At 73.7% G+C, this 113,402-nt stretch carries 91 protein-coding genes, 1 tRNA gene, 1 other RNA gene, 10 pseudogenes and 1 riboswitch (1 of these 104 running past the window's edge); of the genes and pseudogenes, 35 read left to right on the forward strand and 68 right to left on the reverse strand.

All coding sequences use genetic code 11. From position 1 onward, the window contains the following. Positions 1 to 488, forward strand: a pseudogene (locus L6E17_RS27045) (penicillin-binding protein); the annotation flags it as partial. Here L6E17_RS27045 and L6E17_RS27050 read toward each other — a convergent pair. The 3 genes from L6E17_RS27050 to L6E17_RS27060 all read right to left on the reverse strand — a co-directional run bounded on the left by L6E17_RS27050 (position 482) and on the right by L6E17_RS27060 (position 1,717). Further along, entirely contained in the window at positions 482 to 802 is a 321-nt protein-coding gene (locus tag L6E17_RS27050; RefSeq protein WP_236243299.1) for a multidrug efflux SMR transporter, read from the reverse strand. The pseudogene L6E17_RS27045 and the gene L6E17_RS27050 overlap by 7 nt on opposite strands. 35 nt (positions 803 to 837) lie before the next feature. Then, positions 838 to 906, reverse strand: a riboswitch (guanidine-III (ykkC-III) riboswitch). A gap of 54 nt (positions 907 to 960) precedes the next feature. Next, complete coding sequence (locus L6E17_RS27055) at positions 961 to 1,299, reverse strand: co-chaperone GroES (RefSeq protein ID WP_236243300.1); 339 nt, start codon at positions 1,297 to 1,299, stop codon at positions 961 to 963. Positions 1,300 to 1,396: 97 nt separating this feature from the next. Beyond that, complete coding sequence (locus L6E17_RS27060) at positions 1,397 to 1,717, reverse strand: DUF3618 domain-containing protein (protein WP_236243301.1); 321 nt, start codon at positions 1,715 to 1,717, stop codon at positions 1,397 to 1,399. A gap of 128 nt (positions 1,718 to 1,845) precedes the next feature. Between L6E17_RS27060 and bcp the strand changes: the two genes are divergently transcribed. Next, on the forward strand, positions 1,846 to 2,313 hold the full coding sequence (bcp, locus tag L6E17_RS27065; RefSeq protein WP_236243302.1) for a thioredoxin-dependent thiol peroxidase: 468 nt from the start codon (positions 1,846 to 1,848) through the stop codon (positions 2,311 to 2,313). 166 nt (positions 2,314 to 2,479) lie between these two features. After that, a tRNA-Leu gene (locus tag L6E17_RS27070) sits at positions 2,480 to 2,563 on the forward strand. A 62-nt stretch (positions 2,564 to 2,625) separates the two neighbouring features. On the opposite strand, the gene rdgB is transcribed toward L6E17_RS27070, so the two are convergent. The 6 genes from rdgB to L6E17_RS27095 form a co-directional block, all read right to left on the reverse strand. Further along, positions 2,626 to 3,228 (reverse strand): RdgB/HAM1 family non-canonical purine NTP pyrophosphatase, encoded by a 603-nt coding sequence (gene rdgB / locus L6E17_RS27075; RefSeq protein WP_236243303.1) that lies wholly within the window; start codon positions 3,226 to 3,228, stop codon positions 2,626 to 2,628. An 83-nt stretch (positions 3,229 to 3,311) separates the two neighbouring features. Then, positions 3,312 to 3,683, reverse strand: a complete 372-nt coding sequence (locus tag L6E17_RS27080; RefSeq protein ID WP_236243304.1) for a hypothetical protein — start codon at positions 3,681 to 3,683, stop codon at positions 3,312 to 3,314. Between the two features lie 104 nt (positions 3,684 to 3,787). Then, positions 3,788 to 4,519 carry a ribonuclease PH gene (gene rph / locus L6E17_RS27085; protein WP_236243305.1) on the reverse strand — a complete coding sequence of 244 codons (732 nt, stop codon included), beginning with the start codon at positions 4,517 to 4,519 and terminating at the stop codon, positions 3,788 to 3,790. A gap of 24 nt (positions 4,520 to 4,543) precedes the next feature. Beyond that, positions 4,544 to 4,741: a hypothetical protein gene (locus L6E17_RS27090; protein ID WP_236243306.1), complete on the reverse strand. Its 198-nt coding sequence runs from the start codon at positions 4,739 to 4,741 to the stop codon at positions 4,544 to 4,546. A gap of 464 nt (positions 4,742 to 5,205) precedes the next feature. After that, complete coding sequence (locus L6E17_RS30745; protein ID WP_268985704.1) at positions 5,206 to 5,334, reverse strand: hypothetical protein; 129 nt, start codon at positions 5,332 to 5,334, stop codon at positions 5,206 to 5,208. 88 nt (positions 5,335 to 5,422) lie between these two features. Continuing rightward, positions 5,423 to 5,776, reverse strand: coding sequence for a hypothetical protein (locus L6E17_RS27095; RefSeq protein ID WP_236243307.1), 354 nt, complete (start codon positions 5,774 to 5,776; stop codon positions 5,423 to 5,425). Between the two features lie 138 nt (positions 5,777 to 5,914). Between L6E17_RS27095 and L6E17_RS27100 the strand changes: the two genes are divergently transcribed. Further along, positions 5,915 to 7,171: a helix-turn-helix domain-containing protein gene (locus tag L6E17_RS27100; RefSeq protein ID WP_236243308.1), complete on the forward strand. Its 1,257-nt coding sequence runs from the start codon at positions 5,915 to 5,917 to the stop codon at positions 7,169 to 7,171. Positions 7,172 to 7,314: 143 nt separating this feature from the next. Here L6E17_RS27100 and L6E17_RS27105 read toward each other — a convergent pair whose 3' ends face one another. After that, a complete protein-coding gene (locus tag L6E17_RS27105) occupies positions 7,315 to 7,569 on the reverse strand; it encodes a glucose PTS transporter subunit EIIB (protein ID WP_256220692.1) in 255 nt (84 codons plus the stop codon). Positions 7,570 to 7,762: 193 nt separating this feature from the next. On the opposite strand from L6E17_RS27105, the gene L6E17_RS27110 reads away from it, so the two are divergent. Continuing rightward, on the forward strand, positions 7,763 to 9,034 hold the full coding sequence (locus L6E17_RS27110) for a PTS transporter subunit EIIC (RefSeq protein ID WP_236243309.1): 1,272 nt from the start codon (positions 7,763 to 7,765) through the stop codon (positions 9,032 to 9,034). 487 nt (positions 9,035 to 9,521) lie between these two features. After that, the gene (locus L6E17_RS27115; RefSeq protein ID WP_236243310.1) at positions 9,522 to 10,790 is read left to right on the forward strand and encodes a PTS transporter subunit EIIC; all 1,269 of its coding nucleotides are present in this window, start codon (positions 9,522 to 9,524) and stop codon (positions 10,788 to 10,790) included. Between the two features lie 81 nt (positions 10,791 to 10,871). Here L6E17_RS27115 and L6E17_RS27120 read toward each other — a convergent pair whose 3' ends face one another. Continuing rightward, on the reverse strand, positions 10,872 to 11,624 hold the full coding sequence (locus L6E17_RS27120; RefSeq protein ID WP_236243311.1) for an MBL fold metallo-hydrolase: 753 nt from the start codon (positions 11,622 to 11,624) through the stop codon (positions 10,872 to 10,874). Between the two features lie 222 nt (positions 11,625 to 11,846). Between L6E17_RS27120 and L6E17_RS27125 the strand changes: the two genes are divergently transcribed. After that, entirely contained in the window at positions 11,847 to 12,347 is a 501-nt protein-coding gene (locus L6E17_RS27125) for a type II toxin-antitoxin system PemK/MazF family toxin (protein ID WP_236243312.1), read from the forward strand. Positions 12,348 to 12,604: 257 nt separating this feature from the next. Here the strand turns inward: L6E17_RS27125 and L6E17_RS27130 are convergent, their stop codons facing one another. From L6E17_RS27130 to clpS, 8 genes are all read right to left on the reverse strand, one after another. After that, positions 12,605 to 13,555 carry a PLP-dependent cysteine synthase family protein gene (locus L6E17_RS27130; RefSeq protein ID WP_236243313.1) on the reverse strand — a complete coding sequence of 317 codons (951 nt, stop codon included), beginning with the start codon at positions 13,553 to 13,555 and terminating at the stop codon, positions 12,605 to 12,607. Beyond that, a complete protein-coding gene (locus tag L6E17_RS27135) occupies positions 13,555 to 13,833 on the reverse strand; it encodes a MoaD/ThiS family protein (protein ID WP_236243314.1) in 279 nt (92 codons plus the stop codon). Before L6E17_RS27135 ends, L6E17_RS27130 begins: the two co-directional genes overlap by 1 nt. Positions 13,834 to 13,954: 121 nt before the next feature. Further along, positions 13,955 to 14,071 carry a putative leader peptide gene (locus L6E17_RS31675; RefSeq protein ID WP_319020100.1) on the reverse strand — a complete coding sequence of 39 codons (117 nt, stop codon included), beginning with the start codon at positions 14,069 to 14,071 and terminating at the stop codon, positions 13,955 to 13,957. Positions 14,072 to 14,181: 110 nt separating this feature from the next. Then, positions 14,182 to 14,604: a Mov34/MPN/PAD-1 family protein gene (locus tag L6E17_RS27140; protein WP_236243315.1), complete on the reverse strand. Its 423-nt coding sequence runs from the start codon at positions 14,602 to 14,604 to the stop codon at positions 14,182 to 14,184. Positions 14,605 to 14,694: 90 nt separating this feature from the next. Continuing rightward, entirely contained in the window at positions 14,695 to 16,128 is a 1,434-nt protein-coding gene (locus L6E17_RS27145; RefSeq protein WP_236243316.1) for an amino acid permease, read from the reverse strand. Positions 16,129 to 16,498: 370 nt separating this feature from the next. Beyond that, positions 16,499 to 18,013, reverse strand: a complete 1,515-nt coding sequence (locus L6E17_RS27150) for a sodium:alanine symporter family protein (RefSeq protein WP_236243317.1) — start codon at positions 18,011 to 18,013, stop codon at positions 16,499 to 16,501. Between the two features lie 457 nt (positions 18,014 to 18,470). Continuing rightward, complete coding sequence (locus tag L6E17_RS27155; RefSeq protein WP_236243318.1) at positions 18,471 to 19,070, reverse strand: DUF2017 domain-containing protein; 600 nt, start codon at positions 19,068 to 19,070, stop codon at positions 18,471 to 18,473. Further along, entirely contained in the window at positions 19,070 to 19,384 is a 315-nt protein-coding gene (gene clpS / locus L6E17_RS27160; protein ID WP_071272315.1) for an ATP-dependent Clp protease adapter ClpS, read from the reverse strand. The genes L6E17_RS27155 and clpS overlap by 1 nt, the downstream gene beginning before the upstream one ends. A 97-nt stretch (positions 19,385 to 19,481) precedes the next feature. On the opposite strand from clpS, the gene L6E17_RS27165 reads away from it, so the two are divergent. Both L6E17_RS27165 and L6E17_RS27170 read left to right on the forward strand, forming a co-directional pair. Next, a complete protein-coding gene (locus L6E17_RS27165; protein WP_236243319.1) occupies positions 19,482 to 20,819 on the forward strand; it encodes a nicotinate phosphoribosyltransferase in 1,338 nt (445 codons plus the stop codon). Between the two features lie 478 nt (positions 20,820 to 21,297). Then, complete coding sequence (locus tag L6E17_RS27170; protein WP_236243320.1) at positions 21,298 to 21,885, forward strand: isochorismatase family protein; 588 nt, start codon at positions 21,298 to 21,300, stop codon at positions 21,883 to 21,885. Positions 21,886 to 21,891: 6 nt separating this feature from the next. Here L6E17_RS27170 and L6E17_RS27175 read toward each other — a convergent pair whose 3' ends face one another. Then, complete coding sequence (locus tag L6E17_RS27175; RefSeq protein WP_236243321.1) at positions 21,892 to 22,191, reverse strand: hypothetical protein; 300 nt, start codon at positions 22,189 to 22,191, stop codon at positions 21,892 to 21,894. A 121-nt stretch (positions 22,192 to 22,312) separates the two neighbouring features. After that, positions 22,313 to 24,754 carry an immune inhibitor A domain-containing protein gene (locus tag L6E17_RS27180; protein WP_236243322.1) on the reverse strand — a complete coding sequence of 814 codons (2,442 nt, stop codon included), beginning with the start codon at positions 24,752 to 24,754 and terminating at the stop codon, positions 22,313 to 22,315. A gap of 436 nt (positions 24,755 to 25,190) precedes the next feature. On the opposite strand from L6E17_RS27180, the gene L6E17_RS27185 reads away from it, so the two are divergent. Continuing rightward, the gene (locus L6E17_RS27185; protein ID WP_236243323.1) at positions 25,191 to 25,538 is read left to right on the forward strand and encodes a hypothetical protein; all 348 of its coding nucleotides are present in this window, start codon (positions 25,191 to 25,193) and stop codon (positions 25,536 to 25,538) included. Here L6E17_RS27185 and L6E17_RS27190 read toward each other — a convergent pair. Beyond that, positions 25,524 to 26,284 (reverse strand): annotated as a pseudogene (locus L6E17_RS27190) (RDD family protein). The gene L6E17_RS27185 and the pseudogene L6E17_RS27190 overlap by 15 nt on opposite strands. A gap of 277 nt (positions 26,285 to 26,561) precedes the next feature. Then, positions 26,562 to 28,048: pseudogene (locus tag L6E17_RS27195) on the reverse strand (RDD family protein). A 228-nt stretch (positions 28,049 to 28,276) separates the two neighbouring features. Here L6E17_RS27195 and L6E17_RS27200 point away from each other — a divergent pair. After that, positions 28,277 to 28,699 (forward strand): SsgA family sporulation/cell division regulator, encoded by a 423-nt coding sequence (locus tag L6E17_RS27200; RefSeq protein WP_236243324.1) that lies wholly within the window; start codon positions 28,277 to 28,279, stop codon positions 28,697 to 28,699. Positions 28,700 to 28,771: 72 nt separating this feature from the next. Here the strand turns inward: L6E17_RS27200 and L6E17_RS27205 are convergent, their stop codons facing one another. Next, complete coding sequence (locus L6E17_RS27205) at positions 28,772 to 30,154, reverse strand: FAD-binding oxidoreductase (RefSeq protein WP_236243325.1); 1,383 nt, start codon at positions 30,152 to 30,154, stop codon at positions 28,772 to 28,774. Between the two features lie 755 nt (positions 30,155 to 30,909). Here L6E17_RS27205 and L6E17_RS27210 point away from each other — a divergent pair. Next, complete coding sequence (locus L6E17_RS27210) at positions 30,910 to 32,301, forward strand: tetratricopeptide repeat protein (protein ID WP_236243326.1); 1,392 nt, start codon at positions 30,910 to 30,912, stop codon at positions 32,299 to 32,301. Positions 32,302 to 32,372: 71 nt separating this feature from the next. Here L6E17_RS27210 and hppD read toward each other — a convergent pair whose 3' ends face one another. After that, a complete protein-coding gene (gene hppD, locus L6E17_RS27215) occupies positions 32,373 to 33,518 on the reverse strand; it encodes a 4-hydroxyphenylpyruvate dioxygenase (RefSeq protein WP_236243327.1) in 1,146 nt (381 codons plus the stop codon). Between the two features lie 121 nt (positions 33,519 to 33,639). Here hppD and L6E17_RS27220 point away from each other — a divergent pair, with 121 nt between their 5' ends. Next, positions 33,640 to 34,113 (forward strand): Lrp/AsnC family transcriptional regulator, encoded by a 474-nt coding sequence (locus L6E17_RS27220; protein ID WP_236243328.1) that lies wholly within the window; start codon positions 33,640 to 33,642, stop codon positions 34,111 to 34,113. Between the two features lie 347 nt (positions 34,114 to 34,460). Here L6E17_RS27220 and L6E17_RS27225 read toward each other — a convergent pair whose 3' ends face one another. After that, positions 34,461 to 35,141, reverse strand: coding sequence for an NAD(P)-dependent oxidoreductase (locus L6E17_RS27225; protein ID WP_236243329.1), 681 nt, complete (start codon positions 35,139 to 35,141; stop codon positions 34,461 to 34,463). Beyond that, a complete protein-coding gene (locus tag L6E17_RS27230) occupies positions 35,138 to 35,842 on the reverse strand; it encodes a DUF4386 domain-containing protein (RefSeq protein ID WP_236243330.1) in 705 nt (234 codons plus the stop codon). The genes L6E17_RS27225 and L6E17_RS27230 overlap by 4 nt, the downstream gene beginning before the upstream one ends. 86 nt (positions 35,843 to 35,928) lie before the next feature. On the opposite strand from L6E17_RS27230, the gene L6E17_RS27235 reads away from it, so the two are divergent. Next, a complete protein-coding gene (locus tag L6E17_RS27235; RefSeq protein WP_236243331.1) occupies positions 35,929 to 36,591 on the forward strand; it encodes a TetR/AcrR family transcriptional regulator in 663 nt (220 codons plus the stop codon). A gap of 240 nt (positions 36,592 to 36,831) precedes the next feature. On the opposite strand, the gene L6E17_RS27240 is transcribed toward L6E17_RS27235, so the two are convergent. The 8 genes and pseudogenes from L6E17_RS27240 to L6E17_RS27275 all read right to left on the reverse strand — a co-directional run bounded on the left by L6E17_RS27240 (position 36,832) and on the right by L6E17_RS27275 (position 44,820). Further along, on the reverse strand, positions 36,832 to 37,617 hold the full coding sequence (locus tag L6E17_RS27240; RefSeq protein ID WP_236243332.1) for a S16 family serine protease: 786 nt from the start codon (positions 37,615 to 37,617) through the stop codon (positions 36,832 to 36,834). A 271-nt stretch (positions 37,618 to 37,888) separates the two neighbouring features. After that, positions 37,889 to 38,530 carry an IclR family transcriptional regulator gene (locus L6E17_RS27245; protein WP_071271757.1) on the reverse strand — a complete coding sequence of 214 codons (642 nt, stop codon included), beginning with the start codon at positions 38,528 to 38,530 and terminating at the stop codon, positions 37,889 to 37,891. Between the two features lie 620 nt (positions 38,531 to 39,150). Beyond that, the gene (locus L6E17_RS27250) at positions 39,151 to 40,938 is read right to left on the reverse strand and encodes a DEAD/DEAH box helicase (RefSeq protein ID WP_236243333.1); all 1,788 of its coding nucleotides are present in this window, start codon (positions 40,936 to 40,938) and stop codon (positions 39,151 to 39,153) included. A gap of 158 nt (positions 40,939 to 41,096) precedes the next feature. Continuing rightward, complete coding sequence (locus tag L6E17_RS27255) at positions 41,097 to 41,468, reverse strand: type II toxin-antitoxin system death-on-curing family toxin (RefSeq protein WP_236243334.1); 372 nt, start codon at positions 41,466 to 41,468, stop codon at positions 41,097 to 41,099. After that, a complete protein-coding gene (locus tag L6E17_RS27260) occupies positions 41,468 to 41,665 on the reverse strand; it encodes an Arc family DNA-binding protein (protein WP_236243335.1) in 198 nt (65 codons plus the stop codon). The genes L6E17_RS27255 and L6E17_RS27260 overlap by 1 nt, the downstream gene beginning before the upstream one ends. A 94-nt stretch (positions 41,666 to 41,759) precedes the next feature. Continuing rightward, positions 41,760 to 43,228, reverse strand: a pseudogene (locus L6E17_RS27265) (MFS transporter). Positions 43,229 to 43,320: 92 nt separating this feature from the next. Further along, entirely contained in the window at positions 43,321 to 43,794 is a 474-nt protein-coding gene (locus tag L6E17_RS27270; RefSeq protein WP_236243336.1) for a VOC family protein, read from the reverse strand. A 333-nt stretch (positions 43,795 to 44,127) separates the two neighbouring features. After that, complete coding sequence (locus L6E17_RS27275; RefSeq protein ID WP_236243337.1) at positions 44,128 to 44,820, reverse strand: hypothetical protein; 693 nt, start codon at positions 44,818 to 44,820, stop codon at positions 44,128 to 44,130. Between the two features lie 132 nt (positions 44,821 to 44,952). Here L6E17_RS27275 and L6E17_RS27280 point away from each other — a divergent pair, with 132 nt between their 5' ends. Continuing rightward, positions 44,953 to 46,047 carry an IS630 family transposase gene (locus L6E17_RS27280; RefSeq protein ID WP_236239806.1) on the forward strand — a complete coding sequence of 365 codons (1,095 nt, stop codon included), beginning with the start codon at positions 44,953 to 44,955 and terminating at the stop codon, positions 46,045 to 46,047. A gap of 21 nt (positions 46,048 to 46,068) precedes the next feature. Here L6E17_RS27280 and L6E17_RS27285 read toward each other — a convergent pair whose 3' ends face one another. The 9 genes and pseudogenes from L6E17_RS27285 to L6E17_RS27325 form a co-directional block, all read right to left on the reverse strand. Further along, the gene (locus L6E17_RS27285) at positions 46,069 to 46,698 is read right to left on the reverse strand and encodes a hypothetical protein (RefSeq protein WP_236243338.1); all 630 of its coding nucleotides are present in this window, start codon (positions 46,696 to 46,698) and stop codon (positions 46,069 to 46,071) included. Between the two features lie 55 nt (positions 46,699 to 46,753). After that, positions 46,754 to 49,024: a DUF6571 family protein gene (locus L6E17_RS27290; RefSeq protein ID WP_236243339.1), complete on the reverse strand. Its 2,271-nt coding sequence runs from the start codon at positions 49,022 to 49,024 to the stop codon at positions 46,754 to 46,756. A gap of 18 nt (positions 49,025 to 49,042) precedes the next feature. Continuing rightward, positions 49,043 to 49,471, reverse strand: coding sequence for a hypothetical protein (locus L6E17_RS27295; protein ID WP_236243340.1), 429 nt, complete (start codon positions 49,469 to 49,471; stop codon positions 49,043 to 49,045). A gap of 81 nt (positions 49,472 to 49,552) precedes the next feature. Next, positions 49,553 to 51,886, reverse strand: coding sequence for a xanthine dehydrogenase family protein molybdopterin-binding subunit (locus L6E17_RS27300; protein WP_236243341.1), 2,334 nt, complete (start codon positions 51,884 to 51,886; stop codon positions 49,553 to 49,555). Continuing rightward, positions 51,883 to 52,377, reverse strand: coding sequence for a (2Fe-2S)-binding protein (locus L6E17_RS27305; RefSeq protein ID WP_236243342.1), 495 nt, complete (start codon positions 52,375 to 52,377; stop codon positions 51,883 to 51,885). The genes L6E17_RS27300 and L6E17_RS27305 overlap by 4 nt, the downstream gene beginning before the upstream one ends. Positions 52,378 to 53,614: 1,237 nt before the next feature. Continuing rightward, positions 53,615 to 54,507, reverse strand: a pseudogene (locus tag L6E17_RS27310) (xanthine dehydrogenase family protein subunit M). Positions 54,508 to 54,860: 353 nt separating this feature from the next. Beyond that, positions 54,861 to 56,502 (reverse strand): annotated as a pseudogene (locus L6E17_RS27315) (beta-N-acetylhexosaminidase). Positions 56,503 to 57,247: 745 nt separating this feature from the next. After that, a complete protein-coding gene (locus L6E17_RS27320) occupies positions 57,248 to 57,538 on the reverse strand; it encodes a DUF3039 domain-containing protein (protein WP_236243343.1) in 291 nt (96 codons plus the stop codon). A 30-nt stretch (positions 57,539 to 57,568) separates the two neighbouring features. Then, the gene (locus L6E17_RS27325; protein ID WP_236243431.1) at positions 57,569 to 58,129 is read right to left on the reverse strand and encodes a YqgE/AlgH family protein; all 561 of its coding nucleotides are present in this window, start codon (positions 58,127 to 58,129) and stop codon (positions 57,569 to 57,571) included. A gap of 415 nt (positions 58,130 to 58,544) precedes the next feature. On the opposite strand from L6E17_RS27325, the gene murA reads away from it, so the two are divergent. Next, positions 58,545 to 59,888 carry a UDP-N-acetylglucosamine 1-carboxyvinyltransferase gene (murA, locus tag L6E17_RS27330; protein WP_236243344.1) on the forward strand — a complete coding sequence of 448 codons (1,344 nt, stop codon included), beginning with the start codon at positions 58,545 to 58,547 and terminating at the stop codon, positions 59,886 to 59,888. A 639-nt stretch (positions 59,889 to 60,527) separates the two neighbouring features. On the opposite strand, the gene L6E17_RS27335 is transcribed toward murA, so the two are convergent. From L6E17_RS27335 to L6E17_RS27345, 3 genes are all read right to left on the reverse strand, one after another. Further along, positions 60,528 to 60,809 carry an HU family DNA-binding protein gene (locus L6E17_RS27335; RefSeq protein ID WP_071267555.1) on the reverse strand — a complete coding sequence of 94 codons (282 nt, stop codon included), beginning with the start codon at positions 60,807 to 60,809 and terminating at the stop codon, positions 60,528 to 60,530. Between the two features lie 322 nt (positions 60,810 to 61,131). After that, positions 61,132 to 62,556 carry an NAD-dependent malic enzyme gene (locus L6E17_RS27340; protein ID WP_236243345.1) on the reverse strand — a complete coding sequence of 475 codons (1,425 nt, stop codon included), beginning with the start codon at positions 62,554 to 62,556 and terminating at the stop codon, positions 61,132 to 61,134. 768 nt (positions 62,557 to 63,324) lie between these two features. Continuing rightward, positions 63,325 to 65,601: a UvrD-helicase domain-containing protein gene (locus L6E17_RS27345; RefSeq protein WP_236243346.1), complete on the reverse strand. Its 2,277-nt coding sequence runs from the start codon at positions 65,599 to 65,601 to the stop codon at positions 63,325 to 63,327. Between the two features lie 410 nt (positions 65,602 to 66,011). Between L6E17_RS27345 and L6E17_RS27350 the strand changes: the two genes are divergently transcribed. Continuing rightward, positions 66,012 to 66,614, forward strand: coding sequence for a GNAT family N-acetyltransferase (locus L6E17_RS27350; RefSeq protein ID WP_236243347.1), 603 nt, complete (start codon positions 66,012 to 66,014; stop codon positions 66,612 to 66,614). Between the two features lie 26 nt (positions 66,615 to 66,640). On the opposite strand, the gene L6E17_RS27355 is transcribed toward L6E17_RS27350, so the two are convergent. From L6E17_RS27355 to L6E17_RS27380, 6 genes are all read right to left on the reverse strand, one after another. Beyond that, entirely contained in the window at positions 66,641 to 67,456 is an 816-nt protein-coding gene (locus L6E17_RS27355; RefSeq protein WP_236243348.1) for an anti-sigma factor, read from the reverse strand. Then, the gene (locus tag L6E17_RS27360) at positions 67,453 to 68,046 is read right to left on the reverse strand and encodes a sigma-70 family RNA polymerase sigma factor (protein ID WP_079169508.1); all 594 of its coding nucleotides are present in this window, start codon (positions 68,044 to 68,046) and stop codon (positions 67,453 to 67,455) included. Before L6E17_RS27360 ends, L6E17_RS27355 begins: the two co-directional genes overlap by 4 nt. Positions 68,047 to 68,354: 308 nt before the next feature. Then, positions 68,355 to 68,687, reverse strand: coding sequence for a GNAT family N-acetyltransferase (locus L6E17_RS27365; RefSeq protein WP_374109159.1), 333 nt, complete (start codon positions 68,685 to 68,687; stop codon positions 68,355 to 68,357). Then, entirely contained in the window at positions 68,665 to 69,879 is a 1,215-nt protein-coding gene (locus L6E17_RS27370; protein WP_236243349.1) for a uroporphyrinogen-III synthase, read from the reverse strand. Before L6E17_RS27370 ends, L6E17_RS27365 begins: the two co-directional genes overlap by 23 nt. Positions 69,880 to 69,954: 75 nt before the next feature. Further along, positions 69,955 to 71,322, reverse strand: a complete 1,368-nt coding sequence (locus L6E17_RS27375) for a nitrate/nitrite transporter (RefSeq protein WP_236243350.1) — start codon at positions 71,320 to 71,322, stop codon at positions 69,955 to 69,957. A 423-nt stretch (positions 71,323 to 71,745) separates the two neighbouring features. After that, the gene (locus tag L6E17_RS27380; protein ID WP_236243351.1) at positions 71,746 to 72,714 is read right to left on the reverse strand and encodes a LysR family transcriptional regulator; all 969 of its coding nucleotides are present in this window, start codon (positions 72,712 to 72,714) and stop codon (positions 71,746 to 71,748) included. 83 nt (positions 72,715 to 72,797) lie between these two features. Between L6E17_RS27380 and L6E17_RS27385 the strand changes: the two genes are divergently transcribed. Continuing rightward, positions 72,798 to 74,096: an MFS transporter gene (locus L6E17_RS27385; protein WP_236243352.1), complete on the forward strand. Its 1,299-nt coding sequence runs from the start codon at positions 72,798 to 72,800 to the stop codon at positions 74,094 to 74,096. A gap of 104 nt (positions 74,097 to 74,200) precedes the next feature. Here L6E17_RS27385 and ssrA read toward each other — a convergent pair. From ssrA to ftsE, 5 genes and pseudogenes are all read right to left on the reverse strand, one after another. Further along, positions 74,201 to 74,570, reverse strand: a transfer-messenger RNA (tmRNA) gene (gene ssrA, locus L6E17_RS27390). Positions 74,571 to 74,668: 98 nt separating this feature from the next. After that, complete coding sequence (smpB, locus tag L6E17_RS27395) at positions 74,669 to 75,148, reverse strand: SsrA-binding protein SmpB (protein ID WP_236243353.1); 480 nt, start codon at positions 75,146 to 75,148, stop codon at positions 74,669 to 74,671. A gap of 18 nt (positions 75,149 to 75,166) precedes the next feature. Continuing rightward, positions 75,167 to 76,379, reverse strand: a pseudogene (locus L6E17_RS27400) (S41 family peptidase). A gap of 84 nt (positions 76,380 to 76,463) precedes the next feature. Next, positions 76,464 to 77,384, reverse strand: coding sequence for a permease-like cell division protein FtsX (gene ftsX, locus L6E17_RS27405; protein ID WP_236243354.1), 921 nt, complete (start codon positions 77,382 to 77,384; stop codon positions 76,464 to 76,466). A gap of 36 nt (positions 77,385 to 77,420) precedes the next feature. After that, positions 77,421 to 78,110 carry a cell division ATP-binding protein FtsE gene (gene ftsE, locus L6E17_RS27410; RefSeq protein ID WP_071264856.1) on the reverse strand — a complete coding sequence of 230 codons (690 nt, stop codon included), beginning with the start codon at positions 78,108 to 78,110 and terminating at the stop codon, positions 77,421 to 77,423. Positions 78,111 to 78,372: 262 nt separating this feature from the next. Between ftsE and L6E17_RS27415 the strand changes: the two genes are divergently transcribed. Then, the gene (locus L6E17_RS27415) at positions 78,373 to 78,567 is read left to right on the forward strand and encodes a hypothetical protein (RefSeq protein ID WP_071264847.1); all 195 of its coding nucleotides are present in this window, start codon (positions 78,373 to 78,375) and stop codon (positions 78,565 to 78,567) included. Between the two features lie 112 nt (positions 78,568 to 78,679). On the opposite strand, the gene L6E17_RS27420 is transcribed toward L6E17_RS27415, so the two are convergent. The 5 genes and pseudogenes from L6E17_RS27420 to L6E17_RS27440 all read right to left on the reverse strand — a co-directional run bounded on the left by L6E17_RS27420 (position 78,680) and on the right by L6E17_RS27440 (position 84,364). Next, positions 78,680 to 78,913 (reverse strand): LPXTG cell wall anchor domain-containing protein, encoded by a 234-nt coding sequence (locus tag L6E17_RS27420; RefSeq protein WP_236243355.1) that lies wholly within the window; start codon positions 78,911 to 78,913, stop codon positions 78,680 to 78,682. Next, a complete protein-coding gene (locus tag L6E17_RS27425; RefSeq protein ID WP_236243356.1) occupies positions 78,910 to 79,497 on the reverse strand; it encodes a hypothetical protein in 588 nt (195 codons plus the stop codon). Before L6E17_RS27425 ends, L6E17_RS27420 begins: the two co-directional genes overlap by 4 nt. Positions 79,498 to 80,061: 564 nt before the next feature. Then, the gene (gene prfB, locus L6E17_RS27430) at positions 80,062 to 81,168 is read right to left on the reverse strand and encodes a peptide chain release factor 2 (protein ID WP_236243357.1); all 1,107 of its coding nucleotides are present in this window, start codon (positions 81,166 to 81,168) and stop codon (positions 80,062 to 80,064) included. A 58-nt stretch (positions 81,169 to 81,226) separates the two neighbouring features. After that, positions 81,227 to 82,457, reverse strand: a pseudogene (locus L6E17_RS27435) (serine/threonine-protein kinase). 111 nt (positions 82,458 to 82,568) lie between these two features. Next, positions 82,569 to 84,364: pseudogene (locus L6E17_RS27440) on the reverse strand (serine/threonine-protein kinase). A gap of 444 nt (positions 84,365 to 84,808) precedes the next feature. On the opposite strand from L6E17_RS27440, the gene L6E17_RS31680 reads away from it, so the two are divergent. From L6E17_RS31680 to L6E17_RS27465, 7 genes and pseudogenes are all read left to right on the forward strand, one after another. Further along, complete coding sequence (locus tag L6E17_RS31680; RefSeq protein WP_374109160.1) at positions 84,809 to 86,194, forward strand: FHA domain-containing protein; 1,386 nt, start codon at positions 84,809 to 84,811, stop codon at positions 86,192 to 86,194. Continuing rightward, a complete protein-coding gene (locus tag L6E17_RS31685; protein ID WP_374109161.1) occupies positions 86,175 to 87,404 on the forward strand; it encodes a hypothetical protein in 1,230 nt (409 codons plus the stop codon). Before L6E17_RS31680 ends, L6E17_RS31685 begins: the two co-directional genes overlap by 20 nt. Positions 87,405 to 87,414: 10 nt before the next feature. Next, positions 87,415 to 88,398 (forward strand): FtsK/SpoIIIE domain-containing protein, encoded by a 984-nt coding sequence (locus tag L6E17_RS31690; RefSeq protein ID WP_374109167.1) that lies wholly within the window; start codon positions 87,415 to 87,417, stop codon positions 88,396 to 88,398. A 136-nt stretch (positions 88,399 to 88,534) separates the two neighbouring features. Next, a complete protein-coding gene (locus L6E17_RS27450; protein ID WP_236243358.1) occupies positions 88,535 to 89,893 on the forward strand; it encodes an ABC transporter substrate-binding protein in 1,359 nt (452 codons plus the stop codon). A gap of 64 nt (positions 89,894 to 89,957) precedes the next feature. After that, the gene (locus L6E17_RS27455; protein WP_374109162.1) at positions 89,958 to 91,241 is read left to right on the forward strand and encodes a carbohydrate ABC transporter permease; all 1,284 of its coding nucleotides are present in this window, start codon (positions 89,958 to 89,960) and stop codon (positions 91,239 to 91,241) included. After that, positions 91,238 to 92,095 carry a carbohydrate ABC transporter permease gene (locus L6E17_RS27460; RefSeq protein WP_236243360.1) on the forward strand — a complete coding sequence of 286 codons (858 nt, stop codon included), beginning with the start codon at positions 91,238 to 91,240 and terminating at the stop codon, positions 92,093 to 92,095. The genes L6E17_RS27455 and L6E17_RS27460 overlap by 4 nt, the downstream gene beginning before the upstream one ends. 385 nt (positions 92,096 to 92,480) lie before the next feature. Next, positions 92,481 to 94,565 (forward strand): annotated as a pseudogene (locus L6E17_RS27465) (CDP-glycerol glycerophosphotransferase family protein); the annotation flags it as partial. A gap of 266 nt (positions 94,566 to 94,831) precedes the next feature. Here L6E17_RS27465 and L6E17_RS27470 read toward each other — a convergent pair. After that, the gene (locus L6E17_RS27470; RefSeq protein ID WP_236243361.1) at positions 94,832 to 95,452 is read right to left on the reverse strand and encodes a TetR/AcrR family transcriptional regulator; all 621 of its coding nucleotides are present in this window, start codon (positions 95,450 to 95,452) and stop codon (positions 94,832 to 94,834) included. Positions 95,453 to 95,592: 140 nt separating this feature from the next. Between L6E17_RS27470 and L6E17_RS27475 the strand changes: the two genes are divergently transcribed. The 6 genes from L6E17_RS27475 (at position 95,593) to L6E17_RS31700 (ending at position 99,832) form a co-directional block, all read left to right on the forward strand. After that, the gene (locus tag L6E17_RS27475; protein WP_236243362.1) at positions 95,593 to 96,516 is read left to right on the forward strand and encodes an ABC transporter permease; all 924 of its coding nucleotides are present in this window, start codon (positions 95,593 to 95,595) and stop codon (positions 96,514 to 96,516) included. Next, a complete protein-coding gene (locus L6E17_RS27480; RefSeq protein ID WP_236243363.1) occupies positions 96,509 to 97,306 on the forward strand; it encodes an ABC transporter ATP-binding protein in 798 nt (265 codons plus the stop codon). Before L6E17_RS27475 ends, L6E17_RS27480 begins: the two co-directional genes overlap by 8 nt. Positions 97,307 to 97,340: 34 nt before the next feature. Next, a complete protein-coding gene (locus L6E17_RS27485) occupies positions 97,341 to 98,252 on the forward strand; it encodes an IS982 family transposase (protein WP_236243432.1) in 912 nt (303 codons plus the stop codon). A gap of 226 nt (positions 98,253 to 98,478) precedes the next feature. Further along, positions 98,479 to 98,622, forward strand: coding sequence for a hypothetical protein (locus L6E17_RS27490; protein ID WP_236243364.1), 144 nt, complete (start codon positions 98,479 to 98,481; stop codon positions 98,620 to 98,622). Between the two features lie 59 nt (positions 98,623 to 98,681). Beyond that, entirely contained in the window at positions 98,682 to 99,440 is a 759-nt protein-coding gene (locus tag L6E17_RS31695; protein ID WP_374109163.1) for a glycosyltransferase 87 family protein, read from the forward strand. Beyond that, positions 99,416 to 99,832 carry a hypothetical protein gene (locus tag L6E17_RS31700; RefSeq protein WP_374109164.1) on the forward strand — a complete coding sequence of 139 codons (417 nt, stop codon included), beginning with the start codon at positions 99,416 to 99,418 and terminating at the stop codon, positions 99,830 to 99,832. The genes L6E17_RS31695 and L6E17_RS31700 overlap by 25 nt, the downstream gene beginning before the upstream one ends. 108 nt (positions 99,833 to 99,940) lie before the next feature. Here the strand turns inward: L6E17_RS31700 and L6E17_RS27500 are convergent, their stop codons facing one another. Further along, positions 99,941 to 104,872: an NAD-glutamate dehydrogenase gene (locus L6E17_RS27500; RefSeq protein WP_236243365.1), complete on the reverse strand. Its 4,932-nt coding sequence runs from the start codon at positions 104,870 to 104,872 to the stop codon at positions 99,941 to 99,943. Between the two features lie 402 nt (positions 104,873 to 105,274). Here L6E17_RS27500 and L6E17_RS27505 point away from each other — a divergent pair, with 402 nt between their 5' ends. Continuing rightward, positions 105,275 to 105,841, forward strand: a complete 567-nt coding sequence (locus L6E17_RS27505; RefSeq protein ID WP_236243366.1) for a DJ-1/PfpI family protein — start codon at positions 105,275 to 105,277, stop codon at positions 105,839 to 105,841. Positions 105,842 to 106,304: 463 nt separating this feature from the next. Here L6E17_RS27505 and L6E17_RS27510 read toward each other — a convergent pair whose 3' ends face one another. Together L6E17_RS27510 and L6E17_RS27515 are read right to left on the reverse strand one after the other, a co-directional pair. Then, positions 106,305 to 106,967 (reverse strand): HAD family hydrolase, encoded by a 663-nt coding sequence (locus L6E17_RS27510; protein ID WP_236243367.1) that lies wholly within the window; start codon positions 106,965 to 106,967, stop codon positions 106,305 to 106,307. Positions 106,968 to 107,082: 115 nt separating this feature from the next. Continuing rightward, positions 107,083 to 107,589 (reverse strand): hypothetical protein, encoded by a 507-nt coding sequence (locus L6E17_RS27515; protein WP_236243368.1) that lies wholly within the window; start codon positions 107,587 to 107,589, stop codon positions 107,083 to 107,085. 614 nt (positions 107,590 to 108,203) lie between these two features. Here L6E17_RS27515 and L6E17_RS27520 point away from each other — a divergent pair. Continuing rightward, on the forward strand, positions 108,204 to 108,584 hold the full coding sequence (locus L6E17_RS27520; protein ID WP_236243369.1) for an Rv3235 family protein: 381 nt from the start codon (positions 108,204 to 108,206) through the stop codon (positions 108,582 to 108,584). Between the two features lie 1,026 nt (positions 108,585 to 109,610). On the opposite strand, the gene secA is transcribed toward L6E17_RS27520, so the two are convergent. Beyond that, on the reverse strand, positions 109,611 to 112,418 hold the full coding sequence (secA, locus tag L6E17_RS27525) for a preprotein translocase subunit SecA (RefSeq protein WP_236243370.1): 2,808 nt from the start codon (positions 112,416 to 112,418) through the stop codon (positions 109,611 to 109,613). 426 nt (positions 112,419 to 112,844) lie between these two features. Here secA and L6E17_RS27530 point away from each other — a divergent pair, with 426 nt between their 5' ends. Then, on the forward strand, positions 112,845 to 113,402 hold the 5' portion of the coding sequence (locus L6E17_RS27530; RefSeq protein ID WP_236243371.1) for a GNAT family N-acetyltransferase. The gene runs 15 nt beyond the window's last position; 558 of the gene's 573 nt are visible here — the first part of the coding sequence; its start codon is at positions 112,845 to 112,847; its stop codon lies beyond the right edge, outside the window.

The raw sequence follows: 113,402 nt of genomic DNA on the forward strand, positions 1-113,402 counted from the left end.
GCGTCGTCGAGGGCGGCACCGGCACCGCGGCGGGCGCTGTCGGGCGGCCCGCCGCCGGCAAGACGGGCACCGCGGAGGACGACAAGGCCGCCTGGTTCGCCGGCTACACCCCGGAGCTCGCCACCGTCGTCGCCCTGATGGGCCAGGATCCGAAGACCGGCGCCCAGAAGCCCCTGTACGGCGCGATGGGGCTGCCCCGGATCAACGGCGGCGGCGCCCCCGCGGAGGTGTGGGCGCACTACACGAGCACCGTGCTGGAGGCCGAGCCCGTGCGGGACTTCGACCTGCGCGTACCGGACCACCTGCGCCACGCGCAGCAGCCGCCGGCCCCGGACCTGTGGGCGCAGCACCCGTGGGGGCAGGAGCCCCCGGCACGCGACCCGTGGGCGCGGGAACCGGACCTGTGGCACGAGCCGGCGGGACGGCAGGGCGGCGGCCACGGCCGTGGACCGGCCGCCACCGGCAGCCGCCCGCCCGCCGCTCAGTGACCGGAGGTGGCCTTCAGGCCCACCACGGCCACCAGCAGCAGGCACACGAAGAAGATCCGGGCGGCGGTCACCGGCTCGTCGAGGACGACCATGCCGACGATCGCCGCTCCGGCGGCACCGATGCCCACCCACACGCCGTACGCCGTGCCGATGGGCAGGGTCTTCGCGGCCTGGGCCAGCAGCGCCATGCTGGCGACGATGCCGAGGCCGGTCAGCAGGCTCGGCCACAGCCGGGTGAAGCCGTCCGTGAACTTCATCCCGACCGACCAGCCGATCTCCAGCAGACCGGCGGCGATGAGCAGAACCCAGGCCATGACGACACACCTTCCGGAGGGAGGAACTCTTCCGTGGTGCGTCGTCTTTGCCTTGGGACCCGGTACGGCGCGTCTCGTCGGGGTGCCCTCCACGCTAGCAAACAGCGCGGTGCGGTGCCCCGGGACGGCTCAGAGGTGGCGCGGTGCCCCGGGACGGCTCAGAGGTAGAGCCCCGTGGAGTCCTCCGACCCCTCGAACCGGTCCGCCGCCACCGCGTGCAGGTCGCGCTCGCGCATGAGGACGTACGCCACGCCGCGGACCTCCACCTCGGCGCGGTCCTCGGGGTCGTACAGCACCCGGTCGCCGGGCTCCACGGTCCGTACGTTCTGGCCGACGGCGACCACGTCGGCCCAGGCCAGCCTGCGGCCTACGGCAGCGGTCGCCGGGATGAGGATGCCGCCTCCGGACCTCCGCTCGCCCTCGGGCGTGTCGGACCGGACCAGCACCCGGTCGTGCAGCATCCGGATGGGCAACTTGTCGTGGGTGTTCTCGCTCACCCCATGAACTTACCCGGCCGCCGGCCCCGCGAGGGCCCGGGGTCAGCCCTCGCGGCGGCTCCGGCCGAGGGTCCCGCGGGGGCCCGCGGGCCCGGGGTCAGCCCTTGCGGCGGCGGGCGGTCACCGCGATCAGCCCGATCACGCCGACCGCGACCATGGCCACCGGCAGGACCCGCTCCAGGCGCGGCGTGCCGTCCTCGGCGACGAACCGCTCGCGGACGTCGGTCACGACCCGGTTGACCGCGACGAAGGCCCGGCCGGCGGTCTCGTCCACGGTGGACGCGACCCGCGCCTTCGCGTCACCGATGATCGTCTTCGGGTGCACCCGCACACCGATCTCGTCGAGCGTGAGGGCCAGCTGCTCGCGCCGGCGGATGATGTCCGCCTCGATCTGCGCAGGGGTCCTGTCGTCCGACACGCGCTGCCTCCGAAGGTCCGTGGTGTTGTCAAGGGCCAGTCTGTCAGCTCGTCGCCCGGAAGCCCGCCACAGACCCCCATTAGGCTCGGTCGGGCAAGCACCCGAGCACCCGCGAGGAGACCAGAGCCATGAGCGAGCGACTGCAGCCCGGCGACACCGCCCCCGCCTTCACCCTGCCGGACGCGGACGGCAAGGACGTCTCCCTCGCCGACTACGAGGGCCGCAAGGTCATCGTCTACTTCTACCCGGCGGCCCTCACGCCCGGCTGCACCAAGCAGGCCTGCGACTTCACGGACAACCTGGAGGTCCTGGCGGGCGCGGGGTACGACGTGATCGGCGTCTCCCCGGACAAGCCGGAGAAGCTGGCGAAGTTCCGCGAGAAGGAGGACCTGAAGGTCACCCTGGTCGGCGACCCGGACAAGGCGGTCCTGGAGGCGTACGGCGCCTTCGGCGAGAAGAAGCTGTACGGCAAGACGGTGACGGGCGTCATCCGCTCCACGGTGATCGTCGACGAGAAGGGCAGGGTCGAGCGCGCCCTCTACAACGTGAAGGCCACCGGCCACGTCGCCAAGCTGATCAAGGACCTCGGCATCTGAGCCGCCGTGGACGGCCCGTACCGCGACCGCGCGGTACGGGCCGTCCGGCTTCCCGGGGGCCGGCCGGCGGCCCGACTGCCACGCGGGCGCGGCCGGCTGGGCTCGGCTGCGGAAGCGGGAATCCCGCGTGGACGGGCACCGGGTCACCGGTAGCATGGGCGGGCACGCGGCCGTTGCTGAATCGGTATAAGCGGAGGTTTTAGGTGCCTCTGGGCGTCAGCCCATGTGGGTTCGAGTCCCACCGGCCGCACGACGGCACCGCGAAGGCCCACCCGGGCACCTGCCCCGGGTGGGCCTTCGCCGTACGCGCCCTCAGCCCAGCACGTCCCGCAGGACGGGGACCAGCGCGCGGAACGCCTTGCCCCGGTGGCTGATGGCGTTCTTCTCCTCGGGGCTCAGCTCGGCGCACGTGCGGGTCTCGCCGTGCGGCTGGAGCACCGGGTCGTAGCCGAAGCCGCCCGTGCCCGACGGGGTGTGGCGCAGGGTGCCCTCCAGGCGGCCCTCGACGACGTGCTCCGTCCCGTCCGGCAGGGCCAGGGCGGCTGCGCAGGCGAAGTGGGCGCCGCGGTGGGGGGCGTCGATGTCGGCGAGCTGGGCGAGGAGCAGGTCCAGGTTGGCCCGGTCGTCTCCGTGGGTGCCGGCCCAGCGGGCGGAGAAGATGCCGGGCGCGCCGCCCAGGACGTCGACGCAGAGGCCGGAGTCGTCGGCGATGGCCGGGTGGCCGGTGGCCCGGGCCAGGGCGTGCGCCTTGAGGAGCGCGTTCTCCGCGAAGGTGACGCCGGTCTCCTTGACGTCCGGGACCTCGGGGTAGGCGTCGGCGCCCACCAGGTCGTGGGTGAGCCCGGCGTCGGCGAGGATGGCGCGCAGCTCGGTGATCTTCTTGGCGTTGCGGGTGGCGAGGATCAGGCGGGTCATGGCGTCCAGTATCCCGGTGCCCCGGCCGGTGCCCCGCGGAGTGCGCCGCAGGGCATCGGCCGGGGGTGCGCCCGGGGAGTGCCCTACGGGGTGCAGACCTTGGCGACCTCGGAGGCCGCGTTGGTGATCGGCGTGAGGTCGGGCGTGGTGTCGCCCTTCTCCACGGCGGTGCGGACGGTGTCGACACCGGCGGAGAGGTCGTCGACGGCCTGGGTCAGGTCGGCGTTGCCGGTCGTGTCGCGGAGGTTGTCGAGCTCGCGGTCGATGTCGTCGAGCGACTCCTGGATCTGCGTGGGGTCGCCGGCGCTGCCGACGGCCTGGCTGAGGCGGTCGACGCTGGTGGCGATGGCGTCGGCGGTCCTGACGCAGTCGAAGGCGGTGTCGAGGGCGCCGCATCCGGTGAGGGCGGTCGTGGTGAGGGCGAGGGCGGCGACGGTCAGGGCGGTACGGCGCATGGTTGGGGTCCTCCCCGGGGTGGTGGCGGCGGGCGGGCGTACGGGCCTGGGGGGCGCGCGTACGCCCGCGGGGGCGAAGACGCCGATCGGGGGCGTCGGGTTGCTCAGGCGGTGGCGCCGAGGGCGGCCTGCTGGAGGGCGGCGAGGTCGGCGCAGCCTCCGGTGGCGAGGTCGAGGAGGGCGTTGAGCTCCTTGCGGTCGAAGGGCTCGGCCTCGGCGGTGCCCTGGACCTCGACGAAGCGGCCGTCCCCGGTGCAGACGACGTTCATGTCGGTCTCGGCGCGGACGTCCTCCTCGTAGCAGAGGTCGAGGAGGGGGGTGCCGTCGACGATGCCGACGGAGACGGCGGCGACGGTGCCGGTGAGGGGCGCGCGGCCGGCCTTGACGAGCTTCTTGCGCTGCGCCCAGGCGACGGCGTCGGCGAGGGCGACGTAGGCGCCGGTGACGGCGGTGGTGCGGGTGCCCCCGTCGGCCTGGAGGACGTCGCAGTCGAGGACGATGGTGTTCTCGCCGAGGGCCTTGTAGTCGATGACGGCGCGCAGGGAGCGGCCGATGAGGCGGGAGATCTCGTGGGTGCGGCCGCCGATCTTGCCGCGGACGGATTCGCGGTCGCCGCGGGTGTTGGTGGAGCGCGGGAGCATGGAGTATTCGGCGGTGACCCAGCCTTCGCCGCTGCCCTTGCGCCAGCGCGGGACGCCTTCGGTGACGGAGGCCGTGCACAGGACGCGGGTGTCGCCGCAGGAGATGAGGACGGAGCCCTCGGCGTGCTTGGTCCAGCCGCGTTCGATGGTGACCGGGCGGAGCTGTTCTGGGGTGCGGCCGTCGATTCGAGACATGGCGTAGAGCCTAGGCGGTGGCGGCTAGTCGGCGGGATGCGCGGTGCAGCCGTCGCGGCAGGGGGTGCAGACGGGGGTGGTCTCCGGCGGCACGTAGGGGCTGCACCAGCCGCAGAAGGTGCAGGCGTAGCGGCCGTTGACGCCGGCGACGGTGGCCTGGCACCGGGGGCACGGCGTGGTGGTGATCTCAGCGGTGTACGTGGCGGGGTGCGGGGTGTGCATGGCGTGGCTCCTCTCGCCTCCGCACGGGGATGCTACCCACCGGTGGGGCGTCCGTGCCCATGGTGCCGCAAGTCGCCGAACGCAGCCGCTGGGGGCGGGGGGCCGCGGTCGGCGGCGGGGCGGCCTGTCGGGAGCGGTGCCGGGCACGCCCGGTGGTGGCGGGGGCGCGGGGCCCGCCACCGGCGGGGCGGGTGGTCGTCTGGTGGCCGTCCGCCCGCTCACCTGGATGATCGCGGACGGACGGCCGGTCTACGGGTGCACCACGTGCCGCAGGGTGGGGCGCCCGTCATGGCACGGGCAGGTACACGTGACGGAGACGACGGGACCGACCGTCGGCCCGCCCGGGCGCTGCACGTACACGCTCACCGGGTGGCAGAAGCCGTGTTCATCGACGACGCATGCTCCCGACTTCCCCGTCCGCTCCCTCTCCGTCCACGCCTCCCGGATCGTGAGGCGCCCGCCGGTCACCAGGTGCCGTCCGGGTTGCCGGGCCGAGCGGGCTCGTGCTGCGGGTGGGCGAAGCAGTACCGGGCGCACGTCGGGCAGCAGTAGACGCTGAACCCCGGACCACTCGCCGAGTGGATCTCCGTCACGAGCACGGGTGTGTCGGTGATGTGGCGGCAGCGCACGCACATACGGACCGGCTTCCGCGCCGCGGGGGACGTGGCACCAGTCAGGGCCTCACTCACCAGGCACCCCCAGCCGGTGGAGGTCGATCCGGCAGTCCGCGGCGACGGCGAGGGTCAGCCGTCGCCGCCGGCGGGCGCGTGCCTGCCGCCTCTCGAACTCGATCAGGTGCGGACGAACGAGGGCGACGTGGTCGCCCTCCAGGGGTACGTCCTGCGTGTACGGGGAGTGGTGCGCGGGAAGCTGCCTGGCTCCAGGGCAGCCCCGCCTGTCCGCAGCAGACGGCATGAGGCGTCCGGGGGCCGTGCGGCTGCTGTGCGCGCCTGGTGAAAGTCGGTGGCGGCCGGGGCCGCGCAAGCCGAGGACGAGCCTCGCCCAGAGGGGCAGGACGCGGATAGTGTCGGGCACTGTCGACGCTCCTTGTCAGCGTTGGCCACGCCCCGGGGCCGGTCGCTCGGCCGCCGGGGTCTTCGTGTCCAAGACCCTTGCGTCGACGTGCGTTTACACCCATCCCATGGCCCTATAGCGCCGCCCTATATTGGGGATATGGGGGCACCTTCCGAGGACCTGTGGTCCTCTCACCCGGACTTGGCGGCGGCGGTCACGAAGGAGGACTGGGGCGCCGTCTTCCGCACGTACCGGAAGCTCAGCGGCCTGAGCCAGACGAAGCTCGGGGAACGGGTCGGCCTGGTGCAGCCGGACGTGTCCGACATCGAGCGCGGACGCCGCAAGGTCACGTCCGTGGAAGTCCGGCAACGCATCGTTGCCGGACTCGGCATCCCGTCCGACCTGCAAGCCGTGGCGGCACGAATCGGCCGCAGCATGATGCCGGTACCGGGGCTGATGCTCCCTGGCGTTGCACCAGACGAGGACCTGTTGGCCCGGGTCACGAGCGTCGTCGACGCCTCGCACCACGTGGACGACGCCACGCTCGACTGGCTTGACCGGCTATTGGCGGAGCACCGCCGGGCCGAGGACCGTATCGGCTCGCGGCCACTCGTCAACGTGATGCACCAGCAGCTCCGGACCGTGGTGGATCTGCACGGCGGAGCACGCGGCGCGTTGGCGGACCGGGTCGTGCGGCTGGCCGCCGAGCACGCGCAGTTCCTGGCGTGGATGGCCCAGGACCAGGCCCAGACCGCCTCCGCGCTCGCGTGGTACGACCGGGCCCACGAATGGGCGTTGGAGGCCGGAGACGCCGACATGGCGGCCACGACGCTCAGCATGAAGGCACACATGGCGTGGTCCGGCGGGCGCGGTACCCGATGCGTGCGGCTGGCGGAGGCCGCCCGCTGGTCGGCGCCGGGCACGTCGCTCGGGGTGCAGGGCATGGCCGCGCAGATGGCCGCCCGCGGACACGCACTGGACGGAGAGGCAGACGGCGCCCGGCGGCTGCTGGACGAGGCGCAGGGGCTCATCACGCGGGCGTCTGAGCGCCCCGAGGACGAGCCGGCGTGGATGTACTTCTACGACGAGACCTGGTTCACCCTGCAACGCGGCATGGCGTCGCTGCACCTGCGGGACTGGCACTCGGCTGTCGAGCAGCTCACGGAAGGGCTGGGCGCCCTGCCGGAGGACTTCCGCCGGGACAGGGCCTGGTACCGCGCGTGCCTGGCGCACGCCCTGGCCGGAGCCGGGGAGTCGGCGCAGGCCGCCGCTGTGGCCGTGGCGACCGTTCCGGACGCCTCCGCCGTCGGCCGCCCGCACTCGTGGAACGAGCTGCACACAACGGCGGCCGTGCTCATGCGCCGAGCCGCTCGGGAGGGACGAGACCTCGTTGCCGCTCTCCGCGAGTACGACTGACCACCGCCGGGGCCGGTTCTCCCGTACACATGCCGTACAGGCGGCACCAAGGAACCCCGGGGATCCGCGGGGCGACGGAGGATGCACCGCCGCAGGTCACCGGGGTTTCCGTGCGTCCGGTGCAGGTCACCGGGACGCGTGGGTCACATCATGTCCTCGATCTCCGCGGCGATGGGGTCGGCGTCGGTGCCGATGACGACCTGGATCGCGGTGCCCATCTTGACGACGCCGTGGGCGCCGGCGGCCTTCAGCGCGGCCTCGTCGACCAGGTCGGGGTCGTTGACCTCGGTGCGCAGGCGGGTGATGCAGCCTTCGACCTCTTCGATGTTGTCGAGCCCGCCGAGCCCGGCGACGATCTTCTCAGCCTTGCTGGCCATGTGTTTCTCCCTGTGTTCCAAGAGCGCAGTCTCGGCGCGCCGTAGGTCCGCTTTTGTCACGGTAACTCACGGTTGGCCCATCTACGCGGGCGGGCTGCCGCCCCGTCACGGATCATGACGATCATCGGCGTCCCGCCCACGGCCGGGCTTCGGGAGCCTACCGCACTGGTCTACACCAGTCTGCCTGTTCCGTCGTGGTTTCCGGGAGGTCCCGATGAGCACGGAGGGTGCGTCGAGCGCCGCGGCCCCGCGGAGGTCCAAGCGGAGCACGCTGCTCCAAGGGTTGCAGAAGGTCGGGCGCAGCCTGCAGCTGCCCGTGGCGGTGCTGCCGGCGGCCGGCCTGCTGGTGAGCCTGGGCAACCTGTTCTCGGCGTACCTGGACGGCGCGTTCTGGGACACGACGTCGGACGTCCTGCTCCAGGGCGGTACGGCGATCCTGGACGGCTCGTTCGGGCTGCCGCTGCTCTTCTGCATCGGCGTGGCGATCGGGTTCGCCAAGAAGGCGGACGGCTCGACGGCGCTGGCGGCGGTCGTGGGCTTCCTCGTCTACGACGGGGTGCTGCGCGCGTTCCCCCGGGAGGGGACGGTCACGCCGGAGGTGCCGGAGGGGGTGCCGCAGAACCCCGGGGTGCTGGGCGGCATCCTCATCGGGCTGCTGACGGCGGTGGTCTGGCAGCGGTACCACCGCACGAAGCTGGTGGACTGGCTGGGCTTCTTCAACGGGCGGCGCCTGGTGCCGATCCAGATGGCGTTCCTCGGCGTGGTGCTGGGCGTGCTGTTCGGGCTGCTGTGGGAGCCGGTCGGTGAGGGGCTGGAGTGGTTCGCGCGGCAGCTGATCGGCCTCGGGGCATGGGGCGCGGCGATCTTCGGGGTGGCGAACCGGCTGCTCATCCCGGTGGGCATGCACCAGTTCATCAACACGTTCTTCTGGTTCCAGGCGGGCGAGTACACCACGCCGGAAGGGACCGTGGTGCAGGGCGACCTGACGCGGTTCTTCGCCGAGGACCCGACGGCGGGGCAGTTCATGTCGGGCTTCTTCCCGATCATGATGTTCGGCCTGCCCGCGGCGGCGCTCGCGATCGCCCACACGGCCCGCCCGGAGCGGCGGCACGAGATCGCGGGCCTGATGGCGTCGGTGGCGCTGACCTCGTTCGTGACCGGGGTGACGGAGCCGATCGAGTTCTCGTTCATGTTCGCGGCGCCGCTGCTGTACGGGCTGCACGCGCTGCTGACGGGCGCGTCGATGGCGGTGACGTGGGCGCTCGGCGTGCACGCGGGCTTCAGCTTCTCGGCGGGGCTGATCGACTACGTGGTGAACTGGCACCTGGGCACGAAGCCGTGGCTGATCATCCCGATCGGCCTCGTCTTCGCCGTCGTCTACTACGCGGTGTTCCGGTTCGCGATCACGTTCTTCGACCTGAGGACGCCGGGGCGGGAGCCGCCGGAGGTCGAGGCGGAGATGGAGCGCGACGCCACGAAGCCCTGAGGGCGGGCCGGCCCCGCGGAGTCGGCGGCCGCCGCGGAACCCGCACACGCCCGGAGCGGCGTACGAGCACGGCGGGCGCGGCGGGCGCCTTGAGGCAGGGAGGGGTACGGGCGCGGCGGGCGCATCCGGCAGACGCGGCGGTACGGGCGCGGGGGGCGCCGCCGCCGTCATCAAGCCGTGACCGTCGGCTGAGCCGCCGCCCGCAGGCGGGGTGACGGGCGGGGCAGGGGGGTCGCACCGTGCCGGACCAGGGCTTTGCGGGTCCGGCGTCAGGGGCCGTTGTGCAGGTCGCAGGGGTGCGCACGGACCGTGGAGGTCACATCACGATTTCACAGGTTCCTTATCTATCCCCCACCGTGCTACAACAGGTCTACACCAGTAATGGTGTAGACCACGCGGCCATCTCCCCGTGCCGCGCACCCCCTTGAGACGCCGCCGTCCCCCGTTTTCTCCTTCTGGGCGGCGCCTTGCCCACTGGAGGAAGTTGATGTCCACGGCCAGCGCCGCCCCCGCGGCGGAGCAGAACAAGAAGGGCCCGGGCGTGATGGCTGTCCTGCAGCGCATCGGCCGCAGCCTCATGCTGCCGGTCGCCGTGCTGCCGGCGGCCGCGCTGCTGGTGCGCTTCGGTCAGCCCGACATGCTCGGCAGGGAGTCGTTCCCGACCTTCATCAACAAGATCGCAGGCTACATGGCCGCCGGCGGCGGCGCGCTGCTCGACAACATGGCGCTGCTCTTCGCGGTCGGCATCGCGATCGGCTTCGCGAAGAAGTCGGACGGCTCGACCGCCCTCGCCGCCGTCACCGGCTACCTCGTCTTCAAGAGCGTCCTCGGCACCTTCACCGACAGCAACCTGCCGAAGAAGGAAGCCATCGTCGACGGCAAGATCGTCATGGTGGAGCAGGCGGTCGACGCCAAGGTGCTCGGCGGCGTGGTCATGGGCATCATCGTGGCCCTGCTGTACCAGCGGTTCTACCGGACGAAGCTGCCGGACTGGGCGGGCTTCTTCGGCGGCCGCCGACTCGTCCCGATCCTCTCCGCGTTCGCCGGCCTGCTCGCCGGCATCGTCTTCGGCCTGATCTGGCCGTGGCTCGGCGCGGGCCTGCACTGGCTGGGCGAGAGCCTGGTGAGCTCCGGCGCCGTCGGCGCGGGCATCTTCGGTGTCGCCAACCGCGCGCTGATCCCGGTCGGCATGCACCACCTGCTGAACTCCTTCCCGTGGCTCCAGGCCGGCGAGTTCGACGGCAAGACCGGCGACATCGCGCGCTTCCTGGCCGGCGACCCGACCGCGGGCCAGTTCATGACCGGCTTCTTCCCGATCATGATGTTCGCCCTTCCTGCGGCCTGCCTCGCCATCGTCCACTGCGCCCGCCCCGAGCGCCGCAAGGTCGTCGGCGGCATGATGTTCTCCCTCGCGCTGACCTCGTTCGTCACCGGCGTCACCGAGCCGATCGAGTTCACGTTCATGTTCATCGCGCCGGTGCTGTACGCCATCCACGCGCTGCTGACCGGTGTGTCCATGGCGCTGACCTGGGCGCTGGGCATGAAGGACGGCTTCGGCTTCTCGGCCGGCGCCATCGACTACCTGCTCAACTGGGGCATCGCCACCAACCCGGCGGGCCTCGCCCTGGTGGGCCTGTGCTTCGCGGCGGTGTACTACGCGGTGTTCCGCTTCGCCATCACCAAGTTCAACCTGCCGACGCCGGGCCGCGAGTCCGACGAGGAGCTGGCCGAGCTGCAGAAGGCCGAGGCCAAGTAGCCCGCGGCGGCCGCCGTTACGGGGAGGGCCCCGGGATCCCTGCGGATCCCGGGGCCCTCCCCCGTTCGGCGTGCCGGCGGGCTACAGCTCGTACACCGCGCCCGGTCTGGCCAGCTCGGCGGGGCCGGAGTAGACGGCGCGGGCGTCCGCCAGGTTCCGCTCGCCGTCCGTCCACGGCGGGATGTGCGTGAGCACCAGCCGCTTCGCCCCGGCGCGCGCCGCGTGCAGACCGGCCTCCCGGCCGTTGAGGTGCAGCTCCGGGATGTCCTCCTTGCCGTGCGTGAAGGACGCCTCGCACAGGAAAAGGTCGCTGTCCGCCGCCAGGGTGTCGAGGGCGTCGCACACCCCGGTGTCGCCGGAGTACGTCAGGACCTTGCCGCCGTGCTCGATGCGGATGCCGTACGCCTCGACGGGGTGGCAGACCCGTTCCGTGCGCACCGTGAAGGGGCCGAGGTCGAAGGGGCCGGACTTCAGGGTGTGGAAGTCGAAGACCTCGCTCATCGACGTGGCGGACGGGGTGTCCCCGTACGCCGTGGTCAGCCGCTGCTCGGCGCCCTCGGGGGCGTACACGGGCATCGCCTCGCAGCGGCCGCCCTCGTGCCGGTAGTAGCGGGCCACGAAGTACGCGCACATGTCGATGCAGTGGTCGGCGTGCAGATGGCTCAGGAAGATCGCGTCGAGGTCGTAGAGACCGCAGTGGCGCTGCAGCTCGCCGAGGGCGCCGTTGCCCAGGTCGAGGAGCAGCCGGAAGCCGTCGGCCTCCACGAGGTAGCTCGAGCAGGCCGAGTCCGCGGACGGGAACGACCCGGAGCAGCCGACGACGGTGAGCTTCATGGAGCGTGAACCTCCGTGAACGACGCGGGACGGGGGCGGGGGAAGCGCTTCCCGGGGGGAGCGCTGGGGGAGGTCGTGCGGTGCGACGAGCGTACGGCTCGGGGGCGCGGGGCGCTCCTTCGCGACGGCCCGTTGTGGGGGAACTCACCTGCGCTGTCACCGGTTCGGAGGCTGCCGGGGCCGCCGGGCGGAGCGCGCGGCGGAACGGTAACGTCCGGAGGTATGGACACGTCCTGGTGGCTGGCGCTCGGCGCCGTCGTGGTGATCGCCCTGGTGGCGGCCGTGGCCGACGGCTGGGGCCGGGGCGGTGCGGGCGCGGGGCGGCGGCCCGCGCGGCGGCCCGGCGGGCGGACCCGTCCTCCGGGGCGGCCCGCGGGCCGGCCGGGCGGCACGCGCCCCGCTCCGGGGCGGCGGCCGGAGCCGGGGGAGATCTGGTGGGCGGACGTGCCGTTCGAGGACGGCCCCGGTTCGAAGGACCGGCCGTGCCTGGTCCTGTCCGTCCGGGGGGACGAGGCGCTCGTCGCCAAGATCACCAGCAAGTACCGCGCCGAGCGGCCCGGGGTGATCGCGCTGCCGCCGGGCTCCGTGGGCGACGCGCGGGGGCGTGCCGGGTTCCTGGAGACGGAGGAGCTGCGGAGCGTCCCGCTGGGGGAGTTCCGCCGCCGGGTGGGGTCCGTGGACCCGCTGGTCTGGGACCAGGTACGGCACCTGGCGGCGGGCTAGCCGCGTCCGTACGGTCCCGTTGGCCGACCGCCTCCGTACGGTCCCGCCGGCCGGGCGACGGGCCGTCCTGTCTGCCGGGCGGGCGGCACTGCTCCCCTGCGGGAACTCCCCGGCCGGGCCGGCGGCGCTCCCGGGCGGGTCGTGCCCGGCCGGGCCCTGGGGTTGCGCAGGAACGACAGCGCGCGGGTGCCCGGCAAGGGCCGCGGTGCCCGCCGCCCGCCCCGCGGGGGGCGGGGCGGGTCCGGGGGCGCCGGGCGTCAGGCCCAGAGCTGTCCCTGGAGGGTCTCGATGGCGGCTTCCGTGGTGGGAGCGGTGTAGACGCCGGTCGACAGGTACTTCCAGCCTCCGTCGGCCACGACGAAGACGATGTCCGCGGGCTCGCCCGCCTTCAGCGCCTTGCGGCCGACGCCGATCGCGGCGTGCAGGGCCGCGCCGGTGGAGACGCCCGCGAAGATCCCCTCCTGCTGGAGGAGCTCGCGGGTGCGGGTCACCGCGTCGTCGGAGCCGACCGAGAAGCGGGTGGTCAGCACGGACGCGTCGTACAGCTCGGGCACGAAGCCCTCGTCGAGGTTGCGCAGGCCGTAGACGAGGTCGTCGTAGCGGGGTTCCGCGGCGACGATCCGGACGCCGGGCTTGTGCTCCCGCAGGTAGCGGCCGACGCCCATGAGGGTGCCGGTGGTGCCGAGGCCGGCGACGAAGTGGGTGATGGACGGCAGGTCGGCGAGGATCTCCGGCCCGGTGGTGGCGTAGTGCGCGGCCGCGTTGTCCGGGTTGCCGTACTGGTAGAGCATCACCCAGTCGGGGTTCTGGTCGGACAGCTCCTTGGCGACCCGTACGGCCGTGTTGGAACCGCCGGCGGCCGGGGAGGAGATGATCTCCGCGCCCCACATCGCCAGGAGGTCGCGGCGCTCCTGGGAGGTGTTCTCGGGCATCACGCACACGATGCGGTAGCCCTTGAGCCTGGCCGCCATCGCCAGGGAGATGCCCGTGTTGCCGGAGGTCGGCTCCAGGATGGTGCAGCCCGGGGTGAGCCGGCCGTCCTTCTCCGCCTGCTCGATCATGTAGAGGGCGGGGCGGTCCTTGACGGAGCCGGTGGGGTTGCGGTCCTCCAGCTTGGCCCAGATGCGCACGTCGTCCGAGGGCGACAGGCGCGGCAGCCGGACCAGCGGGGTGTTCCCGACGGCGGCGAGGGGGCTGTCGTACCGCATCAGCGCATTCCGCCGGCCACGGCCGGGAGGATCGTGACGTTGTCGCCGTCGGACAGCTTGGTGGAGATGCCGTCCAGGAAGCGGACGTCCTCGTCGTTCAGGTACACGTTGACGAAGCGGCGCAGCTCGCCGTCCTCGACGATCCGCTCCTGGATGCCGGAGTGGCGGGTCTCGAGGTCGGCGAACAGGTCGGCGAGGGTGTCCCCGCTGCCCTCGACGGACTTGGCACCGTTGGTGTGGGGGCGGAGGATGGTCGGGATGCGGACCTCGATGGCCATGGCGTGGGCTCCTGTGGAAGGCGGCGGAAAGGGCGGGACGTGCGGGTGCGGCGCCGTGCGCCCTGGTCGGGCCGCGTGCGGCGCGGTGCGTGGAGGTGGTCGGTACGCGTCTGGCCGCGGCTCAGGCGGCGGCGCCGTGCTGACACATGGCGCTGGCGAGGCGGCACAGGTCGACGTGCAGCCGCGCCACGAGCAGGACGGTGCCCGGCGTCTGTTCGCTCACGTCGAGGGAAACCATGCGCTCATCGTAACGATTCCCGGTCGCCCCGCCAGAGTGTGATCTCGCATCGCGGACGATGCCCGCTCGCCATGCGGACGCCTGTCCGGCGGGGCGCAGGTCAGGTCGGGTCAGTACGCCTCGACGACCGCGACCTCCTCCTCGGCGATCTCGCCGTCCACGATGCGGAACGAGCGGAACTGGAAGGGGCCGGCGCCGTCGGTGTCCGCCGTGGACACCAGCACGTAGTGGGCGCCGGGCTCGTTCGCGTACGAGACGTCGGTGCGGGACGGGTACGCCTCGGTCGCCGTGTGCGAGTGGTAGATGACCACCGGCTCCTCGTCGCGGTCGTCCATCTCGCGGTACAGCTTGAGCAGGTCCCCGGAGTCGAACTCGTAGAACGTGGGCGAGCGGGCGGCGTTGAGCATCGGGACGAAGCGCTCGGGGCGGTCGGTGCCGGCCGGGCCCGCGACCACGCCGCAGGCCTCGTCGGGGTGGTCCGCGCGGGCGTGCGCGACGATCTGGTCGTACAGGGCCCGTGTGATGGTCAGCATGGGGTTCAGGATAAGCAGACCGGCCCGCCCGTACCGAAGGGTGGTACGGGCGGGCCCGCATGCTGGACACAGCCGGTGGTACGGGGCCGTTCAGCGCTTGCGGAACGCCGCGTTCTCGGGGCTGCGGGCCCTCAGCGCCAGGTACGCGGCGCCGAGCAGGGCGCCCCACACGGGGGCGCAGTAGAGGGACACCCTGGACTGGGCGTCCACGGCCATGAGCGCCAGCACGAGACCGAGGAAGCCGAGCGCGAACCAGCTGGTCCAGGGAGCGCCGGGGGCCCGGAACGAGGACCGCGGCAGCTCGCCGCGGTCGGCGCGGGCGCGGTAGCGGAGGTGGCAGACGAGGATCATGATCCACGCCCACATGCCGGACACGGTGGCGAAGGAGACGACCTTCTCGAAGGCGTCACCGGGCCACCGGTAGTTGATCCACACGCCGACGAGCATCAGGGCCGCGGAGAAGGTGGTGCCGACCAGCGGGGTGCCGGACCGGGTGAGGCGGGTGAAGACCTTCGGGCCCTGCCCGTTGAGCGCGAGGTCGCGCAGCATGCGGCCGGTGGAGTACATGCCGGAGTTGCAGGACGACAGGGCGGCGGTGAGCACCACGAAGTTCACGAGGGCGGCGCCGACGCCGAGGCCCATCTTCTCGAAGGCGGCGACGAACGGGGAGACGCCCGGCTGGAACTCGCTCCACGGCACCACGGAGAGGATCATCACGAGCGCGCCGACGTAGAAGACGGCGATGCGCCACGGCACGGTGTTGATGGCCTTGGGCAGCGTGGTCTCGGGGTCCTTGGACTCGCCCGCGGTGACGCCGACCAGCTCCACGGCGAGGAAGGCGAACATCACGATCTGCAGGGTCATGAGGGTGCCGCCGACGCCCTGCGGGAAGAAGCCGCCGTCGGCCCACAGGTGGGTGACGGACGCGGTGTCCCCGGCGTCGGAGAAGCCGAGGGTGAGGATGCCGGCGCAGATCAGGATCATGCCGATGATGGCGGTGACCTTGACCATCGAGAACCAGAACTCCAGCTCGCCGAAGAGCTTCACGGAGATCAGGTTCGCCGCGTAGAGGACGACGGTGAAGGCGAGCGCGGACAGCCACTGGGGGATGTCCCACCAGTACGTCATGTAGGTCGCGGCCGCGGTCACCTCGGTGATGCCGGTGACGACCCAGAAGAGCCAGTACGTCCAGCCGGTCGCGAAGCCCGCGAAGGGGCCGACGAACTCGCGGGCGTACTCGGAGAACGAGCCGGACACCGGGCGGTACATGAGGAGCTCGCCCAGGGCCCGCATGATGAAGAAGATGACGACGCCGGCCAGGGCGTAGGCCAGGACCAGGCTCGGTCCCGCCTTGGAGATGGCGGTGCCCGCGCCGAGGAAGAGGCCGGTGCCGATGGCGCCGCCGATGGCGATCATCTGGATCTGGCGGGCGCCCAGTCCCCGCTGGTAGCCCTCGCCTCCGCTGTCGCCCTCCGCGGTGCCCGCGGTGCCGTGCTGCTGTGTCTCGACCTTCGCTGAGGTCATGGTCGTGGTGCGCCTTTCTCCGCGCTGATCCCCCCGGAACATGGCTTGGAGTGCCGCCGGCGATCGGCCGGCCGTGGCGCCCCCGGGAGACAGGGGTGGCGTTCCCGGGCGGTCGTGCAGATGTATCACGGGCGTACGCATATCGGACACGGCCGCGGAGCGGTCGCTGTGGCGCGGCGCACAGCCAGAACGCACCAGACCCGCATCTCCCGGGGCGAAAGGGGCGGGGATTCATGAACAGATCTTTATGCGGAGTTGAGCGTCCGCTGAGCGAACGCCCGCCGGCCGCCCCGGCACACGGGAGCGCCCCCGCTCCGCCGTGGGTGGCGGTGCGGGGGCGCTGGGTGCCGTGCGGGAGGCCGCGCCGGGGTCAGAGGACCTTGGCGGGCTCCTCCTCCTGCTCCACCGGCTCCTCGCCGGCGTCGCGGCGGCGGACGAACTCCAGGAAGGAGTTGAGCTCCTTCTTGACGACCGGGGCGAGCAGGTACAGGCCGATGATGTTGACCACGGCGAGCATGAAGAGCACCGAGTCGGCCAGGGAGATCAGCGCCTCCAGGGACATCAGCGAGCCGAGGACGGCGATCAGCGAGTAGAGCACCTTGAAGGTGATCTCACTGGCCTTGCTGCGGCCGAACATGTGCGTCCAGGCCTTGAGGCAGTAGTAGCCCCAGGTGATCAGCGTGGAGAAGGCGAACAGCAGCACCGCGAGGGTCAGGATCCACGGGAAGAACGGCATCACGGTGGCGAAGGCGTCCGAGGTGATGGTGACGCCGCCGATGTCCTCGCCCTCGCGGGCCTGCAGCCAGCTGTCCGGGCGGGCGATGACGATGGTCAGCGCCGTCATGGTGCAGATGACGACCGTGTCGATGAACGGCTCCAGCAGGGCGACCAGGCCCTCGGAGGCGGGGTGCTTCGTCTTGACCGCGGAGTGGGCGATCGGGGCGGAGCCGAGACCGGCCTCGTTGGAGAACGCGGCGCGCTTGAAACCGACGATCAGGGCACCGATGACACCGCCGGCGACGCCCTTCGGGCTGAAGGCCTCGGTGACGATCTGGGAGACGGCGGCCGGCAGCGCGGTGACGTTGACCAGGATGACGACCAGGCAGGCCACGATGTAGATGCCGGCCATGACCGGGACCAGCAGGCTGGTGACCTTGGCGACCGAGCGGAGGCCGCCGAGCAGGACCAGGCCGACGAGGGCGGCGATCAGGATGCCGAAGAACAGCGCGTACGTGGAGGAGGCGCCGCCGGTGGTGGCGGACAGCTGGCTGTAGCTCTGGTTGACCTGGAAGAGGTTGCCGCCGAAGAGGCCGAAGAAGAGGACCATGACGGCGGCGGCGAAGGCGAGCACCTTGCCGGCGGTCTTGGCGCCCTCGCCGAAGCGGTCGACGAGGCCCTTGCGCAGGTAGTGCATCGGGCCACCGGAGACAGTGCCGTCCTCGTGGACCTCGCGGTACTTCACGCCGAGGGTGACCTCGACGAACTTCGACGCCATGCCGAGCAGACCGCAGAGGATCATCCAGAAGGTGGCGCCCGGGCCGCCGATGGAGACGGCGACCGCCACACCGGCGATGTTGCCGAGGCCGACGGTGCCGGAGACGGCCGCGGTGAGGGCCTGGAAGTGGTTGACCTCGCCGGCCGACCCCTTCTCGTCGTACTTGCCGCGCACGACGTCGATCGCGAGCTTGAACTTGCGGACCTGGATGAACCCGAACCAGCCCGTGAAGACAAGACCAGCGACGACGAGCCAGGCGACGATCAGGGGCAGCTCGGTGCCGCCGACGGGCACCGAGTAGAAGACGACGTCGCCGACCGCGTCGGCGACGGGCTTGACGATATCGCTGACTGTTGTGTCGATGGTCTTGGCGATGGAGTCGAGAGACATCTGACTACCTCAATGGCGCAGGGGGCTGCTGGGCTGTGCTCAGCAGTGAGGGGTGCGGGTTGAGCGAACGCCGTTGTCCGTTCCGGCGACGTGCGGTCCTCGCCGCCCGCGGACTCGGACGACGTGGATCACACAGGTCGTGCGGTGGCCGGTAGGGGCCGGCCGCTCCACGGTGCGGCAGGGTTGGGCCGCTGTGGAGTTGCGAAGTTTTACCACGTGTTTCACTGATCGTTGAGTGACCCAGGTCACAACCCGCCGCTTGAAACCGGCCAGTAGCCGGAGAAGCGCAGGAGCGGTGATGCGATCGTTATGCGGAATCCGTCGTCCGGCCAGCGGACGCGGGGCGCGGCCGCAACGGCCGGTAGGCGACGGTCCTGACCTGCGCCTCTTACGTTCCCCTTACGCATGGAAAAGGGTGCGCCAGACCGAGGAAATACAGGCCCCGGCGAGAGATCGTCTACGAAATCAGTGTATCGATGAGCGTTTCCTGAAGGATGCCAAGCCAGAGGTACGCCATCACCATCGGTTTACGGGGATCGCCGTCCGGCAGCCGGTACAGACCGCTGCCCTCGTCCTCGTCCGTGACGTCGAGGCGGGTGCCGATGGTGAGCCGGAGGTCGTTGAGCGCGCCGAGCCAGTGCCGGGACTCCTCGGCCGTGAGCTCCAGCCGGCCGCCCGCCCGGCCGTCGTGCACCAGCCCGTCCAGGCTGCGCACGACCGCGAGCGCGTCCTCGCGCTTGCGGGCCCGCAGGTCGTTCTCCGTGAAGCGGCGGAACTCGGCGGACGCGGCCCGCAGCTCCGGGTCCTCGTCGGCCGCCTCCGCGCCGGGCTTCCCGTACGCGTCAGGGAAGAGCCGCGCCAGCGCCGGGTCGGACGGCGGCTCGCTCGGGCCGTCCTGGAACAGCGCGGCGAGCGGGTCCTCGCCCTCGGCCGGTTCGTCGCCCGGGCCGATCAGCTCCAGCATCTGCACGGCGAGCGAACGGAGGATGGACACCTCGACCTCGTCCAGGGACACGGCCGCGCCGCCGCCGGGCAGCGCCTCGAAGTTGCCGCTCATCAGCCGCGGTCCTGGGAGAGCGTCGCCCAGAGCCCGTAGCCGTGCATCGCCTGCACGTCGCGCTCCATCTCCTCGCGGGTGCCGCTGGAGACCACGGCCCGGCCCTTGTGGTGCACGTCGAGCATCAGCTTGTGCGCCTTGTCCTTGGAGTAGCCGAAGTACGTCTGGAAGACGTAGGTCACGTAGCTCATGAGGTTGACCGGGTCGTTATGGACGATCGTCACCCACGGCACGTCGGGTTCGGCGACGGCGAAGCTCTCTTCCGCCGGTGCGGTGCGTTCGGTCTCAAGGGGAGCAACACTCACTCCGCCCATGCTGCCACCCAGAGTGGGGGGCCGCACAAACGGGCTCCTCAGAGCGGGTGCGCCGAGAAATCGTCACTCTGACGAGTATTCGGGGTACGATCCCGCCATGAACGCTGCGGACCTTGGGCTCGGGCTGCCGGTGGAGGTTCCCTCCACCGCCCTCTTCACCGACCAGTACGAGCTGACCATGCTCCAGTCCGCCCTGCGGGGCGGCACCGCCGACCGGCGCTCCGTCTTCGAGGTCTTCACCCGCCGCCTGCCCGAGGGGCGCCGCTACGGCGTGGTGGCCGGCACCGGGCGCGTCCTGGACGCGATCGAGAACTTCCGCTTCGACCCGGACGTCCTGGACTTCCTCCGGGAGCGGGACGTCGTGGACGAGGCGACGCTCGCCTGGCTGGCCGACTACCGCTTCGGCGGGGACGTCTGGGGCTACCCCGAGGGAGAGGTGTACTTCCCCGGCTCCCCGGTCCTGCGCGTGGAGGGGTCGTTCGCGGAGTGCGTGCTGCTGGAGACCGTGATCCTCTCCATCCTCAACCACGACTCGGCCATCGCGGCCGCCGCCTCCCGGATGGCCGCCGCCGCGGGCGGCCGCGGGCTGATCGAGATGGGCGCGCGGCGCACCCACGAGCTGGCCGCGGTGGCGGCGGCGCGGGCCGCGTACGTGGGGGGCTTCGACTCCACGTCGGACCTGGCGGCCGGGTTCCGCTACGGCATCCCCACCGTGGGCACCTCCGCGCACGCCTTCATCCTGCTGCACGACACCGAGCGGGACGCCTTCCGGGTGCAGGTCGACGCACTGGGCCGGGGCACGACGCTGCTCGTCGACACCTACGACGTGGCGGAGGCGGTGCGGACGGCCGTCGAGGTGGCCGGGCCGGGCCTCGGCGCGGTGCGGATCGACTCCGGCGACCTGCTGCTGGTCGCGCACCGGGTACGGCAGCAGCTCGACGCGCTCGGCGCGCGGGACACCCGGATCGTGGTCACCTCCGACCTGGACGAGTACGCCATCGCGTCGCTCGCGGCCGCGCCGGTGGACGCGTACGGGGTGGGCACGCAGCTGGTGACCGGCAGCGGCCACCCCACCTGCTCCATGGTGTACAAGCTGGTCGCCCGCGCGGAGTCGGCGGACCCGGCCGCGCCGCTGCGCCCGGTGGCGAAGAAGTCCCTCGGCGGCAAGGCGTCGACGGGCGGCCGCAAGTGGGCGGCGCGGCGGGTGGACGCCGACGGCGTCGCCGAGGCGGAGGTCGTCGGGACGGGTCAGGTGCCGCCGCACCTGGCGGACCGGCAGGTGCAGGTGCGGCTCGTCAAGGCGGGCGAGGTGGTCGCGCGCGAGCCGCTGGCGGCGGCCCGCGACCGGCACGTGGCGGCCCGCGCGTCCCTGCCGCTGTCGGCCGTGCAGCTGTCCCGCGGTGAGCCGGTCCTGCCCACGGAGCTCGTCTCCTGACGGGCGCCGCATCACCCCGGCCGGGCCCCGCGGTCGCATACGGCGCCGCGAGGCCCGGGGCGAGGCCGCCCCGCGGCGACCGCGTGCGCGCCGCACCGGGCAGGCGCCCGCGGGCCCGGCAGCGGCGGGACGCACCGCGCGGGCCTGCCAGGCAACGGCGGCAGGCACCCGGCAGGCCGGCCCGGCGCTCCGCCGGGCCGCCGGCGGGCCCCGGACGGGGAGGCGCCTGGCGGTCGACCCGGGCGGGCCGTCCGGCAGGCCGCCACCGCCGTCCGGCAGTCCGCCACCGCCGGCGGGCAGCCGGCCGGGGCGGGCCGAGGGCGTGCGGGCGGGGCCCGCGCGCTGACCGGGGCCGCCGGTCCGCGCCGGTCTCCTGCGGGGTGCACTCCCGCCGGGGAGGGGAAGTCTCTACGCTCGAAACCAATCCCCCGTACGTCCGACAAGCCATCCACCGCTCCCCCACCGAAGGACAACCGCCATGCACCGCGCATTGATCGTCGTCGACGTTCAGAACGACTTCTGCGAGGGCGGCAGCCTCGCGGTGGCGGGGGGCGCGGACGTCGCCGCCGCCATCACGGACCTCGTCGGCGAGACCGCCGGAGCCGTGTACCAGCACGTCGTCGCCACCCGCGACCACCACGTCGACCCGGGCGACCACTTCGCCGACCGGCCGGACTTCGTCCGCAGCTGGCCCCCGCACTGCGTGGCCGGCACGGAGGGCGTCGGCTTCCACCCGAACTTCGCGCCCGCCATCGCCTCCGGCGCCGTGGACGCCGTCTTCGACAAGGGCGCCTACGCCGCCGCGTACAGCGGCTTCGAGGGCACCGACGAGAACGGGGTGCCGCTGGCCGAGTGGCTGCGGGCCCACGGCGTGGAGGAGGTCGACGTGGTCGGCATCGCCACGGACCACTGCGTCCGCGCGACCGCCCTGGACGCCGCCGCCGAGGGGTTCCGCACGCAGGTGCTGCTGGACCTGACGGCGGGGGTCGCCGAGGAGACCACGCACAAGGCCCTGGAGGAGCTGCGGGCCGCCGGGGTGGAGCTCAGCGGCAAGCCGGTGGTGTGAGGCCGCTCAGGGCCGGAGCAGAGCCCCTATCGGGTGCCACAGCTCCAGGGCCCGGCTCGGCGTGGTGCGCCACAGCAGCCCCTCCGGGTGGTGGAGCACCGCGGTGACCTCGTCCGGCGTCGGCGGGTGGGTGTTGCCCCGCAGGTAGGCCCGCAGCCCGAGGTTGCGCAGCCGGGTCAGGGCGCGCGAGCGGTTCGCGGCGTGGACGAGTATCCGTACGGTGACGCCCTCGGCCGCCGGGCTGGGCAGGCTCAGGGCCACCACCACGCTGCCTCCAGGCAGCTTGCAGAAACCACCATCAGGCACGGTGATGCCTCCCCCGTTGAGATGCGTGTCAATAAGAGTCGGTCAGGTGCACCTAAACACGATCGGCCGCCGCCCGCTAGAGGGCGACGGCCGATCATGCGTTGACCTGCGGTGATGCGGTCTACTTGGTGGACGGGCCCACCTGGACGGTGATCGTCTGGCCGCTGCGCGGCTGCTTGACGATCGCGATCCGGGTGTTGGTGTCAGTTACCTTGACGCTGGCCCGCGGGTTCTCCTCGGTCCAGTAGACGCCCTTGCGGTCGTCGAAGACCGGGACGCCCGCGTGGTTGCGGACGCGCTGCTTCACGCCCTCCTTGTGGAGGGTGAGGCCCTGGTAGCGGAAGTGGCTGAAGGTGGAGTCGTACGCCTGGATGCGGTTGCGCATCAGGGTGCCGTCCTTCCACTTCAGCGGCTCGGGGTTGGCGTCGATCGGGAGGATCAGGCCCTCACCGGGGTGGACGGCCGTGTTGTTGTCGTTCTGGGAGGTGTCCCACTTCCAGATCAGCAGACCGGTCTGGTACGGGTAGTGCTCCACCCAGTCGTCCTTCGAGCCGATGAAGCCGAAGTTGTACGGGCCGACCTTGAGGGTCGCGTCGTACGAGACGTACTGGCGGTTCTCCGCGATGTAGTACTGGGCGTACTCGTCGGAGATCGCCTCGCCGATGCGGGAGAAGCCGTTGGCGGTCCAGCCGGCGGCCTCGGACTCGGCGTCGTCGGCGAAGAGCTCGGCGCCGTCCGCGGTGATCTTGATGTTGTCGGCCGCGAAGCCCTTCTCCGCCACGCCGCCGTCGGTCAGGTAGCGGAAGCGGAGGTCGACCTTCTTGCCGGCGTAGGCGTCGAGGCCGTAGACCAGCTTCTTGTGGCCCTCCGAGTGGCCGGTCAGCGCCGGGGCGCCGCTCGCGTCCTTGGTGATGGCGGCGCCGTCGGCGGTGCCGTCGAGGGCGTTCCAGGTCGCGCCGCCGTCCGCGGAGACCTCGGCGTACAGGTAGTCGTAGTCCGCCTCGATCTCCCACCAGCCGTCGAGCGACAGCTCGGCCGACGCCTTGCCCGTCAGGTCGACGGAGCGGGTGAGGGTGTTCTTCAGGTCGTCACCCATGTTGCTCCACCACTGCATGGAGCCCTGGGCCGGCTTGACGATCGGGGTGGTGACGCGCTTCTTGGGCAGCTCGACGACCAGCGCCTGCGGGTTCTTGGTGTTGTACTCCGCGACACCCAGCTTGTGCTTCGACTTGGTGCCGGCCTTGGCCTTCTCGTAGTTGAGCCAGCCCAGCTGCAGCTTGTCCCAGGCGGTCATGTCGCCCGGCATGTCCCCGATGGTGTCCTTGCCGGTGCCCAGCCAGGAGCCCGAGGACATCAGGGACCAGAAGCCCGTGGAGTTCTCCGCGCCCGGGGCGCCGGAGGTGTCGTACAGGTCCGGCAGGCCGAGGTCGTGGCCGTACTCGTGGGCGAAGACGCCGAGGCCGCCGTTCTCCGGCTGGACGGTGTAGTCGCCGACCCAGATGCCGGTGTCGCCGATCTGGGCGCCGCCCGCCTTGTTGTGCTCGGGGCCCGTCTTGCCGACGCTGGTGCCGTACGCGTACCAGCGGTGCGCCCACACGGCGTCGCCGCCCTGGGCGCCGCCGCCGGCCGACTCGTCCTCGCCCGCGTGGACGATCTGGAAGTGGTCGATGTAGCCGTCGGGCTCGTTGAAGTCGCCGTCGCCGTCGAAGTCGTAGCGGTCCCACTTGTCGTACTGGGACAGGGCCGCCTTGATCTCCTCGGTGGACTTGCCCTCGGCCTTCTGCTGCTCGGCCCAGGCGTTCACACCGTCGCGGACGAGGTCCCACACGTTGGCGCAGTTGGACTGGCCGCAGTAGTTGGAGCCGTAACGGGCCTCGTTGTAGTCGACCTTGACCCAGTCGGTGACGGTGCCCTCGACGGAGTAGCGGCCGGAGGACTGGCGCTCGTAGTACGTCTTGAGCGAGTGCTTCTGGCGCCCCTGGGCGTCCTTGCCCTCGCCGAAGTACAGGTCCTGGAAGTGCTCCCGGCTGTAGTCCTCCTGCCAGGCCGTGGAGTTGTCCTTCGAGCGGTCCGGCTTCGCTATCTGGTTGTGCAGCGGGCCGGGCGTGCCGCCGTACTTCGGCTTCGGCTCGTCGGTGTCGTCGTCCTTGCGGTCGACCAGGGTCTCGTTGTCGACCTTGTCGCCGAACTCGACCAGGATGGTGAAGATGCGGTCGGTCTTCTCCCGCGCCAGCTCGACGTACTTCTTGCTGTCGAGCTTGACGACCTGGGAGCCGCCGCGGCGCTGCACCGCGGACTCGCCGGACAGCACCTGCTCCAGGGCGGCCTGGCGGGCCTTGGCCTGCTGCTCGCTGAACGGGCCCTTGAGGTCGTGGTCGACGTGGCCGGCCTTGCCGTGCGCGTGGCCCTCCTCGACCGCGCCCGGTGCCGGATCGTGCCGCTCGATGCCCGTGTCCGGGCGGTTGTCGGCCTGGGCCGTGGTGAAGGCTCCGGCGGTGGCGGCGGTCGCGGCCATGGCCACGAGCACCGCGGAGGCGCGGAACGCCCTTCGTGTGTTGGTCACTTGTTTGTTTCCTCCCCTGCGCACCGCAGCCGCGGATGGGGGGTCACGTGATAATCCGCGTGCGGTCGCGCGCCACAAGTGACGACATTCGACCGGACGCGCGCCAGAAAAGATAGTCTTGACTTGGACAGGCCAACTACCCTATGTGGACACGCCAATCCGCATACCGGACAGGGGAGTCGGGGGCGCACGAGGGGCGCACGAGGGGCCGGCAAGGGTTCGGGGAAGGGTGCCGCGAGGGTGGGCGGACGGAACCCCGCACGCCTTCCGCCCGTCCCGGCACGACGCTTCCGCGCCCCGGAATGCGCCCCCGTGCGTCCGTACGGTGGGTCAGGTCACGCTTACCGCCCGTTCCTCGGGGGCATCGAGCGGCGTAGAGTCGCCCACCAGTGCGACCGCGTTGCGAGACTCCACCACCCGAGGACGGAAATCCGCCATGTCGCGTCCGACCGCCGCACCTCTCGCCTACGGTTCGGCCACCGTCGTCAGCACGACCGTCGCCCTGATCCTCCTCCTGCGGCCCGCGCCCGGCCCGGGTGTCGCGCTCATCGGAACGGCCGCCCTGCTGCTCGGCGTCCTGGTCGCGCTGGCGGTCCAGGCACGCCGGGCGCGGACGGCGGGCACCGGGCCGGCACCCGCAGGTCCTGAGCCCGCCGGCACCGGCCCGGCTGCCGGCCGTCCCGGGCGCGGCCGCCCCGGGCCCGCCGAGGCGGCCGCCCACCGCCCCGCGCCGGTCCGCCGCCGCGACCCGGCGCCGCTGGGCGGGCCGTCACCGCGCCGCTGACACCACCACGGTCTTCGCGGCCTTGTCGTGCAGGCCCTGCTTGTAGGGCTTGTCGAAGATGATCATGATGAGCAGCAGCAGCGGCCACAGGCAGGCGCAGCAGATCAGCGCCGGCAACCACAGCACCAGGGCGCGGATCAGCGCGGCGCTCACCGGGGGGACGCTGCCGTCGTTCAGCATCGCCACCCGCATGCCCATCAGCCGCTTGCCGACCGTCTGGCCGTTCTGCTTCGCCGTCATGTAGGTGTCGTAGCCCACGTACGCCGCGATGGAGATGAGCTGGAACGCCCACTGACCGCCGTCGTTGTTCGCCGCCCACACGTCGCTGAGGTCGGCGTTGTCGTCGCCCACCCGGGCGTACACCCCGAACGGGATCCCGAGCACGGCGAGCGGGACGAAGATCAGCAGCCAGTCGAGGAAGCGGGCCAGGACCCGCTTGCCCGTGTCGCCGAGCGGCGGCATCCCGGCGAGCGGGTCGCTGCCGCCGTACCCGTACGGGCCGCCCCCCGGAGGGCCGCCGTACGGTCCGCCACCGGAGCCACCGTCGTACGGGCCGCCGCCGTAGGGGCCCGCGCCTCCCGTGCCACCGCCGTACGGGCCGCCCGGCGGCGGGCCGTAGGGGCCCTCCCCGCCCGGCGGCGGGGGCGGGGGCGGGGTGTGCCGCCGCCGCCCGGTGACTCGGGCGGCGGCTTGCGGAGCGGGTCGTCGTCGGGGTTCTGATCGGGCCTCGGCGGTTCGTTGCTCATGGGGGCAGTGCATCGTGCGCCGCCGACGCCCGCATCCGTTCACGTGCCGTTCGGGGGAAGCGGGCCTCCCCGCGCGGCCGCGGGCGCGGGGAGCCGGCGCCCCGCCCTCGGCACGGGCGGGCCTGCGGGCGGGACCTGCGTGCGCGGCGCCCGGTACGCGGCACTCCGGGCGGGCCGAGGGCGCGGCGCCCGGTACGCGGGGCTCCGCTCACGGCCCTTCGCGGCGGGGCCGGCTGGTGCGCGCCCCGCGCGTGCGCGTCCGGTCCGCGCGGGCCTCTCAGCCCCTCGCCACGAACGTGCGGGCCGCCTTGTCGTGCCAGCACTGGCGCCAGGGCCGGTCGACCAGGCACCACAGGACGTTGAGGACGCCGACCGCGAGGAGCCCCAGCACCCCGTACACCAGCCAGCGGCGCAGGGCCGCACCGAATCCGGGGGCGTCGTGCGACTCGATGTCCCGGACCTGGAGGCCGCACAGCTTCTTGCCGAGGGTGCGGCCCCACCTGGCGGTCGGCAGGGCCTCGTACAGGACGCCGAGCACCAGCACCAGGGCGAGCGCGATGCCGAACTGGACGGCGTTCGTGCCGTCCACCAGCCACACGGTGACGGTCTCGCCGGACTGCTTGGCCCGGTCGAGCTTGTCGGCCACGTGCCGGACGCCGCTGAGCACGAAGGGAGCGCCGGCGGCGCGCGGCGAGGGCGCCGAAGACCACCGTGTCGACGAGGCGGGCGGCGAGCCGCCGGCCGGGGCCGCGGGCTTGGCGGCGGCCCGCTCGCGGGCGGCCCGGATGAAGGGGTCGTCGACGGGCGGCTTCCACGGCGCCACCGGCTGCGCGGCCGCCGCCTCGCCCGCGAAGCCGGGGCCGGCCACGGCCGGGGCGGCGCCGGCGGCGGGCACGCCGGACGCGGCGGGCGCCTGGGGCTGCTGCGCCAGTTGGTGCACCTGCTGCGCCCAGGAAGCCGCGCCGCCGCCGGGGCCGGCGGTCACCGGGGCAGCGGCCTGGGACGGGACGGACGGGGTGGCCGGGGCTGCGGGGGCGGCGGGTGGCTGCGCGGGTCCGGACGCGGCCTGGCCGTGCCGCACGGGCCCGGACTGCGCGGGCCCGGACTGCGCGGGCCCGGACTGCGCGGGGAGGTGCGGGTCCCGGGTGCCCTGGGCGGCCTGGGAGCGGGCCCGGATCGTCATGGTGCCGTCAGCGGCGGCCTGCGCACGAGGCTGCCGCTGCGGTTCCGCTTCCGCTTCCGGCCGGGCCGCGGTGTGCCGTACGCCGGGGAGCGCGCCGCCCGTCGGGTCGGCGGGCGCGGCGGCGGACCTCGGGTCGGGGGTGGCGCCCCAGGACACCTGGCGGTCGCGCTCGTCGCCGTACCCCCGCTGGCGGGCCGGGTCGGCCTGCCACGCGGACGCGGGCTCGACACCGGCGGACCGTTCCGGTTCCGGTTCCGGTTCCGGTTCGGGGCCGGGCTCGGAGGAGAAGCTCGGATCGTCGTCCAGGAACATCGGCCCCGTCTCCTCGACGGCCGGGGCGGGCCCCGGGGTCGGGGCGGCCGGGAACGCCGGGGCGGGCGCGGCGGCTGCCGGGCGGGGGCGGCCGGGAACGCCGAAGCGGGCGCCGCCGGCATGGCCTCGCCGTCCTTGGGGGCCGGACGGCTCGTTCCGGGCACCCAGGCGCCGCCGTTCCAGTACCGGATGTATCCGGGGATGGAAGGGTCTGGGTAGTACCCAGCCGCTGGGTTGCCGTCGCCGGTTGCCGGGGTTGGGGCGCTCATCACCGTGGTCCCGTATCTCCTCGATGGCCTCGCTTGAGGCACCACATCTATCAGACGGCCGGACACCCGCGGGTCGCCGCGGAGCGGGCGGGGCTTGTCCGGTCACCTCTCTGTCACGCAAAGTAACAGAAATTTCCCGGTGAAAGTCGCGTAATGAAAAGGAGCGAAGCCCCTCTCCCCTGTGCGGCCGACCGCCGGCCGCACGGCACCGAGACAGGGAGAGACGCGATGTACGAGACGATCGTGGTGGAGCGTGAGCTGGAGCTGCGGCTGGTCCTGTCCCCGGAGCACAGCGTTCCGGTACCGGCCCGGCTGACCTACCGCACGGCGGACCCGTACGCGGTCCACATCGTCTTCCACGTCGGCTCGGACCACCCCGTGCACTGGACGTTCGCCCGGGAGCTGCTGGTCGAAGGGGTGTTCCGGGCCTGCGGGCACGGGGACGTGCGGATCTGGCCGACGAAGTCGGAGGGGCGCAGCGTGGTGCTGATGGCGTTGTCCTCCCCGGACGGCGACGCCCTGCTGGAGGCCCCGTCGTCCCAGGTGTCGGCCTGGCTGGAACGCACCCTGCGGGTCGTGCCGCCCGGCACGGAGGCGGAGCGGCTGGGCCTGGACGACGCGCTGGCGGCGCTGCTGTCGGCGGGGGCGTGACCCCTGTGGGGCGGGGCGTTGCCCTGGGGGCCGGAGCCTGGCCCCGCGGGTGCCGAGCCCGGCCGTCGGACGTCAGAACAGCTTGCCGGGGTTCAGGATGCCGAGCGGGTCGAAGGCGTGCTTGACCGCCTGGTGGAGTTCGAGGGCGACGGGGCCCAGTTCGCGGGCGAGCCAGTCCTTCTTGAGCAGGCCCACGCCGTGTTCGCCGGTGATGGTGCCGCCGAGTTCCAGGCCGAGGGCCATGACGGCGTCGAAGGAGGCGCGGGCGCGGCGGGTCTCGTCAGGGTCGTGCTGGTCGAAGCAGACGACGGGGTGGGTGTTGCCGTCGCCCGCGTGGGCGCACACCCCGATGGTGAGGCCGTACTCGGCGGCGATGGCGGCGGTGCCGTCGAGCATCTCGGCGAGCCGGGAGCGCGGGACGCACACGTCGTCGATCATCGTGGCGCTCGACACGGTCTCCAGTGCGGGCAGCGACATGCGGCGTGCCTGCAGGAGCAGTTCGGACTCGGCGGCGTCCTCGGCGGGGACGACCTGGGTGGCTCCCGCGCCGGTGCACAGCTCGGCGACGGCGGCCAGGTCGGCGGCGGGCTCGGGAGTGTCGAAGGCGGCGAGGAGCAGGGCGGCCGTGGTGTCGGGCAGGCCCATGTTGCCGAGGCGGTTGACCGCCTGGAGGGTGGTGCGGTCCATGAGTTCGAGCAGCGAGGGGGTGTGGCCGCGCTCCATGATGGCGCAGACGGCGGCGCACGCCTCGGCCGTGGAGGCGAACTCGGCGGCCAGCGCGAGCTGGGCGGGCGGTTTCGGCCGCAGCGCGAGCACGGCCCGTACGACGACGCCGAGGCTGCCCTCGGAGCCGACGAACAGCCGGGTCAGGTCGTAGCCGGCGACGCCCTTGGCGGTGCGGCGGCCGGTGGAGAGGAGGCGGCCGTCGGCGAGGACGACGTCGAGGCCGAGCACGTACTCGGCGGTGACGCCGTACTTGACGCAGCACAGCCCGCCGGAGGCGGTGCCGATGTTGCCGCCGATGGTGCAGGTCTCCCAGCTGGACGGGTCGGGCGGGTAGTGCAGGCCGTGGGCGGCGACGGCCCGGGACAGCGCGGCGTTGACGACGCCCGGTTCCACGACGGCGACGCGGTCGACGGGGTTGACCTCCAGGATGCGGTCCATCCTGGTGAGGGAGAGCACGATGCACCCGTCGGTGGCGTTGGCGGCACCGGACAGGCCGGTGCGGGCGCCCTGCGGGACGACGGGTACGCGCAGCGCGGTGGCGGTGCGCATCACGTGCCGGACCTGCTCCACCGTGCGCGGCAGCACGACGACGGCGGGAGCGCCCGCGGCGCAGAACCCCGCCATGTCGCGTGCGTAGGAGGCGGTGACGTCCGGGTCGGTGAGCAGGGCCTCGGGCGGCAGGCCGGCGCGGAGCCGGTCGACGAGGTGCGTGGCCTGGAGATCGTCCATGGCGCCAGCGTGGCACCCGGGGCCATCGGTGTGAACCGGGCGTGTAGGGGCCGCGGCCTGTCCGGGCGCCCGGCGGGACGCCCGCACAGTGAGCCGCATGAGCACGAAGGGCGAGCAGCACGGCAGCGACGGGCGGCACGGAGCGGACGAGCCCGCGGGTGGGCGGCCTGGCCCGGTGGGGCCGGACGGGTCGGCGCCGACCGCAGGTACGGGAGTGGGGGAAGGCACGGCTGACCGGGCGGCGGCGGCAGCCGGGCAACGGACGGCCCGCACCGCTGCGGGCGGGGGCGGAGACGCAGCAGCGGACGGAGGCGGACAGGCAGCGGCAGACGGAGGCCGAGACCCGGCGGCGGGCGGGCGGGCGGCCACGGCCGGGACGGACACCCCCGACGAGCCGCAGGAGCCCGGCGCGCCCCCTCACCTCACGCCCCGCGCGTTCCAGGCGCCCCCACACGGCGGACGCCCCGCACCCGCCCGGCGGGCCGCAGGAGGCCGTCCGGGGGCACGCGCCCGCCGGGCCGCAGGAGGCCGTCCGGCCGCAGGAGCCCGCCGGGCCGCAGGAGCCCGCCGGGCCGCAGGAGCCCGCCGGGCCGCAGGAGCCCGCCGGGCCGCAGGAGCCCGCCGGGTCGCAGGAGCCCGCCGGGTCGCGCGGGCGGTCCCCGGCCCCCGAGCCATACCCGCCGGCCGAACGCCCCGCGCCGCACCGCGGGTTCGGGAGGGGCCGCGGGGCCCGGCAGGGCCGCCGGGTCGGGCGGATGTCCCAGGTGGTGCTCGTCGCCGGGGCGGGCGCGGTGCTCGCGGGCGCGGCGGTGGTGTTCCTGCCGGAGGGCGGCGCCGGCCTGTTCGGCGCCGGGAGCACCGGCGTCCCCGCCGGGCACCCGGCGGCGCCCGGGGCCGCGGCGCGCGCGGCCACGGCGGTGACCGCGGGGGCGCAGGCGGCGCCCGCGGAGCTGGCCGCGCTCATCAAGGACCGGGAGGCGTGGGTGCGGGACCACCCGGGCGACGAGGCGTCCTGGGCGGTGCTGGGCGCGGCGTACGCGGAGAGCGGGAGGAGGGCGGCCGACCCGGCGGCCTACCCGAAGGCGGAACAGGCGCTGCGGCGCTCGCTGGAGGCGTACCCGGCGGCGCAGGGCAACGTGGAGGCGGTGCTCGGCATGGGCGCGCTGGCGCAGGCTCGGGGCGACTTCGGAGCGGCCCGGCAGTGGGGCGGCAAGGCCGTGAAGCTGCGCCCGAAGCACTGGCGGGCCCAGGCGCTGCTGGTGGACGCGTACCGGGGGCTGGGCGACCAGGCGGCGGCCGGCCGGGCGCTGGAGCGGCTGCGGAAGCTGCACGCGGGCGCGGCCGCCATGACCCGCACGGCCCAGGTGTACCGGGACAAGGGCTGGCGGGAGGACGCGTCGGCGGTGGCGTACGACGCGGTGGCGAAGGCCGCCACGCCGACGGAGCGCGCCGCGTGCCTGGCGCGGCTCGGGGACCTGGCGTGGGAGCGGGGCGAGCCCGCGGAGGCGCTGGCGCAGGCCGAGGCCGCGCTGCGGCTGAGTCCCCGTCACGCCCCCGCGCTGGCGGGCCGGGCGCGGGCGCTCGCGGCGCTGGGGCGGCCCGGCGAGGCCGCACGGGACTGGGCGGCGGCGCTGGCGGCGCGGCCGGACCCGGCGTACGCGCTGGAGGCCGGCGAGCTGGCGCAGTCCCTGGGCCGGGAGGAGGAGGCGCAGGACCGGTACGACCTGCTGCTCGACCGGTCCGTGGAGGGGATGACCCAGGGGGCGGACCACGCGCTGACGCTGGCGCGGTACGAGGCCGACCACGGCTCGCCGGAGACGGCGGTGCGCTGGCTGCGGGCGGAGTGGCGGCGCGGCCACCGCTCCGCGGACGTGGCCGACGCGCTGGGCTGGGCGCTGCTGCGGGCCGGGGAGGCGCAGGAGGCGCTGCCGTACGCCCGCCGGGCCACGGAGCAGGGCCGGCGCAGTGCGCTCTTCTCGTACCACCGGGGCGCGATCGAGCGGGCGCTGGGACGGGACGGCGAGGCGCGGCGGCACCTGGCGGAGGCGCTGCGCACGCACCCGCACTTCTCGCCGCTGCACGCCCCGATGGCACGGCGGGCCCTGGAGGCGCTGGGCGAGCCGTCGGCGGAGCCGCCGCCGCGCTAGGTGCGCCCGGCCGGGCAAACTGCGGCCCCGCGGGTCAGGTTCCGCGGGGCCGCAGGGCGGGGAGGGGGTGCCTACAGGTTGCCCCGCTTGGCCTGCTCGCGCTCGATGGCCTCGAACAGGGCCTTGAAGTTGCCCTTGCCGAAGCCCATCGAACCGTGCCGCTCGATGATCTCGAAGAAGACGGTCGGGCGGTCCTGGACCGGCTTGGTGAAGATCTGCAGGAGGTAGCCGTCCTCGTCGCGGTCGGCGAGGATCTTCAGCTCGCGCAGCGTCTCGACGGGCACGCGGGTGTCGCCCACCCACTCGCCGAGCGTGTCGTAGTACGCGTCGGGGGTGTCGAGGAACTGGACGCCGTGCTCGCGCATGTAGCGCACGGTGGCGACGATGTCGTTGGTGGCGAGGGCGACGTGCTGGACGCCGGCGCCGCCGTAGAACTCCAGGTACTCGTCGATCTGCGACTTCTTCTTCGCGATCGCGGGCTCGTTGATCGGGAACTTCACTTTGAGGGTGCCGTCGGCGACGACCTTCGACATGAGGGCGGAGTACTCGGTGGCGATGTCGTCGCCGACGAACTCCTTCATGTTGGTGAAGCCCATGACCTTGTTGTAGAAGCCCACCCACTCGTTCATGCGGCCGAGCTCGACGTTGCCGACGCAGTGGTCGACCGCCTGGAAGGTGCGCTTGGCCGGCGGCTCGACGAGGGGGGCGGCGGCGGCGTACCCGGGCAGGTACGGGCCGTCGTACTCCTTGCGCTCCACGAGGGTGTGGCGGGTCTTGCCGTAGGTGGCGATGGCGGCGAGGACGACGGTGCCGTGCTCGTCCTTGAGCTCGTACGGCTCGGTGATGCCGGTGGCGCCCTGCTCGACGGCGTACGCGTACGCCTTGCGGGCGTCGGGGACCTCGATGGCCAGGTCGATGACGCCGTCGCCGTGCGCGGCGACGTGCTCCGCGAGGAAGCGGCCCCAGTCGCTGGTGGGCTTGATGACGGAGGTGAACACGAACCGGGCGGAGCCGTTGGAGAGCACGTAGCTCGCCGTCTCGCGGCTGCCGTTCTCCGGCCCGGCGTACGCGACGAGCTTCATGCCGAAGGCCGTGGAGTAGTAGTGCGCGGCCTGCTTGGCGTTGCCGACGGCGAAGACCACCGCGTCCATTCCCTTCACCGGGAAGGGGTCGGCCTGCCGGGCGGTGTCAGGGGTGTGATTCATGGTCTCAGTCATGGCGGCAGCGTCCCGCCGTTCCACAAGATGCGCAATAGTTTGCGTATCCACTGGTCAATCTGCACAGTGCAGCGCCACTATGGTCGGGCGATCTGTACATGATGACCACCGGGAGAGCGCCATGGCGATCGATCATCTGGACGGCCGTCTCATCGCCCTGCTCGCCCGCGAGCCGCGGATCGGGGTGCTGGAGGCGTCGCGGCGGCTCGGTGTCGCCCGCGGCACCGTGCAGGCCCGGCTGGACCGCCTCCAGGCGAGCGGCGTGATCCGCGGCTTCGGCCCCGACGTGGACCCGGCGGCCCTCGGCTACCCGGTGACGGCCTTCGCCACCCTGGAGATCCGGCAGGGCCAGGGCGCGGACGTGCGGGAGCACCTGGCAGGCGTGCCGGAGGTGCTGGAACTGCACACGACGACCGGCCGCGGGGACATGCTGTGCCGCCTGGTGGCCCGTTCGAACGCGGACCTCCAGCGGGTCATCGACCGGGTGGTCGGCATCGACGGCATCGTCCGCGCGTCCACGGCGATCGTGATGGAGAACCCGGTGCGGCTGCGCATCATCCCCCTCGTGGAGCAGGCGGCGAGCGAGGGCGGCTGAGCCCTGCCGGGTGCGGAAGCCGCTTCGAGCCGGGGCCGGTCCGCGTGGTCCGCCGGGCGGTGTCCCGGCACCGGCGGCCCGGCCCGCACGAACCGCCCAGAGCGCACCCGCGGCCGGCGACCGGCACCGCGCCGCTCCGTGCGACCCGCCCGCAGGGACCTGCGGCCGCGTGCCGCGCAGCGCCGCCCTCACGATCCGCCCACGGCCGGTGCCGGGCCTCGCCGGGTGTTCCGCCCGCCCGGGCGACCACCACCCGCACCTTGGGGCCTGCGGGCCCGCGCCCCGACCCGTGCCCCCGCGGGCCCGCTCGCGGGACCGCTCGCGGTCCGCGGCCGGTGCCGGGCCGGTCAGTTGTCCGCCGCGAGCGCCGACGGCGTCCGGCAGCCCACGATCGCGGGCGCCTCGCGGACCAGGCGGTCGTCGGTGAGCGCCTCGACCATGAAGAGCGCGTAGTCCACCCGGCGGGTGAGGTTGCTCGCCAGCGCGGGATCGCCGACGTGGCGGCGCCAGACGGGCAGGCCCTGGCTCTCGCCCTCCTCCAGGTCGCTGCCCCGCACGACGGTCCACCGGGTGTCGCTGGCGAACACCCGCCGGCACGCCTCGACCTGGTCGTCCACGTCGATCAGCCGGAAGAGGCGGCCGAGGGAGCCGACCACGGCGGCGAGCGCCCGGAACCTCCGGCTGTAGACGTCCTTCCCGTCGCGGGTGATGTGCCAGCCGCACGAGAAGACCAGCCGCGCACCGCGCGGGGCGAAGTCGAGCACGGCCTGCGCCGTCCCCGTCGCGTACTGCCGGACGCCCCAGGGCACCAGCACGGTGAGGACCCCGTCGCACCCCTGCACCGCCCGCCGGACCACCTCGCGGTCGTCGGTTCGGCCGGGCACCACGGTGATCAGGCCGGCGAACGCGTCGAGTTTGGGCACACTGCGCTCGCGGCACACGCCGACGACCTCGTACCCCCGGTCCAGGGCGTGCCGGACCATGTACCGGCCCAGCTTGCCCGATGCGCCGATGATGCAGACCTTCATACCGTCTCCTTCGGGTGGGGGCGCCCGGTGGTGACGCCCTTGACCAGCAGCCACGCCGTCAAGCCCAGCTCGCCGAGGGCCGCGGGAAGCAGCAGGACCGTGCTCGCCGTCCCGCCGTGGCCCGCCACGAGCAGGCCGAGCAGGCTGTCCGCCACGTACGCGGCGCCGCCCGCGGTGACCAGCGCGCCCAGCGCCCGCGGCACGTAGCGGGAGCGGTACAGCAGGACGCCGACGCACAGCAGGTGCACGCCGAAGACCACGAGGCCGAACAGGAACGCCGTGTCGAAGGCGGCGAGCTCCGCCGACGCGCGCACCTCGCCCCCGGCTGCCCCGCCTCCCGTACGGGCCGGATCGCCGAGCAGGGCGTAGGCGTGGAACACGCCGGTCACGGCGACCCCGAGCAGCGCCGCGAAGAGCAGCCGGAACGCCGTCGCCAGCAGGGCGAGCAGACCGTCGACCCCCCGCAGCAGCAGGTACAGCGGCAGCGCCACGGCGGCGTCGGCGGCCACCAGTACGGTCCAGCCCAGCAGGACGGCCGTGAACAGGGTGTGTCCGCTCCGTACGTTCTCGGCGGTGGCCGCGGCGTCCCCGGCCACGACGAACCCGTCGAGGGCCGTCGTCGCGAACATCCCGCACACGACGATCACGAGGAACAGCAGCCCCGTGAGCCGTGCAAGCCGCTGCGGTGACCTCTGGTCCATGACGACTCTCTCCCGTGACCTTACAACGTAAGGCTAGCTTACATAGTAAGGTTGTCAACCGGCTGAGCCGTGGAGGAAGAAGGACGATGGCCGGAAACACCGCACCGCGGGTGCCACTGGACCGGGAACGCGTGCTGCGCGCCGCCGTCGGGATCGCCGACGACGGCGGCGTCGCCTCGCTGACGATGCGCAGGATCGCCGAACGCCTGGGCGTGGAGGCGATGTCGCTCTACCACCACGTGGCCAACAAGAACGACATCCTCGACGGCATGGTCGACACCGTGTTCGGCGAGATCGACCTGCCCGCTCCGGACGAGGAGTGGCGGCAGGCCATGCGCCGCCGGGCGGTCTCCGCGCGCGACGCGCTCACCCGGCACCCGTGGGCCGTCGGCCTGATGGACTCCCGCGCCACTCCGGGGCCCGCGACCCTGCGGCACCACGACGCCGTCATCGGGTGCCTGCGCGGGGCCGGGTTCTCCCTGGCGCTCACCGCGCACGCCGTCTCCGTGATCGACAGCTACCTCTACGGCTTCGTCCTGCAGGAGCGCGCCCTGCCGTTCCGGACCGAGCAGGAACTCGCGGCGGTCGCGGACACGATCATGGAGCAGCTGCCCGCCGACACCCACCCGCACCTGACGGAGATGATGAGCGGCCACGCCCTGCGGCCGGGCTACCGGTACGCCGACGAGTTCGCGTTCGGCCTCGACCTCATCCTGGACGGCCTCGCCCGCCTCGCCCGCCCCGCCTGACGGCCCGCGTCACGTCGTCCTGCGCCGGTCCGCGCCGCGGCCGGGACGCCGGGCCGCCCTGCGGCGGCGCGCGGCCTGGCGGTGGTACGCCTGTCGCCCGCCGGGCGGCAGGCCGGGGACGTCGCGGCCCGGCGGAGGCGGCCGCCCCCTTCAGGCCGTGGCGTTCAGGCGGTGGCGTTCAGGCGGTCGCGTTCACCGGTCGGCGTTCCGGCGGCCGCCGCGTGCACGCGGTCGCCGGGGTCAGCAGGACGGCACCTGCCCGCCGTCGTCCAGGGCCCGCAGGGACGACACCGCGTCCGTCAGCGTGGTGACCGGGATGAGCCGCATGCCCGCGGGCAGCTCCGACTCCGCGTCCCCGCACTCCGCCTTCGGCACGAGGAAGACCGTGGCGCCGTCCCGGGCAGCGGCCTGCGTCTTGAGGGACACCCCGCCCACGGCGCCGACCCTGCCGTCCGGGGTGATCGTGCCCGTACCCGCGACGACCCGGCCGCCCGTGAGGTCGCCGGCCGCCAGCTTGTCGACGACGCCCAGCGAGAACAGCAGGCCCGCGCTGGGCCCGCCCACATCGGCCAGGTGGAGGCGCACGTCGACGTCGTCCGGGTCCTCGCCGACGTAGTCCAGCGCGGCGAGGACGGCGCTGTCCTGGGACTGCCGCATCTGGCCGAGGTTGCGCTTCTCGATCTCCGCGTCGGTCTTGCCCGCCGGGTAGACGGAGTCGCGCGGCAGCACGGCCCGGTCCGTGCGGAACCAGCCCTCCACCACGTCGGCGAGGCCGACGTCGGCGCTCGGCGAGGTCGCCAGGATGGTGGTCATCAGCAGCTCACCGCTGGTCTCGTGGACCTGCGCACCGGAGATGGTGATGATCGGGCGGCCCTTGTCCGCCCCGAGGACGTTCGCGGTGGTGCCGGGCTGCGCCAGGGTGAAGGGCAGCGGCGCGAGGACGGCCACGCCGAACAGCGCGAGGATGGGCACGGCGCACAGGGCCAGGGCACGGGGGCGGGAGAGACGGGAGAGGCGGGAGAACACGGAAGCCAATCTATCCGCCCGACCGGCACGGGGCCCCGCAGCGCCGACCACCGCCCGCGCGGGGCCCGCGACGCGGCGGCAGCAGGCGACGCCCGCCGGGTGCGTCCTTCGGCCGGCGGCCGCTGTGCACGCGGCGACCACTGGCACGACCCGGACGACCCGGACCGGCACTCGCACCGCGCAGCCGCCCGCACCGCCCCGTGACCGAGCACGGCCACGCGACCGAGCCCGGCCACGCACCGGGCAGCGCGGCCGCGCCCGCCGGCCGCTCTCAGCGCAGGGCGTCCGCCACCTCGCGGGCCGCGTCCACGACGCGCGGGCCGACACGTTCTGGTACGGCGTCGCTCAGCATGACCACGCCCACGCTGCCCTCTATGCCGGTCACCCCCAGCAGCGGGGCCGCGGCGCCACTCGCCCCGGCTTCGAGTTCGCCGTGCGTGAGGGTGTAGCCGGGCTCCCGCAGACCGCCCTGCCGGGCGCCCAGGATGGCCCGCCCCGCGGCGCCCCGGTCGAGCGGGTGGCGGAAGCCCGCGCGGTACGCCACGTGGTAGTCCGTCCAGGTCGGCTCCACGACCGCGACCGCGAGAGCCTCCGCGCCGTCGACGAGGGTCAGGTGCGCGGTGGCCCCGATGTCCTCCGCGAGGGAGCGCAGCGCCGGCATCGCGGCCTCGCGGACCAGCGGGTGCACCTGGCGGCCGAGCCGCAGCACCCCGAGGCCGACGCGGGCCCGGCCGCCGAGGTCGCGGCGCACGAGGGCGTGCTGCTCCAGGGTGGCGAGCAGGCGGTAGACGACGGTGCGGTTGACGCCGAGCCGCTGGGACAGCTCGGTGACGGTCAGCCCGTGGTCGGTGTCGGCGAGCAGTTTGAGGACGCGTAGTCCTCTGTCGAGCGTCTGGGAGGTCTCCGCGGTCACGACGCCCCTCCTTCGGAGTGAGTGACGGCGGACACTCCCGGGGGCTCCGGCGACACCTGTCCCGTCAGGGTCGTCGCTCCGAGAGGCCGCCGGCAGGCCTTGGCACACCGGCTGCGCTCCGCGGCGACGCTGCCACGGGGCGTGCATGTGCCGGGGACAGTAGCGACAACACTCCGCTCAGCGGAAGACCTCGTCCAGAATCCGGGCGCGGATGAGGACTTGATCCGGATTTGCGGGCCCGGTACGGGCGCCCCGGTGCCCGACCCGGGCCGTACCGGAGCCGTACGGGGCAGGGCCCCGGAAGCCGTACGCCCGCACCTGAAGCGCCACACCTGAAGCCGTACGTGAATCCGTACCGCGCCCCGGTAGGCGAGCCCTGCGGCGGCCCGCACCGGGGGCCGCACGCCCCGTCCCGTGCCGTCCCCGGCGGGCACCGCCGGCCGTCAGTCCCGTACGAAGGCCGGTACGCGCGCCGCGGTATGCGGACGTGCGCGCGGCTCCGGGTGCGGCCCGGCACGGGGCCCGCCGCCGGTCGGCGGGCATACGGGCGGGCGGACAGGCGGACAGGCGTGCGGGCGTGCGGGCGTGCGGGCGTGCGGGCGTGCGGGCGTGCGGGCGGCTCAGCGCATGCGCGTGGCCCACTCCTGGACCTTCTTGATCCGCTCGCGGATCTGCCCGGCCGTGGCCTCGGCGCTGGGCGGGCCGCCGCAGACGCGGCGCAGCTCCGTGTGGATCACGCCGTGCGGCTTGCCGCTCTGGTGCACGTAGGCGCTGACCATGGTGTTGAGCTGCTTGCGCAGCTCCATCAGCTCCTTGTGGGACACCACGGGCCGCCGCTCGGCGGGCAGTTCGAGCAGGTCGGCCTCCTCCGCGGGCTTCTGCCTGCTGTGGGCGATCTGCCGGGCCTGCCGCTTCTGGAGGAGCAGCTGCACCTGGTCGGGCTCCAGGAGCCCCGGGATGCCGAGGTAGTCCTGCTCCTCCTGGCTGCCGGGGTGGGCCTGCATGCCGAACTCGGCGCCGTTGTACATCACGCGGTCGAAGACGGCGTCGGACTCCAGCGCCTCGAAGGGCAGCATGTCCTGCTCCCCGGTGTCCTCGTCCTGCTGCTTGTTCGCCTCGTCCATCTCCTTCTCGGACTCGGCGTACGGGTCCTCGTCCTCGCCCGCCTTCTTCGGGCGGTCCAGGACGTGGTCGCGCTCGACCTCCATCTCGTTGGCGAAGCCGAGGAGCATGGGGATGGTCGGCAGGAACACGGACGCGGTCTCGCCGCGCCTGCGGGACCGCACGAAGCGGCCGACGGCCTGCGCGAAGAACAGCGGGGTGGAGATGGTCGTGGCGTACACGCCGACGGCGAGCCGCGGCACGTCGACGCCCTCGGACACCATGCGGACGGCGACCATCCAGCGGTCGTCGCTCTCGCTGAACTCCTCGATCCGTTTGGAGGCGCCGGTGTCGTCGGACAGCACGACGGTGGCGCCCTGCCCGGTGATCTCCCGGATCAGCTTGGCGTACGCGCGGGCCGAGTCCTGGTCGGAGGCGATGACCAGGGCGCCGGCGTCGGGGATGGCCTTGCGGACCTCGGAGAGCCGCTGGTCGGCGGCGCGCAGCACGTTCGGCATCCAGTCGCCGCGCGGGTCGAGGGCGGTGCGCCACGCCTGGGAGACGGCGTCCTTGGTCATGGGCTCGCCCAGCCGGGCGGCGATCTCGTCGCCGGCCTTCGTGCGCCAGCGCATGTTGCCGCTGTAGCTGAGGAAGATGACCGGCCGGACGACGTTGTCGGCGAGGGCGTTGCCGTAGCCGTAGGTGTAGTCGGCGGCGGACCGGCGGATGCCGTCGTTCCCCTCCTCGTACGTGACGAAGGGGATCGGGTTGGTGTCGGACCGGAACGGCGTACCGGTGAGGCAGAGGCGCCGGGTGGCGGGCTCGAACGCCTCCAGGCACGCCTCGCCCCACGACTTGGAGTCGCCGGCGTGGTGGATCTCGTCCAGGATGACGAGGGTCTTGCGCTGCTCGGAGCGGTTGCGGTGCAGCATGGGCCGCACGCCGACGCCGGCGTACGTGACGGCGACGCCGTGGTACTCCTTGCTGAGCGGCCCCGCGCTGTACTCCGGGTCCAGCTTGATCCCTATCCGCGCGGCGGCGGCCGCCCACTGCTTCTTCAGGTGCTCGGTGGGGGCGACGACGGTGATCTGCTGGACGACGTGGTGGTGCAGCAGCCACGACGCCAGGGTGAGCGCGAAGGTGGTCTTGCCCGCGCCGGGCGTGGCGACGGCGAGGAAGTCGCGGGGCTGCTCCTGGAGGTACTTGTCCATGGCGGCCTGCTGCCAGGCGCGCAGCTTGTTGGCGGTACCCCAGGGGGCGCGGCCGGGGAAGGCCGGTGAGAGGTGATGGGAGGCGGTAGTAGTCACGGTCTCCGATTCGGGCTCTCGGACGCGGGGGCGCGCACCGCCGGTGCGCGCCACGACAACCGGGCCACCCTACCGGGGGCCCGGCGCCCGTCCGGGCCGGACGGCGCCGTGACCTCGGGGACTGCGACGGGGGTCACACCCCGGTGTTCTCCAGCTCCTCAACGCGCGGCGAACCGGGGCAAGTGCGCCGCGATCTTCGCTACGTCGAGAGCGCCCTGGCACACATCGAGCACGAACCGCTCCGCCTCGTCCACATCGAACGCGGCGTCGAGGGGATGGCCGTTCATGTGCAGGAACACCCAGGTCGCATACCAGGCGAGGCGCTTGTTGCCGTCGATCAGTGCGTGATTGCGTGCGAGCGACTCCATGAGGGCCGCGGCCTTCTGCCACACGTCCGGGTAGGCGTCCTGCCCGAACACACTGGACTGGGGACGGGCGAGCGCCGAGTCGAGCAGCCCGTAGTCGCGCACCTCGGGCGTACCGAGCCGCTCGGCCAGGTTCAGCACCTCGGGCAGAGTGAGGTAGTGCATCAGGCGAGCCTCCGGTTCAGCTCCTCACTGACCTTCAGCACGTGTTCGGCGGCCTCGTTGAACAGCCGCGAGTGTTCGTTTATCGCCCTGATGACGGCGTCGTGCGCGAACGACTGCATACTGCGGCCCTCAGCTTCGGCGCGCTCGCGCAGCGCGGTCAGCTCTTCCTCGGTGAAGCGCACATTGAGACCTGCCATACCATGACGGTACCGCACGGTACCGCCCGGTGTCACGTGCGAGCAACGCCCGCCTCGGCCGGTGTTCCGGCGCCATGGCCGCAGGGGCGGCCGGTCACCCGCCCACCGGTCCGACCCGCACCCGCGCCGCCACCCAGGCCCCCAGCAGCGCGACGCCCGCCATCGGCAGGAAGACGGCCGCGAAGGCCACGGGGTGCGACCCGGCTCCGGCCGCCACCCCGTGCCCCGCCGCGGGCGACCCCCGCCCAGGGCGGCGAAGGCGGCCCCGCCCGCCGCGAGCAGCAGCACGTTCGACAGCCCGTCCGAGATCTGGAGCGCGGCCGAGTTGTTCCCGGCCTCCTCCGGCGCGGACAGCTTCAGCAGCAGCACGCTCGCGGAGGAGATCACCAGCCCCATACCGAGGCAGCCGAAGCCCCAGGCCACACCGACGGTCCACACCGGCACCGCGGGGATCAGCACGCTCGGCACCGCCGCGATCGCCGCCGCGACCATCAGCATCCCCAGCACCATCAGCCGCTCCCGGTACGGCTCCACCGCGGGACGCGACTGGACGAACGACCCCAGCGCCCACGCCGCGCCGCCCACCGCGAGCGACATGCCGGCCATCGTCGGGCTCAGCCCCCGCTCGGTGACGAGCATCAGCGGGATGAACGACTCCGACGCGATGAACGCCCCCGCCGCGATCCCGCGCAGCAGCACCACCGACGGCAGGCCGCGGGCCGCCCGGAAGGTACCCCCCGGCAGCAGCCCCAGCGCGGCCGGCACCAGCAGCGCCACACCCACCAGGGCCGGGGCGGCGGACAGCCAGCGGAGCTCCTGCCCGGCGTACTGGAGGAGGCCCGCACCGAGCGAGATCCCCAGCGCCAGCCGCAGCCGCCGCCGGTCGAAGCCGGCCGCCGGCGCACCCGGGTCGGCGGGACCGGACGCCCGGCTCCGGATGGCGGGCAGGGCGAGCGCCAGCGGCAGCACCACGAGCGCGGGGATCCCGAGGAAGACCCACCGCCACCCGAGGTGCTCGGTGACCGTGCCGGCGGCCAGCGGTCCGACGATGGACGGGATGACCCAGCTCGCCGCGAACGCCGCCATGATCGCGGGCCGCAGCCTCTCCTCGTACGCGCGGCTGACCACCACGTACAGCGCGACGATCACCAGGCCGCCGCCGAAACCCTGCACGGCCCGCCCGGCGATGAACAGCCACATCGCCCCGGCGGTCCCCGACACCACCAGGCCGGCGGCGAACGCCCCGATGCCGGTGGCCAGCGCCGCCAGCGGCCCGTCGCGGTCGGCCCACTGCCCGGCCAGCACCATGCCGAACAGGCTCGTGGTGAAGAACGCGGAGAACGCGAAGGCGTACAGCGGCACCCCGCCGAGCTCCCGCGCCGCGACCGGCATCGCCGTCCCCACGGCGGTCGCCTCGAACGCGATCAGCAGCACGACGGAGACGATCCCGACCGTCAGCGCCCGGTGCGCCCGGTCCAGCACGCCTCCGCCGCCTCCTTTCCCTGCGGGGGGAGCGGAGGCGGCGGACTCAGCGGCGGTGTCGGGGGGCTCCAGGGCGCTCATGCCCTCCAGAGTAAGAGGCGTACAGGCGGTTAGCCCCTGTATAAGGTCGGACCCCGGCTCGGCCCTTGGTCGTACGCCTCCGGCCCCGAAGCTCACCCGTCGTAGGCCCGCCGGAGCTCCGCGATGTCGATCTTCTTCATCCGCATCATGGCCTCGGTGGCACGCTTCGCCTTCTCCGGGTCCGGGTCGGTCACCATCTCGTCGAGGACGCGCGGACTGACCTGCCACGACAGCCCGTACTTGTCCTTGAGCCAGCCGCAGGGCCCCTCCTCGCCGCCCTCGCACAGCCGCGACCAGTAGTAGTCGACCTCCTCCTGGTCCTCGCACACCACGGACAGCGAGACGGCCTCGTTGAACCTGAACTGCGGGCCGCCGTTGAGGGCGATGAACTGCCGGCCGTCCAACTCGAACTCGACGGTCATCACCGTCCCCGCCGGCTGCGGGGTCCCCTCGGGGTACCGGCTGGTCCTCAGGACACGTGAGTTCTCGAAGATCGAGAGGTAGTGCTGCGCCGCCTCCTCCGCCTCGTTGTCGAACCACAGGCACGGCGTGATCTTCTGCTGCATGGCGGGACTCCTTCCGTCCGTGTCCCTTCAGTCGAGTAGACCGGCGGACCGCGCGAAACTCATCGCCCGCCACGCCGCGCCGCGTCCGGCGGGAGCCGGCCGGCCCAGGAACGCGACGCGCCGCGTCCGGCGCGCCCCGGGGCCCCCACCACGCCCAGCGGAGCCGGGGGCTCCAGGACCGCGCCACACCCAGCGGCGCCCAGGGGCGCGCCGCGCCCAGCGGAACCGGGGGCCCAGGACCGGGCCACGCTCAACGGGGAGCCCGCACCCCGCCGCCGGCCGCGGCGGACGGCACACCCGCGGCACCACGCCCCGCCCGGACGGCAGCCGCACTCACCTGACGGAGGCGGGAGGCTGACCGGGGACGACCGGCTTGTTGGTGCAGCCGAGCACCTCGACCATGACCCGGGCGGAGTGGAGCAGGTGGGCGAAGTGCGGCCGGGGGTCGGTGTCGCCGGTGAGGCCGTCGTGAAGGAACCCCTGGATCGGCAGCTCGTCCTTCTGCTCGGGCGCGGCGCCCGGTATCCCGCACCTGATGTAGACCATGTAGGAACCCCCGCGTCCCCGTTCGGCGGTCCCGTGGACGAGTGCGAGATCGCGGTTCACCTCGATGTACGTATCCCCGGCTTCCCGCACCTCGTCCCAGCGGAGCACCGACCTGGCGTACTGGACGGTGTACGCGCCGGCGGCCGCTTCCGCGCCGATCTTGCACATGTCCAGGAAGGGGAACGGGTCCAGCTTTCCCGCGCTCTGCGGATCCCACTCCCGAACCTGCCGCTGCAACCGTGCGGCCCTGTCCGGTACGTCTATCTCCGACTCCATCCGAAGGTCGGCGGGCCGGGCCACCTGCTTGAGCCAGCCGACGGCGGCGGTGCCGAGCAGTCGCTCACACGTCGCGGCACCCGCTCGCGCCTCCTCGGAGGCAGGGGCGGCCACCCGGCGCTGCGAACCGTCCGCTTCCGGTGCGCTGCAAGCGGTGCCGCCGAGCAGGAGCACGGACAGGCCCACCATGACGGTCTTCCGCATGATCAATGCCCCCGGGCGTTGTCGGCTGGTGCACGCTGGTCGAGTTGTCCGCAGACGCGCAGACCGGCGCGTCCCCTAGTGTCTCGTGATTCCGTTGGCGTTACTTGATCCTGTGTGGCAGGGTCGCTTGGTGTGGAGCTCTCTGTAGAACAGGCCGCCGTGTTGCGGGAGTTGGTAAATAGCCCGGACGTGCCCGCCGACATAGCGACGCGGGGCCGGATCGTGCTGTGGTCGAGCGAAGGCCGTCGCCGCAAGGACATCGCTGAACTGCTTGGCGTATCCCTGCCGACGGTGGACCGCTGGAAGCGGCGTTATGTCGAGCTCGGACTGGCTGGGCTGGAAGGCGACCGGCCCGGCGGAGCCCGGGAACAAGTGCCGGCGCGGGTGCGGGCCCGCGTGATCGCGCTGACGCGCATGACGCCGCCGGACGGCACCGGCCTTTCGCACTGGTCCACGCGCGAGTTGGCGAAGTACCTGAGGCGGACCGAGAACATCACCGTGTCCTGGCACTACATCGCGCGGATCTGGCGGGAGGAGAACCTGAAGCCGCACCGCTCCGGCACCTTCAAGCTTTCGAAAGACCCCGCGTTCGCGGCGAAAGTGGCCGATGTGATCGGCTTGTATCTGGCCCCGCCGGGCGGCGCGGTGGTCCTCTCGATCGATGAGAAGACGCAGATCCAGGCCCTGGACCGGACCCAGCCGGTGCTGCCGGTCGCCTTCGCGGCGAGCGAGAAGCGCACCGCCGACTACGTCCGGCACGGCACCACAAATCTGTTCGCTGCCCTGAACGTGACCACCGGCGAAGTACTTGGCGAGTGCAAGCCGACCCGGAACGGCAAGGACTTCCTGGCCTTCTTGAAGAAGGCGGTGAAGCCGCACGCCGGGAAGGACATCCATGTCGTCCTGGACAACCTCTCCACGCACACCACTCCGGAGGTCAGGGAGTGGCTGGCCAAGAACCCGCACATCCACTTCCATTTCACCCCCGTCGGCTCCTCGTGGCTGAACCAGATCGAGATCTGGTTCGGAATCCTGACCCGGCAGTCCATCCGCCGCGGCACGTTCTCCAGCGTCAACGTCCTGATCAAGCAGATCCGTGACTACATCAGCTCCTGGAACGCGACGGCGAAGCCGTTCACCTGGACCGCGACTGCCGGCGAGGTCCTTGCGAAGGTCAAACTCGTCGCGACCAACGTGAAGAAACTCGTCAATAACAACTCGAACTGACATGAACAGGATCACGAGACACTAGGAAAGACGAGTGAAGGGCGCAGTCTGAGCCAACCCTGCTCCGCCTTCGCACCGCAGAGCTCCGGCAAAGGCGCGGGAAGCCGACGCGAGGATTTTCAGGTTCGCCTGGCGCAGCTCTTCGGGATCAATTTTCACTGAGCGCCTATTCGTCAATTCGGCGCGCATCAGGACAGGATCCCCCACACCCTCGGGGAATCGCTGACTCGCACAGTCGAAGTACACAACGGACGCTCCCCCGTTGGATATAGCCTGTCGCCCAACGGCGTATTTCACGAAGGACGGCTTGACGCCTCGCAGATCCTCCTCCTCGCTGAGCGAAACGCCGATCTCCAGGTCCGGCAGTCCTCCGGCATCCGGCACGTGAACCTCGCAGAGGTCTGTTTCCCTCCACTTGTCCACGGCGCCACCAGAGCTGTACTCGGCAACCACAGCGTCCGCCGCCGTCCGCGGCTCCGCAAAGGAGAGCCGCGCCGCGAACTCTTTCGCCCCCGTCACAGTCTCCACGGCCAAGGATGCCTCCCTTGAGAAGGCGCCGCCGCACAGCTTCTCCGCCGAAACGGTGTCGCGTCGATCAGGACCGTCCGGCGGCCCCCCGCCGCAGGCCGACAGGAGGACGGTCGCGAACATGACGGCTGCGGCACGGCAAGAAGACCGTGCGCCGACGCACGCGCGCCTCATGTGATCACTCCCTGTCCTGAGGCAGGCTACCGTGCGCGGACTCGCTTCCGCGCCCCCACAGGTGACCGCCCTTGAGAGCCTCTTCCAGATCCTGACCGAACGCGGAATCCCGTTCAACGCCATGATGTTCCATGAAAACACGCATCGGAATCGCGGCATTGAGCTCACCAGCGTCAAAGATGGCCTTGCGCTGCTTCTGGACGTCTTCTCCACTGTCTTTCTGGTTGGAGTCGACGTAGTCACCCACGACGCCATTGACCAGTTGCCCGACCACTCCCGTGCCCGCGTCCTGGGCCACAGGGATCAGTGTGGCAGCGACTCCGACGGCGGCGACCGGCGGGAGGAAAGCTGCTCCAGCCGCAATCACCACACCGCTGCCGAAGTTGATCCACCCTGCCCGCTTCGCCTGCGCCTTGTTGTATGCCTCGTCCGCCGCGAGCCCCTCCGCCCTGACCTGCTCGACGCGCGCCTGGTCGATCAGGCCTTGCACTTCACCGATCGACCGCACGGCTTCACGCGCATGCGCCTCGTTCACCGCGCCGTCGGCGCCCACCTGCGCTTCGAGCATGCTGACCGTATAGACCTGCTCGGCCTTGGCGATTTCCGCATAGGCGTCCGGATGCTTCCCCAGGGCGCTGAGGAACTGACGGGTAGCGTCCATCCCGAACTCCGCATGGCCGGGCTCCGGCCTACCCCCTTCGCCCTTGCGCGGGGCGAACATACTCGTCGGGTCGTTCTCGTTCATGGACCAGTTGATGTCGTCCACGTATCCGGCTGCCATGCGCCCGAGACTGTCAGCCAGTGACTCCTGCCTCCTCAGCAGTGCCGGATCGCCCCCGTACCTCTCGACAACCCTTTCCATGAGTTCAGCGGTGTCGCCGTCACGGCTGAGCCGCGCGTTCGGGTCATCGTGCGAGGCGCCCAACACCGCTGCTTCCAGGGCGTGCCCCAGACTGTCGTAGCCGTGTGCGGCGCTCGTGCCGTCGGCCACCACGTCCTCGGGCCACTCCCGCCCCTGAGTGAAGTAGTCGAAGGCGTTGAGCTTCTCCTTGCCCTCCCCGTGGTCGGCGGGGAGGTCGAATCCGCCGCTGAAGAACTCCGTCGCGGCCCTGGGGTGGTGGCCGAGGGCCTCCATGAAGCCCACCATGGGATCGCGACCCAGGTCCCTGCCATCCCAGTTGAGGCGCGGCATACCCCCATGGGTCATCCATGCCTGCGTCGGCGCCACCATGCCGTTGCGCGTCATCTTCCGCTCGGCGGCGACAAGGGCGCTCCCGTAGTCATGGAGGAAACTCTTTTCGAAGCTCCCGTGCCGCATGAGGGCACTCATCACCTGGAAGCCGTAAGGTGACGCACCCCGTGTCCGGACCGGATCGTCGCCCGCACTGATCACTTCCGCCTTCCAAGCCTGCATCTCGGGGCTTGTCGAGTGGGTGGCGGCGGCCAGGGCCATGCTGTAGTTCTTCTGGAGTTCCTGCAGCTTGTCCCGGTGGTCGATGCCGAGCCGGGATGCGTCGCTCGGGTCCCCCAGGTCCGCCCAGTATGCAAGGGTTCCCCGGCCGCCTACCTCCAGCGCGAGCCTTTCCGCGAAGTACGGGTCGTCCGCGTTGTCCTTGAAGAGCCTGTTCAGGCGGTCGATCTCCTTGGCCGTGGCTTCGTCGCCCTTCTTCACCAAGGCCGCCGCGAGCTTGGCGTCCTCAGCGTCCTGAACCTTGGACGCCTCCTCCAGAGACCTGTAGCGAGTGCCGGAGAAGTCGTGCTCGTCTGTTCCGACTACCGCGCGCAGTGCCCGGTTGGCGACGTCATCGGCGTCATCGGCACGTTCGACCGCTGCCTGAAGAGCGGATCTCACCCCGTCGAAATCCGCCTGCTGCGGCGTCGGCCCGTCGTAACTCCCGCTTCGCCGATCAGGATGCACCAGGTGGCTGACGCCGCCGTTCGCGTCGATGCGAATGCCTCTGCGAGGGGCTTCGTCGACTATCTTCTCCAGTGCCCGCTTGGCTGCCTTGAACTCAGCCAGTGCGTCCCGCAGGATGACCCTGATGCTGCCCGCGACCGCGGCGGCGTCTGCGAACTCCTTGGCCGTCTTCTTCACGAACGGTCGTGTCACCCCGGCATTGGCACCTTCCCAGCGTGCCTTGTCCGCCTTGGCCCGCATACCGCTGTCAGCCTGCTCTCCCAGCGCCTTCAGCTTGTCGTGGGTCTGACCCCAGTCCGTGACGGCCTCTTCCAGACTGCCCAGCCTTGCGTGCAGCACTTGCGCGAACGTCAACATGCCTGTTCCACGAGCCTCTCAGGAGAAGTGCCTGTCGATGATCGCGACGGAGTAACTGGTGACCAGCTCCTCTTCCCCCTTCAGGTGATCGGCTCTCGTCACCTCGAGGTGGTTGTGGATGTGAGCACAGGCACTGAGGAGCGTTTCGCACTGCCCGCGCCACCTGTCCCATGCCGTCCACATCCCCGAACCGGTCTTGAATCCGTCCTCGTCGAGGGATTTCGAAGCGGTGTCCGTCTTGGCACCTGCGTGGAACGCCGCGGCCTCGAAGGCATGGAAGAGTGCTTGCGCGTCGTTGCCCACGGCGCGTAGATCCTTGGAGAATACCTTGTAGTCCGCGTCCCCCGTGCCGCTGTCCTCCGACGGTAGCTGGTTGAGACGCGTACCGGCTTCATGCCGCTGACGCACCTCAGCCTTGATTCCCGCCCATTCGTCCTCGAACGCCATCGAGCCCCCCTGGTCCCGGACCGCGACACCTTTGCAGGGGTAACCATAATCGTGGCCATGTGGCCAACGAGGCTTTCCGGCCTACGTGTTGGACGTCACCACCGCCGCCTGCGGGCGGATGGGGAGGCGGTTGACGGGGCGGCCCGTGGCGGCGCGGACGGCGGCGGCGACGGCTGCCGGGGCGGTGACGACCGGGACGGCGCTGGCGGGCTTGGCGCCGAAGGGGGCCACCACGTCGCGTTCCTCGACCAGGCGGACGATGCGGATCGCCGGGGCGTCCAGGGCCGTCGGCAGGGCGTAGCCCGTCAGGTCGGGGTGGCGGACCAGGCCGCGGGGGGTGCGGAGGTTCTCCGTGAGGGCGGCGCCGAGCCCCTGGGTGACGCCCGCTTCGATGCGGGTGGCCAGCTGCGCCGGGTTCAGGACGCGGCCCACGTCCTGGGCCACCGCGAGTTCGACGACGCGGACGCTGCCCAGTTCGACGTCCACGTCGACCACCGCGCGGATGGCGCAGAAGGCGAGGCCGACGAACGCGTCGCCCTGGCCGGTCTCGTCCAGGGGCTCCGTGGGGTGGGGGCGGCACTGGGCGGTGGCCCACAGCTCCTTGCCCTCCAGGGCCTCGGCGACCGTGGTGGACAGCACGCCGTCGTAGGAGGTGATCTTGCCGTCGGCGATCTGGAGGAGTTCGGTGGACATGCCGAACTTGTGGGCCAGCGGCTGGAGCAGCTGGGTGCGGACCATCTTCGCGGCGCGTTCCACCGCGCCGCCCGAGACCCACGTGTGGCGGCCGTGCGCGGCGGCGCCCGCCGGGGGCTGGTCGGTGTCGACCGGCGCCACGTGGACCTCCTCCACGCCCAGCACGTCCTGGACGATCTGGCGGGCGAGGGTGGAGAACCCCTGGCCGGTCTCGACGGCGGCGCACAGGACCGTGGCGACGCCGTCGTGGACGCGGACCGTCGCCGTGGACACCTCGTCGGTGCCCTCGGCGCCCAGCATGTGCACCATGCCCAGCGCGTAGCCGACGCCCCGCCGGACCGCGCTCGGCTCGCCCGCGCCCTCCGGGCCGCCGGGCAGCAGCCAGTCGTCCGCCGGGGTGTCCCGGGGCAGCGGCGGCAGCGGTTCGTCCCGTACGGCCGCGAGGAGTTCGGCGACCGGCGCCGGGCACGTCACCGTCTGGCCGGTCGGCAGCAGGTCGCCGGTGGCCAGGACGTTGCGCATGCGCAGCTCCGCCGGGTCGAGGCCCAGCTTCGCGGCGAGCTTGTCCATCTGGCCCTCGTACGCGGCGCACACCTGCATCGCGCCCTCGCCCCGCACGTGTCCGGACGGCGGGTTGTTCGTACGGACCGCCCACCCCTCGACGAAGGCGTGGGGCACCACGTACGGGCCGCAGGCGAAGGCGACCGCCGCGGCCAGGGAGTCCGAGGACGCCTCCGCGTAGGCGCCGGCGTCCAGCAGGATCTGCGCCTCCACCTTCACCAGGCGGCCCTCGGCGTCCGCGTGGTGGCGGTAGCGCAGGAGGGTCGGGTGGCGGTGGGCGTGGCCCAGGAACGACTCCTCGCGGGTCGCCGTGAGCTTGACGGGGGCGCCGGTGCGCAGGGCGAGGAGGCCCAGCGGGATCTGGAAGCCGGGGTCCTCGCGGTCGCCCATCGCGCCCGGCACGCCCGTGACGACGATCTTCACCTGCTCGGGCGGCAGCCCGTAGCAGGCGGCGGCCAGGTCCCGGTCGGTGTGCGGGTCGGTGGAGGCGGTGTAGATCTCCACGCCGCCGTCGGGCCGGGGCACGGCGAGGGCCGCCTCGGCGCCGACCGGCGCGGGGTCCTGGCGGCCGATGCGGTACAGGCCCTCGACGATCACCTCGCCGGTCGCGGCGGGGTCGCCGTAGCGCAGCGGGATGTGGCGGATCAGGTTGCCGTCGGGGTGCAGCGGCGGCGCGGAGAACGCCTGCTCGGGGTCGGTGACCGGGTCGAGGAGCTCGTAGTCGACGATGATCGCGGCGGCGGCGAGCCTCGCCGTGTCCGGGTGGTCGGCGGCGACCGCGGCGATGGCCTCGCCGTGGTGGCGGACGGTGTCGGAGGCGAAGACCGGCCGGTCGGCGACGGTGCGGCCGTAGGCGCTGTCGCCCGGCACGTCGGCGTGGGTGACGACCGCCCGTACGCCCGGCATGGCGGCGGCGGCCGACGTGTCGATGGAGCGGATGCGGGCGTGGGCGTGCGGCGAGCGCAGGATCGCCGCCCACAGCAGGCCCTCCGCCCAGAGGTCCGCGGCGTACGGGAAGGTGCCTTCCGCCTTGGCGCGGGCGTCGGCCGACGGCAGCGACGCGCCCAGCCCGAGCACGGGCTGCTCCTGCTCCTGGTCCGGGTCCCGGTCCTGCCGGGGGGAGTCGACCGCCGGGATGGCGGTGGCCGCGTCGTTGCTCACGCCGTGCCTCCGTCGTGCGGGTGGGGAAGCTGGTGCGGGATGCGTACCTCGGGCGGCTGCTCGTCGGCGGCGCCCGCACGGGCCGCGGCCGCCTGCGCGGCGGCCCTGCGCTCGGCGACGACCTCCTGCACGGCGCGCAGGGCGCCCTGGTAGCCGGTGCAGCGGCACAGGTTGCCGGACAGGGCGCGGCGGGCCTCCACGTCGCTGGGCGCGTGGTTGCCCTCCAGCAGGTCGTGCATGGTCATGGCCATGCCGGGGATGCAGAAGCCGCACTGGACGGCGCCGCAGCGGGCGAGGGCGCGCTGCACGTCGGAGGGCTCGCCGCGGGCGGCCAGGCCCTCGACGGTGCGGACCTCGCTGCCCGCGGCGGTGGCGGCGGGCACCAGGCAGGACGCCACGAGGCGGCCGTCGACCTGGACGTTGCAGGCGCCGCACTCGCCCTGCGAGCAGCCGTCCTTGGCGCCCGCGAGGCCGAGGCGCTCGCGCAGCACGTAGAGCAGGGACTCGCCGATCCAGGCGTCGCTGACGGGCCGGTCGGCGCCGTTGACCCGCAGGACGTACGAGACGTGGGGGTGCTCGTCGCCGACCGGGGCCTCGGACGCCTGCGCGTGCTCCTCGCGGGCATCGGCCGGGGCGGCGGCGGGTGCGCGCCGCCCGGTTCCGCGGCGTCGTGGAGCGCCGGGGCGTCGGGGGATGCCGGGGCGTCCTGGTCGGCCGGGGCGCCGGCCGGCGCGGGGCCGTCCGGTCGCGTGTCCGGGCGGGGTGCGGCGCCGTCCGGGTCGGTGGAAGCCCCGGCCGCGGCGGGAGCGCCCTCCTGCGGCGTCCCGTCGGCGTCCGGTGCGTCCGGTGCGTGCGGCGGGTCCGCGGGCGCGCCGGGGCCCGCGGGCTCCTCGGGTCCTGCGCCCCGTGCGGGGTCGGCCGGCCGGCCGTGCCCGCCGCCGGCCGCGTCCGGGTCGTGGAGGCCCGCGTTGAACGGGGCGGCGCCCTGCGCCGTACCACCGGGCGGTACGGGAGAGCCGGGCGGTATGGCCGCCTCGGGGGCCGCGGGGGCAGCTGCGGCGCCCGGGCCGTGCGCCGGTGGCACGGGCGGCTCCGGCAGGTCGGACGGGGCCGCTCCGCCGATCGCGCCCGTACCGCCGGCGGCGTCCGCCGTGCCCGGCCGCGGGGCATCCGGTCCGGCCTCCGCGCCGGGCTCGGTCGCGGCGGGGCTGAGGGTCCAGGGCGCGGGGGCGCCGCCCGGGAGGGTCGCGGGCGGGGTGCCGTACGACCAGTCCGGTGCGGCCGGGGGCCGTCCCGCGGCGAGCCGGTACTCGCCCGACTCCTCGGGCAGGTCGCCCTGCGCCACGGGGATGGTCCACTGGCCGGTCAGGTCCGCGCCGCCGGGCGCGGGCGCCTGCGGGTAGGGCTGCGCGGCGGGCGGCTCGGGCGCGGACGGCACCTCCTCTGCGGCGACGGCGTCGTGGAAGTTCCACTGGGCGGTGGCGTGCGGGTCGGCGATCTGCGGCGGTACGAACCCGTGGCCGGGCGCCTCCAGGGGGAAGCCGTCCAGGCCGGCGTCGGGCGGAAGCTGCACGAAGGCGGTGGCGTCGCCGTCGTACTCGCCCGCCGGGAGGGGCTGCCAGCCGCCCCCGTGCCCCTCCTGGCCGCGGTGGTCGTGAAGGGCCTGGTGGTCCTGGTGGTCCTGGTGGTCCTGGTGCTCCTGGTGCCGGTTCCCGGTCTCGTCGGCGGTCACGACAGCGCCCTCCCCAGTGCTCGTCGGGCCAGCACGGCGACGGTGCGCCGCAGGTGCAGTACGGCGGGTGGCAGCGGGGGCGGCTCCTCGCCCTCGGCGGCCGGCGGCTGGTCCGGGATGCAGGCGGCCGCCACGTATTCGCCGAAGGCCACCAGGGCCTCCGGGCTGAGCCCGCGCTCCCCGTCCCAGTCGACGAGCGAGGCGATCCAGTGCTCGGCCTCCAGCGGCCGCAGCGGCATCGGGGCGATGGCCCCGACCGCGCAGCGCACGGCACGCCGTGCCGGGTCCAGGACGACGGCGACCGACGCGAGGGCGCGGCCGGGGCCGGTCCGCCCGGTGGCCTTGAGGAAGACCTGCGGTGCGTGCAGCAGCGGCACCCGCACGTGCGCGACGAGCTCCGCGGGACCGAGCATCTCGCGTCCGGCCAGCAGGTGGGAGACCGGGATCTCGCGGGCGCCGCCGGGTCCGACGACGACGAGGTCGGCCTCCAGCGCGGCGAGCACGGGAAGCGTGTCGCCGGTCGGGGCCGCCGTGACGACGTTGCCGCCGAGCGTGCCGGCGTTGCGGATCTGCGGCGGTCCGGCGGCGCGGGCGGCGGCGGCCAGGGCGGGGATGAGCGCGGCGAAGTCGGGGCGGCCCAGGCGGGCGTGCGTGAGGCCGGCGCCGAGGAGGGCGTGGCCGTCCTGGTACTGCCAGCCGCGGATCTCGCCCACGCGGCCGAGTCCGACGAGTCCGGCCGGGCGGAGCCGCCCTTGTTGACGGCCGCCATGAGGTCGGTGCCGCCGGCGACGGGGACGGCGGCGGGCATGGCGGTGAGCGCGGCCACGGCCTCGGCGAGCGTGGCCGGCAGCGTGACGGACTGCGCCGCCCGCGGTGCGTGCGTGGTCAACCCAGCTGCCCCTTCCCGGTGTCCCGGTCCCGGCTGTATCGGCTGTCCCGGTCGTCCCGGCTGTGTTGCCGTACCGTACGTGCTCACAGCCCGGACGTGGAAACTCTGGCACATCTTCCAGGCTGTCCGGCGCGAGGGTCCGTGAAGGGTGTATCCGCCCGCGACCGCCCGGCCCCTCCCCGTGACCTCCCCTGATCCCCCGGCACTTCAGGCAATCACCCCCTTCGCCCGATTCGCCCGCTCTTTCGCACACGGGAGGAATGGACCTTTCTCCTCCCGGGCGTCGGCTCGGGACCCGCGCGGAGGCGGAGGCGGAGGCGGGGGCCGGCGGGCGGGCAGCGGCCGCCCGGGGGTCACACGTCCGGAGGCGGCGAGTCGAACGGGCGCCCGACCAGTCCGGGCCGCCGCTGCCAGGGCAACGGGCCCTGCGGGCGCCGGTAGTCGACACCGAGTGCCTCAAGGCGCCGGTAGTGCGCGGTCATTCGCCGCTCGAAGTCGGCGAGGTCGCGCGCCGGGGGCGCGGGGAGGCCGGCCGACCAGGCCACCTCCGCGAAGGCGGCGAGCCGCGGGAAGAGCTGGTAGTCGACGCGGGCGCGGTTCTCCGTCACCTCGCTCCACAGGTTCGCCTGCGTGCCGAGGACGCGGGCGGCGGCGCCGGGGCCGAGTCCGGGCGGGACGGGGTCGAACCGGTAGACGTCCTCCAGGGTGCGGACGAACCCGATGGGCACCGGCTCGTCGCGGCCCGGGTCCTGACGGTGGTCCAGGTACACGTACTGCTCGGGGCACATGACGACGTCGTGGCCGGCCTCGGCGGCGGCGATCCCCCCGGCGTAGCCCCGCCAGGACGACACGGCGGCGCCCGGCGCCAGGCCGCCCTGGAGGATCTCGTCCCAGCCGATGAGCCGGCGCCCGCGGTCGGAGAGCCACCGGTCGAAGTGGCGGATGAACCAGCTCTGCAGGCCGTCCTCGTCCCCGACCCCCAGCTCCGCGATCCGGGCCTGCGCGGCCGGCGAGGCCCGCCACTGGTCCTTGGGGCACTCGTCGCCGCCGATGTGGACGAACGGCGACGTCTCGGCGGGGAAGAGCTCCAGGACCTCCTCCAGCACGCCCTCGTAGAAGCGCAGGACGTGTTCGGTGGGGGCGAGCACGTTCGGGCTGACGCCCCAGGTGTCCCACACGGCGAGGCCGGCGGTGTCGACGGCGTCGGTGTTGCCGAGTTCCGGGTACGCGGCGATGGCGGCCTGCGAGTGGCCCGGGACGTCGATCTCCGGGACGACGCGGACGTGCCGCTCGGCGGCGTACGCGACGATCTCGCGGATGTCGTCCTGGGTGTAGTAGCCGCCGTGCGGGGTGTCGTCCCACAGCGGTGAGGCGCGGTGGCCGCGCTTGGTGCGGCTCCGCCACGCGCCGACCCCGGTCAGCCGCGGGTACCGGCGGATCTCGATCCGCCAGCCCTGGTCGTCGGTGAGGTGCAGGTGAAGGACGTTCAGCTTGTGGGCGGCGAGGAGGTCCACGTACCGCAGGACGTCGTCCTTGGGCAGGAAGTGGCGTGCGACGTCCAGCAGCAGCCCGCGCCAGCCGAACCGCGGCCGGTCCTCGACGGTCGGCGCGGTGAGGACGGCGGGGCGGCGCGGCCGCCGCGCCGGACGGGCGCCCGCCGGAAGGCGTCGGCGCCGAGGAGCTGCCGGAGGGTCTGCGCCCCCAGAAGACGCCCGCCGGATCACCGCCGATGATCCGCACGCGGCGGCTCGCGGCGGCGACGTCGAGCCGGTACGCCTCCGCCCCGAGCCGCGGGTCCAGTCGCAGCACGACGGTGTCGTCCCGTCCGGCGGGCACGGGCGGGAGGGCCAGCCCGAAGGCGGCGCCGACGGTGGACCGCAGCCACCGCTCGGTGCCCTCCGTCCCCGGCGCGGCGTCGATGCCCGTCCGCCGGTCGAGGACGAACCCGCACCGGTACGGGCCCTGCACCCGCGCGGGCAGCGGCACGAGACCCAGGGTCCGGCTGCTGGGAGCACCGTCGGCCCCGGCGGGGGCGGTGGCGGGGCGGCGGCGGTAGGGGTGACGCCGCTGCGGCCGACCCGGCTGTCCGGCTCCACTCCGCCGCGGGTCCCGGCCGGGCCGCCGGCTTCGGCGGGGGCGTGGGTGCAGGCTTCGGCTGGGGCGTGGGTGCAGGCTTCGGCGGGGGCGCTGCCTTCGGCGGAAGCGGGGGCGCCACCTTCGGCGGAAGCGGGGGCGCAAGCTTCGGCGGAGGCACTGCCGCCGGGTCCGTCCGGACCGCCGGCCGGGGCAGCACCGGCGCCGCCGGGTACGGGCCCGCCGACGCCGCCCCCGCATACGGCCCCGGTGCCGCCGCTGTCGGCCCCGCGGCTGCCGCCGCCCCGGCCTGCCGCGCCCTTGCCGCCCCGGTCGGCCCCCGCCCCGGCTTCCCGGGAGTGCCCGCCGCCGGACCCGGCCGGGTCCGGGCCGGTGCCGCTCTCGCCGTATCCGGCCGTGCTCGCGTCCCCGCGGCCGTCCACGGACCCCGCCCCCTCCACGCCCATGAGCCCTCCCCGGGTCGGCCTGCCCGGCAGGCGGCGGAGCCGGGCGCGCTCCGGTCCCGGCAACCGCCGACCCTAGGCACACGCCCCGCCCCCGACAACCGCCCTGCCCCCGGTCCGAGCCCAGCGGTCGGCACGCGCAGGGCCCCCGGGGCGCGCCTGCGCGCACCCCGGGGGCCCCGGTGAGCCAGAGCGGTCGGCCGCTACTTGCCCTTGCCGCTCTTGTCCTTGTCCTTGTCGCCACCCGCGCCCATGGACTCGTAGATCTCCTTGCACATCGGGCAGACCGGGTACTTCTTCGGGTCGCGCCCCGGCACCCAGACCTTGCCGCACAGGGCGACGACGGGAGTGCCGTCGAGGGCACTCGCCATGATCTTGTCCTTCTGGACGTAGTGGGCGTAGCGCTCGTGGTCGCCGTCGCCGTGCGACACCTGCGGCGTCGGCTCTACGAGGGTCCCCGTACCTGCCCCGCGCTCGGGCTCAAGAGTGCTCATAAGTGCCAAGGGTACTCACCCGGCGCGCGATCAGTTCAGGCTCGGGTCGTCCGGGTACGTCGCGATCATGGCCAGTTCGCTGCGCTGCCGCCGCAGCACCGCGCGCCACAGGCCCTCGGGCCGCGGGGAGCACACGTCGCCCGGCTCGGACTCCACGACGAACCAGGCGCCGTCGCCCAGCTCCTCCTCCAGCTGGCCGGGTCCCCACCCCGCGTACCCGGCGAAGATCCGCAGGGCGCCGAGCGCGGGTCCGAGCAGCTCGGGCGGGGTCTCCAGGTCGACCAGCCCGATGGCGCCGTGGACCCGGCGCCAGCCGAGCGGGCCCTCGTCCCCGGGGATCACGGCGAGGCCGAGCGCGGAGTCCAGGGACACGGGGCCGCCCTGGAAGACGACGCCCGGCTCCCCCGCGAGGGGCGCCCAGGGCTCCAGGATGTCGCCGACGCCGACCGGTGTCGGCCGGTTCAGGACCACGCCGAGCGACCCCTCGTCGTCGTGGTCGAGCAGCAGCACCACGGCGCGGTCGAAGTTGGGGTCGGCCAGCGCGGGGGTGGCGACGAGCAGCCGCCCTGCGAGCGAGGACACCTCGGTCATGGCAGACATGATCCCGCACTTTGCGGTCCCGTGGAGGGTGCGCGCGGCACCCCGCGCCGTCGCGGTGCCGGGGCCGGGGACGGGACGGCGCGGCCGGGCGCCCGGGTGCGGCACGGCCGGACGGCCCGGACGGCCCGGGCGGCGCGGCACTGCCTGGGCAGCCCGCCCGGGCGGCGCGGCGCCGCACGCGGACCCGGGTGGTGCCGGGCGAAACGTACGCGCCATCACGACCGAAAACCGGATGGTAACGGTCCGCTAAGGCCGCGAGACGGACCGTGTTGTGCCGAATTCATTACAAGGTCCGACCGTCCGCGGCCTTACGAACCGGGCACTCCGTCCCCTTACCCTTTTCCCTGGCCCCTTGCCCGACCTCCCCCGGCTCCACCGGGGGGACGCCCCTCAGAACGCGAGATACATGACCGGCACTGACGATGTACTGCTTGTCCACGGCGGCACCCCGCTGGAGGGCGAGATCCGCGTCCGCGGCGCGAAGAACCTCGTGCCCAAGGCGATGGTCGCCGCCCTGCTGGGCAGCGGACCAAGCCGGCTGCGCAACGTGCCCGACATCCGCGACGTGCGGGTGGTCCGGGGGCTGCTGCAGCTCCACGGAGTGACCGTCCGCCCCGGTGAGGAGCCGGGCGAGCTGGTGATGGACCCGACGCACGTCGAGTCCGCGAACGTCGCCGACATCGACGCCCACGCCGGTTCCTCCCGTATCCCGATCCTCTTCTGCGGCCCGCTGCTGCACCGCCTCGGCCACGCCTTCATCCCGGGCCTGGGCGGCTGCGCCATCGGCGACCGGCCGATCGACTTCCACTTCGAGGTGCTGCGGCAGTTCGGGGCGAAGATCGAGAAGCGGGACGACGGCCAGTACCTGGAGGCGCCGCGCAGGCTGCGCGGCACGAAGATCCGGCTGCCGTACCCGTCGGTGGGCACGACGGAGCAGGTGCTGCTCACGGCCGTGCTCGCGGAGGGCGTGACGGAGCTGTCGAACGCCGCCGTGGAGCCGGAGATCGAGGACCTCATCTGCGTTCTGCAGAAGATGGGCGCGATCATCGCGATGGACACGGACCGGACGATCCGGATCACCGGCGTGGACGAGCTGAGCGGCTACACGCACCGCGCGCTCCCGGACCGGCTGGAGGCGGCGTCCTGGGCGTCGGCGGCGCTGGCGACCGAGGGCAACATCTACGTGCGCGGCGCGCAGCAGCGCTCGATGATGACCTTCCTCAACACGTACCGGAAGGTCGGCGGCGCCTTCGACATCGACGACGAGGGCATCCGCTTCTGGCACCCGGGCGGCTCGCTGAACGCGATCGCCCTGGAGACGGACGTCCACCCGGGTTTCCAGACGGACTGGCAGCAGCCGCTGGTGGTGGCCCTGACGCAGGCGGCCGGCCTGTCGATCGTGCACGAGACGGTGTACGAGTCGCGGCTCGGCTTCACGTCGGCGCTGAACCAGATGGGCGCGCACATCCAGCTGTATCGGGAGTGCCTGGGCGGCTCCGACTGCCGCTTCGGCCAGCGCAACTTCCTGCACTCGGCGGTCGTGTCGGGCCCGACGAAGCTGCAGGGCGCCGACCTCGTCATCCCCGACCTGCGGGGCGGGTTCTCGTACCTGATCGCCGCGCTGGCGGCGCAGGGCACGTCGCGGGTCCACGGCATCGACCTGATCAACCGCGGCTACGAGAACTTCATGGAGAAGCTGATGGGGTTGGGCGCGAAGGTCGAACGCCCGGGCGGCGGCACCGCCGTCTGACGCCGCACCGCCGGACCTCCTGCCGGGGGTCCGGGGGTCGCCCCCGGAAAAGCACAGCATGGAGAAGCTGATGGGGTTGGGCGCGAAGGGCGAACGCCCGGGCGGCGGCACCGCCGTCTGACGCCTTCCGCCCGCCCTTGAGGCGGCGTGCCGCCTACCGTGGCGGCACTGCGGCTTGACGGCGTGTCAGCCGATGTACGAGGCCCCCGTGTCCGATCCGCAAGGACCGCACGCGGGGGCCTTCGTCGTACCCGGATGCGCGGGCACCGCGTACGTACGGCCCGTGCGAGGGCTCCGGCGGCCGGGCCCCGGTCCTCCGACCCGCCGCGGCGGGTCCCACGCCCAGGCGGGGCCGTGCGGTGTCACCCGCCTCCGCTCCGTGCGGCCCGCCGCGCCGGGGCCGGGCCCGTACGCAGTACCCCTCACACGGCCCGGGTCGTCCCGCCGTGAAGCCCCTACACGGGCGGCGCCCGGGGCATCCCCGCGGTCCCTGCGGATCCCGCGCACGTCCCCGCACGCGCACCCGCCCGGCCGCCTCCGGGGCGGCTGCCGCGGGCGCTGGGAGGGGCGCAGGGCGGCGAACGCAAGGGCGGCCACCCCGTCGGGGGTGGCCGCCCTTTTTCTCAGCGCCTGGGGGGCTTACTTGCCCTTGGCGGCTTCCTTGAGCTTGGAGCCCGCGGAGACCTTCACGCTGTAACCGGCCGGGATGTCGATCGGCTCGCCGGTCTGCGGGTTCCGCGCGGTGCGAGCGGCACGGTGGGTGCGCTCGAAGGTCAGGAAGCCGGGGATGGTGACCTTCTCGTCGCCCTTGGCGACGATCTCGCCGACGGTCTCGGCGAACGCGGCCAGCACGGCGTCGGCGTCCTTGCGGGTCACCTCGGCGCGGTCGGCCACGGCGGCCACCAGCTCACTGCGGTTCATGTTGTTACTCCCGTGTATTTCTTGCCTGTGAGGCGTGCCACGCGGCGGAGGCCGCATGTCGAGCACAGCGAAGCCGATGCTGTCAGGGCCCTACGACAGTGCTCGGACCCGGGTCTGCCGATCAGACCCTCGCGCCCGAATACGCATCCTGCCCCCACCAGCGGCGGGAAAGCCAATCCGGCACCCTCCGGAGTCACACGAAAAGCGCCACGGCCCTGCGCCGACGACCTCGGTCGGCTGGGCGAGCAGATTTCGCCCACCCTACGCCCGGCGCCCGGCCGGCGCCTGCCGACACGCCGGGCGCCGGGCTCCCCCGTACGGGTCAGAGCTTCTCGGTCTCGCCCGCGACGGCCTTCGCGGCGTTGCGGACGGCACCGGCGACGGCGCCGGCGACCTTGTCGTTGAAGACGGAGGGGATGATGTAGTTCGGGTTCAGCTCGCCCTCGGTGACGACGTCGGCGAGGGCGGCCGCCGCCGCCAGCATCATGTCGGTGTTGACCGTGCGGGACTGGGCGTCCAGGAGGCCGCGGAAGACGCCGGGGAACACCAGCACGTTGTTGATCTGGTTGGGGAAGTCGGACCGGCCCGTGGCCACAACTGCCGCCGTCTGGCGGGCGATTGCGGGGTCGACCTCCGGGTCCGGGTTCGCGAGCGCGAACACGATGGCGCCGTCGGCCATCGCGGCGACGTCGGAGCCGTCGAGGACGTCGGGGGCGGAGACGCCGATGAAGACGTCGGCGCCGACGACGGCCTCCTTGAGGGTGCCGGTGACACCCTCGGGGTTGGTGTTGTCGGCGATCCAGCGCAGCGGCGACTCCGCGGCCGCCTCGACGAGGTCCGCGCGGCCGGCGTGGACGACGCCGTGGATGTCGGCGACCACCGCGTGCTTGACGCCCGCGGCGATCAGCAGCTTCAGGATGGCCGTACCGGCGGCTCCGGCGCCGGACATGACGACCCGGACGTCCCCGATGGCCTTGCCGACCACCCGCAGCGCGTTGGTGAGGGCGGCGAGCACGACGATCGCGGTGCCGTGCTGGTCGTCGTGGAAGACCGGGATGTCGAGGGCCTCGCGCAGCCGGGCCTCGATCTCGAAGCAGCGGGGCGCGGAGATGTCCTCCAGGTTGATGCCCGCGAAGCCGGGGGCGATGGCCTTGACGATCTCCACGATGGCGTCGGTGTCCTGGGTGTCCAGGCAGAGCGGCCAGGCGTCGATGCCGGCGAACCGCTTGAAGAGGGCGGCCTTGCCCTCCATCACCGGGAGGGCGGCCTTGGGGCCGATGTTCCCCAGCCCCAGCACCGCGGAGCCGTCCGTGACGACGGCGACGGAGTTCCGCTTGATGGTGAGGCGGCGGGCGTCCTCGGGGTTCTCCGCGATGGCCATGCACACGCGCGCGACACCGGGGGTGTAGACCATGGACAGGTCGTCGCGGTTGCGAATGGGGTGCTTGGACGCCATCTCGATCTTGCCGCCGAGGTGCATCAGGAACGTACGGTCGGAGACCTTGCCCAGGACGACGCCCTCGATGGAGCGCAGCTTGCCGACGATCTCGTCCGCGTGGGCGGTGGAGGAGGCCGCGATGGTGACGTCGATCCGCAGCTTCTCGTGGCCGGAGGCGGTCACGTCGAGGCCGGTGACCGAGCCGCCGGAGGACTCCACGGCCGTGGTGAGCTGGGAGACCGCGGTTCCGCTCGCGGGCACCTCCAGCCGGACCGTCATCGAGTACGAGACGCTGGGCGCCGTTGCCATGGCCGAGTTCCTCTGCTTTCCCTAGCTTCGTTGCCAGCCCGGCGCGGCGGTGGCCGTGCGCGGGGCCCTCCGATGGTCGCACCTACCTGCGAGTAGCGGGTAATGCGGTCATTTTGTTTTCGGAAACTGTTTTCCACCATACGAGAAACTGTGCTTCCGCACAACGGAAGCGGCGGGTCCCGGGGCGGTCGGCCGCCGGCGCATGCCGGGCGCTCGGCTGCCCGGGCGGGGCCTGGCACCGGTGCCCGTGCGGACCCCGGGCCGCCAGGGCACGGGCCCTGCGGCGCGGGCCCTGGCGGCGGCCGGGCACGGACCCCGGGCCGACCGGGCACGGGTCCCGGGCCGACCGGGGCCCGGGGCGGCCCTGCGGGCGCTGCCCGGTGCGGGCGTTGCGGGCAGGCCCGGGCCCGTACTGCCGAGCCGTGCCGGCGGCCCTGGGGCTCCCCGCGGAGCCTGGGGCCCCCGGTGGCGCGGCGCGGGCCCGGCAGCCGGTCCGCGGGGCGGCACGGGCACGGCGGCCGGTCCGCGACGCGCCAAGGAGGCCGGTCCGCGGCGCGCGCACGCGGCCCGTCCGCGGCGCGCAAAACGGAGCGGGTCCGCGCCGCCCCGGTGGGGGGCGGTACGGACCCGCTCCGTACGCAGATGACACCGACCCGCCATGCTCGCCTCGCGGCAAGTGGTCGCTCGAAGCGACGAAGGTTGGGCCCGGGGGCTTGGATCGGGCCGGTGCCGCATCCAGGCTAACAAACCCTGCCGGAAGGTGTTCCCTCAGTCGCGCAGCAGGTCCGGAACACCGTCCGCGTCGGGCTCGTCGCGCGCCCCCGCCACCACGGTGAGCTGCTGCGTGGCCCTGGTCAGCGCCACGTACAGCACGCGCAGGCCCGCCGGGGACTCGTCGGCGATCTCCGCCGGGCAGACCACGACGGTCGCGTCGTACTCCAGCCCCTTGGCCTCCAGGCTGCCCAGGGCCACCACCCGGTCCCCCAGCCCCGCGAGCCAGCCGGCGGCCTGCTCGCGGCGGTGCATGGCGACGACGACGCCGACGGTGCCGTCCACCCGGTCCAGCAGGCGGCGCGCCTCGTCCCGGACGGCCTCGGCGAGCTCCCGCTCCCCCACGGTCGCGAAGCGGGGCACCACGCCCGTGGACCTGACCGCGCGCGGGGACTCGGCGCCCGGCATCGCCAGGGCGAGGACCCTGCCGGCCAGCTCGGCGATCTCGGCGGGGTTGCGGTAGTTCACGGTGAGGGTGAAGCGGCGGCGGGGGCGGCTGCCGAGCGCCTCGTCCCGGGCCTCGGCGGCCTCGTCCGGCGCCGACCACGAGGACTGCGCGGGGTCGCCGACGACCGTCCACGTCGCAGCGCGGCCGCGCCGCCCGACCATGCGCCACTGCATGGGCGTGAGGTCCTGCGCCTCGTCGACGATGACGTGGGCGTACTCGGTGCGCTCCTGGGCCAGCCGCTCCGCGCGCTCGCGCTGCGACTCCTCCCGTACGGGCATGAGCTCCTCCAGGCCGGTGAGCTGGTCCAGCGGGTCGGCCTCCCGCTTCCTGCGGGGGCGCGCGGGGGCGCCCAGCAGGGCCTGGAGCTCGTCGAGGAGCGCGATGTCGTGCACGGAGTACGCGTCCCGGCGCAGGGAGCGGGCGAGCCGCCGCACCTCCCCCGGGTTGAGCACCCGCCGGGCCCAGCGGCCGAGCCGCCGCTCGTCGCCCATGGCGGCGAGGACGCGGCGCGGGGTCAGCTCGGGCCACCAGGCGTTCAGGAAGTCGGTGAACGTGTCCTCCGAGGTCACGTCCTCGTCGAAGGAGGAGCGCAGTTCCGCGGCCAGCTCGGGGTCCCGCTCGCGGGCGCCTGCACCGGTCTTGGCGTACAGCGCGTCGAGGAGCAGCCGCCGGGCGCGCGGCCGCAGCAGGTTCACCGGAGCGGTGCCGCCGAGCGCGGTCTGCCGGACGCGGCGCAGCTCCTCGCCGTCCAGCTCGACGCGCCGGCCGAAGGCGACGACCCGCAGCCGGTCCGGCTGACCGCCCGCCTCCAGGGCGCCGCGCGCCGCCTTCCGCAGCACCTTCAGCATCCGGGAGGACCCCTTGACCCGGGCGACGGCGGGATCGTCGTACGCGGTGGCCTCCACGCCGTCGACGAGGCTGCCGAGGGCCCGGATGGCGACCTGCCCCTCCTCGCCGAGCGAGGGCAGGACGCCCTCGGTGTAGGCGACGAGCAGCGGGGTGGGGGACACGATGAGGATGCCCCCGGCGTACCGCCGGCGGTCCTGGTAGAGCAGGTAGGCGGCGCGGTGCAGGGCGACGGCGGTCTTGCCGGTGCCCGGTCCACCCTCCACGTACGTGACGGACGCGGCGGGCGCGCGGATGACGAGGTCCTGCTCGGCCTGGATGGAGGAGACGATGTCCCGCATGGTGTGGCTGCGGGCCCGGCCGAGGGCGGCCATGAGGGCGCCGTCGCCGACGACGGCGAGTTCCTCGCCGCCGAGGGTGGCGGTGAGCTCGGGCCGCATCAGGTCGTCCTCGACGCCGAGGACCCGGCGGCCCCGGGAGCGGATGACCCGCCGCCGCACGACCCGGCCGGGGTCGACGGGCGTGGCCCGGTAGAACGGCGCGGCCGCGGGGGCCCGCCAGTCGATGACGAGCGGCGCGTAGTCGGCGTCGAGCACCCCGAGCCGGCCGATGTGCAGGGTCTCCCCGATCTCGGCGGTGCCGTCGTCCCGTATGGCGTCGTCGGCCGGCTCGACGGAGGTGTACGCCCCGTCGGGCCCCTTCTTGCCGTCCTTGCCGTACAGCAGGTCCACCCGCCCGAAGAGGAAGTCCTCGAACTCGTGGTTGAGCCGGTTGAGGTGGATACCCGCACGGAACACCTGGGCGTCCCGTTCGGCGAGCGCGCCGGGCGTGCCAACCTGGCCGCGCTTGGCGGCGTCGTCCATGAGGAACTCCGCCTCGTGGATCTTCTCCTCCAGGCGGCGGTAGACCCGGTCCAGGTGCTCCTGCTCAACCGCGATCTCCCGGTCCCGTACCGAGTCGACGGTTTCCTGCACGGCCACGGGGCCCCTTTCTGACGTGCACTGGGCAGCCGTCGAGCGTACGCCACGATCCGGCCCGTGTCAGGCGCGGGCACCGTGTCCGCGCGGGCCCGGTCGCGGCGGGCCCCTCCTGCTCGCCCGCGCGGGCGAGCAGGAGGGGGCGGTGGTACGGGCGCGGGGCCCGGCGGCGCAGGCACCAGAGCCCCGGCGGCACGGGCGCGGGGCCCGGCGGCACAGGCACCAGAGCCCCGGCGGCACGGGTGCGGGGGCTCGTCTGCGGGCGCGGGGGCGGCGGCACAGGCGCGGCGGATCGTCCGCACGGGCGCGCCGGAAGCGCGGATGGCGGGCCCGCCGCGCGGTCGCCGCCGCGGTCGTGCGCGCGGTGGGCAAAAGGGCAGGACAGAGGGCGGGCCGCCGGTCAGAATGCGGGGATGGCCGATCACCTGACCGACTTCCGCACCAAGCCCACCCTGGACGGGGAGCGGGTGCTCCTCCGGCCCGTCACGGGGGAGGACGCGGACGCGCTGCTGCCGATACTGCGCGACCCCGAGTGCGCCCGCCTGACCGGCTCGCACGCGGGCGGCACCTTCGACGACGAGCGGGTCCGCGTCTGGTACGAGACCCGCCGCGACCAGGACGGACGGCTGGACCTGGCCGTCGTGGAGAAGGCGACCGGCCGCGTCGTCGGCGAGGTCGTCCTCAACACGTGGGACCCCGGCAACGAGAGCTGCAACCTCCGCATCTGCCTGGTGCCCGGCACCTTCGGGCGGGGGTTCGGGACGGAGGCGACGCGGCTGATCCTCGGGCACGGCTTCGAGAAGCTGGGGCTGCACCGGATCTCGCTGGAGGTCTACGCGTTCAACCCGCGCGCCCGCCGCGCCTACGAGAAGGCGGGGTTCGTCGCCGAGGGCGTCCTGCGCGACGCCCTGCTGTGGGAGGGCGAGTGGGTGGACTCCCTCGTCATGTCGGTGCTGGCGCCGGAGTGGTTCCGGCACCGGGGGCGGCCTGACGCGTCCGGTCACGCGTCGGTGTGACCGGCCCCCGGTGCGCGGTCAGGGGGTCACGCCGGGATCTGCACCAGGCGGTCGCCGGTGAAGGTGCGGACCTCGAAGTGGTCGATGTCGTTGCGGTCCATGGCCGCGCCGCCGTGGACGTACAGCGGCTTGCGCGCCATCTCCTGGGGGCTGTCCTCGATGCCGTAGCCCCAGGCCGGCACCGCCCAGGAGGTCACCACCTCCTCCTCGCCCGACTTGGACACGGCCACGAGGTTGCACTTCAGGGGGCCCTTGACGTTCTTGAGCTCCAGGACCGTGCGGGTGCCCCAGGCCTTCTTCTCCGTCCCGACGGTCGCGCTGACCTTCGTCGCCGCGTCCGTCGACTGCAGCTTCTCGGTCACCCCGTCGAAGGCGGCGTCCGCCTGGCCGGTCTGCGGCTGCCCCGCCTGGGTGGTGCGCGGCCCGTCGCCGGACATCGTCGCCACCGCCACCGCCGGACCCGCGACGATCATCGCGACGGCGGCGGCCAGCATGTAGCGGGTCCGCTTGCGGCGGCGGGCGTGCTGGGCGGTGACCTCGTTCAGGAGGCGGTCCAGGGCGGGCGGGGGCGGGCTCGCGGCGGGCGGCTCCATGAGCGTGGCCTGCAGGCGCGGCACGGGGCCGGTCCGCGGCGGCGCCTCCTGCGCCAGCATGGCCAGCATCGGCGGCATCCCGGACAGTTCGTCCAGGCGGGCCGTGCACAGCGCGCAGCCCGGCAGGTGCGCCTCGAAGACCGAGGCGTCCGCCGGGTCCAGCACCCCCAGGACGTACGCGCCGACGGCATCGTGCAGGGAGTCGTTGCCCTGGGTGTACCCCTCGCCGTACCCAGGCGGCGTCGTCATGCCGATACCCCCCTCTCCTCCAGAGCCAGCTTCATCGAACGCAGTGCGTAGAACACCCGGGACCGGACGGTCCCGCTGGGTATGCCGAGGGTCTTGGCGGCCTCGTTGACCGTGCGCCCCTTGAAATACGTCTCGATCAGAACTTCCCGGTGAGCCGGGGTCAAATCGTCCAGGGCATCGGACAGCGTCATCAACCACAGCGCCTTGTCGATCTCGTCCTCCGCGGGCATGACCTCCAGCGGTGACGGGTCGACCTCCTGCGGTCGGGCCTGCCGACTGCGGTGGCCGTCGATGACGATACGCCGGGCGACCGTCACCAGCCAGGGGCGGACAGAGCCGGTCGCCCGATTGAGCTGGCCGGCGTTCTTCCAGGCACGGATGAGCGTCTCCTGTACGACGTCCTCGGCGCGCTGGCGGTCGCCGGCGACGAGGCGCAGTACGTAGGCGAGCAGCGGTCCGGCGTGTTCGCGGTAGAGGGACCGCATCAACTCCTCGTCGGGGACAGGGTGGTTGACTTGCGGTGACTCTGCGCGATGCCGGGCCCGATGCGTCGCCCGACGGTCATCGGCCACGGCCGCATCCTTGCGCACCCGAACCTCCCCGGTCGAGACCCTGTCCGACTCCTTGCCCCCTTCACTACGGGGCCGGGGCGGCAACTACTCAACGTGCAGAGGTTTTTCTGCGGCAAATTTTCCGGCGGTACGCCAACTCGCCCCCGCCGACCGCCCGGAGGGCCCCGCCGGGCGGCCCGCGGGGCAGCCGGAGGCGCCCTGCGGGGTGCGGGGGCGGGGCGGCCGGCGGCCCTGCCGGGCGGCGCGCAGAGCACCGGGCACAGGTGCGGATGCGGGGGCGGGGGCGGGGCGGATGCGGGGCGGATGCGGGGGCGGGGCTGCCGGGCTCAGCGGAAGCCCACCCGCTCCGGCGGGGGGTCGTCGTGCAGGATCCGCTGGTACAGGTGGTGGTCCCGCCAGGCCCCGTCGATGGCGAGGTAGCGGGGCGCGCTGCCGATGCGGACGAAGCCGCACTTGGCGAGGACCCGCTGCGAGGCGGTGTTGCCGGGCAGGGTGCCCGCCTCGACGCGGTGCAGGCCGAGCTCCTCCCGGGCCGCCCGGCAGACCTCCCGCAGGAGGCGGGTGGCCAGCCCGCGGCCGGTGTGCTCGTGGTCGGTCCAGTAGCCGACGTGGGCGCGTACGGCACCGGTCGGCCCGTCACGCCTCCGCGTAGGTGGCATCGGCAGCCGGGTCGAGCGCCAGGCGGTAGCCGCGCTTGACGACGGTCTGGATCAGCTTCGGGGCGCCGAGGGCGGACCGCAGCCGGGCCATCGCGGTCTCCACGGCGTGCTCGTCGCGGCCGGCGCCCGGCAGGGCGCGCAGCAGGTCCGCGCGGGAGACCACCCAGCCGGGGCGGCGGGCCAGGGTCCGCAGCAGGGACATCCCGGCGGGCGGCACGGGGCGCAGCTCGCCGTCGACGAGGACCGCGTGGCCGCGGATCTCGACATGGCGCCCCGCCACGGGCAGGACGCGGGCCCGGCCCGGCAGTTCCTGGCACAGCAGCTGCACCAGCGGGCCGAGCCGGAAGCGGCCGGGCTGCACGGTGTCGACGCCCCGGGACTGCAGCGGCACGGCGGTGACCGGGCCGACGCAGGCGGGCAGCACGTCGCGGCGGAGCGCGTCGAGGAGCTCGTCCAGCAGGCCCCGCTGCTCTGCCCGGGACAGCAGGGACGCGGCGGCCGGGGCGCTGGTGAAGCTGACCGCGTCGAGGGTGCGGGCCACGCAGGCGTCCAGCAGCCGGTCCAGCGGGGCCGGGTCCTCGGGCGGCATCCACCGGTAGACGGGCACGACCACGACCTCCGCCCCCGCGTCGGTGAGGGCCTCCACGAAGCCGGGCAGCGGCTCGCCGTGCAGTTGGAGGGCGATGCGGTGGCCGCTGACGCCCTGCCCGAGGAGGCGGTCCAGGACCTCCGCCATCGACTCCGTGGCCGGGGACCACTCCTCGGTGAGGCCGGCCGCCCGGACGGCGCCCTTCACCTTGGGGCCGCGGGCCAGGACCCGCACCTCCCGCAGGCAGTCGAGGAGGGCCTCGCCGCAGCCCCAGCCCTCGGCGGCCTCGACCCAGCCGCGGAAGCCGATCGCCGTGGTGGCGACCACGGTGTCCGGGGGCCGGGCGACCAGCTCGCGGGTGGCGTCGAGGAGTTCCGTGTCGTCCGCGAGGGGGACGATCCGCAGGGCCGGGGCGTGCACGACGGCCGCGCCCCGGCGCTGGAGGAGTGCGCCCAGCTCGTCGGCGCGGCGGGCCGCGGTGACGCCGACGGTGAAGCCCGCCAGGGGGCCGTGGCCGCCCGGTTCCGGGGAGTCCGGCCGCTGCGGACCGCGCCCCGGGCCGCGTCCCGTGGCGTGCTCCTGCGGCTCCTGCTGCTCGTGCATGGTCCCCGAGCCTGGCAAGGATGCGTGACAGGCCGGGTTCGCGTACGTTTCCCCGCCGTTACGGACCACGCCCGCTCACACCTCGGACAGGCTGAGCCGGCGCTGCGCCGGCGCCTCGGCGACGGCCGCGGCGGGCTTGCGCAGGTATACCGCCCAGGTGACGGCCATGCACGCGCCGTAGAAGAGGAGGAAGGCGACGAAGGCGGCCGTGCCGGTGCCGGCGGTCTGGAAGGACTGCCGGAAGGCGAGGTTGATGCCCAGCCCGCCGATGCCGCCGACCGCGCCGATCAGGCCCATGGAGGCGCCGGAGAGGCGGCGGCCGTAGGCGTCGGCCGCCTCACCGGTGAGGCCGATGGCGTGGGCCTTCGCCTTGAAGATGGCCGGGATCATCTTGTAGGTGGAGCCGTTGCCGAGCCCGGAGAGGACGAACAGCGCGCTGAAGCCGATGAGGAAGACGGTGAGCGACGCGGTGACCGAGGCGTAGACGACGACGGCGGTGGCGCCGGCCATGGCCGCGAAGGTGCCCAGGGTGATGCGGGCGCCGCCGTACCGGTCCGCGAGGGAGCCGCCGACCGGGCGGATCAGCGAGCCGAGCAGCGGGCCGATGAAGGTGAGGGAGGCCGCCTGGAGCGGGGTGCGGCCGAACTGGGTCTGGAGCACCAGGCCGAAGGCGAAGCTGTAGCCGATGAACGAGCCGAACGTGCCGATGTACAGGAACGCCATGATCCAGGTGTGGCCGGCGCGGGCGGCCTCCTTGACGGCGCCGGTGTCGTTCTTCACCGGAGCGAGGTTGTCCATGTACAGCGCCGAGCAGACGGCCGCGGCGATGATCAGGGGGATGTAGATCCCGAGCAGCACCCGGGGGTGCCCGGCGCCGACGGTGCCGATGACGGCGAGGGCGACGAGCTGGACGACGGCCACGCCGATGTTGCCGCCGCCGGCGTTGAGGCCGAGGGCCCAGCCCTTCTTGTGGAGGGGGAAGAAGGCGTTGATGTTCGTCATGGAGGAGGCGAAGTTGCCGCCTCCGATGCCGGTGAGCAGCGCCACCGCCAGGAACGTCCCGTACGAGGTGCCGGGCTCCATCACCGCGAAGGCGAGGCAGGACGGCACGAGCAGCATGGCCGCGCTGACGATCGTCCAGTTGCGGCCGCCGAACTTGGCGACGGCGAAGGTGTAGGGGACCCGGATGAGCGCGCCGACCAGGGTCGCCGAGGCGATCAGGAAGAACTTGCCGGCCGGGTCGATACCGTACTCCGGGCCCATGAAGAGGACCATCACCGACCACAGCGACCAGATGGAGAACCCGATGTGCTCCGAGACGACTGAGAAGAGGAGGTTCCGCATCGCGATCCGCTCGCCCTTCTCCTTCCAGAAGGTCTCGTTCTCGGGATCCCACTCGTGGATCCACCGTCCTCCGGTCTTCCCGCCCATCGGTCCACCCATCACGCACCTCCGCTGTGTGCTGCCGGTCAAGCCCTGAACCCGTCGACTGCCGACGCTAGGGAGGTCGCGTTTCAGCCCGGTCATCTGAGGTGACCGGGCTGAAACCTTGCTCTCACCCGGTGCGGGGGGAAGCTGTGAGCGCCGGTCCCTCTGCGGGGGCGGGCACGAGGCGACGCGCCCCTGGGGGCGGGCGGGTACGGGACCGCTCCCGGCCCCGGCGGCACGGCGGGTGCGGGACCGCTCCCGGCCCCGGCGGGTGCGGGTGCGCTCCCGGCCCGGGCGGGGCGCGGGGGCCCGGAGGACGCGCCTCGGCCCGGCGACGGCGATGCGGGAACGGCGATGCGGGGGCGCTCTCAGGCCCGGCGGCCGGCAGGCGCGCGGCCCCGGCTGTCAGGTGACGGCGGCCGTCGGATGCGGTGGCCGTCAGGTGCGGTGGCCCATGGCGAGGGCGTCGGCCTCCGGCAGCCAGGCGTCCTCCGGGACGGCCAGCCACCCCTCGCGGGCGGCCAGCTCTGCCGCGGCGCCCCGCAGGGCGTCCAGCCCGGGGTGCCGGAGCCCCTTGCGCCACACCAGCGCCACGGGCGACAGGGGCACGGGGCGCACGAGGGGGCGCAGGACCGTGTCGGGAAGCGGCGGGAAGTCGACGACGGCGAGGACGGGAACGGGGTTCTTGGCCATGAGGCGGCGGAACTCCTCCTTGCCGACGGCCAGGGGTGCCGGTGCGGCGACGCGGACGCCGTGGCCGGCGAAGAGCCGGGCGGCGAGTTCCGTCCACTCGCGGGTGCGCGGGTTGCCCGCGCCGGCGTACACGGCCTGCCCGGCGAGGTCGGCGAGCTCCACTTCGGGCCGCCCCGCGAGCAGATGGCCCTCGGGCAGCGCCACGGCCATCGGCTCGTACCGTACGGGCTGCCAGGACAGCCGGTCGCGGACTGCGGGGTCCAGCCCGGCGACCCGCCCGAACGAGGCGTCGAGCCGCCCCGCGAGGATCTCCGCCGCCGCCCAGGTCAGCCCGCTCTCGAAGCGGGCCATCAGCTCGCAGTGGGGCGCCAGCTCCCGGGCCAGGGCCAGCACCCGGCTGCTGGTCAGGCCCGCGGTGTTGAGGTCCACCAGCAGCGGGCGGGGCCCGTCGGCGGCGAAGGCCGCGTCCAGCTCGTCGTAGGCGGTGAGAACGGCCTGCGCGTACGGCAGCAGCCGCTCGCCGTCCGGGGTCAGCGACACCTGCCGGGTGGTCCTGACGAACAGCTCGGTGCCCAGCTCCCCCTCCAGGCGCCGGATGTCCCGGCTGAGCGCCTGCTGGGCGACGAAGAGGCGCGCGGCGGCGCGGGTGAAGTGCAGCTCGGCGGCGACGGCGGTGAAGGCGCGCAGGAGGCGGGGGTCGGGTTCGCGGGGCACACCGGAAACCTACAACGGAAGTGCGTCAATCGCGCTCGAACAGGTGTTGGACGGTGGTGGACCGGGCCCGCGAACCTTGGATCATGCCCCAGACCGCCACCGGGAACGTCCCGGCGACCACCCCTGCCCTGACCCCCGGCGCCCTCGCCCTCGCACCCCGCTTCTCGGACGCCCCGCGGGCCCCGCGCAAGCCCTCCCGCCGCTCCCGCAACCCGTACCTGCGCCTGTTCGCCCGCCCCGGCACCCGGGCCTTCACCCTCGGCAACCTGATCGCCCGCGTGCCCATGGGCATGTTCACGGTCAGCGCGGTCATCATGATCGCGGGTTCCCGGGGCTCGTACGCCCTGGCGGGCGCCGTGACCGCGACCGGCCTGGCGGCGACGGCCGTCGTGGCGCCGTTCACGGCCCGCCTGGTCGACCGGTACGGCCAGCGGCGGGTCGCGCGCCCGGCGACGGCGCTGGCGTTCCTCGGCTCGGTGTCGCTGCTCCTGTGCGTGCACTTCGCGGCGCCCGCCTGGACCCTGTTCGCCTCGTACGCGGCGACCGCGACGACCCCGAACATCGGCGGCATGTCACGGGCCCGCTGGGCGCACCTGTACCGGGACGACCCGGCGGCGGTGCACACCGCGAACGCCTTCGAGCAGGCCCTCGACGAGCTGTGCTTCATGGTGGGGCCGGTGCTCGCCGCGTTCCTGTGCGCCGCGCTGTTCCCGGAGGCCGGGACGCTGATCGGCGCGGTGCTGCTGCTGGCCGGCATGCTGCTGTTCACGGCGCAGCGCGCCACGGAGCCTCCGGTGGCACCGCGCACCGCCGCCCCCGGGGGCCATCCCCTGCGGATCCCGGGCATGCCGCCGCTGCTGGCGGTGTTCCTCGCCACGGGCGCCGTCTTCGGCTCGATGGAGATCGTCACCCTGGCGTTCGTGGACGGCCCGCTCGCCGGGCCGGTGATGGCGCTGCAGGCCGTGGGGTCCTTCCTGGCGGGCCTCTGGTACGGGGCGCTGCGGCAGGCCCCGGACGTGCGGCGGCGCCTGCTGCTGTGCCTCGCCGCGATGACCGCGCTGATGGCGCTGCCGCTGGCGGCGTCCGGCACCGGCTCGCTGCTCGCCCTGGCGGGCGCCCTGCTGCTGGCGGGGATGGCGACGGCGCCCACGATGGTGACGGGCATGACCCTGGTGCAGCGGCTGACCCCGGAGGGCCGCCTGAACGAGGGGATGACACTCGCGGTGACGGCCCTCCTGGGCGGGATCTCGTCCGGTGCGGCGGCGGGCGGCTGGCTCGTGGAGCACGCGGGCGCGGGACCCGCGTACGCGCTGCCCGCGGCCGCCGCGGCCCTCGCGGCGGTCACCGCGGCGGCCGCGCTCCGCCGCCGGCGGACGGTGTGAGGGGCCGCGGGTACGCCGAAGGCCCGGCTGCCGTTTCCGGCTGCCGGGCCTTCGGTTCACATGGGGTGCGGGGTTCCGGGGGCTGCGCCCCCGGGGCCTCCACGCAGTGGAGATGGCGGGAATCGAACCCGCGTCCAACGGTGCGGAACCAGGGCTTCTCCGTGTGCAGTCCGCTGCGCTTTTCTCGGCCCCGGAGATCACGCGGACAAGTCTCCGACGGGCTCAGTCACTGTGGGTTGTTCCTCTACACCCCGTGACCGGGTCTAGAGGTGGAGTTCCCTAGCTGATGCCAGGATCCGGGTCGGGAACAGCCCCGGGCTGACACTTCGCGAGTCGCTACTTAGGCAGCGAGGGCGAAGGAATCGCGCTTGGTGTTGGCGATTATTGGTTTCGGCCTGTGGTTTACGAGATCATGGCCGCTTCCTCGACACGCTTCCCCTGCTTCGACAGCCGCTGTCGAAACCGATCATCCCCATGTTGACTTGTCAAGCAGTGCCCCTGCTGTGAGGGGCAAGTGCCATCGTACGGGATCAACGCGGACCCTTGCCAGCCTATTCCCGCACCTGCCCGGGTCAGGCCCGGGCGCGCCTGCGGGCCGCCGACACGGCGCGGTCCGCCTCGCGGCGGTCCTGCTTCTCCCGCAGGGTCTGCCGCTTGTCGTACTCCTTCTTGCCCTTCGCCAGGGCGATCTCGACCTTGGCGCGGCCGTCCTTGAAGTAGAGCGACAGCGGGATGATGGTGTGGCCGGTCTCCGACGCCTTCGACTCCAGCTTGTCGATCTCCACGCGGTGCAGCAGCAGCTTGCGCTTGCGCCGCGCCGAGTGGTTCGTCCAGGTGCCCTGGCTGTACTCCGGCACGTGCACGTTGTGCAGCCACGCCTCGTGGCCGTCGATCTGCACGAAGCCGTCCACGAGCGAGGCCCGCCCCTGGCGCAGCGACTTCACCTCCGTGCCGGTCAGGACGAGACCGCACTCGTAGGTGTCGAGGATGTGGTAGTCGTGCCGCGCCTTCTTGTTCTGCGCGATCAGCTTGCGCCCTTTTTCCTTTGCCATAGTGCCGTCATTTTCGCACTACGCGCCCCGTCCGAGGCCACTCAATACCGTGCGGGCCCGCTCCTGCACGCGGGTCGCCGCCGGCACGTCGGGGGTGATGCCCCGCCCGTCGACCCGCAGGCCCGCCGGGGTGCGGTAGTGGCCGACGGTGAGCTCCGCGACCGACCCGTCGGCGAGGCGGCTGGGCATCTGCACCGCGCCCTTGCCGAAGGTGCGCGAGCCGACCGTGACGGCCCGGCCCCGGTCCTTCAGCGCGCCGGTGAGCAGCTCCGCCGCGCTCATGGTGCCGCCGTCGACGACCACCACCAGGGGTCTGGTGGTGTCGCCCCCGGGGTCGGCGTACAGCGCCCGCTCCTCGCCGTGCACGTCGTACGTGGCGACCAGACCGCCGTCCAGGAACGCCGAGGCCGCCGCCACCGCCTCCGAGACCAGCCCGCCGCCGTTGCCGCGCAGATCGAGGACGACGCCCGCCCCGGCCGGGGCCGCGGCCACCGCGCGCCGCACCCGCTCGCCGCTGCCGCGGGTGAACGCCGTCACCCTGACCAGCACCGCGTCGCCGTCCAGCCGGTGCACGGCCACCGCCTCGGCGGCCAGCTCGGCTCTGCGCAGGGTGCGGGTCCAGGTGCGCTCGCCCCGCTGGAGGCCCAGCACGACGGGGGTGCCCGCCGCCGCCGGGGTGCTGCCGCCGCCCGTGCCGTCGCCGCGGAGCAGGGCCGCGACCCGGGCCGCGGTCTGGCCGTCCACGGTGCGGCCGTCGATGGTGCGCAGCCGGTCGCCCGGGCGGATCCCGGCCCGGTCGGCGGGGCCGCCGCGCTGGACACGGATCACCTCGACCCGGCCCTCCGCGGTGCGCCTGGCCCGCAGGCCGACGCCCGTGTACGCCCCGCCGAGGGCGCGCTCGAACTCCGCGTACTCCCCGCCTCGTACACCGCGCCCCAGCGGTCCCCGCTGCGGCTGACGACCTCCTCGGCGGCCTGCGCCCCGGACCGGCCGTCGGCGAGCGCCTCGGCCGCGGCCCGCACGACCTCGTCCCGTACGGCCCGGTCGCCGGGTGCGGCCGAGGCGGCGGGGTGCGGACCGCCGTGCCGGGGCCGCGCGGATCGTCGGCGGGGTCCTGCTGCGGCAGGACGTCGGTGGCGGCGGCCGCCGCGAGGACGGTCGCGAAGAGCACGGTCAGCGCGGCCCCTCGCCGGATGCGGCGGGGCCTGAGCGGACCTGACGGACCCGACAGCGACATGCCGCCCACTCTAGGACAAGCGGAAGGCGCCGTACGGGGGTTGGCCGTACGGCGCGCGAGGTGCGGGAGCGGCGCTCGTCACACCTTGAGGTACTTGCGGAGCGCGACCGCCGCTGCAAGGGACGGCATCAGCAGTCCGATGACGACGACGAGCGGCAGCACCGACAGGGTCTCGTTCCAGCCGATGAACTTCACCAGCGGCATCTGCTGGGCCAGCGACAGGCCCGCGTCGATGAGGAAGTAGCGGCCCACCACGAGCATGCCGCACGCCACGAGCCCGCCCAGCAGGCCGGCGAAGGCGGCCTCCATGATGAACGGCATCTGGATGTAGAAGCTGGACGCGCCGACCAGCCGCATGATCCCGGTCTCGCGCCTGCGGCTGAACGCCGACACCCGCACGGTGTTGACGATCAGCATCAGGGCGATGACCAGCATGAGCCCCATCACGACGAGGGCGGTGACGTTCATGCCCCGCATCATCGTGAAGAGCTGCTCCAGGGTGTCGCGCTGGTCCTGCACCGAGTGCACGCCGTCACGCCCGGCGAAGGCCGTCGCGATGACCTCGTACTTCTCCGGGTCCTTCAGCTTGACCCGGAACGACTCCTGCATCTGGTCCGGGGTGACGAGGGACGCGATGGGGCTGTCGCCGTACTGCTCGCGGTAGTGCTTGTACGCCTCCTCGGCCGTCTCGTGGTGGACGGTCTCGACGAGGTTGGTGAGCTTCTCCAGGTCCGTCTGGATCTGCTCCCTCTGCTGCGCCGTGACGGCGCCCTTCGAACAGCTCTCGGCGGTGCCCGCGTCGTTCTTGTTGCAGAGGTAGATCGTGACGTTGACCTTGTCGTACCAGAAGTTCTTCATGGCGTTGACCTGCTGGCCCATGAGGACCGCGGCGCCGAAGAGAGCCAGTGACAGGGCCACGGAGATGATGACGGCGAAGGTCATCGTGAGATTGCGACGGAGGCCGACACCGATCTCCGACAGTACGAACTGGGCGCGCATCGCCTGCGTTCAGCCTTTCCTTGCCCGTGTGTGTGCTCAGTGCTGGTAGCCGTAGACGCCGCGCGCCTGGTCGCGGACGAGGCGGCCCTTCTCCAGCTCGATGACGCGCTTGCGCATCTGGTCGACGATGTTCTGGTCGTGGGTCGCCATGACGACCGTCGTCCCGGTGCGGTTGATGCGGTCGAGCAGCTTCATGATGCCGACCGAGGTCTGCGGGTCCAGGTTGCCGGTCGGCTCGTCGGCGATCAGCAGCATGGGGCGGTTGACGAAGGCCCTGGCGATCGCCACGCGCTGCTGCTCACCGCCGGAGAGCTCGCCCGGCATGCGGTCCTCCTTGCCCGCGAGGCCCACGAGGTCCAGCACCTGCGGGACCGACTTGCGGATCTCGCCGCGGGACTTCCCGATGACCTCCTGGGCGAAGGCCACGTTCTGCGCGACGGTCTTGTTCGGCAGGAGCCGGAAGTCCTGGAAGACGGTGCCGAGCTGGCGGCGCATGTGCGGCACCTTCCAGTTCGACAGGCGGGCCAGGTCCTTGCCGAGCACGTGGACCGTCCCGTGGCTGGCGCGCTCCTCGCGGAGGATGAGCCGCAGGAACGTCGACTTGCCGGAGCCGGAGGAGCCGACGAGGAAGACGAACTCGCCCTTCTCGATCTCCAGGGACACGTCCCTGAGGGCGGGCTGGTTCGTCTTCGGGTAGGACTTGGAGACGCTGTCGAATCGGATCACGGATGCACCCACGGTCGGCCTGGAGGAGTAGGTGTGCGTGACCATACGCGAACGGCGATGCCCCGCGCAGTCAGCGTCCACGCTTGCCCTTTTTGTCCCCTTGTGCTCGGGTCGCTGACCGGCGGCTTCCGGCCGGGGCGCGCCTAAACTCGTGGAACCTGGCACAGTGGACGGGGAACCGATGCCTTGCCCTGAGCGTTGTGCGGAGTGAACGCGGGGAGAACCACGTGGGCGACTCCGCCGCACGGGAGGAGGAGAGCGCATGACCCTCGACCGACTGGTGTGTGCCAACTGCGCTGCTCCGGTGAACCAGGGCCGCTGCCCCGTCTGCCGGGCCCACCGCGCACGCCTCCAGCAGAGTCCGTGGGGCGCGGTGCACCCGATGGTGCTGGTCTCCCTCCTGCTGCTGCTGGTGGCGGCGGCCACCGCGGCCCTGGTGGCGGCCCAGCCCGCGTAACCGCTTGGTGACAGCGCGAAGGGCCCGGACAGCCGTCGGAATACGGCGTCCGGGCCCTTCGCACGTCGCGGGGCGTCCGGGCCGGGCCCGGCCCGGACGCCTTACGTCACTCTCAGGCGGTGGCGCCGCCACCGCCGGCGACGAACCGCGGCAGCATGCGGAAGCCGATGCCGCCCGCGATCATCGTCGCGGCGCCGATGAGCAGGAACGAGGTCTCGGCGGCGCCGGTCTCGGCCAGCTCCTCCTTGGCCTCGCCCTGGACGACCGGCGTGGTGCCGACGCTGTTGGGGCCGGGGTTGTTGTTGACGCACTCGGCGCCGTCGAGGTCGACGGTGCAGGTGCTCACGTCGCCGCTGGCGGACCCGCCGTTCGTGCCGGTGCCGCCGGTCGCGGTGGCCCCGTTCGACTCGGAACCGCTGGTGCCGGTGCCGTTGGAGGAACCGTTCGTGGCGCCGCCGTCACCGCCGGAAGCGGAGCTGCCGTTGGCACCGTTCCCGCCGTTGGCACCGTTACCGCCATTGGCACCCGCGCCACCGTCAGCGCCGGCACCGCCGTCAGCACCCGCGCCACCATCGGCACCCGCGCCACCATCGGCACCAGCACCACCGTCAGCACCAGCGCCACCATCGGCACCAGCACCACCATCGGCACCAGCACCACCGTCAGCACCCGCGCCACCATCGGCACCCGCGCCACCATCGGCACCAGCACCACCGTCAGCACCAGCACCACCGTCAGCACCCGCGCCACCATCGGCACCAGCACCACCATCGGCACCAGCACCACCGTCAGCACCAGCACCACCATCGGCACCAGCGCCACCATCGGCACCAGCACCGCCGTCAGCACCAGCACCACCGTCAGCACCAGCACCACCATCGGCACCCGCGCCACCATCGGCACCAGCACCGCCGTCAGCGCCGGCGCCACCGTCCGTGGTGCAGTTCGGGTCGACCGGGCTGCACGGCGGATCCGCCTCGGCCGTCGCCTGGACGTCGACCTCGATGAGGCCGGTGGCCTGCGCCGCACCCGCCGCGGTCAGGGACGCACCGGCTGCGATGACCGCGCCGGCCGCGATGCGCGCGATCCGGACGCGCGTCTTGTTGGTCATAAGCTTGCTACCCCCAGTAGCTGTTCGTGTCTGTGGTGCAGCGCGCGGGGCAGCAGGGGCCGGGGTGTTGCCGCTTCGTCCGCCCCCGGTCACACGCGCCCCGGACATGCGCATGCCGCGCGCCAGCTTTCCCAGTTTCGTCAAGCAGGTCAAGCTCGTTGCGTACGCGATGCCCGAAATGATCGGCGGTGTCTGGCCTGCGGGGATGCAACTGTGACAGAAGCGGGAACGGAGCGGGCGGTACGTCAGTTCCCTTGTCGACAAAGCGAGAAGACGGGGCGTTCGCTGCTTGCGCCCGCGAAGCGGGCTCGCACAGGCCGGGCCTCGGGGAACGGCGACGGCGCCGCCCCCCGGTCGGGGGCGGCGCCGTCGGGAGGAGCGGGTTACTTCTCCTGCTGCTTGCGCCAGCGGATGCCCGCCTCCAGGAAGGCGTCGATGTCGCCGTCCAGGACGGCCTGCGGGTTGCCGACCTCGTGCTCGGTGCGGAGGTCCTTGACCATCTGGTACGGGTGCAGGACGTAGGAGCGCATCTGGTTGCCCCAGGAGCTGCCGCCGTCGCCCTTCAGGGCGTCCATCTTGGCGCGCTCCTCCTGCCGCTGGCGCTCCAGCAGACGGGCCTGGAGGACGCGGAGCGCGGACGCCTTGTTCTGGATCTGCGACTTCTCGTTCTGGCAGGAGACGACCACGCCGGTCGGGATGTGCGTGATGCGGACCGCCGAGTCGGTGGTGTTGACGGACTGGCCGCCGGGGCCCGAGGAGCGGTACACGTCGATCCGGAGGTCGTTCTCCGGGATCTCGATGTGGTCGGTCTGCTCCACGACGGGCAGCACCTCGACGCCCGCGAACGACGTCTGGCGGCGGCCCTGGTTGTCGAACGGCGAGATGCGGACCAGGCGGTGCGTGCCCTGCTCGACGGAGAGCGTGCCGTAGGCGTACGGGGCGTGCACGACGAACGTGGTCGACTTGATGCCGGCCTCTTCCGCGTACGACGTCTCGTAGATCTCCGTCTTGTAGTCGTGCCGCTCTGCCCAGCGCAGGTACATGCGCTGGAGGCGCTCCGCGAAGTCCGAGGCGTCGACGCCGCCGGCCTCGGCGCGGATGGTCACGAGGGCCTCGCGCTCGTCGTACTCGCCGGACAGGAGGGTGCGGACCTCCATCTCGTCGAGCGCCTTGCGCACGTCGGCGAGCTCCGCCTCGGCCTCGGCGCGGGCGTCCGGGTCGTCCTCGGCCTCGGCGAGCTCGAAGAGCACACAGAGGTCGTCGATCCGGCCGCGCAGCGTCTCCACCTTGCGGACCTCGGCCTGCAGGTGGGACAGCTTGCTGGTGATCTTCTGTGCCGCTTCGGGGTCGTCCCACAGGGACGGCGCGGCCGCCTGCTCCTCGAGCACGGCGATGTCTGCCCTCAGCTTGTCGAGGTCCAGGACGGCCTCGATCGACCCCATGGTCGCGGTGAGGGACTTCAGCTCTTCGGATACGTCGACGACTGCCACGGGTCCAGCGTAACGGCTGCCCGCGGCAGCCCCGGCCGCGGACCGTCGGGGCCGCCCGTCAGCGGTCGGGGGCCGTCGGCCCCTGCACGGGGGCCGGGGGCGCCTCGTCCTGGCCCGCGGCCAGCCAGCCGCCAGGCCCGCCGCCGCCAGCGCCGCGCCCGCCACCGAGACCACCAGGCGCCGCCTGCGGACCGCGGCCTGCTGGTTGCGGGCCGAGCCGGGGCGCCGCTGCCCCGCCGCCCGGGGGCGCGGGCGGTGCCCAGCGGGCCCCCGCTCAGCTCGTCGGGACCGGGCACCCGCATCGAGGTGTGGGTGTCCCGGTTGGAGTCCGTGGACGAGCCCGGCACCAGCGGCACCGCCGCCCTGCGGGGCCGCTCGGGCGGCGCGGGGCGGGGGTCCTCGTCCGCGTACGGCTCCGGGGCGGGCTCCGCGCCCGGCTCGTCGACGTCCAGCGGCGGCATGTCCGCGACCAGCGGCGCCAGCTCCTGGAGGCGGGCGGCCAGCTCGGAGGCGCGCAGCCGGGACGCCGGGGCCTTGGCGAGGCACTGCACGATCAGCTGCCAGAGCTCGTCGGGGATGCCGGGCAGCGGGACGACGGTCTCCGTGACGTGCCGGCGCAGCACCGCCCCGGGGTGGCCGCCGCCGAACGGGGTGAAGCCCGCGAGGAGCTCGTACAGGACGGTGGCGAGGGCGTAGATGTCGACGGCCGCCCGCGGGGGCAGGCCCTCGACGATCTCGGGGGCCAGGTAGTCGGGCGTGCCGATGATGCGGTTGGCCGACCGGGTGCGGGCCGGGGTGTCGATCAGCTTGGCCGTGCCGAAGTCGGTGAGCAGGGCGGGGTGGGCGCCGCCGGGGCCGAGGGGGCCCTGCATGTCGAGGAGGATGTTCTCCGGCTTCACGTCCCGGTGGACGACGCCGGCCGCGTGCGCGGCGGCGAGGCCCTCGGCGACGTCCCGCACGATGGCGACGGCCGCGGCCGGGGCCAGGCGGCGCTCGCGGTCGAGTCTGCTGCGCAGGTCGGTGCCGCGCACCAGGTCCATGACGAGGGCCAGGTCGTCACCGTCGACGACGAGGTCGCGGACGGCGACCACGCGGGGGTGGTCGAGTCCGAGCAGGGCGGTGCGCTCCTGCACGAAGCGTCCGACGAGTTCCTGGTCCGCGGACAGGTCCTCGCGCAGCAGTTTGATGGCGACGGGGCCGTCCGGGCCCTCGCCGAGCCACACCGTACCGGCGCTGCCCCGCCCCAGGATCTGGTGAGCCGTGTACCGGCTGCCGATTTTCCGTGCCAAGACTGCTCCCTCAGCGGCTGGCGTTCCCGACCACGGTACGCGGGCGGGGCGCCCCGCATTCACGCCGGAAGGGAAATCACCCCTCCGCGTGGGTCCGGGGCGCGCCCCGCGTCAGGGCGCGGTGGTGCCGCCGGTGTCGGCGGCGCTGCCGAGCTCGCTGATCCAGTCGGTGACCGTGGAGACGGCGTCGCCGATGGCGTCCCAGTAGCTCTTGCCCTGGGCGATCCAGTCCTGGAGGGGGGTCAGCTCCCAGATGAGCCAGCCCGCGAGGACGAAGACGAGGATCGTGAACAGGCAGCCCTTGAGGCAGCCGAGTCCCGGGATGCGCATGGGGTTGGCGCTGCGCCGCCGGGGCTCGCGGGGCTCCCGCGGGGCGGGCGGCTGCGGGGCCTGCGGCTGGGCGGGCTGCCGGGCCGGGCGGGCCTGCGGCTGCCGCTGCGGCGGCTGGGGCGGCGGGGCGTAGGGCTGGGGCTGCGGGGGCTGGGCGGCGTACGGCTGGGGCGGCGGGGCGTACGGGGGCTGCGGGCGGCCGTAGCCCTCCTGGCCGTACGCCTGCTGCCGGCCGTACTGCTGGTGCTGCGGCCGGTACGGCTCGGGCTGCGGCGGCTGCGGCTGCGGGCGGCGCTGGGGGCGGCGGCGCAGCGGGTCCTCGGCGGGGTCGAGGTACTGGATCTGGGTCTGCTCGTTGCGGTCGCGGGCGGCGCGCAGCTGGGTCTGCCACGGGTGCGGCTCCTCCTGCGGCGGCTGCGGCGGGCCGTCCTGGCCGGGCGGCACGGGCGGCATCACCGCGGTGGCGTCGGCGGCGCCCGGCGGGGTGGCGCCCTGGCCGGCGGCGGGCAGGAAGCTGGTGGCGGCGGCCGGGTCGTACTGGGGGCGCCCGGGGTGCCGGGGGCGGCGTGCGGGAGCACCTGCGTGGGGTCGGCCGCGCCGGGCGCCCCGGCCATGCCCGCGGCGCCCGCCAGGCCGGGCGTGGCGGAGCCGGGGACGCGCGCGGGCGCCGGATCGGGGGCCAGCAGGGCGCCGACGCCTTCGGCGGCCTCGATCTGGGCGGCCGAGGCGTGCACACCGATGCCGTCGGCGACCACGCGCAGGCCGCGGGCCAGGTTCTCGGCGCTGGGGCGCAGGCCGGGGTCCTTGCTGAGGCAGCGCTCGACGACGGTCCACAGCGGGCCGGGGACCGTGGAGGGGCGGCGCGGCTCGGCGCTCAGATGCTGGTGGAGCACTTCGAGCGCGGTGCCGCCGGCGAACGGGGGGCGGCCGGTGAGCAGCTCGTACAGCATGATCCCGGCGCCGTAGACGTCGACCGCGGAGGTCTGCGGGCGGCCCTCGGCGGACTCGGGCGCCACGTAGGCGGGGGTGCCGACGAACTCGTGGGTGCGGGTGAGGCCCGGGGAGTCGGCCAGGCGGGCGATGCCGAAGTCGGTGAGCATCGGGTGCATCTGCCCGTCCCGCTCGGCGAGCAGCACGTTCGCGGGCTTCAGGTCGCGGTGGACGACGCCGTCGGCGTGGCTGGCGGCGAGCGCGTCGGCGACCTGCGCCATGAGGAGGGCGGCGCCGACGGGGGTGAGCGGCCCGTTCTCGCGGATGTACCGGTGCAGGTCGGGGCCGTCGACGAGGTCCATGACGAGGGCGAGGACGTCGCCCTCGACGACGAGGTCGCGGGTGCGCACGATGTTCGGGTGGGTGAGGCGCAGGAGGACGGAGCGCTCGCGCAGGAAGCGCATCACGACGTCCGCGTCGTTGGCGAGCTCCTCCTTCAGGACCTTGATCGCGACGGTCTCGCCCGGCTGGCCGGCCACGGCGGCCTCGGCACCGGCGGTCTCCCTCTGGCGGGCACGCCAGACGGTGCCCGTGGCGCCGCGTCCGAGCGGCTGCTCGAGCAGGTACTTGCTGCCGACTGGCCGCACGTCATGTGCTCCCTGCGAATCGTGGTCCGAGACCGGTCCGGGTTCTGCGTTCGACCCACTGTAGTGCCGTTCCGCTCTGTTCGAACGGGTCACCGACCGTGACCGGACGGCTCTCGCGCTCGTGCCGGGACAGACGTGCGGGGGGGCGCGTCCGGTTGCCCGGACGGCACCGCCGTACGGATGAACGGATGATCGACTTCAGGGGCCGGCCGGGGGCGCGAGCAGCTTTTTTCCGCGACCGAACCCGATCATTCAAGATCATTTGGTGCCGTGCCGCGGGCGAACGGGCCCTGGCAGGTGGGAGGATGCAAGCGACCTGTACCGGACGACGCGTCCGCGCGCGGGTGGGGGGAGCTATCCGCGGGCCTGTCCCCCGCAGTGCCCCGTCGCCCCCACCTGTTCCCCCGCCGCGGCCGCGCCGCGCAGAAGGGACCGCTGACGGCAATGCAGATCCGGCTGACCGTCCTCGCGGCGCCGACCGGCGGGCAGACCGCGCGGCGCGCCTGCGACGTCCTCGTGACCGCTCCCGCGGGCACCGCGCTGGCCGCCGTCGCGTCCGGGCTGGCCGCGGCGGCCGCGGGCCCCGACGGCGCCGCCGCCTCCGGTCCCGTGGTGCTCTACGCGGGCGGCGAGCGGCTGGACCCGCAGCGCGGCACGCTGGGCGAGCCGCCCCTCGTGGACGGCGCGGTGCTGGCCCTCCAGTCCCCGGCGGAGGAGCCCGCCGCCCCCGAGGGCGCCGCCGCGCGGCTGCACGTGGTGGCGGGCCCGGACGCGGGCGGCGTCCACCTGCTGCACCCGGGCGAGATCCGGGTCGGCCGGTCGTCCGACGCGGACGTGCCGCTGGACGACCCCGACGTCTCGCGGCTGCACTGCGTGGTGACGGTCGCGGAGGACGGACGGGTGCGCGTGGCGGACCTCGGCTCCACGAACGGCACGTCCCTGGACGGCCGCGCCGTCGGCGACCGCCCCGTGCGCCTCGCTCCCGGCGCGCTGCTGCGCGTCGGCGAGACGGCCCTGCGCCTCACCTCCGGCACCGCCGGGCACACCCTGGCCGCCGTCCCTGACGGGGAGGGCCACCTGCGCGTCGCGCACGAGGGCGGGCGGACCCCCGGGGGCGGGGGCTCGGGTACGGCACCGGGCGGCGGCCCGCAGCCACTGGTGCCGGCGGCCCGCCGCCCGTACGGGGAGTCGTCCGGCACGGGCGGCACGGGCTCCGCGCAGCCGGCCGGGACCGCGGCCCCCGCGGGCGACCCGACCCGACCCGGCACGCCGGGGCCTGCCGGTACGGGCACGGCAGAGCCGGTCGGCGCTGCCGTGCCGGAGCCCGCGGGCGGAGCCTCCGGCGCCGGCCGCGCCGGCGTCCCCCGCCAGGCGCTCTCCGGCGCGGCCTTCCCCCTGCGGGCCGGGGCGCGGGCGCGGCGCCCGGCACGCGTACGGGGGCCGGCGCGACTGCGGAGGCAGGGGTGCCCGGCACGCGTACGGGGGCGGTGCCGGCTGCGGGACCGGTCCCCGGCGCGGGTACGGGCGCGGGGCCCGCCCCTGGGGCGGCGGCCGCCACGGGCGCCCCCGGCGCGGGGGCGGAGGCGGGCCCCTGGTACCAGACGGCACGCGACCACCCCGGCTCCCGCACGCACGCGGACCTTACGAGGCCCCCGGGCACCCCGGGCACCCCGAGCACCCCGGGCGCGCCGGGCACCCCGGGCACCCCGCAGACCACGGGCCGCAGGACCGCCTCACCTCGCCCGCCCCTCTCCCGCACCCGGCGGGCACCGCCCCCACCGTCCACGCCACACCGCCGCGCGGCACGCAGGTGCCCGACGGCACCGGTGAGGCGCCGCGCCGCCGCGGCGGCATAGGGGCGTGGGCGCGGCGGCTCACCGGCGCCCGCGGCGACGCCGCGCGGCAGAGCGCCACCGGCGCCGGTCCGGGCGCCCCCGCGGGGACCGCCCCGCTCACCGGGGGCACGGAGGCATGGCCGGACCCCGCCGCCGTGCTGCTCACCGCCCTCGGGCCCGGGCCGCGTCTCTGGGAGCGGGCCGCCGGGCACCCCGAGGCACTGACCGTGCGGCTCGGCACCACCGAGCGGGCCGAGCTGGCCGCCGTCCCGGTGACCGTCGGGCTGCGGGAGGCCGGTTCGCTGGGCCTCGCGGGGCCGCGCCCGCGGCTGCTCGGGCTCGCCCGGTCGGTCCTCGCGCAGCTGACCGCCCTGCACGCACCCGCGGACCTGGAGGTGGTCCTGGTCAGCGCCGACCCGGCGCGCCCCCTGGAGCAGCGCGTCCGGGACTGGGGCTGGCTCGGCTGGCTGCCGCACGTACGCCCCGCGCACGGCCAGGACTGCCGGCTGCTCCTCGCGTACGACCCCGGCCAGGCGGCCGCCCGCGCCGACGAGCTGACCCGGCGCCTGGACGACGGGCCGCTGGGCCCGCACTGGGCGAGCGCCCCGCGCGCGGCCGTCGAGGAGGCCGCGGCGCGGTACGGCGGGCCGCAGGCGCCGGGGCCGTACACGGTGGTCGTCGTCGACGGGGACCCCGGCACCGGGGAGCTGCGCGAGACGGTGGCGCGGCTGGCGGGGGCGGGCGCCGCCGCGGGCATCCACCTGGTGTGCCTCGCGGAGACGACGCCCGCGTCGGCGCTGTCCCCGCTGGCGGCCACCTACGAGGCGGCTTGCGCCGCGTCCCCGGCGTTCCGGGAGTGCGGGGCGGTCGGGCTGCTGAGCGGTGACGTGGCGACGGCGCTGCGGGTGATGCGGGCGGTCGGCGGCGGCCCGCCGGGCACGGCACGGTGGCCGCGGTGGACGCGGTGTCCGGTGCGTGGGCGGAGCGCTTCGCCCGCGCCCTCGCGCCGCTGCGCGCGCAGCACCCCGGGGGCGCGGCCGGACGGCGGCGGCGCTGCCGCGGGTGTCCCGGCTGCTGGACGAGCTGGAGCTGGCCCGGGCCACGCCCGCGTCGCTGATGGCCCGCTGGGCGGCGGCCCCGGACGGCACGGCGGTGCTGGGCCGGGGCCCGCACGGCCCGCTCCGGGTGGACCTGGCGGGCGGTGACGGCCCGCACATGCTGGTGGAGGGCCCGGCGGGCTGCGGCCGCACGGAGCTGCTGCGCTCGGTCGCGGCCTCGCTGGCGGCGGCGGCGCGGCCGGACCGGCTGGGCCTGCTGCTGGTGGACGGCGCGGGCGAGCGCGGGGAGGGCCTCGGCCCGTGCACGGACCTGCCGCATGTGAGCGAGTACCTGGTGGCGTCCGACCCGGTCCGGATGAGGGCGTTCGCCCAGGCGCTCGGCGCGGAGCTGAAGCGGCGCGGCGAACTGGCGGGGGCGCGGCACCCGGAGGCCGCCGAGGGGGCGCGGCCGCCGCTCCTGGTCGTCCTCGTCGACGACCTGGACGCTTTGGTGGCCCCCGCGCTCGGCAGCCCGGGCCGCCCGGCCGCGGGGTCGGTCGTACGGGCGCTGGAGGCGGTGGCGCGGGACGGCGGGCGGCTGGGCGTCCACCTGGTCGCGGCGAGCGCGCGCCCCGACCGCACGGCGGCCACGGAGGCGGCCCGGCAGGCGCGGCTGCGGGTGCTGCTCGACGCCCCGCCGGCCGTGCCGGGCCCGGACGATCCGGCGCCGGGGCGCGGCCGGGCCGTGCACGCGGACGGGCGGGTGACGCCGTTCCAGGCGGGCCGGGTGACGGGGCGCATCCCGCGCACGTCGACGCTCCGCCCGACGGTCGTGCCCCTGGAGTGGGAGCGCATGGGCGACCCGCCGCCCGCCGCCCGGTACGCGAACTCGGCAACGGCCCCACGGACCTGGCACTGCTGGCCAGTGCGCTGGACCGGGCGGCCCGCTCCGTGGACGCCGGCCCGCTGCCCCCGCTGGTCCCGGACCCCGCACCGCGCTGAGCCACCCGCGGGGTGCAGGGGCCCCGGGCCCGAGGGCGGCAGACCCGAAGGCCCCGGGCCCTGCGCGGCGGGCCCGTGCCCAGGAGGGCGGGCACAGGGCGGGAAGGGTGGGGGCGGGGCGGCGGGCCCGGCGACCGCCCGCCCGGCCCTCCGCGCATGACGGCACGTCACAAGCCCATCACGATGGGCTTGTTGGTGCGGAAGGCGGTATTGCGGCACCCCGGTGTGCGGCGTAGACCAGAACGAAAGGGACACGCACGAGGACGACGCACAGCAACCGGAGAAACGGGGCAGCGATGCGGACAACTCTGCACACCCGCCGGGCCGTCGCGGCCCTGGCCGCGGTCGGGGCCCTGGCCCTGGCGGGCTGCGGCGGGAACGGCGACGGCAAGGGCGGCCCGGCCGGCTCCACCGGCTCCGCGGAGACGGTGTCCTTACCCCGGCTGGACGGGCAGGAGCTCCAGGTGGTGGCCGTGTGGACCGGCCCCGAGCAGGAGGGCTTCACCAAGGTCCTCAAGGAGTTCGAGCGGCGCACGGGCGCGAAGGTCGGCTACGTACCGACGCAGGACGCCATGCTCAACTACATCGGCACGAAGATCGCCGGCGGCGCCCCGCCCGACGTGGCGATGCTCCAGCAGGTGGGCGCGCTCCGCGAGGCGGTCGAGCGGGGTTGGGCGAAGCCGGCGGGCCGGGAGGCGCGCGAGCAGGTCGAGGCCAACTACTCGCGGGGCTGGCAGCAGCTCGGCACGGTCGACTCGAAGCTGTACGGGGTGTACTTCAAGGCCGCGAACAAGTCCCTCGTCTGGTACAACGCGGCCGTCTTCGACAACGCCGGGGTGAGCGAGCCGAAGACGTGGAAGGAGTTCCTGTCGACGGCCGAGACGATCTCCGCGTCCGGTGTCGCCCCGGTGTCCGTCGGCGGCGCGGACGGCTGGACGCTGACGGACTGGTTCGAGAACGTGTACCTCTCCCAGGCCGGGCCGGAGAAGTACGACCGGCTCGCCCGGCACGAGATCCCGTGGACCGATCCGTCGGTCGCGAGGGCGCTGACCACCCTCGGCGAGCTCTTCGGCCGGCCGGACCTCATCGCGGGCGGCCCCGACGGGGCGCTGCAGACGGAGTTCCCGGCGTCCGTCACCCAGACCTTCACGGGCGGCGACCGGCCGAAGGCCGCGATGGTCTTCGAAGGGGACTTCGTCTCCGTCAACATCGCGCAGACGGACGCGGAGATCGGCACGGACGCGAAGGTGTTCCCGTTCCCCGCCGTGGACGGCGACCCGCCCGTGGTGACGGGCGGGGACGTCGCGGTCGCCCTGACGGACAAGCCGGCGACGCAGGCCCTGATGACGTTCCTGGCCTCGCCGGACGCGGCGGCGCTGTGGGCGGCGGAAGGCGGCTTCCTCTCCCCCAACAAGGCGCTGGACACGGCCGCGTACCCGAACGACGTGCAGCGCGGCATCGCGGAGGCGCTGATCGCGTCGGGCGACTCCTTCCGCTTCGACATGTCCGACCAGATGCCCCAGTCGTTCGGCGGGACGCCCGGCAAGGGCGAGTGGAAGGCGCTCCAGGACTTCCTGAAGAACCCGCGGGACGTGGCGGGGACCCAGCGGCGGCTGGAGGCGGACGCGGCCGCGGCCTACCGGGACGGGAGCTGACGCCGTGGCGGCGACCGCTCCCCCGCGACCCCGGGGCCGGGGAGGGTTCCGGGGCCGCCGGCGGGTGACCGGCACCCGCGGCCTGATGGCGGCGGCGTTCCTGCTGCCCGCGCTGGTCCTGCTGGGCGCCCTCGTGGCGTACCCGATCGGCTACTCGGTGCACCGGTCGTTCCTTGACCGGCCGGGCACCGGCTTCGCCGGCCTGGACAACTACGTCGAGCTCTTCACGGACGACACGATCCTGACGGCCGTGCGGAACAACGCGGTCTGGGTGGTCGTGGCCCCGACGGTGGCCACGGCCCTCGGGCTGGTCTTCGCGGTGCTGACCGAGCGCGTCCGCTGGGGCACGGCGTTCAAGCTGGTGGTGTTCATGCCGATGGCGATCTCGATGCTGGCGGCGGGCATCATCTTCCGCCTGGTGTACGAGCAGGACCCCGACCGGGGCGTCGCCAACGCCGTGGTGGTGGGCGTGCACGACACGTTCGCCGAGGCGTCGGCATACCCGCGGGCCCGCCCCCTGCCGGTGCATCCGCTGGAGCCGGCGGGCGGCGGGGCGTACCTCACGAAGGAGCCGGTACGGATCGGCACGCCCGCCCTCCTGCCGCTGGTGGGCGTGGCCCCGGGCGACATGCCCGAGGACGCGCGCCCCGCGAGGACCCCGGTCGCGGCGCAGGACCGGGTGACGGGCACGGCGTGGCTGGACTTCACCCGCGGCGGCGGGGGCACCCCCAACGCGGTGGACGCCCGGGAGAGGGGCCTGAAGGGCCTCACGGTGGAGGCCGTCAAGGACGGCCGGGTCGTCGCCGCCACCACGGTCGCGGCGGACGGCGCCTTCTCCCTGCCCGCGGCCGCGGACGGCGCGTACCTGCGGCTGCCGGAGTCGAACTTCCGCGCTCCGTACAACGGTGTGGACTGGCTGGGTCCCGCGCTGGTGACGCCGGCGATCATCGGCAGCTACGTGTGGATGTGGGCGGGCTTCGCGATGGTCCTCATCGCCGCGGGCCTCGCCGCGGTGCCGCGCGAACTGCTGGAGGCGGCCCGGGTGGACGGGGCGGGCGAGTGGCAGGTGTTCCGCCGGGTGACCGTGCCGCTGCTGGCGCCGGTGCTCGCGGTGGTGCTGGTCACCCTGATGATCAACGTGCTGAAGATCTTCGACCTGGTCTTCGTCATCGCGCCCGGCTCCGTGCAGGACGACGCGAACGTGCTGGCGCTCCAGCTGTACCGGTCGTCGTTCGGCACGGACGCCCACCTGGGCGTCGGCAGCGCCATCGCGGTGCTGCTGCTGTTGCTGGTGCTGCCCGTGATGCTGTTCAACATCCGCAGGATCAGAAGGGAGTCCCGGCGATGAGCCCCCCTTCCGCGGCCTCCCGGATCGCCTCCCGCCTCGGCGGGGGCGCGGTACGGGTCGTCCTCGTCGTCGTGGCGCTGTTCTGGCTGATGCCGACGGTGGGCCTGCTCCTGTCGTCGCTGCGCTCGCCGTCGGACATCAGCGCGAGCGGCTGGTGGACCGTGTTCACGGCACCGGCGCAGCTGACCGCCGACAACTACCGGGCGCTCCTGGCCGACGGCGCGATCACCGGCTCGCTGCTGTCCACCGTGCAGATCACGGTCCCGTCCACGGTCCTGGTCGTGGTGGTCGGGTCGCTCGCCGGCTACGCCTTCGCGTGGATGGACTTCCCCGGCCGGGACTGGTGGTTCCTGGCGGTGGTGGGCCTGTTGGTGGTGCCGGTGCAGGTGGCGCTCGTCCCGGTGTCGAAGCTGTTCGGTGCGGTGGGCGTCTTCGAGACGACCCTCGGCGTGGTGCTGTTCCACACCGCGTTCGGCCTGCCGTTCGCGATCTTCCTGCTGCGGAACTTCTTCGCGGAGATCCCGCGCGAGCTGCTGGAGGCAGGGCGGCTGGACGGGGCGGGCGAGGTGCGGCTGTTCACCCGGGTGGTCCTGCCGCTCGGCGGCCCGGCGATCGCGTCGCTGGGCATCTTCCAGTTCCTGTGGGTGTGGAACGACATGCTGATCGCCCTGATCTTCGCGGACTCGTCGTCGCCGCCGATCACGGTGGCGCTCCAGCAGCAGGTCCGCCAGTTCGGCAACAACATCGACGTGCTGGCACCGGGCGCGTTCGTGTCGATGGTGATCCCGCTGGCGGTCTTCTTCGCGTTCCAGCGGCAGTTCGTGTCAGGCGTGATGGCGGGCGCGGTGAAGTAGCCCCGGCGGCGGTGCCGCCCCGCTCGGACCGGTACGGCAGCGGGGCCGCCCGCCCGGACCGGTGCGGCGGCGGGCCTGCCCCTCAGACGGCAAGGAGCAGTGCCCCGCCGGGGCCGCGCAGCCCGTGCAGCCGGTCCCCGCCCTCGGGCGGCCGTACGACGTCATCAGCGGCGGCAAGGTCCAGGACGGACGCACCGCGCCCAAGGGCAGGTGAGGGAGGGCAGGTGAGGGCGCGAGCGGCACTGACGCCTCGTCAAGTCGCCGCCCTCGCACGTCACCTCGGCGAACGCCCGGAAACCCGGGGATCGCGGGCAGGACGGTCCGGGCACTCCTCGGATGACGCACGTGCGCGTAACCCGCCGTGCCCGGCGGGCGTTCCCGGGCCATGCCCCGGTTCAGCGTCATCGTCCCCGCGTACCACGTCCGGTCCTCCCTGCACGCCTGCCTGGAGTCGGTGCTCTCGCAGCCCTTCGACGACCTGGAGGTGATCGCGGTCTGCGGCGGGGACGCGGACGGCTGCGCGGAGATCGCCGACGAGGCGGCGGCCCGGGACCGGCGGGTCGCGGTGCTGCGGCTGCCGGCGGGCCGCGGGCCGGGGCGCGCCCGCAACGCGGGACTGGACCGGGCGGAGGGCGACTACGTCCTGTTCCTCGACGGGGACACCGTCCTCGCCCCTGACGCCCTGCAGGCGGTCGCGGACCGGCTGAAGGAGACCGGCTCCCCCGACGTCCTCCTCTACGGCCACGCCCACGTGCCGTGGACGGGGGAACCGCGGCCCGACGCCGCCCGCCGCCACCTGGCGCAGGCCGGACCCGCCCCCTTCACGCTCGCCGACCGGCCGGGGCTGCTGCGGGTGCCGCCGGTCGTGTGGAACAGGGCGTACCGCCGGGAGTTCCTGGAGCGCAAGGGCCTCCGGTTCCCCGCCGGGCACCACGGGCACCTGCCGTTCACGTACCCCGCCCTCATGGCCGCCGGGTCGCTCGCCACCCTGGACCGGGTGTGCGTGCACCACCGCCCGCACCGGGGCCGGGTGCGCGGCGACCGCGACTTCGACGTGTTCGCGCAGTACGACCGCCTCTTCGCGTACGTCGACAGCCGTTCCGCCCTCGCGCGCTGGCGCGCCCCCCTCTTCGGCCGCATGGCGGAGGACCTCGCCGCGCTGTTCTCGGCGCCCGGCCGGGTGCCGGCGGCCCGGCGCGCGGCGTTCTTCCGGCTGATGCGCGCCCACCACCGCCGCCACCTGACCCGCGGTGCCGCCGCGGAGGCGCCGGGCCGGGTGGCGCGCGGCCTGGTCCGGCTCGGCGCCCGCCGGCTCTTCCGCGCCCTGGTCGCGGCCCGGGCGGCCCGGGGGCGGGCGGCGCACCGGGTCCGCGGGGTCCTGCGGGGGCTGCGCGGCGCGCTGCTGCGGGCGCACTACCGGATCCAGCTGCTACTGCCGCTGCGGGCGGACCACGCGGTGTTCGCCGCGCCCGGCAGCCCCGGCTACAGCGGCTGCCCCGCCGCGCTGGAGGAGCGGGTCCGCGAACTGCTGCCCGGGATGCGGACGGCCTGGATCCGCGGGCACGGGCAGGGCGGCCCCGTGCCCGCCGACCCCCGCGTGCTGCGCCCCGGCACCGCCGCGTACTGGACGGCGCTCGCCCGCTCGGCGTACCACGTGGGGGACACCGCCGGGGAGGCGGAGGGGCTGGTGAAGCGGCGGGGCCAGGTCTTCGTGCGCGCCCGGCACGGCACGCCGATCGGCCACGAGGGGCTGGACCTCCAGCGGCGGCCTGCCGCCCGCGGCGCCGTCGACCCCGTGTCGCTGCTGCGCGCCGCCGACTCCTGGGACCACGTGGTCACCGCGAACCGGCACGCCACCCTGGTGCAGGAGCGGGCGTTCCCCGCGGCGTACGGCGTGCTGGAGTACGGCTCGCCGCGCACCGACGCGTACCTGCGGGCCACCGCGGCGGACGTCGCGGCGGTGCGCGCCGCGCTGGGGATCGCCGAGGGGCACACCGCGGTGCTGTACGCCCCGGCCGTGCGCGACTACGTCACCCCGCAGCCGCGCCTGCTCGACCTGGAGCGGGTCGTGCTGTCCCTCGGGCCGCGGTTCACGGTCCTCGCCCTGGGCGCCGCGGACCTGCCGGACCACCCGAGGGTGGTGGACGTGTCGGCGCACCCGTCCGTCGAGGAGCTGTGCCTGGCGTCGGACGCCCTGGTCACGGACTACGGCCCGCTGATGTGCGACTTCGCGGTGCTGGACCGCCCGGTCGTGGTGCACGCCGAGGACTGGGAGGCGTACGCGGCGGCCCGCGGCACCTACCTCGACGTGCGGGCCTTCCCGCCGGGGGCGGTCGCCCGCAGCGAGGACGAGCTGATCGACATCTTCACCACCGGGCACTGGCGCGGCTCGCGCTCGGCGCAGCTGCGGGCGGCGTTCCGCGACCGGTTCTGCCCGTACGACGACGGGCACGCCGCGGAGCGGGTCGTGCGGCACGTGTTCCTCGGGCAGGACCCGTCGACGCTGCCGCCGGTCGTGCCCCGGGAGGAGCGCCGACCCGCCCCGGCGCCGTCGGCGGCCGCGGCACGTGACGTCCCCGTCGGGGGCCGCAGCGCCGGTAGCCGGGACCGGGGCGGCGGGAGGCTTCCCCGGGCGACCACGGGGCCGCCGGGCCCCCGGAAGGGGTGCCCGGCGCGCCCGGCCCGGGCGGCGGGCTGTCCCGGTACGACGGGCGCCGGTGCTCGGGGCGTCCCGTGTCACGCGGCCTTGAGCGCGGCGACGGCCGATGCGGCGAGGTCGTCCAGGTACCCGTCCGGCAGGGGCGAGCGGACCACGACGAGCCGCCAGTACAGCGGGCCGACGATCAGGTCCAGGGCGCGCTCCGGGTCGGCGCCCTCGGGCAGCTCGCCCCGGGCCACGGCGTCCCGGACGACCTGGGAGGCGACTCCGCGCTGGCCGTCGAGGAGTGCGGTCCTGATCGCGTCGGCGATCTCCGGCTGCCGCGCGGCCTCCACCAGCAGGTCGGGGATGACCTGGGAGGCGACCGGGTGGCGCAGCGCGTGGGCCGCGACCTCCAGGAGGGCGCGCACGTCGCCGTACAGCGAGCCGGTCGCGGGTGCCGGGAGGCCCTGCGCGGCGAACGCGGTCACCAGGTCGAGGACGAGGGACAGCTTGGACTTCCAGCGGCGGTAGACGGCGGTCTTGCCGACCCCGGCCCGGCGGGCGATGCCTTCGATGGACATCCGGGCGAAACCGACGGCGGCGAGCTCCTCGAAGACGGCCGCGCGGATGGCCCGGGTCACGTCCTCGCGGAGCACGGCGGCTCCCGCGGGGGCGCGGCGGGGGGCGGGCGGCGGTGGCGTCATGCCGGGGATCATAGGCGGTTGCGCAGGCACCCGTCACGACGCGACGGTTGCGTTCCGTCGTACGGACGTCCTAACCTCGCCGTAGCGACGATACGGGTCCGTCCCGACGGTTTTCGCGTTCCCGAGACGACCGCACGAAAGGCGTACGCCTGGTGAGTCCTGCCACCACCCTCGCCCGGCCGGCGGAGGGCGGCGCCCCCGCTCCCCCCGAGGACCTGCGGGCGCTCGCGCTGCGCCACGGGCTGAGTGTCAGCGGCGCCCGGCCGTCCCTGCCGGCCTACGTGCGGCAGCTGTGGGCGCGGCGCCACTTCATCGCCGCGTTCGCGACGGCCCGGCTCACCGCGCAGTACAGCCAGGCGAAGCTGGGCCAGCTCTGGCAGGTGGCGACACCCCTGCTGAACGCCGCCGTCTACTACGTCGTCTTCGGCGTACTGATGGACACGAAAAGCCACGTGGCGGACTTCGTGCCGTTCCTGGTGACCGGCGTCTTCGTCTGGACGTTCACCGCGAACTCGCTGATGGCCGGCAGCCGCGCGATCAGCGGCAACGCCGGTCTCGTGCGGGCGCTGCACTTCCCGCGGGCGAGCCTGCCGATCGCACTGGCCCTCCAGCAGCTCCAGCAGCTGCTGTTCTCCCTGGCGACCCTCGCCGTCATTCTTCTCGCGTGCGGGATCCGGCCGGGCGCGTCCTGGCTGCTGGTCGTGCCGGCGCTGGCCCTGCAGACGCTGTTCAACACCGGCCTGACGCTGGCCCTCGCCCGGCTGACGGCCCGCACACCGGACGTGTCCCAGCTCATGCCGTTCGTGCTGCGGACCTGGATGTACGGGTCGGGCGTGATGTGGAGCATCCAGCACGTCCTGGCCGACCGCGACCTGCCGGCCCTGGTGGCCGCAGTCCTGCCGTACAACCCGGCCGCGCTCTACATCGACCTGATGCGCTTCGCGCTCATCGACAGCTACACCTCCGCGCAGCTGCCGCCGCACGTGTGGGCCGCCGCGGCCGGCTGGGCGGTGGCCGCCTTCGCCGGCGGGTTCGTGTACTTCTGGAAGGCAGAGGAGACGTACGGCCGTGGCTGAACCGACCACCACCGGGGAACGCGTCCCGACCGTCGTCGCCGACGGCGTCCACGTGACCTACACCGTCAACGGCGGGTCCAGGGGCGGCCGCGGCGCCGCCACCGCCGCCCTGTCCCGGATCCTGTCGCGGCGCGGCCGCGGGCCCGCGCCGGGCGCCCGGACGGTGCACGCCGTGAAGGGCGTCAGCTTCGCCGCGTACAAGGGCGAGGCGATCGGGCTGATCGGCAGCAACGGCTCCGGCAAGTCGACGCTGCTGAAGGCCGTGGCCGGGCTGCTGCCGTGCAGCGAGGGCCGCGTCTACACCCACGGCCAGCCCTCCCTGCTCGGCGTGAACGCCGCCCTGATGGGCGATCTGACCGGTGAGCGGAACGTCGTCCTCGGCGGCCTCGCGATGGGCATGACCCGCGAGGAGGTCAAGGAGCGCTACCAGGAGATCGTCGACTTCTCCGGCATCAACGAGAAGGGCGACTTCATCTCGCTGCCCATGCGCACGTACTCCTCCGGCATGGGCGCACGGCTGAGGTTCTCCATAGCCGCCGCCAAGTCGCACGAGGTGCTGCTCATCGACGAGGCCCTGGCCACCGGTGACGCGGCCTTCCGGCGGCGCAGCCAGAAGCGCATCGACGAGCTGCGGGCGCAGGCGGGCACGGTGTTCCTGGTGAGCCACAGCAACTCCACCATCCGCGAGACCTGCGACCGTGCGCTCTGGCTGGAGGCGGGGCGGCTGCTGATGGACGGCCCGGTGGACGAGGTCGTCAAGGCGTACGAGAAGGAGACGGGCCGCACCTAGATGAATGAGTCCGATGTTCGTGCTGGTCGCGACCATGGCGAAGGGCGCCCGTTGGTCAGTGTGTGAAGACAACCTGGACGCCCTTCTGGCGGCACTGTACGTGTTCATCGACGACCATGTGGCGCCTTGTCGCCGGATCGGGCGACCCCCGAAACTGACGGACGCCGAACTGCTGTGCCTGGCGGTCGCCCAGGTCCTGCTCGGTTTTCCCTCGGCCCGGCACTGGATCCGCTTCGCCCACGCCCGCCTCGGCCACCTGTTCCGCTACCTGCCCCAGCAGTCCGCCTACAACAAGCGCCTCAACGCCGCAGGCCCCCTGATCAGCCGCGTGATCGAGGCACTGGCCCGGCAGGTGCCGACCTGGAACGACGACCTGCGGCTGATCGACTCCACCCCGCTGCCCTGCGCGGCCTCCCGCGAGACCGTCAAACGCTCCGACCTGGCCGGACACTGCGGGTACGGCTACTGCCGCAGCCACTCCCGCTTCTTCTGGGGCTTCCGCCTCTACCTGGTCACCACCGCCGAAGGCATGCCCGTCACCTGGTGCCTGGCCAACCCCAAGATCGGCGAACGGGAGGTGATGGCCGCGCTACTCGAACGCGACCACCACCTCGTCCGCCAAGGACAGGTGATCCTCGCCGACAAGGGCTTCGCCGGGAAGGAGTTCGAAGCGTTCTGCTCCGAGCGGCTCGGGGTTCATCTGGTGCGGCCGGACCGCGAGGACGAACCAGCCCGGCACGGAAAGATCGCCCGGGTCCGGCAGTGGATCGAAGCCGTCATCGACACCCTCAAGGGCCAGCTCAGCCTCGAACAGCACGGCGGCAGAACCCCAGCCGGAGTCTTCGCCCGCACCGGCCAACGACTCCTCGCCCTCGCCGCCGGCATCTGGCACAACTGGGCCACCAACGCCCCCGTCAAGCGATCACTGATCGCCTACGACCACTGAAGACATCGGACTCATTCATCTAGTCCCCGGGCCCGCCGGCCCGGCCGGTCGCCCCCGCCCGTCCGCCAGGCCCACTGCGCCGGCGCCCCGCCCGCCTCCGGCCGGACGCCCCGCTCCGCGGGCCTCGCCCACCCCACCCGCCACCGACCGGGCACACCCCAGGGCCCTCACCCCCACGCCAGCAAAACGGGGCACAGCATGACATAGGCCACTAAAGTGCGCGGAGATGACCAGCACCCCGCGTCCACGCCGTCTCGGCCTGGGCGGTGCCCTGCGCACCCCGCCCACGCCGCGTCCCCTGGACCCGCCGGAGAAGCCCCGCACCCCGCGGGCGCAGCGGCCGCCCCGCGCCCTGCGCCCCCGCGGCTGAGGCGGATCAGGCTGCGCTTCCGCAGGCCGCCCCGGCCGGGGCTGCTGCCGCTGGCCGCCGTGTGGCTGCTCACCCGCTGCGGCATGCTGTGGCTGCTGGCCCACGACACCCTCGGCATCGGCGGGGTCGGGCGCGAGGTGCACGTCCTGTACCGGTACTGGTACGAGCAGCTCGCCCGGGGGGTGCTCCCCGCCGACGAGACCGCGTGGCAGTACCCGCCGGGCGCCGCCCTGGTGCTGCTCGCGCCGGGCGCGGTCCCGGGACTCACGTACTTCCAGGCGTTCGTCGCCCTCACCCTGGCGGCGGACGCCGCCGTCGCCCTCGCCCTGGCGCGGGCGCGCGGCGGCGACTGCGCCGCCGGCGCCTGGTACTGGACGTGCGCGCTGCCGCTGCTGCTGCACCTGCCGCTCGCCCGGTACGACGTGCTCGTCACCGCGCTCGCCGTGGGCGGCCTGCTCGCGGTGCGGGCGGGACCGGCCCGGCTGGGCGGCGCCCTCGTCGGACTGGGCGCCCTGGTGAAGGGCTGGCCGCTGCTCGCGCTGGCCGGCACGCCGCGGGGACGGGTGACCCGCCGGTCCTGGGGGCGCTGGTGGCCACCGCGGCGGCCGGTGCGGCGGCGCTGCTCCTGCTGTACCCGCAGGCCCTGGGGTTCCTCCGGCACCAGGGCGGGCGCGGGGTGCAGGTGGAGTCGGTGGGCGGCACGCTGCTGTCCGTCGCCCGGCTGGCGGGCTGGCCGGGGCAGGTGGTGTACCGGTACGGGGCGTTCGAGTTCACCGGCCCGTACACGGCCGTCGTGGCGGGCGCGTCCCTGGTGCTGACGGGCGCCGCTCTGGTGTGGCTGCTGCTGTGGCGCGTCCGGTCGCTGCACTGGTCGGCCGCCACGCCCGCCGACGCGGCGCTGATGGCGGTGCTGCTGGTCACCGTGACCAGCAGGGTGCTGAGCCCGCAGTACATGGTGTGGCTGCTGGGGCTCGCCGCGGTGTGCCTGACGTCGCGGGCCACGACGCAGCGGCCGGTGGCGCTGCTGCTGCTGCCGGCGGCGGCGCTCAGCGCGCTCGTCTACCCGGTGCTGTACCTCCAGGTGCTGACGGTGACCCCGCTGGGCTGCGCGCTGCTGGTGGCCCGCAACGGGCTGCTGGTGTGGGCGGCGCTGCTGTCGTGCCGGCTGCTGTGGGAGGAGTCGGCGCCCGACGTGCTGCGGGTCCCCTGACACCGCCGCGCCGGCTGCCGGTCCGCCGGGCGGCGTCCTCGTCCGAGGCTTCCGGATACGCCGCGGGGGCGCCCACCGTGCCGGTGGGCGCCCCCGCGGGGCGTACCGCTAGCTGTGCGTGCGCAGCAGCGTCCGCATCGTCCGCATGGCCACCGACAGGTTCGCCAGGTCGAACGCCTCCGAGCCCTGGATCTCCTCCAGGGTGGCGCGGGCGCGGCCCAGCAGCGCGGCGTTCCTGCTCTCCCAGGCGGTGAACCGCTCGGCGGGCGTCGACGTGCCGTTCCCCGCGGCGAGGACGTCCGCGGTGAGCGCGGCGTGCGCGGCGTACAGGTCCTCGCGGATGGAGGCGCGGGCCATGGACTGCCAGCGGTCGGCCCGCGGCAGCTCGATGATCCGGTCCATCAGCTGGGTGATGCGCAGCCGGTCCGCCAGGTCGTAGTAGACCTCGGCGACGGCCAGCGGGTCCTTCCCGGTGCGGTCGGCGACGGCGACGATGTCGAGCGTCGGGAACGCGGAGGAGAACCCGGCGACACGGGCCGCCAGCTCGTCCGGCACCCCCGCCCCGGTCAGCTCGTCGACCAGGCCCCCGTACCAGTCCAGGTCGGCGCCGCGCAGCAGCTTCGGCATCTCCGACCAGACCAGTTCCACGCGCTCGGCGAAGAAGTCGATGGTCTCCGCGAGCCGCAGCGGCTGCGGCCGGTTGTTGAGCAGCCAGCGGGTGCCGCGCTCGACGAGGCGCCGGGAGTGCAGCCGGATCTGGTTCTGCACCTCGGCCGGGACCCGGTTGTCGAGGGCCTCCACGGCGTCCCAGACGGCGCCGAGGCCGAAGATGGCGCGGGCGGCGGTCTGCGCCCGCACGATCTCCTCGATGGACGCGCCGGTCTCCTCCCGCAGCCGGTGCAGCACCGTCGAGCCGCCGGAGTTCACGGTGTCGTTGACGAGCACCGTCGTGACGATCTCGCGGCGCAGCGGGTGCGCGTCGATGTGCTCGGGGAACTCCTCGCGCAGCTTCGTCGGGAAGTACGCGTGGAGCAGCCCGCGCAGGTACGGGTCGTCCGGCAGGTCGGTGGCGATCAGCTCCTCCGCCACCGTGATCTTGGTGTAGGCGAGGAGGACGGCCAGCTCGGGCTGGCTGAGGCCCTTGCCGCTGTTGAGCAGCTCGCGGATCTGCCGGTCGGAGGGCAGGAACTCCAGGTCCCGGTCCAGGGCCCCGTCCCGCTCCAGGCGGCGCATGAACCGCTGCTGGGCGTGCAGCAGGGACGCCGACTGCTGGAGGGCGAGGGCGAGGTTGGTGTTCTGCGCGTAGTTGTTGCGCAGCACCAGCGCGCCGACCTCGTCGGTCATCTCGGCGAGGATCCTGTTGCGCTGCTTGACGGTCATGTCGCCTTCCGCGACGAGCCCGTTCAGCAGGATCTTGATGTTGACCTCGTGGTCGGAGGTGTCGACGCCGGCGCTGTTGTCGATGGCGTCGGTGTTGACCTTGCCGCCCTCGCCGCCGGGGCCGCCCCTGCGGGCGAACTCGATCCGGCCGAGCTGGGTGAGGCCGAGGTTGCCGCCCTCGCCGACGACCTTGACGCGCAGCTCCTCGCCGTTGACGCGGATCGCGTCGTTGGCCTTGTCGCCGACGTCCGCGTGGGACTCGTGGGCGGCCTTCACGTACGTGCCGATGCCGCCGTTCCACAGCAGGTCGACGGGTGCCCGCAGGATCGCCTTCATCAGCTCGGCCGGGGTCAGCTTGGTGACGCCGTCCTCGATGCCCAGGGCGGCCCGCATGGCGGCGTTGACCGGGATGGCCTTGGCCTGCCGGGAGTGGACGCCGCCGCCGGGGCTGAGCAGCGCGGTGTCGTAGTCGGCCCAGGAGCTGCGGGGCAGCTCGAACATGCGGCGGCGCTCCGCGTAGGAGACGGCCGGGTCCGGGTTCGGGTCGATGAAGATGTGCCGGTGGTCGAAGGCCGCGACGAGCCGGATGTGCTCGCTGAGCAGCATGCCGTTGCCGAACACGTCACCGGACATGTCGCCGATGCCGACGGCCGTGAAGTCCTGCGTCTGCGTGTCGTGGCCGAGCTCCCGGAAGTGCCGCTTCACGGACTCCCAGGCGCCGCGGGCGGTGATGCCCATGCCCTTGTGGTCGTAGCCGGCGGAGCCGCCGGACGCGAAGGCGTCACCGAGCCAGAAGCCGTAGCCGGTGGCGACCTCGTTGGCGATGTCGGAGAACGTGGCGGTGCCCTTGTCGGCGGCGACCACGAGGTACGTGTCGTCCTCGTCGTGCCGGACGACGTCGGCGGGCGGCACGACCTCGCCGCCCACGAGGTTGTCGGTGATGTCGAGCAGCGCCGAGATGAAGGTGCGGTAGCTGGCGACGCCCTCGGCCAGCCACGCGTCGCGGTCCGCGGCCGGGTCGGGCAGCTGCTTGGCGACGAAGCCGCCCTTGGCGCCGACCGGCACGATGACGGTGTTCTTCACCATCTGCGCCTTGACCAGGCCCAGGATCTCCGTGCGGAAGTCCTCGCGGCGGTCGGACCAGCGCAGGCCGCCGCGGGCGACCTTGCCGAAGCGCAGGTGGACGCCCTCGACGCGCGGCGAGTACACCCAGATCTCGAAGGCGGGGCGGGGGGCCGGCAGGTCCGGGATGGCCTGCGGGTCGAACTTCATCGACACGTACGGGTGCGGCGCGCCGTCGGCGCCCTTCTGGAAGAAGTTGGTCCGCAGCGTCGCCTTGATGACGGTGAGGAAGGAGCGCAGGATGCGGTCCTCGTCGAGGGAGGCGACCTGGTCCAGCGCCCCGTCGAGTTCCTCCAGCAGGCCGTCGGTGAGCTCGGTGCCGGCGCGCTGCCGCTCCGGCGACATCCGCGCCTCGAACAGGGAGACGAGCAGCCGGGTCGTGTGGACGTTGGTGCGGAGGGTGTCCTCCATGTAGTCCTGGCTGAAGGTGGAGCCCGCCTGGCGCAGGTACTTGGCGTAGGCGCGCAGCACCATGGCCTGCCGCCAGTCCAGGCCGGCGCCCAGCACGAGCGCGTTGAAGCCGTCGTTCTCGGCGCGGCCGGTCCAGGTGGCGGCGAACGCCTCCTGGAAGCGCTTGCGGGCGTCGTCGCCCAGGTAGTCGCCACCGCTCCCGGCGGGCGCGGGCATGCGCAGGCCGAAGTCGTAGATCCAGGCGTGGCTGCGGTCGGCGCAGCGCAGCTCGTACGGCCGCTCGTCGACGACCTCGACGCCGAGCCGGTTGAGAACCGGCAGCACCGCGGACAGGGAGACCTGCGGGCCCGTCTTGTAGATCTTGAAGCGGCGCTCGCCGGGCGCGGCGCCCACCGGCTCGTACAGCGACAGGGCGAAGTCCTTGCCGCCGTCCTTGAGCTGCTCCAGCTGGACGACGTCGGCGACGGCGGTGCGCGGGATGTGGTCGGCCTTGTAGCCCTCGGGGAAGGCGCCTCCGAAGCGGCGCAGCAGCTCGGCGGCGCGCTCCTCGCCGACCTCGGCGTTGAGGGCCTCCGCGAAGCCGTCGGCCCAGGAGCGGGCGGCCTCGGCGAGGCGGGCCTCGATGCGGTCGGCGTCGGCGTCGGTGAGCGGGCTGACGGTGGTGCCCTGCGGGACGCGGACGACGAAGTGGAGGCGGGAGAGGACCGACTCGGTGTTCCAGGCGGTGAAGTCGACGCTGGTGCCGCCGAGCTCCTCCTTGAGGATGTCGGTCAGCCGCTCGCGGACCGTGGTGTTGAAGCGGTCGCGGGGCAGGTAGACGAGCGCCGAGTAGTAGCGGCCGTACTCGTCCTGGCGGAGGTAGAGCCGCAGGCGCCGGCGCTCCTGGAGGTACAGGACGCTGGTGACGATGGCGAGGAGCTGGTCGACGGGCGTCTGGAACAGCTCGTCGCGCGGGTACGTCTCCAGGATCTGCAGCAGGTCGCGGCCGTCGTGGCTGTCCGGGGAGAACCCGGCGGCGTCGAGGACCTCGGCGACCTTGCGGCGGATGACGGGGACGCGCCGCACCGACTCGGTGTACGCGGCGGACGAGAACAGTCCGAGGAACCGCCGCTCGCCGACGACGTTGCCGGCGGCGTCGAACTTCTTCACCCCGATGTAGTCGAGGTAGGAGGGCCGGTGGACGGTGGCCCGGCTGTTGGCCTTGGTGAGGATGAGCAGCTTGTGCTCGCGGGCCTTGGCGCGGGCGTCGGCGGGCAGCCGGTTGAAGGACGGCGACACGGGGTGGCCGTGGGCGTCGTCGCCGCTGTGGTGCGGGTCGGAGCGGAGGATGCCGAGTCCGGTGCCGGGCACGGCTGCGAGGGCGTCGCCGTCGACGAGGTTGTACTCGCGGTAGCCGAGGAAGGTGAAGTGGTCGTCGGCGAGCCAGCGCAGCAGCTCGCGGGCCTCCTCGACCTCGGTGGGCCGCAGGTCGTCGGCGGTGGGCTCGTCGGGCAGAGCGTCGGCGAGGCGCAGCGCGGCCTCGCGCATCTTCTCCCAGTCCTCCACGGCCTCGCGGACGTCGGACAGGACGCGCAGCAGGTCGGCGGTGATCTGCTTGAGGTCGGCGCGGTCGGTCTCGCGGTCGGTCTCGACGTGGATCCAGGACTCGACGAGCGCGTCGTGCGGCCGGGTTGCGCCGGGCTCGGCGCCGTCGGTGACGACCTCGATGAGCTTGCCGGTCACGTCGCGGCGCACGACGACCTGGGGGTGGACGACGAGGTGGATGCCCCGGTTCTGGCGGGACAGCTCGTTCGTCACGGAGTCCACGAGGAACGGCATGTCGTCGGTGACGACCTCGACGACGGTGTGGCTGCACGTCCAGCCGTTCTCCTCGACCGTCGGGGTGTGCACCCGGACGTTGGCCGTGCCCTGGGGGCGGTTCTCGGCCAGTCGGTAGTGCGACAGTGCCGCGCCGAAGACGTCCACCGGGTCACGGTCGGTGAGGTCCTCGGGAGCGGTGTGCAGGTAGTAGCGCTGGAGGTAGTCGAGGAGGGTCGCCCGGTCCGGGCGGTCACCGCTCTCGTGCTCAGCTACCCGAGCGGCCCGTTCGAGCAGCTCGGCCTTGGCTTCGTCCAGCTTGGTCTGCATGGTCCTCTGGCTCCTGTCGCGCGCCGTTGCGTGACGTAGTGAACGGTGGTGCACAACGCCTCACAGCGGGGTATCCACCCGGGTGGAGCGTCATGCGGGAAAGACGGGAAAAGAAGAAATCCGGCCACGACGGCGTCTTCCGGGACGCGCGGGGAGGCGTCGCGAGAAGGAGCGGCGGGACCGGATGGGAAAGATCAGCACCCGCCCGGACACGGCGACAGTCCGGGCGCCGGCCGGGGGCTCCGCTGCCCCCATGGCATATAGCGCTGATCACGGGTCCAGGCTATCGCCCTTCCCCCCTTGGCCGTCATGGGCTGTATGTGTACAAAAGACGGCGGTGAAGTTTGACACTCTGGACAGCGACAGGTGTGCAAGGATCCCACTCCCCTGGAGGCAGGCCTGATGGCACCCAAGATCCTCATCGTCACCGGCGACGCGGCCGAGTCCCTGGAGGTGCTCTACCCGTACCAGCGGCTCCGCGAGGAGGGGTACGGGGTCGACATCGCCGCACCGGCCCGCAAGACGCTCCGCTTCGTCGTCCACGACTTCGAGCCGGGCTATGACACGTACACCGAGAAGCCCGGCTACACCCTCCCCGCCGACCTGGCGTTCTCCGAGGTCGAGCCGAGCGGGTACGCGGGTCTCGTCATCCCCGGCGGCCGGGCCCCCGAGTACCTCCGCAACGACCCCGAACTCCGCAAGATCGTGAAGTCCTTCTTCGACGCGGACAAGCCGATCGCCCAGATCTGCCACGGCCCGCTGCTGACCGCGGTGCTCGGCGCGCTCGACGGCCGGCACGTCACGGCGTACCCCGCGCTGGAACCCGACATGCAGTCCGCCGGCGCCACCTTCCACGACCAGGCCGCGGTCGTGGACGGACCGCTGGTCTCCGCCCGTGCCTGGCCCGACCACCCGGCGTGGATGCGCGCGTTCCTGGACGTCCTGCGCGCCACCGCCCCCGCGACCTGACCCTCCCGGGCCCCGCCCTCCGGTCCGGGGGCATGCCTCCGCACCTGGAGGCGGGGCCCCCGACCGGGCCGCTGCCCCACCCCTGAGCGGCGGCCGGGCGGGGTCCCCGCGTCCGGGCGTGTGGGCGTACGGCGACGTGCCCGGCTACCGGCCCCCTTCCGGGCCGGGTAGGCGCGTTACCCCGTGCGGCCTTCCGCCCGGGCCGGGGGCCGGGCGCAACGGGCCCGTGCAGCCTTCCGCCCAGCCGGGGAGTCGAGTGCAACGGGCCCGTGCGGCTTCCGCCCAGCCGGGGGCCGGGTGAAACGGGACAGGACGGATGAGGAAACCCCTGCGGCTCCCCGCACAGCCGGGGCCGGGGCTCTTCCGTGCAGCGGGGCGCCACGGCCCTGCCTCTCGGTGCGGGGGCATGCCTCCGTACGTCGGCGTCCTCGGCGGCCGGCCCGATCGGAGCGCAGCCGGGCGCTCAGGCGATCAGGTCCTCCGCCACCGCCACGGCCTCCGCCAGCGTGTCCACCACCGGCACTCCCGCTGCCCGCAGGCTCGCCCTGCTGTGCGAGCCGCCGGTGTACAGCACCGCCTTCGCGCCCACGTGCGCCGCCGCCACCGCGTCGTCGGCCGCGTCCCCGATGACGACGACCCGCTCCGGCGCCACCCCGTCGAGTGCCCGCAGGTGCCGCACCATGTGCGCCGCCTTGCCCGCCGTGGACTGGTCGGTGCGCCCGTCGACCCGGACGAACCAGTCGTGGATTCCGTGCTGCCGCACCAGCGGAAGCAGCCGCTCGTGCGGGGCGAGGGACAGCAGCGACTGCGTGCGGCCCGCCGCGGCGGCCGCCGCCAGCAGCTCCGCGGCGCCGTCGGTGAGCCCGCAGGCGTCGGCGCGCGTCCAGTAGTGCCGGTGGAACGCCCCGTCCATGACGGCCCACTCGTCGTCGTCCGGCAGGCGGCCGAGCAGCCGCTCGTAGAACAGCGGCACCGGCACGCAGTACAGCTCCCGGTACCGCGCCAGCGTGACCGGTTCCAGGCCGAGCTCGGCGAACGCGGCGTTGGTCGCGTCGATGACCGCGCCGATGTCGTCGAGCAGTGTGCCGTTCCAGTCCCAGACCAGATGCGCGCTGTGCTTCCCCATACGAAAACCGTACCGGCCCCCACCGACAACGGACCCGGCCGCGCCCGGCCCGCGGGGGCTGCCGGGAACGGCGAAGGGCCGGCTGCCCACCGGGCCGGGTACGGCCCCGCGGCGGTCAGCCGAGCAGGCCGGGGATCTCCTGCACGCCGTACCAGAGCAGCTCGTGGTCCTCCGCGCCGTCGACCGTGAACTGCGCGTCGTCGTCTCCCATGTCCGCCGCGCCCAGGGCGTCCGCCGCGGCGGACACGGCCGCCTCGGCGTCGTCTGCGTCGGCGTGCACGGCCGCCGCCTTCACGAGCGGCACGGCGCCGTTGATCCGGACCTCGCCGACCGAGGCCGGGTCCAGGCTGCGGTCGGGGTCCACGGTGGTGGCGGCGTCGGGCACGTCCACGGCGACCACGATGCGGCGCCGCGCCGCCTCCGGGTCGGCGGCCAGCATGCGCAGCGACGCGGCGGCGGCCCGGTTCAGCGCGGCGTACTCCAGCTCCTCGATGTCGTCGGAGACGTACCACTCGCGCAGCCCCGGTGTGACGGCGTAGGCGGTCAGCGGGCCCGGGCCCAGTTCGCCCGCCCCGTGCGCCTGTGCGAGACCGGGAAGGGTCAGGGGAACGTACACGCGCATGTGGCAGGCCGCTTTCGTAGTCGGAGACGTCCTCAGGATACGTGCGAGGGTCCCCCTTCGGGGGCCTGTCCTCGTGCGTTCCGGGGTCCACTCGCGTCCCGTCAGCACCCCGTCCAACCCCGGAAACACGCACCCCGCACCACCCGAATAGGTGATTTCCGGTGCGGTGACGCGCGGAGCAGGGGGTCGTTGCGGCCGCCCGCGCGGGCCCGTATGAAGTGGCCGACCGAAGTTACTCCCGGGTAGTTCCGGGCTGACCGAAACGGGCGGACCATGACAGAAGCGACCCCGACCGCGCACCACGCCACCACCGGCCCCAGGCAGCGGCCTGCGGCACCCTCCCCCGCACACACCGCGGACGCGGCGGATCGCACGCACCCGGGCCCGGCGGACCGGCCCCCGGCCGGCACCCCGAGCAGCCTGCCCCGCACCGCACCGGACTCCGCACCGCACCGGGCAGCGCCGCCCGCGCGCCGCGACTCCCGGCGTCCGGGCGGCGTCCGGGGGCCGGGGGCGAGGCCGGGTGAAGGCCGGGCGGGCGCGCTCCGACCGCGGTCGCCGCGCCCGCCCGCCGGTACCGCCCCGGGGTCGGCCCTGCGGCCCCCGCCCGGCCGGTGCCGCCCCACGAGCTGTTCGCGGAGCGGCTGCTGTCGGTCCTGACCGGAGAGCGCCCCGTGCACTGGATGCTCGGCCACACCGTCGGCGAGGCGTACGAGCAGCTCATCCACCTGGCGCCGGCGAATCCGCTGCGCGTCGCCGGCAACGCCCTCAGGGCCGGCGGCCGCACCACCCGGCCGGTGCTGCGCCGGTGCGAGGGCAGGCCGCTGCGCCCGGGCGTGGTGGAGGCGTACGCGTGCGTGGAGTGCGGTGACCGGGTGCGCGCGATGGCGTTCCGCCTGGAGCAGGGTGAGGACCGCAGGTGGCGCTGCGCGGCCGTGGAGCTCGGCACCGTACCCCGCTCCGGGACGGCGCCGTACGCCTCGGCCCGCCCCTGACCCTGCTCCCCCGGGCCGGGAGCGGCGGCTGCGCGGCGGCAGGCGGTGCGCGGTGGCAGGCTGCGGGGCGGCCGCATCCGCCGCGGACGGCGATCCCGGCCCTGGAGGGGGAGCGAGGGCCCGCGCCCTGCGCCCGCGGGGCTCCGGCCAATCGGGGCACACGCCAGGCGCCGGGCCCGTCCCGGTGCGGTACGGCCCCGTCCGCTTCCTGCTCGCCATCGGAGCCGTGCCCGCGGCGCCGTACGACGCACCGCGTACGGGGCGGCCGCGGTGTCCGGCCGCCGGGCGGGCAGCCCTCGCCGGGCAGCGCGGGACGAGGGCCGGAGCCTGCGCGGCGGTGGCGGAGGGCGTGCGCCCACACACCCGTACGACCGCATGAGCCGAAGCCGCGTACGGGCGCCGACCGGGCCGGGCCTGGGTCTCCGAGCGGCCGGGCGGGGTGCAGGGCGCGCTCGGAGACCTCGGCACCGCGTCCAACGGCCGAGGGGCCAGAAGGACCCGCCAGGTGAGGGGCCACGGGTGCTCCTGAGACCCGGGACGGGCGGGCGGCGGGAACCACCTGCCGTACGTACGGGCCGCCAGTACGGCCCCTCTGCGCGGGCACGTGCCGCCTGCCGCCGTGCGGGACGTGCGGGACGTGCGGGACCGACCGGTCAGGCGCGTTTCCCACCCAGGTCGCGCCCGGGTGGCGGGCCCGGGCCTTCACGGCTACCGGGGGCCTTCAGGGCGTACGCAGGTCGGGACGGCGGGTCCCTGCTCCTCGGGGCACGTCACCCCGCCCGCCGGGCAGGGCGCGACCCGGGGCCGTGTTCCGGGCGCCCCGGCTGCTGCGTGTGACGCCGACCGCCCCGGGCGGCGCGGAGCCGCCTGACGCTGCCCCTGGGCGGGGCCGCGGGCGCCGCCGCGGTGCCGCCCCCGCGAAAAGGCGGGGCCGGTGCGCGTCTCCATGACGCGCACCGGCCCCGCCTCCTGCTTCCGGCGTCCTGCCGCGTCACGGCCGCGGCGGTCGCCACCAGGCCGCCTCGCTCACTTCTTGCGGCGGCGTCCGCCCTTCTGGGCCTTGCGGCGCTCCGCGCGGGTCATGCCGTCCGGGGCACGCGTCTCGCCGTTGTCGAAGTCGCCTTCGATGACCGTGCCCTCACCGTCGACCTTCGGCGCGGTGTAGTGGAGCCGGTTCGGACGCTGCGGCGCCTCCAGGCCCTTCGCGCGGATCTCGGGGCGCCCGGCACCGGCCGGCACGGCCTCCTCCTTCTGCAGCGAGGCGCGCTCGGCGGTCGCCTGCACGGGGACCTCCTCGACCTGCTGCTCGACCTGGACCTCCAGGTTGAACAGGTAGCCGACGGACTCCTCCTTGATGCCCTCCATCATGGCGGTGAACATGTCGAAGCCCTCGCGCTGGTACTCGACGAGCGGGTCCTTCTGGGCCATGGCCCGCAGGCCGATGCCCTCCTGGAGGTAGTCCATCTCGTACAGGTGCTCGCGCCACTTGCGGTCGAGCACCGACAGGACGACCCGCCGCTCCAGCTCGCGCATGATCTCCGAGCCGAGCTGCTTCTCCCGCGCGTCGTACTGCGCGTGGATGTCCTCCTTGACGGACTCCGCGATGAACTCGGCGGTGATCCCGGCGCGGTCGCCGGCGGCCTCCTCCAGCTCCTCGATGGTGACACCGCACGGGTAGAGCTGCTTGAAAGCGCCCCACAGCCGCTCCAGGTCCCACTCCTCCGCGAAGCCTTCGACGGTCTCCGCCTGGATGTACGCGTCGATGGTGTCGTCCATGAAGTGGCGGATCTGCTCGTGCAGGTCCTCGCCCTCCAGGACGCGGCGGCGCTCGCCGTAGATGACCTCGCGCTGCCGGTTGAGGACCTCGTCGTACTTCAGGACGTTCTTGCGGGTCTCGAAGTTCTGCTGCTCGACCTGCGACTGCGCGGACGCGATGGCCCGCGTGACCATCTTGTTCTCGATCGGCACGTCGTCCGGCACGTTGGCCATCGCCATGACGCGCTCGACCATCTGCGCCTTGAACAGCCGCATCAGGTCGTCGCCCAGCGACAGGTAGAAACGGGACTCGCCCGGGTCGCCCTGGCGGCCGGAGCGGCCTCGCAGCTGGTTGTCGATCCGGCGCGACTCGTGCCGCTCGGTGCCGAGCACGTACAGGCCGCCGAGGTCGCGGACCTCCTCCGACTCGGCCTTCACGGCCAGCTCGGCCTTCTCCAGGGCGCCGGGCAGGGCCGCCACCCACTCCTCCGGCGTCTCGACGGGGTCCAGGCCGCGCTGGCGCAGCTCCGCCTCCGCGAGGTCGTCGGGGTTGCCGCCCAGCTTGATGTCGGTACCGCGGCCGGCCATGTTCGTGGCGACCGTCACGGCGCCCTTGCGGCCGGCCTGCGCGACGATCGACGCCTCACGCTCGTGGTTCTTGGCGTTGAGGACCTCGTGCGGGATGCCCCGGTCGGACAGCTGCCGCGACAGGTACTCGGACTTCTCGACCGAGGTCGTGCCGACGAGGATCGGCTGGCCCTTCTTGTGCTTCTCCGCGATGTCGTCGACGACGGCCGCGAACTTCGCCACCTCGGTGCGGTAGATCAGGTCCGACTGGTCCTTGCGGACCATCGGCCGGTTCGTCGGGATCGGGACGACGCCCAGCTTGTAGATCTGGTGGAACTCGGCGGCCTCGGTCATGGCCGTACCGGTCATGCCGGACAGCTTGTCGTAGAGGCGGAAGAAGTTCTGCAGGGTGATCGTGGCGAGGGTCTGGTTCTCGTCCTTGATCGGGACGCCTTCCTTCGCCTCGATCGCCTGGTGCATGCCCTCGTTGTAGCGGCGGCCGGCGAGGATACGGCCGGTGTGCTCGTCGACGATCATGACTTCGCCGTCGATGACGACGTAGTCCTTGTCCTTCTTGAACAGTTCCTTCGCCTTGATGGCGTTGTTCAGGTAGCCGACGAGCGGCGTGTTCACCGACTCGTACAGGTTGTCGATGCCGAGCCAGTCCTCGACCTTGGCGACGCCGGACTCGTGGATGCCGACGGTCCGCTTCTTCTCGTCGACCTCGTAGTCGCCGGTCTCCTCGATGCCCTTCAGCGGGTTGCCCGGCTCGCCGCGCTTGAGGCGCTGCACGAGCTTGGCGAAGTCGCCGTACCACTTGGTGGCCTGGTCCGCGGGACCGGAGATGATCAGCGGCGTGCGCGCCTCGTCGACGAGGATGGAGTCGACCTCGTCGACACACGCGAAGTTGTGTCCGCGCTGCACGAGCTCCTCCTGCGACCACGCCATGTTGTCGCGGAGGTAGTCGAAGCCGAACTCGTTGTTCGTGCCGTACGTGATGTCGCAGTTGTACTGCTCGCGGCGCTGCGTGGGCGACATGTTGGCGAGGATGCAGCCGACCGTCAGGCCCAGGAACTGGTGTACGCGGCCCATCAGCTCGGAGTCGCGCTCGGCCAGGTAGTCGTTCACCGTGATCAGGTGCACGCCCTTGCCGGACAGCGCGTTCAGGTACGCGGGCAGCGTACCGACGAGGGTCTTGCCCTCACCGGTCTTCATCTCCGCGACGTAGCCGAGGTGCAAAGCGGCGCCGCCCATGATCTGGACGTCGTAGTGGCGCTGACCGAGGACGCGCTTGGCCGCCTCGCGGACGGTCGCGAAGGCTTCCGGAAGCAGGTCGTCCAGGCTCTCGCCGTCCTGGTAGCGCTGCTTGTACTCCTCGGTGAGCGCCCGCAACTCGGCGTCGGAGAGGTCGACGAAGTCCTCTTCGATGGAGTTGACCTGGTCCGCGATGCGGTGCAGTTTGCGCAGGATCTTGCCTTCGCCTGCACGCATGAGCTTGTTGAAGACGGACACTGAGGCTGGTCTCCTTGCCGGTCGGGCCTGGCACTGGGTCTTGTCACGGACACGGACACGGGCACGGCAGGTGGGCCCCACCGCAACGGTCATCGTAAGCGAGGACCCGGCACGCCGGGAGGTCCGCCGCCGCCGAGGACCGACTGCCGCCCTGGGTCGTGCCCTCACCGTCCCGTCCGCCTGCCGGCGCCCGGCCCGCATCCTCACCGCGCCGGAGCCGGTCACCACCGCACCCGCGGTGGCTCCCTTCGCCCGCCTCGCGGCAGGACGCACCAGACGCCACCCGGCCCGCCCTGGGGGCGGAGACGCTCCTGTGACGGCACTCCCTCAAGCACAACGGCCGGGACCGCGGGAAAGTGCCGCCGACCGGGCAACGTGCGCGAAAAGTCCTCGCGCGGCGCCTCCTCCCACCAGCAGAATCCCGCCATGAAGCCGGTCACCCTCACCTCCGAGCGCCTGTTCCTGCGCTCCTTCACCGCCGACGACGCCGAAGCCGTCCGCGCCGCCTGCCAGGACCCCGACGTGCAGCGCTGGATACCCCTGCCCAGCCCGTACCGCCGGCAGGAAGCCGAGGACTTCGTCGGCCGGTACGTCCCCGAGGCCTGGCGCGCCGACTCCGAGTACACGTTCGCCGCGCTCCCCCGCGAGGGCGGGCCCCTGCTCGCCGCCGCCAGCCTCCACCACCCGCGCGCCGGCACCTGGGAGATCGGCTACTGGACCGCGAAGGAGCACCGCGGCAGCGGATACGCCACCGAAGCGGTCCGCGCCCTGGCCCACTGGGGCTTCACCACCCTCGGATGCAGCCGCCTGGAGTGGCGGGCCGAGGTCGGCAACACCGGCTCCCGGCGCGTCGCCGAACGCGCGGGCTTCACCATGGAGGGCGTCCTGCGCGCCGGCCTCGACCACCGGGGCACCCGCCGCGACTGCTGGATCGCCTCGCTCCTCCCCGCCGACCTGGACCTGCCGAGCCCCGTCCCGTACCTC

The sequence above is a fragment of the Streptomyces sp. CC228A genome, from assembly GCF_021390935.1.
Lineage (GTDB): Bacteria > Actinomycetota > Actinomycetes > Streptomycetales > Streptomycetaceae > Streptomyces.

What these genes read in the sequence shown, in the direction of transcription:
- L6E17_RS27050 (WP_236243299.1), bottom strand. Translation starts at nt 802, where the DNA reads ATGGCCTGGGTTCTGCTCATCGCCGCCGGTCTGCTGGAGATCGGCTGG.
- bcp (WP_236243302.1), top strand. Translation starts at nt 1,846, where the DNA reads ATGAGCGAGCGACTGCAGCCCGGCGACACCGCCCCCGCCTTCACCCTG.
- rdgB (WP_236243303.1), bottom strand. Translation starts at nt 3,228, where the DNA reads ATGACCCGCCTGATCCTCGCCACCCGCAACGCCAAGAAGATCACCGAG.
- L6E17_RS27080 (WP_236243304.1), bottom strand. Translation starts at nt 3,683, where the DNA reads ATGCGCCGTACCGCCCTGACCGTCGCCGCCCTCGCCCTCACCACGACC.
- rph (WP_236243305.1), bottom strand. Translation starts at nt 4,519, where the DNA reads ATGTCTCGAATCGACGGCCGCACCCCAGAACAGCTCCGCCCGGTCACC.
- L6E17_RS27090 (WP_236243306.1), bottom strand. Translation starts at nt 4,741, where the DNA reads ATGCACACCCCGCACCCCGCCACGTACACCGCTGAGATCACCACCACG.
- L6E17_RS27100 (WP_236243308.1), top strand. Translation starts at nt 5,915, where the DNA reads ATGGGGGCACCTTCCGAGGACCTGTGGTCCTCTCACCCGGACTTGGCG.
- L6E17_RS27110 (WP_236243309.1), top strand. Translation starts at nt 7,763, where the DNA reads ATGAGCACGGAGGGTGCGTCGAGCGCCGCGGCCCCGCGGAGGTCCAAG.
- L6E17_RS27115 (WP_236243310.1), top strand. Translation starts at nt 9,522, where the DNA reads ATGTCCACGGCCAGCGCCGCCCCCGCGGCGGAGCAGAACAAGAAGGGC.
- L6E17_RS27120 (WP_236243311.1), bottom strand. Translation starts at nt 11,624, where the DNA reads ATGAAGCTCACCGTCGTCGGCTGCTCCGGGTCGTTCCCGTCCGCGGAC.
- L6E17_RS27125 (WP_236243312.1), top strand. Translation starts at nt 11,847, where the DNA reads ATGGACACGTCCTGGTGGCTGGCGCTCGGCGCCGTCGTGGTGATCGCC.
- L6E17_RS27130 (WP_236243313.1), bottom strand. Translation starts at nt 13,555, where the DNA reads ATGCGGTACGACAGCCCCCTCGCCGCCGTCGGGAACACCCCGCTGGTC.
- L6E17_RS27135 (WP_236243314.1), bottom strand. Translation starts at nt 13,833, where the DNA reads ATGGCCATCGAGGTCCGCATCCCGACCATCCTCCGCCCCCACACCAAC.
- L6E17_RS31675 (WP_319020100.1), bottom strand. Translation starts at nt 14,071, where the DNA reads ATGGTTTCCCTCGACGTGAGCGAACAGACGCCGGGCACCGTCCTGCTC.
- L6E17_RS27140 (WP_236243315.1), bottom strand. Translation starts at nt 14,604, where the DNA reads ATGCTGACCATCACACGGGCCCTGTACGACCAGATCGTCGCGCACGCC.
- L6E17_RS27145 (WP_236243316.1), bottom strand. Translation starts at nt 16,128, where the DNA reads ATGACCTCAGCGAAGGTCGAGACACAGCAGCACGGCACCGCGGGCACC.
- L6E17_RS27150 (WP_236243317.1), bottom strand. Translation starts at nt 18,013, where the DNA reads ATGTCTCTCGACTCCATCGCCAAGACCATCGACACAACAGTCAGCGAT.
- L6E17_RS27155 (WP_236243318.1), bottom strand. Translation starts at nt 19,070, where the DNA reads ATGAGCGGCAACTTCGAGGCGCTGCCCGGCGGCGGCGCGGCCGTGTCC.
- clpS (WP_071272315.1), bottom strand. Translation starts at nt 19,384, where the DNA reads ATGGGCGGAGTGAGTGTTGCTCCCCTTGAGACCGAACGCACCGCACCG.
- L6E17_RS27165 (WP_236243319.1), top strand. Translation starts at nt 19,482, where the DNA reads ATGAACGCTGCGGACCTTGGGCTCGGGCTGCCGGTGGAGGTTCCCTCC.
- L6E17_RS27170 (WP_236243320.1), top strand. Translation starts at nt 21,298, where the DNA reads ATGCACCGCGCATTGATCGTCGTCGACGTTCAGAACGACTTCTGCGAG.
- L6E17_RS27185 (WP_236243323.1), top strand. Translation starts at nt 25,191, where the DNA reads ATGTCGCGTCCGACCGCCGCACCTCTCGCCTACGGTTCGGCCACCGTC.
- L6E17_RS27200 (WP_236243324.1), top strand. Translation starts at nt 28,277, where the DNA reads ATGTACGAGACGATCGTGGTGGAGCGTGAGCTGGAGCTGCGGCTGGTC.
- L6E17_RS27205 (WP_236243325.1), bottom strand. Translation starts at nt 30,154, where the DNA reads ATGGACGATCTCCAGGCCACGCACCTCGTCGACCGGCTCCGCGCCGGC.
- L6E17_RS27210 (WP_236243326.1), top strand. Translation starts at nt 30,910, where the DNA reads ATGTCCCAGGTGGTGCTCGTCGCCGGGGCGGGCGCGGTGCTCGCGGGC.
- hppD (WP_236243327.1), bottom strand. Translation starts at nt 33,518, where the DNA reads ATGACTGAGACCATGAATCACACCCCTGACACCGCCCGGCAGGCCGAC.
- L6E17_RS27220 (WP_236243328.1), top strand. Translation starts at nt 33,640, where the DNA reads ATGGCGATCGATCATCTGGACGGCCGTCTCATCGCCCTGCTCGCCCGC.
- L6E17_RS27225 (WP_236243329.1), bottom strand. Translation starts at nt 35,141, where the DNA reads ATGAAGGTCTGCATCATCGGCGCATCGGGCAAGCTGGGCCGGTACATG.
- L6E17_RS27230 (WP_236243330.1), bottom strand. Translation starts at nt 35,842, where the DNA reads ATGGACCAGAGGTCACCGCAGCGGCTTGCACGGCTCACGGGGCTGCTG.
- L6E17_RS27235 (WP_236243331.1), top strand. Translation starts at nt 35,929, where the DNA reads ATGGCCGGAAACACCGCACCGCGGGTGCCACTGGACCGGGAACGCGTG.
- L6E17_RS27255 (WP_236243334.1), bottom strand. Translation starts at nt 41,468, where the DNA reads ATGCACTACCTCACTCTGCCCGAGGTGCTGAACCTGGCCGAGCGGCTC.
- L6E17_RS27260 (WP_236243335.1), bottom strand. Translation starts at nt 41,665, where the DNA reads ATGGCAGGTCTCAATGTGCGCTTCACCGAGGAAGAGCTGACCGCGCTG.
- L6E17_RS27270 (WP_236243336.1), bottom strand. Translation starts at nt 43,794, where the DNA reads ATGCAGCAGAAGATCACGCCGTGCCTGTGGTTCGACAACGAGGCGGAG.
- L6E17_RS27275 (WP_236243337.1), bottom strand. Translation starts at nt 44,820, where the DNA reads ATGCGGAAGACCGTCATGGTGGGCCTGTCCGTGCTCCTGCTCGGCGGC.
- L6E17_RS27285 (WP_236243338.1), bottom strand. Translation starts at nt 46,698, where the DNA reads ATGTTCGCGACCGTCCTCCTGTCGGCCTGCGGCGGGGGGCCGCCGGAC.
- L6E17_RS27290 (WP_236243339.1), bottom strand. Translation starts at nt 49,024, where the DNA reads ATGTTGACGTTCGCGCAAGTGCTGCACGCAAGGCTGGGCAGTCTGGAA.
- L6E17_RS27295 (WP_236243340.1), bottom strand. Translation starts at nt 49,471, where the DNA reads ATGGCGTTCGAGGACGAATGGGCGGGAATCAAGGCTGAGGTGCGTCAG.
- L6E17_RS27320 (WP_236243343.1), bottom strand. Translation starts at nt 57,538, where the DNA reads ATGAGCACTCTTGAGCCCGAGCGCGGGGCAGGTACGGGGACCCTCGTA.
- L6E17_RS27325 (WP_236243431.1), bottom strand. Translation starts at nt 58,129, where the DNA reads ATGACCGAGGTGTCCTCGCTCGCAGGGCGGCTGCTCGTCGCCACCCCC.
- murA (WP_236243344.1), top strand. Translation starts at nt 58,545, where the DNA reads ATGACCGGCACTGACGATGTACTGCTTGTCCACGGCGGCACCCCGCTG.
- L6E17_RS27335 (WP_071267555.1), bottom strand. Translation starts at nt 60,809, where the DNA reads ATGAACCGCAGTGAGCTGGTGGCCGCCGTGGCCGACCGCGCCGAGGTG.
- L6E17_RS27340 (WP_236243345.1), bottom strand. Translation starts at nt 62,556, where the DNA reads ATGGCAACGGCGCCCAGCGTCTCGTACTCGATGACGGTCCGGCTGGAG.
- L6E17_RS27350 (WP_236243347.1), top strand. Translation starts at nt 66,012, where the DNA reads ATGGCCGATCACCTGACCGACTTCCGCACCAAGCCCACCCTGGACGGG.
- L6E17_RS27355 (WP_236243348.1), bottom strand. Translation starts at nt 67,456, where the DNA reads ATGACGACGCCGCCTGGGTACGGCGAGGGGTACACCCAGGGCAACGAC.
- L6E17_RS27365 (WP_374109159.1), bottom strand. Translation starts at nt 68,687, where the DNA reads ATGCCACCTACGCGGAGGCGTGACGGGCCGACCGGTGCCGTACGCGCC.
- L6E17_RS27370 (WP_236243349.1), bottom strand. Translation starts at nt 69,879, where the DNA reads ATGCACGAGCAGCAGGAGCCGCAGGAGCACGCCACGGGACGCGGCCCG.
- L6E17_RS27375 (WP_236243350.1), bottom strand. Translation starts at nt 71,322, where the DNA reads ATGGGTGGACCGATGGGCGGGAAGACCGGAGGACGGTGGATCCACGAG.
- L6E17_RS27385 (WP_236243352.1), top strand. Translation starts at nt 72,798, where the DNA reads ATGCCCCAGACCGCCACCGGGAACGTCCCGGCGACCACCCCTGCCCTG.
- smpB (WP_236243353.1), bottom strand. Translation starts at nt 75,148, where the DNA reads ATGGCAAAGGAAAAAGGGCGCAAGCTGATCGCGCAGAACAAGAAGGCG.
- ftsX (WP_236243354.1), bottom strand. Translation starts at nt 77,384, where the DNA reads ATGCGCGCCCAGTTCGTACTGTCGGAGATCGGTGTCGGCCTCCGTCGC.
- L6E17_RS27415 (WP_071264847.1), top strand. Translation starts at nt 78,373, where the DNA reads ATGACCCTCGACCGACTGGTGTGTGCCAACTGCGCTGCTCCGGTGAAC.
- L6E17_RS31680 (WP_374109160.1), top strand. Translation starts at nt 84,809, where the DNA reads ATGCAGATCCGGCTGACCGTCCTCGCGGCGCCGACCGGCGGGCAGACC.
- L6E17_RS31690 (WP_374109167.1), top strand. Translation starts at nt 87,415, where the DNA reads ATGCTGGTGGAGGGCCCGGCGGGCTGCGGCCGCACGGAGCTGCTGCGC.
- L6E17_RS27450 (WP_236243358.1), top strand. Translation starts at nt 88,535, where the DNA reads ATGCGGACAACTCTGCACACCCGCCGGGCCGTCGCGGCCCTGGCCGCG.
- L6E17_RS27460 (WP_236243360.1), top strand. Translation starts at nt 91,238, where the DNA reads ATGAGCCCCCCTTCCGCGGCCTCCCGGATCGCCTCCCGCCTCGGCGGG.
- L6E17_RS27470 (WP_236243361.1), bottom strand. Translation starts at nt 95,452, where the DNA reads ATGATCCCCGGCATGACGCCACCGCCGCCCGCCCCCCGCCGCGCCCCC.
- L6E17_RS27485 (WP_236243432.1), top strand. Translation starts at nt 97,341, where the DNA reads ATGGCGAAGGGCGCCCGTTGGTCAGTGTGTGAAGACAACCTGGACGCC.
- L6E17_RS27490 (WP_236243364.1), top strand. Translation starts at nt 98,479, where the DNA reads ATGACCAGCACCCCGCGTCCACGCCGTCTCGGCCTGGGCGGTGCCCTG.
- L6E17_RS27500 (WP_236243365.1), bottom strand. Translation starts at nt 104,872, where the DNA reads ATGCAGACCAAGCTGGACGAAGCCAAGGCCGAGCTGCTCGAACGGGCC.
- L6E17_RS27505 (WP_236243366.1), top strand. Translation starts at nt 105,275, where the DNA reads ATGGCACCCAAGATCCTCATCGTCACCGGCGACGCGGCCGAGTCCCTG.
- L6E17_RS27510 (WP_236243367.1), bottom strand. Translation starts at nt 106,967, where the DNA reads ATGGGGAAGCACAGCGCGCATCTGGTCTGGGACTGGAACGGCACACTG.
- L6E17_RS27515 (WP_236243368.1), bottom strand. Translation starts at nt 107,589, where the DNA reads ATGCGCGTGTACGTTCCCCTGACCCTTCCCGGTCTCGCACAGGCGCAC.